Below are 112,947 nucleotides of genomic sequence, written 5' to 3'. Positions count from 1 at the left end.
CCTGGCGGGAGCAGGACAGCGCGCTCAATGAGGTGATCGCAAGCCTCAGCACCAACGACCAACCGGTCAAGCAGCGCGCGCTGTTCGAGACCTACTACAAGCTGATCGACACGCAGCGGGCTGCCGCCACGGTCGTGCGTGAGCACCTGACCAAACTGCAGGCACTGAGCCTCAAGCGGATGGGCGAAACGCGCAATGACGCTACGGCCACCATTTCGCGCTTCTCCGCCTTCGGCGCGCTGATCGCAGTGGGTTCGATCGCCGTGCTGACTGCGCTGGCATTCGTGATCGTGCGTGCCGTGGTGGGCTCGCTCGACGCGATTCGCAGCACCATCGTTGCCGTCGCCGGCAGCGGCGACTTCACCTTGCGCGCACAGGTGCGGGCCACCGACGAGGCGGGCCAGACGGCGGCCGCGTTCAACCAGCTGGTCGAGCAGATGCAGGGCTCGCTACGCGAAGTGCTGGACAACGCCGAACGCATTGCCGACGCATCCGACCGCGCTTCGGGCGTTGCCCGCCAGGTCTCGGAGGCGTCTTCCCGCCAGAGCGAATCGGCCACCGCGATGGCCTCGGCGATCGTCGAAATGACGACTTCGATCAACCACATCACCGACTCAACGCACGACGCGCAACAGCGCGCGCAGGACGCGGGCAGCGCCGCCGACTCCGGCGCCACGATCATTTCGCAGACCAACAGCGAGATGGATCAGATCGCCGGCACGGTGCAAACCGCCGGCGAAACGATCAACGATCTGGGTCGCCAGTCCGACAAGATCTCCGGAATCATGCAGGTGATCAAGGAAGTTGCCGACCAGACCAACCTGCTCGCGCTCAACGCTGCGATCGAAGCGGCGCGGGCAGGCGAACAGGGGCGTGGCTTTGCGGTCGTGGCGGACGAAGTGCGCAAACTGGCGGAACGTACCCGCAAGGCGACCGAAGAGATCAGCCAGATGGTCCTGACGATGCAAAGCTCGGCACACGATGCGGTGGCCGGCATGGATTCGGTCGTGACCAGGGTCTTCGACGGCAAGCGTCTGTCGGATCAGGCGGCGGACAGGATGAATGCGATCCAGGGTTCCGCCACGCACGTCAGCGCTGCGATCAACGAGATCTCGGCCGCACTGACCGAACAGAGCGCCGCCGCGCAGGATATTGCCCGCAAGGTCGAAAGCGTTGCCCAGATGAGCGAGGACAATAGCCAAGCTGCGCAAGAGACATCGCGCGTAGCCGAAGAACTCAAGTGCTTCGCCGGGGCGCTGCGCGAAGCGGCGAATCGGTTCCGCGTCTAGGCGCGCGGCGGCTCAGGGCTGCGCGCGCATCAGGTCGGCCACATCGCGCCCGTCCACGCGAACACGCGCACGCAGCGCGCCGTTTTCGTCCGCGGAAACCGGGTCGATACTCACCGTGCCGCCGTCCAGCAAACGCTGCAGACGCTGGGCTGAATGTTCGTGGGTCAAGCCGGCACTGGCTTCCGGGCCCAAACCTTCGACCACGATCTTGCGGCCGTTGTGAAAGAAGGTCGAGCCATCCACCGCATAGGCGCGAATCGGCGCCGAACGCGCCTTTACCGGAGAGCCATCGAGCGGGGTGCCGGAATTCTCGAGCGAGCGCGCGTTGATCGGGCTCTTGGTCACCACCGTCTCGGCCGGTTCGCCACACGGTTTCTTGACCTTGACCGACTTGCCCTTGCGCTTGACCGTTTCATAGCAAACCTTGGGCTTGGCGGCACTCGCCGACTTCGCGGTCGACTTGCCGGCCGCGGTTTTGCCCGCTCCCGACTTCGCCGACGCTGACTTTCCGGTGCTGGATTTCTTGCTGCTGGGTTTCGCCGACGTGCTGGTCGTCGGCTTCTTGGTGTGGGACTTGCTGGTGCTCGCGCCGGCGACGTTCGGCAGACCGGCTGCGCACAGGATCGCGACGCCCATCAAGCTTGCGGCAATCCGGAAACGGGGGGTACGGTTGGAGCTCACGCGTGACCTTGCCGGGCACGAGGCCCGCTCTGGGTTGAGTCGAGTCAGGCATTCTACCGCAGCACCGTTTTGCCCCTCTCAGCGCGATACATCCTGACACGCTTGAAGCCAACCCCGCTTTCCGCCATAGTCCGCGCCTCCCGTTTTTCTGCAGCACATCCCGATGCTCCCGCCTATTGAATCCCGCCTCGCCGCTGAACTCGGCGCCCATCCACGCCAGGTCGTTGCGGCCGTCGAGCTGCTTGACGCCGGTGCCACCGTGCCCTTCATCGCCCGCTACCGCAAGGAAGTCACCGGCGGGCTCGATGACACTCAGCTGCGCACGCTGGAAGAGCGCCTGGGCTACCTGCGCGAACTGGAAGACCGCCGCGCTGCGGTGATCGCCAGCATCGAAGAACAAGGCAAGCTCACACCCGCGCTGCGCGACGAGATCGAGCACGCGGAGACCAAGCAGCGCCTGGAAGACCTCTACCTGCCCTACAAGCAGAAACGCCGCACCAAGGCGCAGATCGCACGCGAGGCCGGTATCGAGCCCCTGGCCGACGCCCTCCTCGCTGACCCGACACTGGTGCCGGAAACCGAGGCCGCCCGCTTCTTCAGCGTCGAGGCCGGATTCGCCGACACCAAGGCGGTACTGGACGGTGCGCGCCAGATCCTGATGGAGCGTTTCTCGGAAAACGCCGCCCTGGTCGGCAATCTGCGCGAGTACGTCGAAGCACACGGCGTCGTCGTCGCGAACGTCGTCGAGGGCAAGGAAAACGACGGCGCCAAGTTCCGCGACTACTTCGACTATCGCGAGCCGCTCAAGGACATCCCTTCGCACCGCGCGCTGGCCCTCTTCCGTGGCCGCAACGAAGACATCCTGCGCGTGAAGCTCGTACTGGATACCGACCCCGAAGATGGCAGCCGCCCCGCCGAACCCAACCCCTGCGAGCGCCGCATCATGAGTGCCGCCGGCATACGCAACGAAAGCCGGGCGGCCGATCGCTGGCTGGTCGAGACCGCTCGCTGGGCCTGGAGCGTGAAGCTCTCGCTGCACATTGAACTGGATCTGATGGGCGTGCTGCGCGAGAAGGCCGAAGAAGAAGCGATCCGCGTCTTCGCGAAGAACCTGAAGGATCTGCTGCTCGCAGCCCCCGCGGGCCCGCGCGCCACGATGGGCCTGGACCCGGGCCTGCGCACCGGCGTGAAGGTCGCCGTGGTGGACTCCACCGGCAAACTGCTCGACACCGCCACGATCTACCCACACGAGCCACGCCGCGACTGGGATGGCGCGCTGCACACGCTGGCCGTGCTGGCAAAGAAGCACAACGTGCAGCTGATCGCAATCGGCAATGGCACCGCCAGCCGCGAGACCGACAAACTCGCCGGCGATCTGGTGAAGCAACTGCCGGAACTGCACATGACCAAGATCGTCGTGTCGGAAGCCGGCGCTTCGGTGTATTCGGCGTCTGAGCTGGCAGCCAAGGAGTTCCCGCAGCTCGACGTGAGCCTGCGCGGCGCGGTGTCGATTGCGCGTCGCCTGCAAGACCCGCTCGCCGAACTGGTCAAGATTGATCCGAAATCGATTGGCGTCGGCCAGTATCAGCACGACGTGAATCAATCGCGCCTCGCCAAGTCGCTCGACGCGGTGGTGGAGGACTGCGTGAACGCCGTCGGCGTCGACGTGAACACCGCATCGGCCGCGCTGCTGACGCGCATCTCCGGCCTCAACACGACGCTTGCGCAGAACATCGTCGCCCATCGCGACGCCCACGGCGCATTCCGCAATCGGGCCTCGCTCAAAGCCGTGCCACGGCTTGGCGAAAAAACTTTCGAACAGTGCGCAGGCTTCCTGCGTGTGATGAACGGCGACAACCCGCTCGACGCTTCGGCGGTGCACCCCGAAGCCTATCCGGTGGTCGAACGCATCCTCGCCGATGTTCAGCGCAACGTGCGCGAGATCATGGGCGACGCGAGCTTCATCCGTTCGCTCCAGCCCGCGCGCTACACCGACGAACGCTTCGGTCTGCCCACCGTGCAGGACATCCTCAAGGAACTCGACAAACCGGGTCGTGATCCGCGCCCGGAGTTCAAGACGGCCAGCTTCCGCGACGGCGTTGAAGACCTGAAGGATCTCGTCCCCGGCATGATGCTGGAAGGCGTGGTTACCAACGTCACCAACTTCGGCGCCTTCGTCGACATCGGGGTGCATCAGGATGGCCTGGTGCACGTATCCGCGCTGTCGAACAAGTTCGTCAAGGACCCGGCCGAAGTCGTGAAGGCCGGCGACATCGTCAAGGTGAAGGTGCTGGAGGTGGATGTCGCCCGCAAGCGCATCGCGCTGACGATGCGCCTCGCAGATGAAGTCCACGCCAGCCGCAAGCCCGATGGCGGCGATCGTCGCAACAGCGCGCCCGCGCGACCGCCGCGTCGCGATGAAAAGCCCGCCCCCGCCAACGCCTTTGCAAGCGCGTTTGCCAAAGCCCTGAAGCGCTGACCCGCTTCACACCGACCAACCCGCCGGGCGGTATCCGCCGCCCGGCGCGCGTCGCCTAAAATGAACGGGCAGAGACGCCCGGAGCCACCCCATGCTGAGTTATCGCCACGCCTTCCACGCCGGCAACCATGCCGACGTGCTCAAGCATTTTGTCGAAGTCGAATTGCTGCGCTACCTGAACCAGAAAGAGAAAGCGTGGTGGTACATCGACACCCATGCCGGTGCGGGCGCTTACGAACTGGATCGTGGCTATGCGGCACAGAACGCCGAGTTCGAGAGTGGCATCGCACGCATCATCGACGCGCCGGACCTGCCGCCCGCCCTTGGCGCCTATGTCGATCTGGTACGCCGCTTCAATGGTCCGGGCGCACTGAAGCACTACCCCGGCTCGCCCTGGTTCGCAGCAGAGCTGATGCGCGAACAAGACCGCATGCGGCTCTTTGAGCTCCACCCCGCCGACGCCGACTTGCTGGCCGAGAACTTCGAACCGCTCGCCAAGCAACTGATCGTCGACCGTGCGGACGGTTTCAAGGGGCTGAAATCGTTTCTGCCGCCGCCGCCGCGCCGCGCCCTCGTGCTGATCGATCCGCCCTACGAGGTGAAAACCGACTACCGCACCGTAGTCAGTACGCTACAGGACGCATTGCAGCGCTTTGCCACAGGCACTTACGCCGTTTGGTATCCGCTGTTGCAGCGGCCCGAGTGCCATGAATTGCCGCGGCAACTGAAGGAACTGCCGGCTAAGTCCTGGCTGCATGTCACGCTGTCGGTGCACAAACCGGCGCTCAGCGGGCTCGGCATGCACGGTAGCGGCCTCGTGGTGCTCAATCCACCGTGGACGCTCGCGGACACCTTGAAGCAGACCATGCCCTGGCTCGTCGGTAAACTGGCGCAGGACACCCACGCGCGCCACCAACTCGAAACCGGCGGCGCCGAATAGTCGCAGCAGCCGACATCGCCCCCCCTATTCGCGGTGCAATACCGGCACAAGACAGGTCTTGGAAAAGCAAAACGCCCGGCAAGCCGGGCGTTTTGCTTTAGCGAGTCCGCAACGACTTATTCGGTCGGGCGGATGTTCGCAGCCTGCTTGCCCTTCGGGCCTTCGACGATGTCGAAAGTCACGCGTTGGTTTTCAGCCAAGGTACGGAAACCCTTCGACTGAATTGCGGAGAAGTGGGCAAAGAGGTCGTCGCCACCACCATCGGGGGTGATGAAGCCGAAACCTTTGGAGTCATTGAACCACTTGACGATACCAGTTGCCATGTCGATGCGTCCTCGAATCGAAAAATAACTATTTTGTGGGGCTGGCGGCCCCGTTGGCACGGAATTCAGGGAGGCAAAGCCGACGAACATTCACCGTCTTTCAGACGGCTGGGTCACGCGCAATTCAAGAACCTGGAAATCCTGCTCGAACCATTATGGATGCACTACGGCCGAAACGGCAACTGTTTACGCCCGATCAGCGATAATTGCGTGATTTTCTTCCCGACACTCCGCACTGACGTGATCACGATCTACGGCATCAAGAACTGCAACAGCATGAAGAAGGCCTTCGAATGGCTCGCGGCCAACCACGTCGATTACAGCTTTCACGACTACAAGAAATCCGGCATCGATGCGGCAACGCTGCAAGCCTGGGCCAGGCAGGTCGGATGGCAGAAGCTGCTGAACACTCAGGGTTTGACCTGGCGCGGTCTCGACGCAAGCGAGAAGAGCAATGTCGATGAAGCTAAGGCAATTGCCTTGATGGTCGCAAAGCCCAGCCTGATCAAACGCCCGGTCATCAGCGGCGGGCGCAGCCTGATTGTAGGCGTCGATGAGGCCGAATTTGCCCAAGCCCTGAAGGATTGATGATGGACCACACTCAACGTTTTCTATTCGAGGATCTCGACATCCGCGGTGCCCTCGTGCAATTGGGGCCGGTGTGGCAGAAGATTCAACGGGGCCGCAACTACCCTGACGCAGTTCGTTCATTGCTCGGCGAAATGGCTGCGGTTACGGCAATCATCGCGGGCAATCTGAAGACACCGGGGCGAATCACCTTCCAGCTTTCCGGCCACGGCGCCGTGTCGCTGCTCGTCATCGACTGTGGCGAGACCTTGAATCTGCGTGGCTACGCGAAGTCCGAAGGACCTGTCATCGGTAATGCGATCAACGAATTGCTGGGCGATGGCCAGCTGCTGCTCTCGCTGGATGTGGAAGGCATGCAACAGCCCTACCAGAGCTACGTTCCGCTTGAAGGCGAAACGATCGCCGCCGTGTTCGAGCATTACCTGCAGCAGTCGGAACAAGCGCCGGCGGCACTCTTTCTCGCCGCCGATGGCGAGCATGCTGCGGGGCTCTTCCTGCAGAAACTGCCGGGAGCCGACGACAAAGATGCCGACGGCTGGCGACGGGTGCACGGCCTCGCGCAAACCATCACCTCGGGCGAACTGCTCTCGCTCGATGCCTCAGTGCTACTGCAGCGCCTGTTTCACGAGGAGACGCTACGGGTATTCGATCCGAAACCGGTTACACACAACTTCCCCGCAGACTGGGACAAGATCCGGGCGACCTTGCGTGCGCTCGGGCGCGAAGAGATCGAGCATCTGCTGGCAGAGCACGGCGAAGTCGTCGTATCGGACGACCTGTCGAACCATGAATACCGCTTCAGCGCCGACGAGGCACGAGCGCTCTTCGACAGCCCGCCCGCAAACCTGCATTGACGGATTCAACGGACGACCGCAAATCCGCCGGCGCAAGCCGGGTCCGATGGTAAACTTTCGACAAAATTACCGGTACATGACAGGCATGCAGGCCAATCGCAGCAACGGCAAGACGATTGAATTCAAGGGCGGAACGCTTCAGGCCATGACGGCCATGGTTCGCGACGCGAACGTAATGAAACTCGCCGACGCCATGCATGCAATGCTCGGCGGCATGGGCGAGTTCTTTGCTGGCGAACCCACGGTGATTGACGTGTCCGGTACGGCGCTGCCCGAACGCATGGACTGGGCTGGCGTTGCCAGCCTGCTGCGGCGGTACGGCCTGCAACCGGTCGCCGTGCGTGGCGCGCCGGAGCAGCACGCCGACGGCGCACGCAAGGCCGGGCTGGCGGTTCTGCCCCCGGATTCAGGCAAACCGTCCTCTGCAGCCAGCCGTGTCAGCACGACAGAGGCGCCTCCGCCGGAAGCCCCGGCGGCCGCACCACAAGTCGAACCTCCGCCGACAGCTGCCGGGCGCACGATGGTGATCGACCGCCCCTTGCGCTCCGGCCAGCAAATCTACGCACGCGGTGCAGACCTTGTGGTGATAGGCGGCGTCAGCAACGGCGCAGAAGTGATCGCGGACGGCAACATCCACTGCTACGGACCGCTACGCGGGCGCGCCATAGCGGGCGCGCAGGGCGACCAGCAGGCGCGCATCTTCACCACCTCGCTGGGCGCTGAACTGGTATCGATCGCTGGCGTATTCCGCACCTTCGAACGCGGTCTGCCGGAAGAAGTCGCTGGTCGCGCCGCACTGATCACACTGACGGGCGACGGAGACAAGGCGCAGTTGCGTCTCGACCCGCTGCAGCTAAGCTGATTCTCGCCCGCCGCAATACCATCCAAACAAATAAATGACGTTGAATTGAAGGGGAGATCGTGAAAATCATCGTGGTGACTTCTGGCAAGGGCGGGGTTGGCAAGACCACGACCTCGGCCTCGGTGTCCTCCGGCCTGGCACTGCGCGGCTTCAAGACCGCGGTGATTGACTTCGACGTCGGCCTGCGCAACCTCGACCTGATCATGGGTTGCGAACGCCGCGTGGTCTACGACCTGATCAATGTGGTTAACGGCGAAGCAAACCTGAACCAGGCACTGATCAAGGACAAGCACTGCGAGAACCTCTACGTGCTGCCGGCCTCGCAAACCCGCGACAAGGACGCGCTGACGGAAGAAGGCGTCGAGAAGGTCCTGAAGGATCTCGAACACCTGGGCTTCGACTACGCCGTATGCGACTCGCCCGCCGGCATCGAACATGGCGCCGTGATGTCGCTGACCTTCGCCGATGAAGCCCTGGTCGTAACCAACCCCGAAGTCTCATCGATCCGCGACTCCGACCGCATCCTCGGCATCCTGCAGAGCAAGAGCCGCCGCGCCAAGGAAGGCCGCGAGCCGGTCAAGGAACATCTGATCGTGACCCGCTACTCGCCCAAGCGCGTGGAAGAGGGTGAGATGCTCTCCTACAAGGATGTGCAGGAACTGCTGCGGGTACCGCTACTCGGCGTGATCCCGGAATCGGAAGTGGTGTTGCAGGCGTCGAACCAGGGCATTCCGTCGATCCACATGAAGAACACCGACGTCGCCGAGGCCTACCAGGACGTCGTTGCGCGCTTTCTCGGCGAGCAACGCGAACTGCGCTTCGTTGCGTACGAAAAGCCGGGTCTGCTCAAGCGCTTCTTCGGAGGAGCCTGACATGTCCTGGCTGTCCGATCTCTTCGTCCAGAAGAAACCCCGGCCCGCTGACATCGCGCGCGAGCGCCTGACGGTCGTCATCGCCCGTCAGCGCTCGGATGAAAGCGCCTCGAGCCCAGACTTCCTGCCCGATCTGCAGAAAGACCTGATCGCCGTCATCTCGAAGTACGTGACGGTGAACCCGAACGATATTTCGGTCCAGCTTGAGAAGCAGGACAACTACGAAGCGCTCAAGGTCAACATCGTGCTGCCGGAACACGGCGCCGCACGCTGAAATGAAAAAACGCCGCAATCGCGGCGTTTTTTTTGACTACTGTTCTCTTCAGTGTGCCAGACGCACCAGCTTGCCGTTCGCAACGCCAACTGCGTCCCCCTTCTTGAGCCCCGGATCGCGCTCCTCGCGAACAACACCAATGGTGCCGTCCTCCCAACGTACCACCACCTGATACTCGATCTTCGTGGCATCCATGGCGGCAGCTTCCTTCCCCCCCTTGCCAAGCTGAGGAGTGGCGACCAGTGGGCGGTCCGACATGATGTCCGCGCTGGTGCGATTCGCCTGATTGTCCATCGGCGAGGCCGCCTTGCTGGCGGTCTTGATCGGCGTAACACGCTGCACGACCCCTCGACGCGTCGTCTCGGAAACGGGCGTCGCCGCATCTAGCTTACGGAAATCTTCGCGGGTTTGCGGCAGCTTAACGTCTGCCGCTTGCGCAACGCACGCGGCGGAGAGAGCCAGAACAACGGCGATCAGTTTTCCAGCGACCACTTTCCATCCTCTCCACGACATGCGCGCAGGCCATTCGTCGCCTTCATTGCGCGGTAGTAGGTTTTGATCTGAATATCACGACAGGTCCAGCCCTGACGCTTGAGCGTGCGTAACGCACGCCCCTCGCCGCCTGAGCGCGTTGATTCAGTCGCCCAGCTCACCGACTTGCCGTCTGGTGTGCTTTCGAGCAGTTCAGTCAGCATTGCTTCATGCTTGGCACGATCGTCAGCGCTGAAATTGGCGACTGGCGTGTCGCTTGCGAATTGCATGTTGAATGCGTGCGCCGGTTGCGCAAGAAGCGCAACAAATGCCAGTGAGACAAGAAACCGTAGCTGACAGCGAACCATCACACCCTCCGGGACGGCTTTGCTTAGGACTTTTGCATTCTACCGGAGCTAGGCGCTACACAGTCCGAACACGACGGCGTGAAGGCGCTCCGGAAAACAAAAAGGGAAGGCATAAAGCCTTCCCTTTTCTTACTACTGGAGCGGGAGACGAGTCTCGAACTCGCGACCTCAACCTTGGCAAGGTTGCGCTCTACCAACTGAGCTACTCCCGCAAATTTTCTGGAGGCGCGGGCCGGAGTCGAACCGACCTACACGGATTTGCAATCCGGTGCATAACCGCTTTGCTACCGCGCCGTGTGCGGATCAACCTGACGACCCGCAGCTCAACTAAAAGGGGAAAGCACCGGGCTTTCCCCCTGAATTGGGCTGGAGCGGGAGACGAGTCTCGAACTCGCGACCTCAACCTTGGCAAGGTTGCGCTCTACCAACTGAGCTACTCCCGCGTCGCAGAGAGATGCATTATAGCCTGAAATCTCCCTGCGTCAACTCTTTTCAACTTCTGATAACGCGACGGCCGCCCGCTTAAGGTAATAACCCATCGACCACAACGTCAGCACGGCCGCCACCCAGATGAGCACCGTGCCCGTCTGGCGCACTGAAAAACCAAACAACGTGCCGTCATACAGCAGCACAGGGATCGCGATCATCTGTGCCGTCGTCTTGAGTTTGCCGATGAAGGACACCGCGACACTGCGCGATGCGCCAACCTGGGCCATCCATTCCCGTAAGGCCGAAATCGTGATCTCACGCCCAATGATGACGAACGCGATCAGCGCATCGACGCGCCCGAGTTCCACCAGCATCACCAGCGCGGCACCCACCATCAGTTTGTCGGCAACCGGATCTAGAAACGCGCCGAACGCGGAAGTCTGCCCAAGCTTGCGCGCAAGGTAGCCGTCGAACCAATCCGTAATGGCGGCCAGGATGAACATGACACAGGCCCAGAAATTCTTGTCGGCCATGCCCAGCCAGTTCGCCGGCAGGTAGAAGACGCCGACAAACAACGGGATCAAGACAATGCGCGCCCAGGTAAGGGTGTTCGGGATGTTTAGCTGCATGGAAAAGTGGAGGTTGGCGACATGAAATCAGTCGCGTAGCGCATTGTAGATCGCTTCCGCCAGTTTTCGATTGACGCCGGCAACACGACACAGATCCTCGACGGTTGCGTTCTTGACACCCGCGAGCCCGCCGAAGGTCTCGATCAGCTTCTTGCGGCGCGTCGGCCCGATGCCCGGAATATCGTCCAGCCGCGATCCGATGCGCGTCTTTGCGCGACGTGCCCGCATTCCGGTAATCGCAAAACGGTGCGCTTCATCGCGCACGGTCTGGATCAAGTGCAGCCCGGCATGCTCACCGCCGAGTACCAGCGGTTCGCGCCCATCCGCGAAAACGAGCTGCTCAAGGCCCGCCTTACGCGCCTCGCCTTTCGCGACGCCGAGCATTGCGATTGACTCAAGGCCAAGCTCGACCAGCACCTCGTGCGCAACGCCAACCTGCCCCTTGCCACCATCGATCAGGATCAGATCCGGCCGCACGCCCTCGCCCGCCGCCACCTTGCCGTAGCGGCGAGTAAGCGCCTGGCGCATCGCGCCGTAATCGTCACCCGGTTCGATGCCACTGATGTTGAAGCGGCGATATTCCGACTTCTTCATGCCGCCGCCTTCCCACACCACGCAGGACGCAACCGTAGCCTCGCCCATGGTGTGGCTGATGTCAAAACACTCAATGCGCTGCGGCGGATCCTGCAAGTCCAGCGCGGAGCGCAGCGCATCGAGTTGATCCGCAACACGACCGGATTCACGCAAACGCACTTCGACTGCAAGCTGCGCGTTCTGCTCGGCCATCTCGGCCCACGCCTTCTCCGCCTCAAAGCGCGGCGTGACAACGGCCATGCGCAAATCCAGCGTCTCATCAATCAAATGCCGAGCGTCGTCCAGCGGTGCGCCGACGAGCACCAGGCGCGTCGGCGCCGGGTGCTCCTGATAGTGCTGTTCGACGAAAGCCAGTAGGGCGTCCGCAGCCCCCATGCCCTCACTGGCAAGCGGGAACTGCGGGCGATCGCCGAGGTGGCGGCCGCCCCGCACCATCGCGACGTTCACGCAAACCAGGCCGGCCACTTCAACCGCGACAACGATATCGACATCCTCATCGCGCCCCGAGTCAACGAACTGCTTGTGCAACACCGTCTGCAAGGCACGAATCTGATCGCGGAAAAATGCCGCCTCTTCATACGCAAACCGCTCTGCGGCCTGCTGCATCTGAACGCCCAGCTGGTCGACGATCTCGCCGTGGCGCCCTTCGAGGAACAGCGAGGCCATGCGCACATCGCGCGCGTAATCCTCGGGCGACACCAGATCGACACAGGGCGCGGTGCAGCGCTTGATCTGGTGCAGCAAGCAGGGGCGCGAGCGATTCGCGAACACACTCTCTTCGCAGGTGCGCAAGCGGAACATGCGCTGGATCAGCGCAACGCTTTCGCGCGCCGCCCACGAGCTGGGAAAAGGGCCAAAGTACCGCGAGCCCTTGGCAAAAGCCCCTCGATAGTAGGCGATGCGGGGATAGGCATCTCCGCTGAGCATGATGTACGGGTAGCTCTTGTCGTCGCGGAACAGGATGTTGTAGCGCGGCTTGAGCGTTTTGATCAGGTTGTTTTCGAGGATCAGCGCCTCGGTCTCGGAACGTACGACGGTCGTATCGACGCGTACGATCCGCGTCACCATGAGGGCGATGCGGGGACTGGTGTGGTTCTTCTGGAAGTAGCTCGATACGCGGCGCTTGAGGTTCTTTGCCTTGCCGACGTAGAGCACCTCTTCATCGGCACCGATCATCCGGTAAACCCCCGGCGCCTCCGACAGCGTCCGCAGGAATTCGCGCGCGTCGAAACTCACGTCAGACTTGCGCTGAGTTCGCTGACGGCGCGCTGCGCATCGACATAGCGCGCTTCGATCGCAAGCGTGAACGGATCGATCGTTGTCGCCGGTCGCAAAGCATCAATGCGCGCGGCGCTGCGCGCCGACACCTGTGGCTGCCATTTGGTGAGAAGCTCATCCGCCAGATCAGGGCGGTTGCAAACCAGCACCATGTCGCAGCCGGCAGCGTGTGCAGCGTCCGCCCTTGCAACGATGTCGCCCGCTTGCGTGGCACCCTCCATCGTCAGGTCGTCGGAGAAGATGACCCCATCGAACCCGAGCCGTTCTCGCAGGATGTTCTGCAACCAGTAGCGCGAAAAACCAGCCGGTAGCGGGTCGACCTGCTCATACACGACGTGGGCGGGCATCACCCCAGCCAGCTGGCGGCCAAGACGGTGACGATAGGGCGCAATGTCCTGCTCCCATATCTCGTCGAAGTTCCGTTCGTCGCGCGGCATGGCAACGTGCGAGTCGGCCTCGGCCCAACCGTGTCCGGGGAAGTGCTTACCGACCGCACCCATACCAGCCTCGCTGAGACCCGCCACAAGCGATTGCGCGAGCGAAGCGGCCACCGTAGGGTCGCCCGAGAAAGCACGGTCACCAATGACTGCGCTGCGCCCGTAGTCGAGATCCAGTACAGGCGTAAAACTCAGATCAACACCGTGTGCGCGCAACTCTGCCGCCAGCACATAGCCCGTATGGCGCGCCAGCTCCAGGCCGCGCACATGATCAAGCGTCCACGCCGCACCCAACGCGCCCATCGGAGGCAGACGGGTAAATCCACTACGGAAACGTTGAACGCGGCCGCCTTCATGATCCACCGCGACGATCAGCGCCGGAGAACGCAGCGCATGAATCTCCTGCGTCAAAGCCGTCAGCTGTTCGGGCGACTCGAAGTTACGCGCAAACAGGATGACGCCACCGACCAACGGATGGCGCAGACGCTCACGTTCGGCCTCTGTAAGCGCGTAAGCGGCGACATCGCACATCACAGGGCCAAGGGGCAGTTGCAGCGGGTTCATTCGGAGCTTCCTAAGATGTGGTGAGCATCAATGCGCGTGCGAGCTGCTTCAGGCCAAGCGTTCGATGAGCGCAAAGGCAACGACATTATCTTTCTCGTCGCTGATCGATAGGTGCGCCGACCAATGACGCTCTCCCATCGCGGCCGCGAGCGGCGCGTCGAAGACGTACACCGGCTTGCCGAGCTCGTCGTGCCCGACCGCAATCGCATGTAGCGTCGCGGGGGCACGCAGGCCGGTGCCAAAGGCCTTGGCAAACGCCTCCTTGGCGGCAAAACGCTTGGCCAGAAGCCGTGCCCCATCACGCACCGCGCGAAACTCAAGCAACTCTGACGGGGCGAGAATGCGCTCGGCAAACGCTTCGCCGTGCCGCTCAAGCGAGGCACGGACACGCGTGATCGACACGATGTCGGTGCCGATGCCGGCAATCATGATGCGGGATTCTCAGCCGTAAAGATGGGGCGACGCAGCCGATTCGCGCATCAGCCGTTTCATCTCGCCGACGGCTTCGCGCAAACCGACGAACACCGCGCGGCTCACAATGGCGTGGCCGATGTGCAGTTCGCGGATGCCCGCCAGCGCCGCAACCGGTTGAACGTTGAAATAGTTGAGCGCATGGCCGGCGTTGAAGCGCATGCCGTTTCCGATGATTGCGGCGCCGGCGACGCGGATCTTCTCAATCTCCGCCAGCACGGCGGGGCTGCGCGCATCGCGCCCCTTCTTGTGAAAGGCTTCCGCGTACGGCCCGGTGTGGATCTCGCACACGCGTGCGCCAACCCGCGCGGCCGCTTCGACCTGCGCCAATTCGACGTCGATGAACACGCTCGACTGGATGCCCGCATCGGCAAGTCGCGCAATGCAATCCTTGATGCGCGCCTCATTGGCCACGATATCGAGCCCGCCCTCGGTCGTTACTTCCTGGCGCCCCTCGGGCACCAGCATCGCCATCTCCGGCTTGAGGCGGCAGGCAATGGCAACCATCTCGTCCGTCGCGGCCATTTCGAGGTTCAGCTTGATATGCGTGAGCTCACGCAGGCGACGCACATCTTCATCCTGAATGTGACGGCGGTCTTCGCGTAAATGCACCGTGATGCCGTCGGCGCCGCCCAGGTGCGCTTCGACGGCGCCCCAAACCGGATCAGGTTCATAGGTCCGGCGCGCCTGGCGCAGGGTGGCGATATGGTCAATGTTGACGCCGAGTTCGATCACAGTTCCTGCAACTCCATGAAGATACGTCGTGATTCCAGCGCACGGGCGCCGACGAGATGGGCAATGAGGCGCCGCATCAGGCTTTTCGCCTGAGCAAGTGTCTCCGGGTTCGACAAATCCTCGCGAGCAAGATCCAGCAGCACGCGGCCCGGCAAAGTGGCCTCGTCGTGCTCGTCGCCGGTCGCCGGCACGGGCCCGCGTTCGATTATAAAGAGGTAGTCGCGCTCAGGCCGCACGGCTTCGCCCTGCTCGTCAGTGTCGAAGGTGGGGGCGTAGCCGAGCTCCTGCAGCAGCACCAGTTCGAACGCGCGCAACGCGAGGTCCTGCGGCGCATTGATCGACAGACGCCGCAGTAAGGTCGCATAAGCATCAAAGAGACGGGGATGTGCATCTTCGCGAGGTAAGAGGCGCACCAACAACTCATTGGCGTAGTACCCGCACATCAGGGCACTGCCGCTCAACATCGCTTGCCCGCCCTGCCACTCCGCAGCGGTCAGGGTCTTCAACTCGCCCGTGCCGCTCCAGCTGATTTCGAGCGGCTGAAACGCCAGCAGCACGCCACGCAGCGCAGCGCGCGGGCGTCGGGCGCCTTTTGCCACCATGGCGACACGACCATGCTCGCGCGAGAACATATCGACGACGTAGCTCGTTTCGCGCCACGGGTGCGTGTGCAGCACGAAGGCCGACTGTTGCTCGACGCGCTTGCCACTCATCGTCGTGATTCAGGCCCAGCCGGCAGCGTCACTCGATGCCGAGGCTCTTGAGTGCGCGCTCATCATCCGCCCAGCCGCCCTTCACCTTGACCCAAACCTCAAGGTAGACCGGCCCGCCGAACAGCTTTTCGAGATCCACGCGGGCTTCGGAAGAGACACGCTTGAGCTTTTCGCCGCCCCGCCCAATCACCATCGCCTTGTGGCTGGGGCGATCCACGATGATGGCCGCAAAGATGCGGCGCACCGGTCCGTCGATCTCGAATTTCTCGATCTCGACGGCCAATCCGTACGGCAGCTCTTCGCCAAGGAGTCGAAAGAGCTTCTCGCGAATGAACTCGGCGGCCAGGAAGCGTTCGCTGCGATCGGTGATGTCGTCCGCGTCGAAGATTGCAGGCTGTTCCGGCAGCAAGGGTCCGCAAGCCTTCAGCAACTCATCCGCATTTGCGCCGGTTTCAGCGGACAAGGGCACGACCGCGGCAAACTCACGCTCCGCTGCTATTGAAGCAATGAAAGGCAATAGCTGACGCTTGTCGGCAAGACGATCCACCTTGTTGATCACCAGCACCACCGGCGTCTCGGTCGGCAGCAATTCCATCACGGCACGATCAGCGGCCGTGACGCGCCCCGCCTCGATCACGAACAGCACGACATCGACGTCGCCAAGCGCTTGCGTGACGCTGCGGTTCATCGCACGGTTGAGCGCATTCGAGTGCTGCTTCTGAAAGCCTGGGGTGTCGACAAACACGAACTGATGCGTGTCGTTGGTCAGAACGCCGTTCACGCGATGACGCGTCGTCTGCGCCTTGCGCGACGTGATGCTGATCTTCTGCCCAATCAGATGGTTCAGCAGCGTGGACTTGCCAACGTTTGGCCTCCCGACAATGGCGAGAAAGCCAGTGCGAAAACCGTTCGCATCCGGAGCCTGAAGTTCTGTCATAGTTTTTCGATCCGATCCAGCGCAGCGCGCGCGGCCTGCTGTTCCGCCGCACGACGACTCGCGCCGCGGCCCTTTGTTTCTAGCATCAGGGCCGGGATCCGGCATGACACTTCAAATTCCTGCGCGTGCGCCTCGCCGCGCACCTGCGCCATCTCGTAAGTCGGCAGGGGATGGCGACGTGCCTGCAACCACTCCTGCAAGGCGGTCTTAGGATCCTTACCTGCGGTGCGGGGATCAATCGCGGCGATCGAAGCTGAATACAGACGGCCAATCACGCCACTCGCGGCGTCGAATCCCGTATCAAGGAAGATTGCACCAAATACCGCCTCAAGCGCGTCGGCGAGAATCGACGGGCGACGATGCCCGCCGCTACGCAACTCGCCCTCGCCCAGTCGCAGCAAGTCTCCGAGCGACAAGCTCAAGGCAAGTGCATGCAGGGCATCCTGCTTGACCAAGCCGGCCCGCAAACGCGACAACGTGCCCTCGTCGAGGTCAGTGAATCGATCGAAAAGGGCGCGGGCGACGACGCAGTTCAGAACCGAATCGCCGATGAACTCAAGCCGTTCGTTGTGCGGGGTCCCGAAACTTCGATGCGTCAGCGCTTGGGTAAGAAGAGAAACATCAGAGAACTGATATCCAAGCGCCAACTGAAGGCTGTCACGGCTCATCGACTATTGGCTGGCGGCAGGCTCGGCTGCGCTTGAAGCAGAAAAGTCAAACAACAAAGAAATGTTTGCCACCAATGGAATTCTTCTTTGCCACTGAGCGCTGATTACCCAGCGCCCGTTTTCCTTGGTGATCACCAAGTCTGACCTCGCAATGGAATCAATATCTTCCACTCCCGATCGTTTGTCGAATAGCGCTCTGATTGCCTCGGGACTCGTCGCTTCACCACTTACAGCAAGCGCGTTCAATGTTTTCTTGACCGCGAAGTACTCGTTATAGACCGGCACCATTCGCATAGCCAAAATGATGGCTCCAATAACCAAAGCCGCAGCAATCATGGTGCCGATCAAGGAAAGCCCTTGTTGACGATTCCGCATCAATTACCCCAAGCAATTAGTGAAAGGACCCAATTCGCGACAGCTCGCCGAAATGGAACCAGATAAAGAACGCTTTGCCACGCAGATTGGCGTCGGGCACGAAACCCCACACCCGCGAGTCCGAGCTCTGGTCACGGTTGTCGCCCATCATGAAATAGTGGCCAGCAGGTACCGTGCAACGCACACCTTCAACAGTATAGACACAGTTCTCCCGCCCTGGATAAGGCAGGGTCTGGCTCACGAATGGAGGTGCGTCGGCGTCATTCAGCATCTGGTGTTCGACACCGCCAACCTTTTCCACATAGCGATGCGAGTATTGCAGACGGTCAGTGTGCAGATAGTCTTCGATCTGCTGTACTGCGATCTCTTCACCATTGATTCGCAAGCGCTTGTTGATGTATTCGATCTTGTCACCCGGCAGCCCGATCACCCGTTTGATGTAATCCTGCGAGGGGTTTTGCGGATAACGGAAAACGACCACATCGCCGCGCTTGGGCGACCCGGAATCGATGATCTTCTTGTCGATTACCGGCAGGCGAATGCCATACGCAAACTTGTTCACGAGGATGAAGTCGCCGACAAGCAGCGTCGGAATCATCGAACCTGAGGGGATTCGGAACGGCTCGACAAGAAACGAGCGCAGCAGGAAGATCGCCAGCAGAATCGGGAAGAAGCCAGCCCCCCACTCCACCCAGACCGGCTCCGGACTGCCTTTCGGACGTTTTTTCCGGAACACGAAGCGGTCGGCACACCAGAGCGCTCCAGTCAGCAAGGACAGCACGAACAGAATCAACGCAAAATCCACGACCTCTCCTGGCTCTTCCCGGGGGATTATTTGTTGTCTTCGACGCGCAGTACGGCGAGGAACGCCTCCTGCGGAATCTCGACGTTACCGACCTGCTTCATGCGGCGTTTGCCCTCTTTCTGCTTCTCGAGGAGTTTCTTCTTCCGCGTGATGTCACCGCCGTAGCACTTGGCCAGCACGTTCTTGCGCAGCGCCTTGATCGTTTCACGCGCAATAATGTGTGAGCCGATCGCCGCCTGCACCGCGACGTCGAACATCTGGCGCGGAATCAGTTCGCGCAACTTTGCAGCCAGTTCGCGACCGCGATACTGTGCATTCGCGCGGTGCACGATGACAGAGAGCGCATCGACTTTCTCACTCGACACAAGGATGTCGAGCTTCACCACGTCAGCGGTTCGATATTCCTTGAAGTCGTAATCGAGCGACGCATAACCACGCGACACGGATTTCAACTTATCGAAGAAGTCCATGACGACTTCGGCCATCGGCATATCGTAAATCAACTTCACCTGGCGGCCGTGATAATGCATGTCCACCTGGTTGCCACGTTTCTGATTGCAAAGCGTGATCACCGGCCCAAGGTAATCCTGCGGTACGAAGATCGTTGCCGTAATGATCGGCTCGCGGATTTCCTCGACCTTCGAGATCTCCGGCAACTTTGAAGGGTTCTCGACCTTGATCACTTCGCCGCTGTTGAGCACGACCTCGTAGACCACGGTCGGCGCCGTGGTGATCAGGTCCATGTCGAATTCGCGCTCTAGACGCTCCTGCACGATTTCCATGTGCAGCAGGCCAAGGAAGCCACAGCGGAAACCGAACCCCAGCGCCTGCGACACTTCAGGTTCGTACTGCAATGAGGCGTCGTTGAGCTTCAGCTTTTCGAGTGACTCGCGCAACTGGTCGTATTCGCTCGCCTCCACCGGATAAAGCCCTGCGAACACCTGCGGCTTGATTTCCTTGAAACCCTCCAAGGCCTCGCTGGCAGGCTTGTTCGCCACCGTGATCGTGTCACCGACCTTGGCCGACGTCAGTTCCTTGATGCCGGCGATGACGAAGCCCACCTCGCCCGCCGACAGTTGATCACGCGAGATTGATTTCGGTGTGAACACGCCGACCTGTTCGCACAGATGCTGCGCGCCGGTGCTCATGAACAGAATCTTGTCCTTCGGACGCAGCACGCCATCGACCACGCGCACCAGCATCACCACGCCGACGTAATTATCGAACCAGGAGTCGATGATCAGCGCCTTGAGCGGCGCATCAACCTGGCCGCGCGGCGCCGGCACCTTGGCGATGATGGCTTCGAGGATCTCGTCGATGCCCATGCCGGTCTTGGCCGAGCACGGGATCGCCTCGGTCGCGTCGATGCCGATCACGTCCTCGACCTCCTGCCGAGCCGTATCCGGATCGGCAGACGGAAGATCCATCTTGTTCAACACCGGTACGACCTCAACGCCCTGCTCGATCGCCGTGTAGCAATTGGCAACGGTCTGCGCCTCAACCCCCTGCGAAGCATCCACCACCAGCAGCGCGCCCTCGCAGGCAGCCAGTGAGCGGCTGACTTCATAAGAGAAGTCCACATGCCCCGGGGTGTCGATGAGATTCAGGTTATAGATCTGACCGTCTTGAGCACGATAGCTGAGTGCCGCGGTTTGCGCCTTGATCGTGATGCCGCGCTCACGCTCGATGTCCATCGAATCAAGGACCTGAGCCTCCATCTCGCGATCGGAGAGGCCCCCGCAGCGCTGGATGAGCCGATCGGCAAGGGTCGACTTGCCATGGTCGATATGGGCGATGATCGAGAAGTTTCTGATGTGCTGCATGCCACGAAAAAAGGGTGCGTTGCCGCACCCTTCTCAGGAATCCATCGGGTTGGAGAACGCGCGAGTATAGCCGATCCACTCCGCCGCGTCGGCTCAGGGCAGATCGGGCACGCGCAGGCTGACAAAACTCTGGGTGTCGCCCCGCTTGACCAGCAGCGACACGCTCTCACCACGCTCCACCGCCGCAGCGAAGCGGTTGAACTGCTCGACGTTGCGGAACTCGACCGGCAGGCCCTTGCGCGTCGCCGACACGATCAGATCTCCGCCCTGCAGTTGCGCCCGCGCCGCGAGGCCCCTCGCATCCTTGATCGCCACGCCGCCATCACTCTTGAAATGACGTTTCTGCTCGGACGTGAGCGGCCCGACCACCAAACCAAGTCGATTTGAGCCCGCTGGCTCGACCCGCTTGGACTGAGGCTTCTTGGGGGCTGGCGACTCCTCCGCAAACTCGTCAACGACAAGCGCGACATCCCGGATCGCCCCCTTGCGCCAGATCTGCATCGAAGAGCGAGCACCCGGCCGGGTGCCGCTGACAATACGCGGCAGATCCGACGATGCATTCACGGGCTTGCCATCGAAACGCAGGATCACGTCGCCGATGGCAACACCCGCCTTGTCCGCGGGCCCACTCTTCTCGACCTCGCTCACCAGCGCCCCCTGCGGCGCCTTCAACGCGAAGCTGTCGGCAACATCCTTGGTGACCTCCTGAATGACGACACCGATGCGGCCGCGAGTCACCTTGCCCGAGGACCGCAACTGGTTGTGCACATCCATCGCCACATCGATCGGGATCGCGAACGAGAGCCCCATGAACCCGCCCGTCTCGCTGTAGATTTGCGAGTTGATGCCGACCACCTCGCCTTTGAGATTGAACAGCGGCCCACCCGAATTGCCTGGATTGATGGCCACATCCGTCTGGATGAAGGGGACCAGCGACTCGTCCGGAAGTGAACGCCCCTTGGCACTGACGATGCCGGCGGTGACGGTGTGGTCAAAACCGAAAGGCGAACCGATCGCGACCACCCAATCGCCAACCCTCAGCTTGCCAGGGTCGCCGATTGGCACCTTGGGCAGGCCGGTAGCGTCGATCTTGATCACCGCCACATCGCTGCGTCGGTCAGCGCCAATCAGGCGTGCGCGAAACTCACGCTTGTCGGTCAAGCGAACCACAATCTCGTCCGCATCTTCGACCACATGGGCGTTGGTCAGAATGTAGCCATCCGCCGACACGATGAACCCGGAACCCATCGAGTCGCCCTCCTCGCCATCACGAGGAATCTGCGGATGCTTGGGCATGAAACGGCGGAACCAGTCCTGCATCGGATCCCGCGCATCGGATTTCGCCCGCGGACGCAGCTGCTCCGAGCTGACGTTCACGACCGCCGCCGCCGAACGATCAACCAGATCGGCGAGTTCCGGCAGATCTCGCGCCGCAGACGCAGTGGCCGCGCAGAGCACTGATAAAAGTAGCGCAAAGCGCCACGCTTTCATGAATTTGACTGGCTGCAACATCGCGGCCCCCATCAATGCGACATCCCTGAATCGATCACGCGCACAGCGAGTCCGCCAGCAAGCTTTCGGCGTGTCAGCCACATCGACACGGCTGAACTCGAGACCAACCCGGCGACAGCACCAAGCACCGCTCCGGCGTCTCCCGGCCACTGCGCGCCGCCAATTCCGGCCCCGAGCAACAATCCAAGCAAGGGGAAACCGTAGGCAAGGGCTGCCGCCAACAGAGGCGCACGTGGTTCAACCGCAACCAGAATCTCAGCACCCGGGCTGAGCGGTCGATCAGTTCCAACCCGGTAGCTGGCGCAGCGCCCACCGAACAACTTGCCAAGCACGTCGCCGCCGCAGCCACCGGTTTCGCTGCAGCGACCGCAGCCGCCATCACCACCAACCTTCACGAGCGCTGAACCGCTGTCAACGCGCAGCACAATTGCTTTACGCGTATTCATTTCTGGCGAATCTCAACCGATTCCGCAAGGCGCCTCACAGACTCCGGCGGCACCTCACCCAGAGCGGTTACCAAGTAATGAGCCCCAATCAGGCGTTTGAATATTCGCGTTGGACCAACAGCGCTCTCGCCAACGACAGGCGTCTTGCGCCCTTGAGCGATCGGCTCCACGAAGACCGATATGGTCGCCAGACCATCGGAATACACCAAGTGCACCGCGTCCGCGCCGCCATCCTTCACTTGCCGGCGCACCGTACTGATCGGCCGGAAGCCGGGCAACAGCCCCCGACAGCTCACGCCCGCCTCTTCAGGGGTCACCGCCGCACCGCGTGCGTTGATCTCGCGCCAACCACCCGCTGCAGCCGCATAGCGGGAGCGCACCTTGTCGCGCTCAACAAGGCCGCCAATACTCACGTCGGAAAACGCAAATTGCTCCACCACAGCGCCGGTGGAATCAAGCATGCGCGACTTGAGCATCAGGCCACTTCCCGGCTCAACCCAGAATGTGTGGCCGTAGCGGAACGCGTCGCGCGGTTCAAGTACCACCTGCTGTGCGGGCATGCCCGCCACCCGGTCAAGCGAACCCAGGCGAACGTTGTAATTGCCCATCAGCTGATCGGGTGACACATGAGCCCATGCCGGGAAACGCTTAGGCATCGCATGGTCGCTGATGATGATCTTCTCTTGTGGCAGGTAGAAGCGCACATCACCGTTGCTACGTACGATCTCGCGTGGCGGGCCGTCCAGCGTCTCCAGCCGTTCGTATTCGCCGGTCGCATCCGAAATATGGGCGATCCGCGAAGTCTCGGTCGTTCTACCGGTCTGGTAAACGAAGGTGCCTGCATAGTTCAGCGTCTGCGACGCCGCGCTCACTTTAGCGAGCCATGCGATGGCGTCTTGCGACGCACTTGCCTGCGCCAGCCCTGCAAACAGGGACAGGGCAACAACCCAAGCCCTGCCGATCATCGCACCTCGTCCCCAACCTGTTCGGCTGCGGTGCGCATGTAGTACCCGACACCAGGAACGGCTTGGGCGCCTGCATACCCGTGATGCGCGAGCAGGTAAGCACGATCAGCATCCGCAGCCGGCACTGCTCGAGCGGCCGTCGTGGCATGCGCAACACGGGTCGTATCGGCTGGCTCGACGCGCAAGCCGAGCCATGCAACCACCGCAACACCCGCTACCGTCGCGGCAATCGGCAACAAGGTGTCGAGTGCGGAACGACGACGCTTCGCCAGCGCCGCACTGGCCGCCGGCGCAATGACGGTCGGCTCTGCATCAAGCCGCGCCATCAACTTGGCCGAGAAGTCGCTCGACAACTCGGCCTCGCCGCGCAAAGCGTCGCCGATCAGCGCGTACTCGCCCCAGCACTCACGCAGAGCCGGCACCTTCTTTGTGTGTGACAAAAGCGCCTGCACGCCCGTTGGCTCCAATTCGCCATCCAGCAAGGCGGAAATCTGCTCTTTCATGTCTCACTCACCATCTTTTTTCCGGACTTGTATCGAGCAAGGGGCGAAGTCTTTCTGCAATCGCCTCCCGCGCCCTGAATATGCGCGAACGCACGGTGCCGATCGGGCAGCCCATCACGGTCGCGATTTCCTCGTAACTCAGGCCCTCAATCTCCCGCAGCACAATCGCGGTGCGCAGCTCCTCCGGCAATGCATCCATTGCCACGTTCACCGTCTCGCCGATTTGCTTGGTCGCAAGCAGGCGTTCCGGTGTGTCGTAATCACGAAGCAGATCGCCATCGTCGTAGTTTTCTGCCTCGTCGGCATCGATGTCAGTCGAGGTCGGCGCGCGCCGGCCCTGCGACACAAGATAGTTCTTTGCCGTGTTGATCCCGATACGGTACAGCCATGTGTAAAACGCGCTGTCGCCGCGGAACGAGGGTAGCGCGCGATAAGCCTTAATGAAGGCTTCCTGCGCAACATCCTCGACTTCCGCCGGATCGCGGATCATGCGAGACAGCAGCCGAGCGAGCTTGCGCTGATACTTCGACACAAGCAGCCCGAAGGCATGCTTGTCGCCGCGTTGCGCAAGCTCGACCAACTGCTGGTCTATCTGACGATCACTCATGGGACGGGGTATTTTCTGGATTGGTTCGCGCTCTGGGCGGCGCCAAGCCAGTATACCCCAGCCCCTGAGGGCGACTGCTTATGCGTCCATTGACCCGACGCACGGGGAATAGTTCAGTCACGCGCATGGGTATTGCCGCCGTGTGCCAACGCGCCGCAGGGGCGCGTGATATATTCGCGCCTCCCCATCTAGCGGCGCCTTCCGCGCGCCCTGACCGCCGTGCTCCAGTTCGATGTTCTGATCCTTGGCAGCGGCCTCGCTGGCCAATCGCTCGCCCTCCGCCTCGCTGACCACCACTCGGTCGCGCTGGTGACGAAATGTCAGCTTGAGGACGGCGCGAGCTCATGGGCGCAGGGCGGCATCGCCGCCGTCGTCGATCCGATGGACTCCACCGAAGCGCATGCGCGCGACACACACATCGCCGGCGCCGGCATCTGTGACGATGGCGCCACGCGTTTTGTGGTCGAGCACGGTCGCGAGGCCATTCAGTGGCTGGCAGCGCAAGGCGTGCCCTTCACGCCTGCCGAGGAAGGCCCGCTACACATGCATCTGACGCGCGAAGGCGGGCACAGCCATCGACGCATCGTGCACGTGGCCGACGCCACCGGCGCAGCTGTGCAAGAGACACTGACCCAGAAAGTCCGCGCCCATCCGAATATCCGCGTCTTCGAACACCACATTGCGGTCGACCTGATCGTCGGTCATCGAATTGGGCGCCCCGACGCGGGCTGCCTCGGCGCCTACATTCTCGACATCGCAGAAGACAATGTCGTGACTTTTGCGGCCCGCCATACCGTGGTCGCAACCGGCGGGGCCGGCAAGGTGTACCTCTACACGACCAACCCGGACACCGCGACCGGCGACGGCATTGCCATGGCTTGGCGCGCAGGATGCCGCGTCGCCAACATGGAATTCATTCAGTTCCATCCGACTTGCCTTTACCACCCACAAGCGAAGTCGTTCCTCATTTCCGAGGCAGTGCGTGGCGAAGGCGGTTTGTTGAAATTGCCGGACGGCACGCGTTTCATGCTGCAGCACGATCCGCGCGGCGAACTTGCCCCGCGCGACATCGTCGCCCGAGCAATCGATTACGAAATGAAGCGCCACGGTCTGGATTGCGTGTATCTGGACATCAGCCACCGCCCGCCCGAGTTCATCACAACGCACTTCCCGACCATCCATGCCCGCTGCCTTGAGCTCGGCATCGACATCACGAAAGAGCCGATTCCGGTCGTTCCGGCGGCGCACTACACCTGCGGCGGAGTGCTGACAGACCTGCGCGCACGCACCGACCTTCCGGGCCTCTACGCTATCGGCGAGACCGCCTGTACCGGGTTGCACGGCGCTAACCGGCTGGCGAGCAACTCGCTGCTCGAATGCGTGGTGTTTGGGGAAGCGGCCGCCGCGGACATCCTGGCGCACCCACGTGCCATCACAGAGGACCTCCCGGAGTGGGACGAAAGCAAGGTGACCGATGCTGATGAAGCAGTGGTCATTGCGCACAACTGGGACGAACTCCGCCGCTTCATGTGGGACTATGTCGGCATCGTCCGCACCACCAAACGCCTGCAGCGCGCACAGCACCGCATCGCGCTGCTGCACCGCGAAATCGACGAGTATTACGCCAACTTCCGGGTCAGCAACGACCTGATTGAGTTGCGCAATCTGGTTGTCAGCGCGGAGTTGATCGTGCGCGGAGCGCTGTCACGCAAGGAAAGCCGCGGCCTGCACTACAGTCGCGACTATCCGGAAACCCTTCCGAAAGGCAAGGCGACCATTATCAGGAATCTGCGCTGGCCGACCGGCTTGCCTCGCTGGATGTCCGCGCGCGGCTGAACGCACGCCAACGCAGCCAGGCGCGCAGCAAGCGCCATTCTTCGGCTGGCATTGCCGAGCCGACGAGCCACACCCGACACTGTTGGCCGCTTGCGAGTTCTTGCCAACATAACGCAAGAAACCAGCCGCCATCTCGCGTGCTGCGATGAAATACGATTGGGCGAGACGCCCCATCGCCATCCGTGACCGCCGCGGCGCCGTCGTCAAACAAAGTCAAACCAATCCGCTGGGTTCGGCGCTGCTGCCTCCACGCCCACGCCGCCGAGACCAGGACAAGCGGAATACCGCCCCAACGTAAGCGCGGATCGACACCGGGATAGAACACCACCGCCAGCGCTACGCCATGCAGTGCCACAAGCAAGCCCCAGAAAGACAAAGAGGCCCGCAGCCGAATATCGCCTGCGAGCCTCATTTCTGCGAAAACGCCTATCAGACGCGACGGAAGATCAGCGTCGAGTTGGTGCCGCCAAAACCGAAGGAGTTGGACATCGCAGCCCGGATCGTCATCGGCCGTGCCTGCTTCGGCACATAGTCAAGATCGCACCCCTCGCTAGGCGTTTCCAGGTTGATCGTTGGCGGCGCCACCTGATCGCGAATCGCGAGGGTGGTAAATACCGCCTCGATACCCCCGGCCGCACCCAGCAGGTGACCCGTCATCGACTTGGTCGAGCTAACCGAGAGCTTATAGGCGTGCTCACCGAAGCAGCGCTTCACCGCAGTCGTTTCGGCCAGATCGCCGAGCGGCGTGGAGGTGCCGTGCGCATTGACGTAGTCGATTTCATCGAGCTCCGTCTTTGCGTTGCGCAGGGCATTGCGCATGCTGCGCGAGGCTCCCTCGCCATCTTCGCAAGGTGCAGTGATGTGATTTGCATCCGCGCTCATGCCATAACCGGCGAGCTCGGCGTAAATCTTAGCCCCGCGCGCTTTGGCATGTTCGTACTCTTCGAGCACCAACACGCCAGCGCCCTCACCGAGCACAAAACCATCGCGACCAGCATCCCAGGGGCGGCTTGCCGCAGCCGGATCATCGTTGCGGCACGACAGCGCGCGCGCAGCACAGAAACCACCCATACCCAAGAAGGACACCGTCCCCTCGGCACCACCCGCAACCATGATGTCCGCGTCGCCATACTCGATCAGACGCTGGGCTTCACCAATCGCGTGATTGCCCGTTGCACAGGCACTCACCGTTGCGAAGTTCGGCCCCTTGAAGCCGTACTGAATCGATAGCAGACCGGAGATCATGTTGATGATCGACCCCGGCACGAAGAACGGCGAAATCTTGCGTGCGCCGCCCTCCAGCGTCGCGTTGTGCGTGTCTTCGATCATCGGCAGACCGCCGATGCCGGAGCCAATGCAAACGCCGATGCGCTCTGCGTTGTCTGGATGTTCTCCGAGCCCTGCGTCCTTGAGCGCGTCGATTGCCGCGGCCAGGCCGTAGTGGATGAACTTGTCGTAACGGCGCGCTTCCTTACCGGAAACGTAGGCCGTTACGTCGAAGTTCTTGACCTCGCCGGCAATCTGCACCGGTAAGGTCGACGCATCAAAACGCGTGATGCGGGAGATGCCGGAACGCCCATTAAGGATGTTGTCCCAGGCTTCGGAGATGGAATTACCGACCGGACTGATGATACCGAGACCGGTGATGACGACTCTACGACCGCCCAAAGTGCGCTCCGGATCGAGTTACGAGGTTAAAGACTGCGATTACTTCTTGTTGGCAACGACGTAGTCGATTGCCTGCTGAACGCTGGTGATCTTCTCGGCTTCTTCGTCGGGAATCTCGCACTCGAATTCCTCTTCGAGCGCCATGACCAGTTCAACGGTATCCAGCGAGTCAGCGCCCAGATCGTCCACGAAGGAAGACTCGTTCTTGATGTCAGCCTCGTTGACGCCGAGTTGTTCGGCAACGATCTTCTTGACGCGTTGTTCGATGTTCTCCATTGACCACTCCTTCTCTAAATTCGGGGGTGAAAACCCCACTATTTTACCAAAAAGAAACCATGAAATGCGGGCATGCGCCCCTACTGCCTAGGCACCCAAGCGGCGCTTATGACATGTACATTCCGCCGTTCGCATGCAGCGTAACGCCGGACACATAGCTGGCCGCAGGCGACGCCAGGAACGCCACCGCTGCCGCAATCTCTTCAGGGCGACCAAGTCGCCCAAGCGCGATCTGACCCAACAGCGCATCACGCTGCCCGTCACCGAGCGCGCGGGTCATGTCCGTATCGATGAAGCCCGGCGCAACACAGTTCACCGTGATATTCCGGCTGCCCAGCTCTCGGGCCAGCGCACGGGTCATGCCAGCAACACCAGCCTTCGCCGCCGCATAGTTCGCCTGCCCTGCGTTGCCGGACGAGCCGACGACCGAGGTGATGTTGACGATACGGCCGTAACGCGCCTTCATCATCGCGCGCATGACAAGCTTGGACATGCGGAAAACAGCCTTGAGATTGGTGTCGATCACCGCGTCCCACTCATCGTCCTTCATCCGAATCGCAATGTTGTCGCGCGTGATGCCGGCGTTGTTCACCAGCACCGACACGGCACCGAATTCTTGTTCGATACGCGCCAGCGCCGCCTCGCAATCGGCAGCATCTGTGACGTTCAAACGCAGCCCGACACCCTTGATGCCTGCCTCCGTAAGCGCAGCCGAAATCGCCTCCGCACCGGAATCCGAGGTCGCAGTACCAATTACCACAGCCCCCTGGCGCCCCAACTCAAGCGCCGTCGCGCGGCCGATGCCACGACTGGCACCGGTTACCAGTGCAATTTGCCCTTCAAGCGCGGTCATGCTGCAACCCCCTTGGTCATCTCGAGAATCTTTGCGAGGCTCTCCGCATCCGAAATGGCGAGCGCTTCAGGCCCTGCTGCGCAGCGCTTCACCAACCCCATCAGCACCTTGCCTGGGCCGCATTCAACGACTTGCGTAGCACCGTGAGCAGCGATCGCCTGCACTGTCTCGATCCAGCGAACCGGCGAGTAGGCTTGCCGTACAAGCGCATCCTTGATGCGCGCCGGGTCCGACTCAAGCGCGACGTCAACATTGTTCACTACAGGGATTGCAGGCGTGCGAACGTTTACCGACTGCAATGCGATCGCGAGGTGCTCTGCCGCCGGACGCATCAAAGCGCTGTGGAACGGCGCGCTGACCGGTAGCGATAGCGCACGCTTGGCACCCCGAGCCTTGGCAGCGTCGCAAGCGCGCGCAACGGCGCCGGCGTGACCTGCAATTACGATCTGGCCGGGGTCGTTAAGGTTCGCCGCTGCAACTTCTTCGCCTTGCGCCGCCTCGGCACACGCTTCGGCCACTAGTGCCGGTGAGAGGCCCAGAATTGCCGCCATAGCGCCCGTTCCGGCGGGTACAGCATCCTGCATAGCCTGAGCACGCAAACGAACGAGACGTACCGCGTCCGACAGTTCAAGCGCCCCCGCCGCGACCAGTGCGGAATACTCGCCCAGGCTATGGCCCGCCACGACACTCGGCACGGCGCCACCAGCGGCGCACCAGGCGCGCCATACAGCAACGCCGGCTGTCAGCATCAGCGGCTGCGTATTGACCGTCATCGACAGACGCTCAGCGGGGCCGTCAGCCGCCATCACCCAAAGATCTTCGCCAAGCGCGGCGGAAGCTTCGGCAAACGTCGCACGAATCACGTCTGAGTCGCCATAGGCGGCCATCATGCCAACCGACTGCGACCCCTGACCGGGGAATACAAACGCAAAGCTCATCGCATCCTCACTCGGTATTACAGACGCAGCAACGCTGCGCCCCAGGTAAAGCCACCACCCACGCCTTGCAGCATCACACTCTGCCCCGGCTGGACACGGCCATCCCGCACGGCCGCATCAAGCGCAAGCGGCACCGAAGCCGCCGATGTATTGCCATGGCGATCGACGGTAACGATGACCTTCTCGAACGGCAGATGCAGTCGCTTGGCGGTCGCCTGAAGAATCCGGATATTCGCCTGGTGCGGAATCAGCCAATCGAGCTGATCGGCCGTCATGCCAGCCTGCTCAAGCACTTCATTGGCAATGTCGCCCAGGACACGAACGGCCACTTTGAACACCGCCGCACCATCCATGTGGATGAAGGGCGAGCCCTCGACGTGACCGTCGCGGATATTTCCCGGCACCTCGAGAATCTCGTGCAGGCTGCCATCGGCATGCAGCGCCGTTGCGAGCAGGCCGGGCGTTTCCGAGGCTTCGAGCAGCACCGCACCGGCGCCGTCGCCGAACAGCACGCAGGTACGACGGTCGTCCCAGTCAATGATGCGCGAAAACACTTCAGCACCGATAACCAGCGCCCGACGATTCGAGCCCGAGCGGATGAACTTGTCTGCGATCGTCAGCGCATAGACGAAACCGCTGCACACAGCCTGAACGTCGAAAGCAGGGAACCCCGCCACGCCAAGTTCAGCCTGGATCAGACAGGCCGTGCTGGGGAAGACCTTGTCCGGCGTTGAGGTCGCAACAATGATCAGATCGACATCGGCCGCCGTGCGGCCGGCCGCTTCAAGCGCGCGTCGGGCCGCTTCCGCCCCCAACACGCTGGACGTCACGCCCGCCGAAGCAAGGTGGCGGGCACGGATGCCGGTGCGTTCGATGATCCAGCTATCTGACGTGTCGATGCCACGCGCCACCAGATCGTCGTTGGTGACGGGATCTCCCGGCAGTACGCTGCCGGTACCTACGACCCTGGAATAGATCACTGCGCCACTCCTTCTGCTGCAAGGTGCGCGCTCACGCGCGCGGTGATGCGATCAACCACTTGATTGCGGGCAGCCTCGGCCGCTCGCCGGAGCGCATGCTCAAACGCAAACGCATCGGCCGAGCCATGACTCTTGAACACGACGCCACGCAACCCCAACAGCGCGGCACCGTTGTAGCGTCGATGATCAACACGCTGCTTGAAATGGCGCAGCGCAGGCATCGCGAGCAGCGCAACAAGCTTCGTGTAGAGATTGCGCTTGAGCTCCTGCCGGAGCGTCGTCGCCATCATCTGCGCCACGCCCTCGGAGGCCTTCAGTGCCACGTTGCCAACAAAGCCATCGCAGACAACAACATCGGTCGTGGCCTTGTAGATGTCGTTGCCTTCAACGTTTCCGTAGAAATTGAGCCCGCTGCTGCGTAGCAATTCGGCCGCCTGCTTGACGACCTCGTTGCCCTTGATCTCTTCCTCGCCGATGTTCAGCAAGCCGACCGTTGGGCGCTCCTTGTGCTCAAGGGCGGAGACCAGCATCGCCCCCATGATGCCGAACTGCAGCAGATGCTCGGCCGAACAGTCGACGTTGGCACCGAGATCGAGCACATAGGTGTGCCGATCATCCTGTGCCGGCAAGATCGTCGCGATCGCCGGGCGGTCGATGCCGCTGATGGTCTTCAGGACAAAACGCGCGATCGCCATCAACGCCCCGGTATTGCCCGCCGACACCGCCGCTTGCGCATCACCAGATTTGACCCGATCGATCGCAACGCGCATCGACGAATCTTTCTTGGCGCGCAGCGCGCTGGCAGGCGCCTCGTGCATCTCCACGACTTGCGTCACGGGCACGAAACGGGCACGACCGGGAAATTCGCCCGCCAATCTTGAAGCATCCGCTTCGATGGCTTGGGGCAGACCGACCAGCAGTACGCTGGCGTATGGATCGTCGCGCAGGAACTGGCGGGCTGCGGGCAGTGTGACCGAGGGGCCAAAATCACCGCCCATACAGTCGATCGCGAGCGTTACCTGCATCGATAGTGACTGGTGGGTAGGGACGAACAAAAACGGCGCCAGGCACCCTGGCGCCGTTTTTGTCGAAGAGGAAATTATTCGCCCTTGGCCTTCATGACCTTGCGGCCACGATAAACACCCGACGGCGACACATGGTGACGCAGGTGCACTTCGCCGGTAGTGGGTTCGACAGCGGTCGCAGGACCGGTCAGAAAATCATGGGCACGATGCATGCCGCGCTTCGACGGCGACTTTTTGTTCTGTTGAACAGCCATTTGATGCTCCTTCGCTGAACTTCGTTAATCAGGCCCGTCGAAACTCGAACCGGGCTCAAACCTTTTTTCCCGCCCCGCGCAGGTTCGCCAGCGCGGCGAAGGGCGACGCGCTGTCGTCCCGTTCGCGGGGTTGCGGGGTATCACACACCTCATGTCGCGGCGAAATCGGCAACGCCAGCAGCAGTTCATCCTCGACCAAGGCCTGCACGTCGAGATTGCGCTCAGCCAGAATCGGATCGAAGGAGTCATCCTCCAGCTCGTCATCCGGCATCGGCTGCCCGAGCGGCACAAGCAGGAATCGAACATCCAACGCCAAATCCAGCGCGAGCGGCGCGAGACAACGCTGACATTCAACCCGCGGCTCCGCCTCGATTGAAACCAGCAGGAAGCGATCGTCGCCGACCTCACTCCCGACCACCTCAACCTGAACCGAACCCTGCGTATCCACCAACTCCTCACGCAAGCGTGAGAACGCGGAAATCTCGATTGCACCCCCAAGACGCTCGCCGCGCCGCGCGAATTCGAGCGGATCGGCAATCAACCACGAGGCAAAACCAGCCTGCTGTTGCGACATAAACGAGCAATGATATTATCCAAGACCCTTCCTGTCAAAGGCGAATCGCCGCAACCGGCGACACGCCCGTCCCGATGCGCAAACTCGTTCTCGCCTCTACGTCCCGCTACCGTCGCGAACTCCTTGAGCGGCTTGAGCTTCCATTTGAAACCGACAAGCCTGATACCGACGAAACGCCGCTCGCCGGCGAAGCGCCAGCCGAAACAGCGATTCGGCTGGCAGAGACCAAAGCGCGCGCGGTCGCCGTGCGCCACCCTGACGCCCTGATCATCGGCTCGGATCAAGTTGCGAGTATTGGTGACGAGCGCTTCGGCAAACCCGGAACCGTTGAGCGCGCAATCTCGCAACTACGGCAGATGAGCGGCAAAGCCATCATTTTCCACACCGCGGTATGTCTGCTCGACACCCGCACCGGGCACGTTTCAACGCTATGCACCCCCACCGAAGTGGGCTTTCGAACCCTGAGCGACAAAGAGATCGAACGTTACGTCGCCCGCGAAATGCCGCTGGATTGCGCCGGCAGCGCGAAGTCCGAAGCGCTGGGAATCACACTGCTTGACCATATCCGCGGGGACGACCCGAACGCACTGGTTGGCTTGCCGATGATCGCGCTGTGCCGCCTGCTGCGCGAGGCCGGGATTCAGACAATCTGATGACCGGCACCCTTTTCCTGCTGCCCGTCGCGCTTGGCCCAGCCGACTCCGCCACGCTGCATCCGCCAGCGACACTCGAAACCGCGCGACACCTCCACCATTTCGTCGTGGAGAACGCAAAAAGTGCGCGCGCCGAACTCAAGCGTATCGCCCACCCTCAGCCACTGCAGTCGCTCAAGATCGACGAACTACCCAAGACGCCATCGGAAGCCGAACTCGCCGCACTACTTGCACCGGCCGTCACGGGGAACGATATCGGCCTGATGTCAGAAGCCGGCTGCCCCGCGGTCGCCGACCCAGGCGCCCTACTCGTGCGCCAGGCTCACCGCATGGGCATTCGCGTCGCGCCGCTGGTCGGCCCATCGTCGTTACTACTTGGCTTGATGGCCTCAGGCCTGAACGGACAGAGCTTTGCTTTCCACGGCTACCTGCCGGTGAAAGACGCAGAGCGCGCCACCTCGCTGCGCGAGCTTGAGAAGGAGTCGCGTCGCTTCAAACGGACCCAGCTGTTCATTGAAACGCCGTACCGCAACCAGGCGATGTTCGCCGCGCTGCTCGCCAGCCTGTCGCCAGAAACCCAGCTCTGCGTCGCGCGAGAACTGACGACCGCTGGAGAATGGATCGCCACGCGCAGCGTCGCGGCATGGAAAAAAAGTGAGGCGCCCGATCTCGATCGGCGCCCCACCGTGTTCCTGTTTCTCGCTTAGCGGCCAGGCAGACCGCTCGCGGTCAGCGATAACGCGTCTCGACCATGCCCTCAGAGAACGACTGTGCCGCGACACCACCAAGTCGGCGCGCGAGACGCTCGAAGGTGGCTTCGCGCTCCGTGTAGTCGCGCAGCTTCTCCGCCTTGATCACGTCGCGCGCAACCGAACTAACCGTCCCGGTCGCGTCCGCGAGCCCAAGCTCGATACTCTTCTGACCCGTCCAGACAAGGCCGGAGAACATATCGGGCGTTTCCTTCAAGCGCTTGCCACGTCCCTTGCGCACGGCGTCGATGAACTGCGAGTGAATCTCCTGCAGCATCGCGTTCGCATGCTCGACATGACGCGGAACCGAGGGAGAAAACGGATCAAGAAATGCCTTGTTGTCGCCCGCGGTGTACACGCGCCGCTCGACACCAAACTTCTGCATTGCCTCGGTAAACCCGAAGCCATCCATGATCACGCCGATCGATCCAACCAGACTGGCCTTGTCTACGTAGATTTTGTCGGCCGCCGCAGCAATGTAGTAGCCACCCGACGCGCAGAGCTCCTCGACCACCGCATACACCGGCAGCGAAGGCCTGGTCGCCTTGAGGCGTTTGATTTCGTCGTAGATCGCCCCTGCTTGCACTGGGCTGCCGCCGGGGCTGTTGATCTTGATGAGCACACCCTTTACCGCGTCGTTCTTGAATGCCTCGCGCAGCGCCGTATTCACCCGCGCGGCGCTCGCCGGGTTATTCGCAGCAATCACACCATCAAGCTCGATAACCGCTGTATGCGGATGACCATCGACGCCCTCCGGACTGCGGCCAGCCCACATGATCCAGAGAAACACACCGAAGTACGCAACCCCCAACAGCTTGAAGAAAATTCCCCAACGACGGCGACGGCGCTGCTCCTTGAGCGCCTCGGTGGCGAGATCTTCGATCAGTTTGCGTTCCCAGACTTGTTCGCTCATGCAGTTTTCTCAAGGAGGTAGATATGCCCGTCGCGCTCGATCACATCGAGCTTCGGCAAGCGGCCGCCGCGACACGGGCCGGCAAGACAGTACCCGCCAACCGGGTCGTAAAGCGCACCGTGCGTTGCACAAATCAAGTATACGCCCGAGTCGTCGAAGAACTTGCCCGGCTGCCAGTCCAGTTCGACTGGCACATGCGCGCAGCGGTTAACGTAGGCGCGCACTTCGCCTCGATAGCGCACCACAAAGCCCGTTTCGTCACCAAAGGCCGTGCGAATTGGGAAGCGCACGCCATTACCCCCCTCCAGCACATCAGCGCTGGCGCAGATCAGGCGTTCGCCGTCAGCCATGCATCGAGTTCCATCATCGAGTGCACCAAACCAAGCGGCGCAAGGGCTTCGAGCACGTCCACCGGGTGAGCACCGTAACTGACGCCCACCGCTGGCGTGCCGGCGTTCTGCGCCATGAGCAGATCATGCGTCGTATCGCCGATCATCAGCGTGCGCTCAGGCGCGACGGCGAATTCTTCAATCAGCTCAAGCAGCATCGCCGGATGCGGCTTCGAGAAGGTTTCGTCGGCGGTACGCGAACCATGGAACAACGCGCCTAGGCCGCTCGCGACAAACGCGCGATCAAGTCCGGCGCGGCTTTTGCCTGTCGCAACAGCCAAGCCGTAGCCCGCACCGCCAAGGCGCTCAATCAGCGCGCGAGCACCGTCAAACAGCACCAGCGCTTCGTCACGCGCGAAGTAATGATGGCGGTAGCGTTCGACCATGCGCGGATAGTCGGCGGGATCGAGCGCAGGCACCGCCGTGTGCAGCGCATCATTAAGCCCCAGGCCAATGACGTGGCTTGCCTGCTCGCGATCCGGCACCGGCAAGCCGAGATCCGCACATGCAGCCTGAATCGCCGCGACGATGGTGGCGGTCGAATCCATCAGCGTGCCATCCCAATCGAAAACGATCAGGTCAAATCGGCGCTCAACCATAGGTCCGCGCCTCCTTTTCGTCGAGGCGAGCAACGAAAGCCGCCAGCTCGTCAGGCAATGGTGCCGAGAGCGACAAAGGCTCGCCAGACACCGGGTGCGGCACCACGAGGCTCGCCGCATGCAGGAACATGCGTTTCAAGCCTTCTTTCTGAAGCGCCCTGTTCAATGCGAAGTCGCCGTATTTGTCATCGCCTGCGAGCGGAAAACCCAGATGCGTCAGATGCACCCGGATCTGGTGCGTCCGCCCGGTCTTGATCTGCACCTCGACCAGACTGAAGCGCTCCCAGCGCGCCACTAGCCGCACGATGCTGTGCGAAGCTTTGCCGTCCTTATCCACGGCAACACGTCGCTCACCTTCCTCGGTGAGATATTTGGTCAGCGCCAGCTTGATGTGCTGCACCGGGTTCGGCCATTTGCCGACCACCAGCGCGAGGTAGCGCTTATCAAGCCCCCCCTCGCGCAGCACGTCGTGCAGCCGGTTCAGCGCCGAGCGCTTCTTGCCGATCAGCAGGATGCCCGAGGTTTCGCGATCGAGCCGGTGCGCCAGTTCGAGAAAGCGCTGCTGCGGCCGTTGCTGCCGCAACTGCTCGATCACGCCGAAGCTCACACCGCTGCCGCCGTGCACCGCGGTGCCCGCCGGCTTGTTGATCGCCAGCAAAGCCTCGTCCTCAAACAAAATCGGAAACTCGCGTCCCGGCACCGGTGCCTTGTCGGCCTTCTCGGCCAGGCGCAGCGGCGGAATCCGGACTTCATCCCCCGCTGCGAGGCGATAGGTTTGATCGATGCGCCCTTTGTTGACCCGCACCTCGCCGCTGCGCAGGATCCGGTAAATCAGGCTCTTCGGCACGCCCTTGCAGACGCGGACGAGGAAATTGTCGATGCGCTGACCGGCATCGTTGTCGTCAATCAGCACGCGCTGGACGGCTGGGGGGGCGGACGGGGTTTTGCCTTGCAAGACCATGTTGAATATACTGCTTGGGTTCGTCCGGTACGTCCGGCTCGGGCCGCACCTCGCAGGATGCAGGTACGGACCAGTCGGCGATGAGCTAAGCTCCCAGAGGAACGCCAAGCCAACCGTCGCTGGAGCACAAAAGCTCGCGATGGTACCCAAAAAACACTTGACCACATAGTTGGCGCGCAACTCGCAGAATGCAAGGCCCTGAGCGGTCGGCTGAACCTCGCCGAGACTGCAGGACCGATCAGTACGAATCCCGCGACTCTTTTTGAAAACGAACCATCGCATGACAGCGTTCCCGACAATCTGAGTACGCCGTCCGAATCGGACGGTGCGGTTCGTTCTGCCCGCTTGCGCGCGGGAGAACAACACCAATGAAGCGCATGCTTTTTAATGCGACGCAGGCCGAAGAACTGCGCGTCGCAATCGTAGATGGTCAGAAACTGATCGATCTCGATATCGAGTCGGCCGCCAAGGAGCAACGCAAGAGCAACATCTACAAAGGCGTCGTGACACGCGTCGAGCCCAGTCTCGAAGCGGCCTTTGTCGACTATGGTGCGGAGCGCCATGGCTTTCTGCCGTTCAAGGAAATTTCCCGCGCCTATTTCAAGGAAGGCGTTGAGGCTTCCCGCGCCCGCATTCAGGACGCGATCAAGGAAGGCCAGGAACTGATCGTCCAGGTCGAGAAGGACGAACGTGGCAACAAGGGCGCAGCCCTGACCACCTTCATCTCGCTCGCCGGCCGCTACCTGGTACTGATGCCGAACAACCCGCGTGGCGGTGGCGTTTCGCGCCGCGTCGAGGGTGACGACCGCGCAGAACTGCGTGACGCACTGGATCAGCTGGACGTTCCGTCCGGCATGAGCATGATCGCGCGTACCGCCGCGATCGGCCGCGCGGCGGAAGAGCTGCAGTGGGATCTGAACTACCTCGCCCAGCTGTGGAAGGCGATTGAGGGTGCAGCGAAGGGCCAGAGCGGTGCTTACCTGATCTATCAGGAAGGCAGCCTCGTCATCCGTGCGATCCGCGACTATTTCTCGTCGGACATCGGTGAAATCCTGATCGACACCGATGACGTGTACGAACAGGCCCGCCAGTTCATGGCGCATGTGATGCCGACCAACGTGCATCGCGTGAAACGCTATCGCGACGATGTGCCGCTGTTCTCGCGTTTCCAGATCGAGCACCAGATTGAATCGGCTTACTCGCGCCAAGTGAACCTACCCTCGGGCGGCGCCGTGGTGATCGACCACACCGAAGCGCTGGTGGCGGTCGACGTGAACTCCGGCCGTGCAACCCGCGGCGCGGACATCGAAGAAACCGCACTGAAGACCAACCTCGAGGCTGCTGATGAAGTGGCCCGCCAGCTGCGCTTGCGCGACCTGGGCGGCCTGATCGTCATCGACTTCATCGACATGGAAAACCCGAAGAGCCAACGCGAGGTGGAAAACCGCCTGCGCGATGCCCTTCGCCACGACCGCGCCCGCGTGCAGACTGGCAAGATCAGCCGCTTCGGCCTGTTAGAGCTCTCGCGCCAGCGCCTGCGCCCTGCACTGGCTGAAACCAGCTACATCACCTGCCCGCGCTGTACCGGTACCGGCCACATCCGCTCGACCGAGTCGGCCGCGCTGCACATCCTGCGCATCCTCGAAGAGGAAGCGATGAAGGAAAACACGGGCGCGCTGCACTGCCAAGTGCCCGTTGATGTGGCGACCTTCCTGCTGAACGAAAAGCGCGACGATATCGCCAAGATCGAGCTGCGTCACAAGGTCAACCTGCTGCTGATCCCGAACCGACACCTCGAAACGCCGGCGCACGAAATCATCCGCCTGCGTCACGACCAGCTGAACTCGGAAGAGCTGAACCTGCCCAGCTACAAGATGGCGCAGATGCCGGCCGATGCGAACTACGTACCGCCGTCAGCCAACACCGAAGCCAAGCCCCCGCGCCAGGAAGCGGCGATCCGCTCGTTCACGCCGGACCAGCCGGCCCCGATCGTGGAGCCGAAGCCGGAAGCAACACCCGTCGCCCCAGCCGCGACACCCCAGCCGGGCATGAGCCTGCTCCAGCGCATCCTGAATTGGTTCCGCGGCGGTGACGCCACCACCACGGCGCCGGCCGCAAAGCCGGCCGAAACCAAGGATGCCGGCCGCAATGGGCGTCGCAACGAGCGTAGCCGTGGCGAGCGTGGCGGCCGTAGCAACCGCGAAGAGCGCGGCGAGCGTGGCAACCGGGAGGAACGCAACCGCGACGGCCAGAAGGGCCGCGACGAACAGCGCAACCGTAACGAAGCGCGCGGCGAGAAGACCCGTGATCGCCAGGCGGCCAAGCCCGAGGCGCCGGCGGAGCCGGCCGCCAAGCCGCAGCGCGAAGGTGGCGAACGCAGCCGTCGCGAAGAGAACCGCGGCGAACGCGCAGAGAAGCCCGAGGGCCAAGCCCAGGAGCGCCGTGAGCGCCAACCGCGCGAGCCGCGTCAGCCGCGTCAGCCGAAGCCGGTTGCGACGGAAGCCGACATCGCGACGGTGATCGATACCGGCGCCATCGACGGCGTGGCTCCGGTCAACGAGGTCGCACCGCAGGCAGATGAAGGCGAGGGCAGCAGCCGTCGTCGCAACCGTCGCGGTCGTCGTGGTGGGGAGCGTCGCCATAACGAAGCCGTCGCTCAGGAACAAGGCGATAACGCCAACCGTCCGGTCGAAATCATGTTCTACCCGACCCCGGAGGCCGCTGCTGCTGCCGCAGAAGCGCAAGCCGCAGCTGACGCTGCTCGCCGCGCCGAAGCAAAGGCCCGCCGCGCCGAACGTGATGCAGAACGTCAGGCCAACCGCGAGCGCCGCCAGCGCCAGGCACCGGTGGAGATCATGTTCTACCCGACGCCTGAAGCAGCAGCCGCAGCCGCGGCACAAGAGGCTGCAGCAAGCGAAGCGCAGCAGGTCGTGAGCGTGCCGGCCGTCGACTCCGTTGCGGCGCCCGTCGCTGCTGTGGTCGAGACGGTTGCCGCAGCTGCTAGCGTCGAGCCGGTTGCAGCCGAACCGGCCGCCGCGGCGGTCGAAGCTGCCGTCAGCGCGCCCGTCGCACCGGCCGCGCCGGCCAATGTTGCCGAGGCAGAGCCACTTCCGGTACGCGCCGCCGCTGCACGCACCCAAACGCAACTGCCGTTCGACCTGAGCGCCGTGCTGAAGAGCGATGAACTCGTCATGATCGAGACGCGCAGCGACGTGCCGGCAAGCCCGGTCGCCGCAACCGCAGACACGGTCGAAGCGCCTGCCCGTCGCCGTCGCCAACGTCCAGCACGCCCGGTCGTGGCGGACGAGCCGCTGCAACAGGTCGAAACGCGTAACGAGTAAGCGTCCACCCGCCGTAAAAAAAGCCCCGCTTGCCTTGGCAAACGGGGCTTTTTCATTTCGGTTCGCGGTTCGGGGCGGCCTTACGACTTACAGCTTGCCAGCCTTGATCGCAGCCAGCATTGCCGTGACGCCGTCCTCGCACAGATCGAGCACATGCTCGAAGCCCGCCTCACCGCCGTAGTAAGGGTCCGGCACATCCAGCCCGATACCTTCAGCGATGAAATCGCGGAACAAGTGCAATTTGGCAGCGTGCCCCGGCGGGCAAATTCGTTTCATGTGAGCGAGATGACCGCGATCCATTGCGACCAGCAGATCGAACAGTTCGAAATCAGCCGCCACCAATTTGCGTGCGCGCAACTTGCCAAGCTCGTAGCCACGGAGCTTCGCCGCACGCTGCGAGCGCGGATCGGGCGCCTCCCCTGCATGCAGCCCCTGAATGCCCGCCGAATCTACCTCCACGTCGGCACCGGCGGCGTCAATCATGGCCCTTGCAACGCCCTCTGCCGTCGGCGAGCGACAGATATTCCCGGTACAAATGAACAGTACGCGCTTCATGCTCTGAAATTTTCTCGTTGTTGTCTTGAAACTTCCTGATCCGCCGGCTGCCGGCAGATCAGTGCTTACTGACGCTCACGGCAGTCCGTGCTGGTCGGCCCCAAACGCCCGCTGGCGCAACCTGAAGAGCTCATCCCGCGCGGCCGCAGCCTTCTCGAACTCCAGGTTTCGCGCGTGCTCAAGCATGTCCTTCTCAAGCTTCTTGATCGCCTTCGCAAGCGCCTTCTCGTCCATCAGCGCGTAGTCGGCGTCGGCCTCCGCGACCTTGAGCGCCTTGCTGCTTTCGCCCTCGTGGTAGACGCCGTCGATGATGTCCTTGATCCGTTTATGCACCGACTTCGGCACGATGCCATTGGCCTCGTTGTGCGCAATCTGCTTGGCGCGACGGCGTTCCGTCTCGCCGATCGCGGCGCGCATCGAGTCGGTGATGCGGTCGGCGTAGAGGATCGCAGTGCCGTGCAGATGGCGCGCCGCGCGGCCAATGGTCTGGATCAGACTGCGCTCGGAACGCAGGAAGCCTTCCTTGTCCGCATCGAGAATCGCCACCAGCGACACCTCGGGGATATCCAGCCCCTCGCGCAGCAGGTTGATGCCAATCAGTACATCGAACTCGCCCAAGCGGAGATCGCGGATGATCTCCACCCGTTCAACCGTGTCGATATCCGAATGCAGGTAGCGTACGCGGATGCCGTTTTCGCCCAGGTAATCAGTCAGTTCTTCCGCAAGTCGTTTGGTCAGTACGGTCACTAGCACCCGCTCTTCAACTGCGGTGCGCTTGCGGATTTCAGTCAGCAGATCATCGACCTGGGTAATCGCCGGCCGCACATCGATCACCGGATCGACCAGTCCCGTCGGCCGCACCACCTGCTCGACGACCTGGCCCTGATGCTGCTCCTCATAAGCCGCGGGCGTCGCCGAAACGAAGATGCTCTGCGGCATCAAACGCTCGAATTCCTCGAACTTAAGCGGCCGGTTATCCACCGCCGAGGGCAGCCGGAAGCCGTAGCCGACCAGATTCTCCTTGCGCGCCCGGTCGCCCTTGAACATGCCGCCAACCTGTGGAATCGCGACGTGCGACTCGTCGATGAACATCAGCGCATCGCGCGGCAGGTAGTCGATCAGCGTAGGAGGCGCCTCTCCCGGTGCGCGGCCGGAGAGGTGTCGCGAGTAGTTTTCGATGCCCTTGCAGAAGCCAACCTCGGTGAGCATCTCAAGATCGAAACGCGTGCGCTGCTCGATGCGCTGCGCTTCGACCAGCTTGTTCTCGCTCACATAGAAGGCGATGCGCTCTCGCAGCTCCTCCTTGATGCCCTCGATCGCCTTGAGCACCGTCGCGCGCGGCGTTACGTAGTGGCTGGACGGGAACACCGTGAAGCGACCGAGCTTCTGCTTCAAGTGCCCAGTCAGCGGATCGAACAACGTGATGTGCTCGATCTCGTCGTCGAACAACTCCAGCCGCACCGCCATTTCGGCGTTCTCGGCCGGGAAGATGTCGATCACATCGCCGCGCACGCGGAAGGTGCCACGCTTGAAATCGAGATCGGAGCGCGAGTACTGCATGCCGACCAAGCGCTGCACCACATCGCGCTGCGGCATCTTCTCGCCCTCACGCAGGTGCAGGATCATCGAGTGGTAATCGACCGGGTCGCCGATACCGTAGATGCAGGACACGGTCGCCACGATCACCACGTCGCGCCGCTCAAGCAGGCTCTTGGTCGCGGACAGCCGCATCTGCTCGATGTGCTCGTTGATCGCCGAATCCTTCTCGATGAAGAGATCCCGGCTCGGCACATAGGCCTCGGGCTGGTAGTAGTCGTAGTAAGAGACGAAGTACTCGACCGCGTTTTCCGGGAAGAACTCGCGAAACTCTGCGTACAGTTGCGCCGCGAGTGTCTTGTTCGGCGCAAGCACCAGCGCCGGCTTGCCGGTGCGCGCGATGACGTTGGCCATCGTATAGGTCTTGCCCGAACCAGTAACGCCGAGCAGGGTCTGGTACATCAGCCCGTCCTCAACGCCTTCGGTCAGCTTGGCGATGGCCGTGGGCTGGTCGCCCGCAGGCGGAAACGGCTGGTGCAGGCGAAATGGGCTACCTGGAAATTCGACGATCACGGGGCGCTCCAGAAAACTGGCCGAACCTTGGATTGTATGCCGCATCGCAAGTTCACCCGCGGCTTGTTTCGTCGGCGCGGGCAGGACCGCGCCGACCCGTTTACAATGCCGCCCCTGAATTGACCCGCCGACACGCCACGAGCAAGACGGCCCACAACAGGAATCCCAGAGCATGAGACGCGAACTTGCGATCGAATTCACCCGAGTCACCGAAGCCGCAGCACTTGCCGGCTATAAATGGCTCGGCCGCGGCGACAAGAACATGGCCGACGGCGCCGCCGTCGAGGCGATGCGCTTCGTGCTGAATCAGATCCAGATCGATGGCGAGATCGTCATCGGCGAAGGCGAGATCGACGAAGCACCCATGCTCTACATCGGCGAACACGTGGGCCGCGGTGGCGACGGCGTGGATATCGCAGTCGACCCGATCGACGGCACCCGCATGACCGCCATGGGCCAGAACAACGCGGTGGCGGTGCTTGCAGCGGGCGACAAAGGCAGCTTCATGCGCGCACCGGACATGTACATGGAGAAACTGATCGTCGGCAATCCGGCCAAAGGCGCGATCGATCTGCACAAATCGCTGGAAGAAAACCTGCACTCCGTGGCCGCAGCGCTCGGCAAACCAGTCAACCGCCTGACCGTGATCACGCTGGCGAAACCGCGCCACGAGGCGGCGATCAAGGAAATGCATGCACTCGGCTGCAAGGTCTTTGCGATCCCCGACGGCGACGTGGCCGCGTCGGTGATGGCCTGCATGCCGGACAATGAAGTCGACATGCTCTACTGCATCGGCGGTGCGCCCGAGGGCGTCGTGTCCGCAGCAGTCGCCCGCGCGCTGGATGGCGACATGCAGGGTCGCCTGATCCCACGTGATATCGCCAAGGGCGCGACACCCGAGAACGTGGCGCTCGGCGCGGAAGAGCGGGCGCGCTGCGCGAAGATGGGCATCGCAGTAAATACCGTGCTCACACTCGACGAAATGGCTCGCACCGACAATGTGATCATCGCCGTCACAGGCATCACCAAGGGCGACCTGCTCGAAGGCGTTACCAGCGATGGCACCTTTGCGACGACCGAGACGCTGCTGATCCGTGGCAAGTCGCGCACGATCCGACGCATCCACTCGACGCATTACCTCGCCCGCAAGGACGACGCGATCAAGTCGCTGATCCTTTGATTCGGGCCGGCATATCGGCAATCCACGCCCAGATGCAAGTGCCACCCGGGCGACAGTCACATGGTCGCGTGCTAAACTTAAAAGCTTGATTTCCTGCGACTTTCCCCCCGTTTGTCGCCCAAACCTGCAACTGGAGTTCCGATGACTGCCTCGATTTTCGCCGCGGTGGAGATGGCCCCGCGCGACCCGATTCTCGGCCTCAACGAAGCCTTCAACGCTGACACCCGCACCACCAAGGTGAACCTGGGCGTAGGCGTCTACTACGACGACAACGGCAAGATCCCGCTGCTGGGTGCCGTGAAGGCCGCCGAGAAAGCACGCCTGGAAGCCATGCCGGCTCGCGGCTACCAGCCGATCGAAGGTCTTGCCGCATACAACAACGCCGTTCAGGCGCTGCTGTTCGGCAAGGATTCGGCACTCATCGCCAACGGCCAGGTCATCACCGTCGAAGCCCTCGGCGGCACCGGCGCGCTGAAGATCGGCGCCGACTACCTCAAGCGCCTGAACCCGGAGGCCACGGTCTATATTTCTGATCCGAGCTGGGAAAACCACCGCGCGCTCTTCGAGTCCGCCGGTTTCCCGGTCGACACCTACCCGTACTACGACGCAGCCACCGGTGGCGCGAACTTCGCCGCCATGAAGGCCAAGCTGGAAACGCTTGCGGCCGGTTCGGTCATCGTGCTGCACGCCTGCTGCCACAACCCCACCGGCGCCGACATCACCGACGCGCAGTGGGAAGAAGTCGTTGCGGTCTGCCGCGCAAAGGGCCTCGTAGCCTTCCTTGACATGGCCTACCAAGGCTTTGCCGATGGCATCGATGCCGACGCCGTCGCGGTGCGCGCCTTCTCGGCCAGCGGCCTTCAGTTCTTCGTCTCCAGCTCGTTCTCGAAATCCTTCTCGCTGTACGGCGAGCGCGTCGGCGCATTGTCGATCGTCACGGCTTCGAAGGAAGAGTCGGCTCGCGTGCTGTCGCAAGTGAAGCGCGTCGTGCGCACCAACTACTCCAACCCGCCGACACACGGCGGCGCAGTGGTCGCTGCAGTGCTGTCGAACCCGGAACTGCGCCAGCAGTGGGAAGACGAGCTGGCCGGCATGCGTGTGCGCATCCGCGAAATGCGCAAGGGCCTAGCTGAGCGCCTCGCTGCCCGCGGCGTGACGCGTGATTTGTCTTTCGTAACGCGTCAGCGCGGCATGTTCTCCTACACCGGCCTGTCGGCCGCCCAGGTCGACGTGCTGAAGAACGAGTTCGGCATCTACGCCGTTTCGACCGGCCGCATCTGCGTCGCCGCGCTCAACAGCAAGAATCTGGACTATGTCGCCGACGCGCTGGCGACTGTCATGAAGGGCTGAGCGTCCTCGCTTCGCCCAAAAAAAGGCGGCGCCACGGCGCCGCCTTTTTCTTTCAACCCGCACGCAACAAGGCGCGCAGATTTGCATCTCGCTGCCAGCCCCGCCGCTCGGGCGTCGCCACTGCATAACGCTCCGACTCACCGGGCGTCTGCGCAGCGTAGGTCTCAAGCAAACGCCTGAGCAAGGCGTGGTCGGGCAGCACGGTACCGAAAAACAGCACCGAGTCCTGACGCTGAATCAGAATCGTCGGAAAATTCTCGACGTCGATATCGCCGATCGCATCGGCGTGATCCTCGATATCCACCCAGACAAAACCCATACCGGGAAACTCGCTCGCCAGCGCGTCAAAACCCGCACGGTAGTCGCGGCAGGTGCCGCACCATTGCGCGCACAGGCAGGCGACCAGGAATTCTTCGCCGGAATCGACGGGGGGGGGTGTCATTCGTTGCATCACAATCGGAAACAGCGGGCATTATGCCAGCGCAGCAGGCCTTGACTTGCCTCGTTCGCGCATGGGATGATTGCCGACTTTCCGACTTGGTCGGTCACATTCGCCGACTGCGCGCACAAGGATTCAAAATGAAAGCCGATACCCACCCGAATTACCACGACGTGAAGGTGACCTGCTCCTGTGGCAACAACTTCACGACCCGTTCGACGATGGCCAAGGATGCTTACCACGTTGAAGTGTGCTCTGAGTGCCACCCGTTCTGGACCGGCAAGCAGAAGATCGTCGACACCGCGGGTCGCGTCGAACGCTTCCGCCAGAAGTACGGCCGCTAAGCCGACTTCGGCATTCCGAAAAAGGCAGCTTCGGCTGCCTTTTTTGTTTGCATTCGCGCATAGGACGCGCGCGACCGGCGACGCAAGGTTCAAACAGCTAGAATTGCACCGATCCGCTCGTTCAGAATAATCAGAAGAACCCGCATGGCCAACGAAACGCGCGCGCCCTCGACGCTAACACTCCCCCCATGGGCCCTGTGGGCCCTGTTCGCGCTATACGCCCTGCCGGGCCTGATTGACCACGTTCCCTGGCGCGGCGACGACGCTGCGCACTTCGGCGTGATCCATCAGATGCTGCGTACCGGCGACTGGCTCACGCTTGCCGTGGCTGACCGCCCAACCTTCGATACCGGGCCGCTTTACTACTGGCTCGGCGCGCTGTTGAGCCAGCTGCTAGGTTGGGCGTTGCCTATTCACAATGCGGCGCGACTGGCCTCGGGCGTCTGTGTCGCGATTACCTTGTATTGCATTGCGCGCACCGCACGCCACTTCTATGGTGCACCAGCTGACCGGGCCGCAGTGCTGCTGGGGCTCGGAACGCTCGGCTTGCTTACCCACGCGCACGAGTTTCAGCCGCAGCTCGCGCTGCTCGCCTGCACGGCAGCGGCCTTCCTGGGTTTTGCCGAATTCCTTGTCACGCCGCGTCGCGGCGCAATCATCGCAGGCAGCGCCATCGGCTTGGCGATGCTCGCGGCCGGCCTGCCAGCGCTGTTGATCCTGATGCCGCTCTGGGCTCTTCTCCCCGGCTTATGCAGCGAGTGTCGCACGCCCGAACGCAAGCGGGCGCTGGGGCTGGGTGCAGGCATCGCGGCGGCGATCGCGCTGATTTGGCCATTACTGCTTGTCGCATTCCGCACAGAGCACCTGCATCTCTGGTGGTCGAACGAAGTTGAATCGATTACGCCACACATCGCGCACCTGACGAATATCCGTCAGCTGCTTGAACTCCTCGGCTGGTTCATGTGGCCGCTTTGGCCAATCGCGGCCTGGACGGCCTGGCATGAGCGCAAGCGGCTGAAGGAGGCAAGGATTCTGCTGCCACTGGCGTCCCTGCTTCTCGCGCTTCTGCTCGTGGCAACGACCGGCCCGCTGCGCCCGGCCCACGCGCTGCCTCTGATCCCACCGCTGGTACTACTCGCATCCGACGGCGCACTGAAGCTACGTCGTGGAGCCGCCAGCGCGTTTGACTGGTTCGGCCGCATGACCTTCCTGGCCTTTGGCGTGTTCGTCTGGCTGGCGTGGTACTCGATGCAGTTCGGCTGGCCCGCGCCGCTGGCCCGCAACGTGGCGCGACTGGTTCCAGATTATGTGCCGACGCTGTCCGTCGCCGCGGTCATCGTGGGCGTCGTGCTGTCGTTGGGCTGGCTCGCACTGGTAGCCCGGCCGCCGCGCTCAATGCTGCGCGGCCCCCTGTCTTGGGCTGTCGGCACCAGCTTCCTATGGGCATTGGCGATCGCGCTGTTCCTGCCGTTCGTCAATCACGACAAGAGCTACGAATCCGTCGCAAGCGATCTCGCATCGCGGATCGCCGAAACCCCGCACGCCTGCGTTGCGGAGAGTGGGATGGGCGAATCGCAGCGGGCTGCCATGCTTTACTTTGCCAACCTGCGATTCGAGGCCGCCGAGCGCGGTGTGACGCGCTGCGAACTCTTGGTGGTTTATCGCAGCGGACGGTCGCAAGCCTTGCAGCCCGGCGCCGCCTGGATGCCGGTTTGGGACCTTTCACGCGGCAGGCGCAGGACGGGCGAGCAAATCACCCTTTACCGGCGCCTCTGAGCCGCTTGGCGCCTCAGGCAAGGCGCATGAAGGTATCGCGGTAGTAGCGCAACTCCTCGATCGACTCGCGAATGTCGGCGAGCGCGGTATGAGCGCCCTGTTTCTTCAAGCCAGCAAACACCGGCGGATTCCAGCGACGCGCCAGCTCCTTGAGGGTGCTGACATCCAGGTTGCGGTAGTGGAACCACGCCTCCAGCGAAGGCAGGTGACGCGCCATGAAGCGACGATCCTGACATATCGAGTTGCCACACATCGGGCTCGTGCGGCGCGGCACGTACTGATCAAGAAACTCGATCATGCACTGCGCGACCGCAGCCTCGTCGGTCGTAGATGCGCGTACGCGATCAATCAGCCCGCTCTTGCCATGGGTGTTCTTGTTCCAGTCATCCATTGCATCCAGCACCGAATCGGGCTGATGCACAACCAGAACCGGGCCCTCGGCCACCACTTCCAGCGTCGCATCCGTCACGATCACCGCAATTTCCAGCACGCGGTCGCGGTCGGGCTCCAGCCCGGTCATCTCCATATCCACCCAGACAAGGCTGTGGGGATCCTGTGCCATAATCGGAAACTCCAGATTCAAAGCCCCATTCTCGCATACGCGTTGCCACCCCTCGCTCTGGGTTCAACGCCCCGCCCATGACTGCAGCCACCTTTTCCCTTGTATTCCTCTTCGTCGTCGCCCTGACCCTCGGCCTGCGCCTGTGGTTATCTTGGCGACAAGCGCGTTCGGTTGCCGCGCACCGGGCGGCCGTACCATCGCCATTCACTGACCGCATCCCGCTCGACGCGCACCAGAAGGCAGCCTACTACACGCGCGCGCGCCTGGCAGTCGGAGCGGTTGAGTTGTTCGTCGAAACTGCACTGCTGTTGGTACTCACGCTGGGCGGGGGCCTGCAGTGGCTGTTCGACCGCGCTGCGCAGCTGTTTGAGGCGGGCGGTCTTTGGCACGGCGTGGCGTTTCTCTCGCTGATCGCCATCGTATCGTTCGCCGTCGGCCTGCCTTTCTCGATCTGGCGCACATTCGTCACCGAAGCGCGTTTTGGCTTCAACAAAACCACCCCCGCAACCTTCGTTGGCGACCTCGCCAAAGGCGTACTTGTCGGCGCAGCCTTGGGTCTTCCGGTCATCGCGCTCGTCCTCTGGATGATGCAAGCGACGGGAGCGCGCTGGTGGCTTTGGGTGTGGGCCTTCTGGCTCAGCTTCAACCTGTTGATCATGGTGCTCTACCCGATCCTGATCGCGCCGCTGTTCAACAAGTTCGTCCCGCTCGAAGACGGCCCGCTGAAGGAGCGTATCGAAGCACTGCTGCAGCGCTGCGGCTTCAAGAGCTCCGGCCTATTTGTCATGGACGGATCGAAGCGCTCCGCGCATGGCAATGCCTATTTCACCGGCTTGGGTGCTGCCAAACGAATCGTCTTCTTCGACACGCTGGTTGAGCGCCTCACCCCACAGGAGGTCGAAGCGGTGCTCGCACACGAACTCGGCCACTTCAAGCTGCGGCATCTTTGGCAACGCGTGGCGGTGATGGCAGCGATGAGCCTCGCAATACTTGCCCTACTCGGCTGGTTGATGGGCGAAGACTGGTTCTTTGCCGGCTTGGGTATGCACGCTCACGGCGAAGCTGCGGCACTGGCACTGGTGCTATTCGCTTTGCCGGTATTCACCTTTCCGCTCACTCCGCTGACAAGTCTGTGGTCACGCCGACACGAGTTTCAGGCCGACGCCTACGCCGCACATCATGCGCAAGCAGAGGATCTGGTCTCTGCGCTCGTCAAGCTCTACCGTGACAACGCCGGCACGCTGACGCCAGACCCCCTTTACTCCGCGTTCTACGACTCCCACCCGCCGGCGCCGATACGCGTGGCGCAGCTGCGCAACGCATGAAGTCCGGCATCGACGGAACGATTGTTGCAGCCTTCGGCCGGCAATACGAGGTCGAACTGGCCGACGGCGCGCGGCTCCTGTGCTTCACCCGGGCCAAGAAGAGCAGCTACGCCTGCGGGGACCGCGTACAGGTCAGCGCCACAGCCAGCGATCAGGGCGTCATCGAACGCCTGGAAGAGCGCAGCAGCCTGCTCTACCGGGAAGACGCCTTCAAGCTGAAACTGATCGCCGCCAACGTGACACAGGTTGCGATCGTCGTTGCAACCGAGCCGAGTTTCAGCCCAGAACTGATCACGCGATGTCTTTGCGCGGCAGAGGATCAGGAAGTCAAAACGCTGATCATCCTGAACAAGGCCGATCTGACCGACGGACTGGACGGCGCCCGTGCGCTGCTGGCGCCTTTCGCCGAACTGGGTTACGAGGTGATCGAGACTTGCGCAAAAGACACGGTTGAGATCCTGCGCGCGCGTCTGGCGGGTGAAACCAGCCTGCTTGTTGGCCAATCGGGGATGGGCAAGTCCACGCTGACCAACGCGCTGATTCCCGAAGCCGATGCAACAACCGCAGCAATCTCGACCGCGCTGGACTCCGGCCGCCACACCACGACGTTCTCGCGGCTCTACCGCCTGCCGGGCGGTGGCCAGTTGATCGACAGCCCCGGGTTGCAGATGTTCGGTCTTGCGCAGCTCAATCAGAACTCGCTTGCATGGTCTTTTCGCGAGTTTCGGCCTTATCTTGGGCAATGCCGGTTTCGCGATTGCCGGCACGAGAGCGAACCTGGCTGCACGTTGCAGGCTGCGCTGACGAACGGCGCAATTTCAACGCTCCGCTTCGCACAATACCAATTGCTGCGCGACGAGCTCGCTCGCGCGCACCAGGCACGCGTGGGGCACTGAACAATCGGTCCGTTCCGAGGTCTCTAGGCAAGAGCCGCGGGCGCGATGCCCGCCACTCGGCCAGCATTGAAGTTCGGCAGAGCAATCGCCGAAATAACGTTGACCGCAACGCCTGTTGCGCCGAATCAACGCAACAGCGCCCATAACAGTCGCAGCCACAGTGACGCAAAGACCCGCTGCTAGAATTGCGGGCCTCAGGAGGTATGCATGCCATTCGGACTTCACTCGCTCATCCTCACCCAATCCGACCTTGCCGGCTCGCTTTTGCCATGTGAGTTCACGCTCTACGCGCCCTCAGCGAAAGAGGTATTCCTCTTTGGAGACATGACGCACTGGCAGGATGGCAAGGTTCCGATGACACGCGGCGAAGACGGCGTATGGCACCTGAAGCTGCAGCTGCGGCGCGGCCAGTGGCACTACAAGTTTGATGTTGATACCCGCCGCATCCCAGATCCGCTCAACCCGCTCGTGGCCGAAGACGGCATGGGCATGGGGGAGTGCCATTCGTACCTGTTTCTGGGGGAAGGCGACTGGCTCGACAAGCCAAAGGTGCCACGTGGCGAGCTGCTTGACCTGAACATTCCGTGCTCAAAACTCGGCGGTACCCTGCCAGGCCAGCTCTATCTCCCGCCGGGAACGCGAGAGAAAGACAAACTGCCACTTCTGGTGCTGATGCACGGCCATCAGATGCGCGCCAATCAATGGGCCACCAACGGTCGCATCAAGCAATACATGGACAACCTGCTCGCACAAGGCCTGCTACGCCCGTTCGCGGTATACCTGCCCGGCGGGCACGCGGGCCATGCAATGCCAAAGTATGCCGAAGCAGTAGTGCAGACTGCCCTGCCCTGGCTTGCCAAGCAACAACCGGTGACCAACGACCCCGCGCAACGCGCGATCGGCGGCATGTCGATCAGCGAACATGGACCGCTTGCCATCGCGCTTGCACATCCGAAGGCGTTCAGTCTGGTCGTGCCCATGAACGAGACGTTCAGCGACGCCGTCATTGCAGGCCAGCTCGACAAGCAGCCCTTCCGCCTGCATCTCTTCTGCACCACCGAAGGCTGCGCCCCGCCGCAGTACCGGCAACTGATGGAACGCTCCCGGTCGCTCGGCATCACCGTGCCGTTCATGCGGCTAGATGGCGTACCCACATGGCGCAACTGGAATGAAATGACACCCGAGTTCCTCGCGACGGTATCCGATCACTTCCATCGCCAACAGCAAAAGAAGCTGGGCTAATCGATTTGGCGATCACCGAGAACTCACCGGCCCAATGCGTGGGTCTGTTTTCTGTGATACGCAACGCTAATCATCACAAACGTGCTCTCGCGATCGGCTTGGCTCGATCGAGCAAGCCGCTTAACCACTAAGTGCTTCGCTTGCCAGCTTACGAAACATCGATAGCGGCGCCGACAACGGTTGGTTCAAAGACAGAGCGCAACCGGAACATTGCCGCTTACTAGCTGAGCGACTCGGCTAAGCAACACAGCCACAAACCCCCAAAAAAACCGCCCAGTCGAGACTGGGCGGATTGCTCTTCTCCTACCGCGCAAGCACGCGCGGGGGCGGCGAGTTACTGTCGGAAGGCGCCCTTATCAACCGTCGCCGGAGTAGACGGAATCACATAGGCGTAGTTGTCACCATTTTCCCAAGTAACAGTCGACCCGTTGATCTTCTGGAACTTGAAGTTGATTGCCGTGCCCGCCGTAGGGAACGTAATAGCACAGCTCCAGACCGGATAAGCATCTGCCGAGCACTTGCGGAAAGTATCCGCACCGTTCGTGCTCCACTTGCCGATTTCCGGCTGATCACCAACGATGTAGACGTTTTCACCAAACACGGTGGTAGCACTGACCTTGAACGTCACCGTCACAGGACCAGTGGGCGCAGCCGGCGCGTCCGTACTCGTCACGAACACAACAGCTGTGCGCGCCGGGATCGAGAACTTGCCGGTGGCGTTGTCATACGCCGCCGTCTTGGCGCGGGCATCCGAACCGGAGGCCTGAACCGGGTGCAGCGAGTACGACATGCCCTTCTGTGCATCGATCGTCAGGTCATGAGCAACTTTGTCGACGTTGATGAAGTACATCACCTGCTTGAAGCCGGCATTCTCCGAACACACCGTACCGTTCAGGTGACCGGCGATAACCGTCGGTTCCTGTGCAGTGCCCGTGTTGTAGAACTTCAGACACTTCTTCACGTCATCCGCGGTGCGCAGACGGAACAGCTGCGAGCTCTTACGGATGGCCAGCAGGTCGCGGAACATGTCGCGCGCCGCGGTGATCTGCGTCGTACCCGGCGTGTAGTTGCCAACCACGGCTGCGGCCAGGAAGGTCTTCGCCAAGTTCTGATCACCGCTCACCGGAAGGCCAACACCAAAGTTGTTGCTGGTGTAGCTCCAGTCAAGACGATTGAACCAGTCGCCCGAGTTGTAGCTGTTGTTGTCCATCGACTTCGAACGAAGGATGTCCGAACCCGCGTGGAAGTAAGCAATACCCTGACTGAAGCTGTTGATCGCCGCAGCTAGCGTTTGCACGCGAACACGCTCATCAAGGCTCGTGCTCTTCGGCAGCTTCGCAACGGTGGCGTCCCAGAACGTACGGTTATCGTGGTTCTCGTAGTAGTTCACAACTTCTTGCGGGTCAGTCACGTAACCTGCGGCCTGACATTTGTTGCCGTCGCTGTCGCAACCGTACTTGAACTGCTCACCTGTTTTCACGTTGCCATCGCGAGCTTCGAACGCAAAACTACGAAGCGATCCCGCCAGGCCAAGACGAATCATATCTGCATGATCCATCAGGTCCTCTTTCTTCGGCGTGCCCGCCACATCGTTCGGATCGTAGTACAGACCCGTCACGAAGCCTTGAGCACGGAACGAGTCACCGTCGTCGCAGCAGCCACCACCACGAATACGGTCACGAGCACGGTCGCTAAACGTACCGATACCAGACTCATTCAGCGACAACTGCGACGCCTGCACGAAGCGGGCCCCGTTCTCAACTTCGCCAAAATTCCAGCCCTCGCCGATCAGGAACACATTGCGACCTGCGGCAGCATTCACCGAGTCCCTGAGCTCCACCATGGTTGTGCGCGGCTGATGCCCCATTAGGTCGAAGCGGAACGAATCGATCTTGTACTGGGTGGCCCAAGTGGCGACCGAGTCGATCATCAGCTTGCCCATCATCAGATTCTCGGTCGCCGTGTTCGAGCAACAGGTCGAGTTCTCGACGCCGCCAGTCGAATTCAGACGTTGGTAGTACCCGGGAACGATGCGGTCAAGCACCGAGTTCGCGTTCTGACCAGCAGCGCTGGTGTGGTTGTAGACCACATCCATACCAACACGCAGGCCCGCCTTGTGCATCGCTGCCACCATCTGACGGAACTCGACAATGCGCTTCGCGCCGTCGTTTGCATCGGACGAGTAGCTGCCTTCAGCGGCGGTGTAATGGAACGGATCGTAGCCCCAGTTGAAGCAATCCTTGTCCTTCACCGCGTTGATCGCATCACGCGCCTTGGAGGAGTCAGCGGTCGAACCGGCGGTGTCCGGCGTCACGCAGCCAACTTCAGGGACCGTTGCCAGATCGAACACCGGCAGCAGATGCACATCCGTCAAACCGGCAGCCTGCAGCGCCTTGAGGTGCTTCATGCCGTTGGATGCATCTTCCGTGAAGGCAAGATACTTGCCGCGGTTGGCGGCCGACACCGAACCGTCGTTTGCCGAAAAATCGCGCACAGAAAGCTCATAGATGGACATGTCCTCCTGAGCCGAGAGCGTCGGGGCGGTCGAGCTATCCCAGTCAGCCGGTTTCAGGTTGGCAGCACCGAGATCCGCAATGTAGCTGCGCTTCGAATCTGCATTCAGGCTGATCGAGTACGGGTCGGTCACGCGGTTACGCACGACACCGACGCCGCGAACGAAGACATCGGCAACGTAGACGTAGTACTTGCCGGTCAGATCGCCATCCATGGCAATCGACCATACGCCAGTAGCAGCGTCAAACGTCATCAGATCCAGCGACTTGCCCTTGCTGGTCGCCGTGTCGTACAGACCAAGCTTGACCTGCTGTGCAGTCGGCGCCCAGACCTTGAACACCGTCTTACCACTAGCGAACGTAACGCCCAGGTCCTTAACGTCCTTAGCAGCTACGTACAGACCGTCAAGGGCACCTGCAATCTGCGCGGTTGTCGCGTTCTGCACCTTGCCCGTGGCGTCCTCCTGAACCAGCACCACTTGGTTGGTATGAAGAGCCTTTAGTTTGTCCAAATCCGCATCATTCACGGACAGCACAACCCCAGCGGCGACGTACTTGAATCGCGTTGCTGCATCCGCCGGCACGGAACCGCCCGGCGTAAGTGCAACAAAACCATCCGCACCGATGACCGCGGAGTCCTTCTTCGCAACGATCTGTGCTTTCTTGGAGTAGTACAGCTTGAACACGCCCGAGCCATCGACGCGCGGCCACTTGATCAACGACTCGCTCAGCCAATAGGCCTTTGCGTCTTTGGTCGAAGCGGAGCGGGTATCCGGCACCGTGGTGTAAACCGTTGCGTCTTCTTGAACCAACCAAATCTCTGCAACTTGGGACTTCACTGTGAGGTTGGCGTAGTTCACAACGATGTCGTCGTTACGGCCATCCTTGTTTCCAGCGCCCCCATTCGGGTTAGCTGTAGTTCCGTGAATCACGAACGAAAGTGACTTCTTGTTGCTGTCGGTCATCGGGTTGACAACGGGGATGTCAAACACAACTTCGCCATCCGACACAACTTTGTAGTTCGGCAGTTTGTCGAACGTTACAGCGTTATTCCAATGCTCACCCGTATTGTCGGGAAGGTTAATGAGCGTATTGACCTCCGTCGACACCTTGGTGACGTCCATGCCATTAGTCGGCCACAGATGAAGCCCCCAGACATCGAACTTGGAGTCGAAACGCTTGTAGTGAACACGGATTGTGCTCACATCCACCGGGCCTACCGTATCAGGGTTCTTGGTATAGGTAACCGTGTCACCCTCGATGCGCCAGATTTCGTTGGCACCCGGAGCAAGGGTGTAGCTCTGGTCTGCGCCACCATGGTCCTTGGTGTCGCCCTTGTGGAACAGGTAGCCCACGGCACCACTGTCGGCGCTCAGGGTCGGCTTGTAGATAGCACCAAAAGAGTCCGTGCCAGTCGGGTCGTAACCCTTGTTCCAACCGGGATCCGCACCAGCACCCCAAGTATGAAGCTGCCAGCCGGTGTAAACACCGTCTTTACGCTTGTAGTGAACGGTCAACGAGGTCGTGGAAGCTGCTGCGGTCTTTACGCTCGCAGCAGAGTCAGCGGGAACCGCGTGCAGCACCTTCTGGAAATCCGAAGAATCCAGGAACGAGAGTTCCGTTTCGGGCTCGGGCGGCGGAGGTGCGTCATCACCACCACCGCAAGCGGCCAGAATAGCCAAGCAGGAAAGAGCTACCAGTGAGCGCGCACGCTTCCAGATCGCCCCAGCGCTTTGCCTTGTCATATGTCACCTCCAAGGAAAGTGTGGTTACGAGACCGCCCCTTGTTGTAGTTTTGTTACTTATGTGTGCGCGCAGCCGGGGGGCGTTCAGGGCGCAAATGTGCTCGCTCGGGTTACATATGTCAAGAATTCTTATGGCTTCATAACGTAGTTTGACTACAGTCAAACGTGCTTTGGGGGCATGCTTGCGCCTCCCGATTTCGACGCCGCGCCGCTCTACGGTAAAGTCACGCCATGGAACGTCTACCTGCCAGTATTGTTCGCATCCAGGCCACCATCGATTACATCGACGACCATCTCGATGACCCGCTCGACATCCAGGAGCTGGCCGCGCAAACCGAGATGTCGTTCTGGCACTTCCTGCGCGTGTTTCGCGCGACGGTCGGTGAAACGGTCAAGGATTACATCCGCAGGCGGCGCCTCACCCGCGCGGCGTATGAGTTGCTTGAGACGCAGCAGAACATCATCGACATCGCGCTCGGTGCCGGCTTCGAGACCCACGAGGCCTTTACGCGGGCGTTCCGCTCACAGTTCGGCGCCAGTCCGCGGGAGTTCCGTACTGCGGGCAAGCCGCCACAGCTGCCACGCGGCATTCCGCACATTACAACCGAGTACCTGGCGCACATGCATTCGGGGCTCACAACAACCCCCGAGTTCGTCGACAACCCGGCACGCCGACTTGTCGGCATCAAGACCGAGTTTTCTGTCACACCGGAAGCGTTCGATCTGATCGAGCTCGGCGCCGAAGCCTGGAAGACCTTTGAACCGCTGATCGCGCGCATTCCGGTACGCGCCAACGCCCTTGCCGGGTTGTGCAGCGACATTGTTGCGGCCGACGAGCGGAGCATTCAGGGTTACGTGATGGCCTGCGTCGAGGTCACAGAATTCTCTGGGCTGCCGGAAGGCGTCGTGGCGCTGATGCGCCCGCCCTGCCGCGAGGCACGCTTCCATCACCGAGGCGCAGGGCAGACGTGGGAATACACGCTGCAGTACATATTTGGAGCATGGCTTCCCGATAGCCATTTCGCGGTCGCGGATCAGCCCGCCTACTTCACCTTCGACACCACACATTCGCCGTTCTCGGCCGATCCCGAGATGGACTACTGGCTCGCACTCAAGTAGCCCTTCTCCGCCCTTAAGAAGCTCAAGGGGCGCAAAAATCATCAAAAGCAATTTCTGAACGGACAGGGTTCGGGGGCCGCAAGCGCAGTCCGAACCTTCGTCAAATTCACGGCAGCCCACTGCCCGCAGCAGCCCGCGAGCGATGCTGCAGCGCAATAGCCATCAACAGCAATCCTGATCAAGACTTGAGCGGCGCTGCGGACGAGTATTCATCCCGAACGCGCAACTTGATGCACGGTTTTGAAGGATTCGCGAGGCGCTTCGAACATGCTCCCCCGGGCACTCGAAGCAGGCAGCCAGGAAGTCGCAGCGCATGCGCTGCAAGTGCCGCCAGCCTCACCCTCCTCCCCTTCGGATCCGGATAGCACCGAGCTCAAGACCTGTCGCGGCGTATCGGAAACGGTACGCAAGCTTTTCATTACGCGCAGCCGTTGGACCGGACGACCCTTGGGTCGATCCGGTCAATTTTTTTGTAGCAAGCGGTAATGACGCGAATCCCGACAGCTTTGGTGCTTCAAACTCGTCACGCGCTCGCGTACGATTCGTCGGTTTTTGTGCCAGAGCAGACAAAGGGATTCACTCAAGTGCCCGCCCTCCCGATTCGCCGCCTCCAGTCACTTGCCCCCGCAGCCGGAACCGGCTTGCTGTGGTTGGCCGCGATTGCGCTGTGGGCTTGGTTTGCCGCTAGCTGGTATTGGCGGCTCTCGGCGCCGCAGTCAGCGTCCGCGCCCAATCAAGTCGCCACAGACCCAACGGTCGCCGCACGAGAGGTCGGCACCCGCCATTTGTTCGGCGAGATTGTGGTCCAGCAGCAAGTGGTGGCAGCGAGCCGCTACACCCTCGTTGGGGTCGCCGCGCACTCACGCAAGAGCCCCGGCTGGGCCGTCATTTCTGAAGATGGCAAACCAGCACAAGGTTTCGTGCTGGGCGACGAGATTGCGCCTGGCATCAAGCTTGTCAGCGTGCAGCCCGACAGCGTCGAGCTTGATCGGGGCGGCACGCGTGAACGAATCATGTTGAGTGAGGCGCCGCGCCAACCAGGCAGCGCGTCGCCCGCGGCCTCGCCAAACCCCGCCCTGCCGCCGCAGATTCAGTATCAAGTCAATCAGCCCGGCACACAGCCACCCGGCTTCCAACCCCAGCGCGGCAACCCCGGCATGGCGAATGAAGCCCCGCAAGCGCAGCCCGTCAGCAGCCCCGAGAATCAACCGAACCCATGATCCAGTCGAACTTTGCCCGGCGAAGCATCGCCGGACTGATGATTGCAGCCACTCTTGCCGCTCACGTCGCGCCCGCTGCAGCCGCAGAGGGTGAGACCGTTGCGCTGAACTTCGTGAATGCGGAGATCGACGCGGTGATCCGCGCCGTGAGCAAGATCACCGGCAAGAACTTCCTGGTTGATCCGCGCGTACGCGGTACGCTGAACATCACGACGCAGACCCCGGTACCGAAGGAGCTGACCTATCAGATCCTGCTGTCGGCATTGCGGATGCAGGGCTACACCGCGGTCGAGTCGAACGGCGTCGTGAAAATCCTGCCAGAGGTGGACGCCAAACTGCATGCCGTGCCAAGCGGGCGCAAGACCAGCGCTACAGGGGATCGCATCGTGACGCAGGTGTTCCAGGTGCGCCACGAATCGGCGGCGCAACTGGTGCCGGTGATCCGGCCGCTGGTGTCGCCCAACAACACGGTCACCGCCTACCCCGGTAACAACACACTCATCGTCACCGACTACGCCGAAAACATCGCGCGTATCGGGCAAGTGCTCGCGTCAATCGACGTAGCACAAGGTGATATCCGCGTCATTCCAGTTCAGAACGCATCGGCGCTGGACCTTGCGCAGACCATCAACCGCCTGCTTGCCGACCAGGGCGCCGGGGGCGGCGACCAGAGTCAGAAGATCAGCGTTCAGGCAGACAACCGTACCAACAGCCTGCTGGTACGCAGCGACAACCCGTCCAAGCTCGCAACGGTTCGCCAACTCGTAACGACACTTGATCAGCCCGGTGCCGCCGGCAACATCCGCGTCGTGTATCTGAAGAATGCGGAAGCCGCCAAGGTTGCGCAAACCTTGCGCGCCATCATGACGGGCGACACGTCCAGTGCGAGCGCCGCATCGAGCAGCCCGTCAACCAACACCGCAGGCAGCCAGAGTAATAGCAGCTCGTTTTCCGGATCGAGCGCCAGCGCAACCGGCACGCCGAGCGGTGGCGGCATGATCCAGGCCGACACCACCAACAACGCGCTGATCATCACGGCACCCGAGCCGATCTACAACAACCTGCGCAAGGTGATCGACCAACTGGACCGTCGCCGCGCGCAGGTTTATGTGGAAGCGTTGATCGCCGAAATGAGCTCGGAGAACGCGGCCGAGTTTGGTGTGCAGTGGTTTGCGGGCGAGAAACCGGGCAGCAACGGGAGCTTCGTCGGCGGCGGCACGAACTTCGCAGGCGCGACGCCTTCGCTGCTCGGGGCCGCAACCGGCACCGAAAACCTGCTTGGCGCAGGTCTGAATGTGCTGGTTGGCTCGGGGACCGTCAATATTCCCGGCATCGGCGACATCCTCAATCTGCAGGTGCTAGCGCGCTTCCTCGAATCGCAGAGCAAGGCGAACATTCTCTCCACGCCGACCCTTCTGACCCTCGACAACGAGGAAGCAAAGATCGTCGTAGCCGAAAACCTTCCGTTCCTCACCGGCCAGTACAGCAACACCGGCGGCGGCACTACGCCGAACAATCCATTCCAGACGATCGAGCGCAAGGACGTTGGCCTGACGCTGAAGATCAAGCCGCAGATCTCGGAAGGCGGCGCGATCCGCATGCTGATCTCGGAAGAGAATTCCACCGTCAAAGCCACAACCGCCGCGGGCCCGACAACGAAGAAACGTTCGATCGACACCAACGTGATCGTCGACGACGGCTCGATCATCGCGCTAGGTGGTTTGATCCAGGATGAATCGCAGGACGGCGCCGACAAGGTGCCTTACCTTGGCAACATTCCGCTGATCGGCAGTCTGTTCCGCTACGACACCCGCTCGCGCAAGAAGACCAACCTGGTCGTGTTCCTGCGCCCGAAGATCGTTCGCAGCGAAGCGGACGCCCGCAGCTTCACGCACGAGCGCTACGACGAGATCCTTGGCCTGCAACGCCAGCCGGGGACCACGCGCAACTACTTGATGCCTGACGATGGCACGCCACCGCAGCTACCCGCTCGCGCGCAGACCACCACGCCGGCAGCGGAAGGTGCGAGCGACACGGCCACCGCCCCCGCAAGCACGGCAAAATGAACGCGCCGCTTCCCCGCCTGCCCTACGCCTTTGCGCGGGCGAACGGCGTACTACTTGGCGAAGTACAGGACAACAGTGCCGAAGTCATCGCGCGCGAGGACGCCAACCCCGTCGCCCTTGCAGAAGTCCGGCGCCTGACCGCCCGACCCTTGCGGATCACGCCGGTCAGTCGCGGTGCCTTCGAATCCCGCCTGTCTGAAGTCTATAGCCAGGGCGAGAGCAACGCCGCCGAGGTGGCCGCCGATGTCGGGCAGGACATCGACGTATCGCAACTGATGCAGGAGCTTCCGCCGGTGGAAGACCTGCTGGAAGCCGAAGACGACGCGCCGATCATCCGCATGATCAACGCGCTGCTCACGCAAGCGGTGCGCGAGCGTGCGTCCGACATCCACATCGAGCCCTACGAAACGTATTCCGTGGTGCGCCTGAGGCGCGATGGCGTGCTGGTCGAGATCGCACGACCGCACCGTGCCTTGCATGCCGCGATGTCGTCGCGCATCAAGATCATGGCCAACCTCGACATCGCCGAGAAGCGCTTGCCACAGGACGGCCGCATCGGCGTGCGCCTCGCCGGCCGCCAGATCGACGTGCGCGTATCCACGCTCCCCACCTCGCATGGCGAGCGCATCGTGCTGCGTCTGCTGGATAAGGACGCAACCCAGTTCGGCCTCAACGCCTTGGGCATGGCCGATTCCACACGCAAGACCTTCGACGGCATCCTGTCGCAGCCGCACGGCATCCTGCTCGTCACCGGGCCGACCGGCTCCGGCAAGACGACAACGCTGTACGCCGCCCTGCGCACGCTGGATGGCCGCACCCTGAACATCGTCACGGTCGAAGACCCGGTGGAGTACGACCTCGCCGGCGTTGGCCAGATCCAGGTCAACGCAAGGATTGACCTGACCTTTGGACGTGCGCTGCGCTCGATCCTGCGTCAGGACCCGGACGTCATCATGATCGGCGAAATCCGCGATCTGGAGACCGCTCAGATCGCGGTGCAAGCCTCGCTGACCGGCCACATGGTGCTCGCCACGCTGCATACCAACGACGCGCCATCCGCCGTCACCCGCCTGATCGACATGGGCGTGGAACCCTTCCTGCTCGCCAGCACGCTGCGCGGCGTACTGGCCCAACGCCTGGTGCGGCGGCTTTGCCCGCAATGTCGCGAGGCGCGGCCGGCGGATGACGCGGATCGCCAAGCGGTTGGCGAAGGCTGCCCCGCCACGCTGTGGCACGCTGTGGGCTGCAGCGCCTGCGGGCACACCGGCTACAGCGGGCGAACCGGCGTATATGAAATGCTGACGGTCGATGACGCAGTGCAGCGGCTGGTGCACGACCGCGCATCCGAGAACGATTTGCGCGACGTCGCTCGCCATAGTGGCCTGCGTACGCTGCGCGAAGACGGCATGCGCCTGCTGGCAGAGGGTACGACCTCGGCGGAAGAGTTGCTGCGCGTGACACGCGACTGAGGGCGGCACCATGGCGGCATTCCAGTACCGTGCGGTAGACGCCGACGGCCGCAACCTGAGCGGCATCGTCGAGGCCGACAGTGCGCGCTCGGCGCGTACGCAGCTGCGCGAGCGTGGGCTGTTCCCGCTTGAAGTCGCGGCCAGCGGCAGCAAGAAGTCAGGCCTCGGTTCGACACGCAAGCTGCGCGAATCCGAACTCGTACTGCTCACGCGCCAGTGGGCTGCGCTGCTGACCTCCGGCCTCACGGTAGAGCAAGCCTTGTCAGCGCTTGGCGACCAAGCGGAACGCGACACCACGCGGCAGGTGCTCGCCGGTGTGCGCAGCGAGATTCTTGCTGGCTATTCCTTGCGCGCGGCGCTGGATCGGCACGCGACATCGTTCCCGACCATCTACCGCGCTTCGGTTGCGGCCGGCGAGAAGTCCGGCGAGTTGGCGACCGTGATGAATCAGCTCGCCGACTACCTGGAACGGCGGGACGAGCTGCGGCGCAAGACGCTGCAGGCGCTGATCTACCCGGCCATCGTCGCCGCGGTGGCGCTGATGGTCGTGATCGGTTTGCTGACTTATGTGGTGCCGCAGGTCGTCGGCGTGTTCCAGAGCAGCAAACAGACCCTACCCTGGCTCACCCGCGCACTGATCGTGGTGTCGGACTTCCTGCGCAACTGGGGCTGGCTGTTGGCGCTGGCGATCGCCGGCGGCATCTTCGGCCTGCGTCAGTCGCTTCGCGAAGACGCCGTGCGACGCAAATGGGACACTTGGCTGCTGGGCCTGCCGCTGATCGGCCGCCATTTGCGCGCCCTCGACACCACACGCTTTGCCAGCACGCTGGCGATTCTCGTCGGTAGCGGCGTGCCCTTGCTTGCCGCGCTCGATGCAGGCCGGCAGGTTGTGGTTCGGCTGCCGCTGCGCGATGCAATTGGCCAAGCGTCGGATCGCGTGCGTGAGGGCATGAGCCTGTCGCGCGCGCTCGGCGCCACGCGGCGCTTCCCGCCGCTGCTGACGCACATGATCTCGAGCGGCGAAGCAACCGGCCAGCTGGATGCCATGCTCGACCGCGCCGCCCGCCTGCAGCAAGGCGAGCTGGAGACCCGCACCGCGGTGCTGACAAGCCTGCTCGAACCGCTGCTGCTGTTGATGATGGGCGGCATGGTGCTGATCATCGTGCTGGCCGTGATGCAGCCGATCATCGAAATCAACACCTTGCTCAAATAGTCGGACAACACGCCGCACACCGCGGCTGACCACACGGATCAAACCCTCAGGACTGAACCATGTCGAACACACGCTACAACCGCCGCACTGCCGGCTTTACGCTGATCGAAGTGATGGTCGTGATCGTCATCCTCGGCGTGCTCGCCGCGCTGGTCGTGCCGAAGGTGATGGGCCGCCCGGACGAAGCGCGCGCGGTTGCCGCCCGCCAGGATATCGCCGCGATCAGTCAGGCGCTTAAGCTCTACAAGCTCGACAACCGCAAGTACCCCACCACCGAGCAGGGGCTGCAGGCACTGGTGCAGAAGCCCACGGTATCGCCGGTGCCCGACAACTGGAAGGCCGGCGGCTACCTCGAAAAGCTGCCGAAGGACCCGTGGAACAGCCCCTACCAGTACCTGTCGCCCGGCGTACACGGTGAATTCGATGTCTTCAGCTTCGGCGCCGACGGCCAGGCCGGCGGCGAAGGCAACGACGCTGACATCGGCAACTGGGCACTCTGAACGCGCAATGGCGCAACGCGCACCACGATCCGCTGCGCAAGGCTTCACCCTGATTGAGGTGATGGTGGTGCTCGTCGTGCTCGCGATCACCGCCTCGGCGGTGACCTTCAGCCTCGAAGGCATGTCGCGGCGCGACGACGACCGCGAGGTGGATAGGCTGCGCCTGGTGCTGGAGGCTGCGGGCGAACGTGCCGCGGTGCACGGCACGCCGATCGCCGCCGAGTTCCTCCCCGGCCGCTATCGCTTCAGCACGCTGGACACGGAAGGCCATTGGCGCCCGATCGCAGAGGGCGACTCCCTCGCCGAGCGCCCACTGCCTGAGGGCTTCGTTTGGAAGGGCGTAAAGCTGCGCGGCCGGCCGACAAATGTTGAGCCGCCGCTGGTATTCGGCGCCGAAATGCCGGATTTCGAGGTCCGCCTGCGCACGCCGGAGGGCGAGCGCCTCTATCGCTCTCGCCCCGGCGGTGAAGTGGTGCTCGAACGCATCGCAGCGACCGAGGCGGGCCAATGAAGCGCACCCGCGGATTCACGCTGCTCGAAGTGCTGGTCGCGCTGGCGATCCTGGCCGTCGTGCTCGCGGCCGGTTTCCGTGCCGTGAGCCTCGCCACCGGCAGCGCGGGCGAACTGCGCGAGCGCCTGATTGCCGACTGGATCGCCCAGGACCGACTCGCCGAACACCGCGCGCTGGGCCACTTTCTTGAAGTCGGCCGCTACGAGGGCAGCGTCACGCAAGCCGGGCGGGAATACCGCTGGTACGAGGAAGTCTCGGCAACGCCCAACGCGCTGTTCCGCCGCGTTGATGTACGCGTAACGCTCGCCGGTGAGGGCGATCACGCCCTCTCCCGCCTCGCCGGCTTCATGGTCAAGCCGCTCGAATGAAGCCGCTACGCCGCACCACACTCGGGCTCACGCTGATCGAAGTGATGGTCGCGATCGCGATCTTCGCGGTACTCGGGGTGCTCTCATATCGCGCGGTCAGCAGCATGATCGCGACGCGCGATCGCATGGAAGCCGAGTACGCCCGCTGGCGGCAGATCGCTCGCGTGATGCAGTTGATCGACAACGATCTGACTCAACTCGCCCCCCGCCCGACTGGCGGCACGGTTCAGGTTCAGGATGCCCTGACGCTGATGCGTGGCGGCACACAAACGCAGTTGATGCTGGTACGGCACGACGGCAGCAATGGCGGCGTTGAAACCCGCACCTGGCGTGTGGAGGACGGCACCCTGTTCCTGACGCGCCAGCGCGAAGCAAGTACCACACAGAACAAGGACAAGAACGCCGACGCCGGCGCCACCAACGTCAACGCTGACACCACGAACGCACGCAACGATGCCATGCTGGATCGGGTGAAATCCTTGAACTGGCGTTTCGTCACGTCGGACGGCAAGGAGAGCGACACCTGGCCGCCGGGCGCAAACCTGAACGGCCTGCTACCCGCCGCAATTCGAATGGAACTGGAGCTCGACGATGTCGGCAAGGTCACGCGACTCTTCGCCGTCCACTGAGCGCCAGCGCGGCGTCGCCGTGATCATGGCGATGCTGACGGTGGCGCTGGTCGCCGCGCTCGCGGCCTCGGTCGTTGCCGCCTTTGGCTTTGCGGTGGAAAGCCTCTCGGGCCGCCACGACCTTGCACAGGCGCGCTGGCTCGCGCGCGGCGCAATCGATTGGGCGCGCAATGTGCTGGCCGACGACTCGCGCCGTAGCGGTGACATTGACCATCTGGGTGAGACTTGGGCTGTGAAGGTTCCGCCCACGCCGGTCGATGAAGGTGAAGTCAGCGGCGAAATCGAGGACCTGTCGGGTCGCTTCAACCTCAACAACCTGGCCCCGAACGGCGTCGTCGACAAGGATGCCGTCAAACAATTCGCCCGCCTGCTTGAGGTGGTCGGCGTTGCCTCGGCGCAGGCAACGAGCATGGCGACCATTGTCGGCGGATGGATCGACGCGGCGCAGGAAGACCCGAGTTTCTACCCGCAGGCCAATGACAGCAGCACGACCGTCAAACCGCTCAACGCGCCTTTCGTCAGCGCCGATGAACTGAGCAACGTGCCGGGCTTCGACGCCGCCACGATCGAGCGCCTGCGTCCACTTGTCACCGCCCTCCCGGCAAGCCCTGCGCGCAGCCTCATCAACGTGAACACCGCATCCGCCGAGGTGCTTGCGGCAACGCTTGAAAACTACTCGCTGGATCGAGCGCGCAATCTCGTCAGCAGTCGCAACACTGCGTGGTTCAAGGACAAGGGCGACTTCGAACAGCGCAGCGGGCTGACGATCGACGAATCCCGCTTCAGCCTCAAAAGCTTCTACTTTCTCGCATCCGGCCGCGCCCATTTCGGCACCGCCACCACCCGCATGCAGGTTCTTCTGGCCCGTGGCGTCGTCGCCAACTCGGTACGAAGGAACTGGCCTGAAATCATCTGGCAGAAGATTCTATGACGCAGCTTCGCCTCTACATCACCGAAACCTGGCCGCAAGACCCGCTCTGCGACTGGGAACTCATCGGCCCTGATGGCCGCACCAGCGCCGCCGGGCGCTCGGAACCGCGGCACTGGCCCGCCGCCGAGCGGACTGAATTCGTGCTGGCCGGCACGCAGGCCGTATGGCTATCCGCACGCCTGCCCCGCGCACCCAAGCGCGAGCAGGACAAGCTGGTACGTTTCGCGCTGGAAGACCAACTGGTGCAGGAGCCTGACAGCCAGCACTACACGATTACCGATCGCGACGGCGACCTCGCGCGCGTGCTGGTGTGCGCGCGCGAGCGCCTGCGTCAAATCGTCGCCCAGCTCGACGCCCTCGGCCGCGCGCCAAGCCGGGCGGTCGCCGAGATTCAGGCGGTCGGCCCCACCGCGGAGGGTGAATGGGTGCTGCACTGCGGCCCTGCACAAGCCGTTGCGAGCGGGATCGGCCCTGCCCCCTTCGCGCTCGATCTGGATGGTTCCGCTGCGCCCAGCCTGCTGATCGCCGCCGCGGCGCACGCCCGCGAGACCAATCGCCTGCCAAGCCGCTGCCTGCTTCACCGCGCGCCGGACAGCACCGCGGTGGACTGCGCTGCTTGGCAAAGCGCGCTGGGTATCCCGGTGGAGGAAGGCGCGGCTTATCAGTGGTCCTCGCTCAGCAACGGCACCAACCTGCTGCACGGCGAGTTCATGCCCGACAAAGAGCGATCGGCCTGGCTGCGTCGCGCCAAGCCCGTGCTATGGGCCGCCGGCGCCGCCATCGCGCTGGAACTGCTGCTATCGACCGGGCAGGTGCTGGTGCAGCGCGCCGAACTGAGGGACGCACGCGAACGCATGCAAACCGTGTTCAAGACGGCTTTTCCGAACCAACCGATCGTCGACCCGGCAGCGCAGATGCGCAGCCAGCTCAACCAGCTCAAACGCGCGCACGGCCAGCTCGGCGACGACGATGCGCTCGCGCTGCTCGCCCTGGTTGGCGACGCACTTGCCGGCGAAGCGCGGGACGGGCTCGACGGTCTCAAGTATGAGAATGGGCGCCTCGACCTGACACTCTCGCCGCGCCTGAGCGGCAATATCGCCACGGTTCAGCAGCGACTGACGGCGCGCGGTTTGATGGTCGTGCAGCAAGGCAATAATCAGCTCGCGATCCGTAAGGAGGTCTCGCAATGAGCGCGGTGCAAGCAAAACTGCAGGAAGCCAGAGCCTGGTGGACCGGTCTGGCCCCCCGCGAACGCACCCTGGTCGCCGCCATGGCGGCAGTAATCGGCATCGCAGCGCTGTGGTCGCTGTCCGACTGGACCCAGAGCGAGCGCAAGCGCCTCGCGCGCGCGCTGCCGCAGGCAAAGGCCCGCCTCAATGCAATGCGTGACGATGCCGCCGAAGTGCAACGCCTGCAGCGCATGCCGGCACGCCCGGCGGTGCCGCCAGCGAGCCTCGCCGATCCGCTGCAGGCGAGCGCGCGTGCGCGCGGCCTGACGATGGATGTCAGGGTGGATGGCAGCGGCCTGCATGCAAAGGGCGGCGGCAGTTTCGACCTGATCGTGGAATGGCTGGCCGAAGCGCAGCGCGACAGCGGGCTTGGCGTCGTGCGGCTGAGTACCAGCCGCGGCCCGAATGGCGTGGCCATCGAGGCCGATCTGCAAGCGTCGGGCGCCCAGTGATCCGTCGCATCGCGCTGTTCATCGTACTGTTTGCGGTATCGCTGCTGATCCGGGCGCCGGCGTGGCTGATCGACCAGGCGGTGAGCCGTGCCACCTCCGGCGAGATCCGCCTCGCGCTGATCGAGGGCACGCTCTGGAACGGCCGCGGCACGCTGACCGCCGTAGACCCGGTCAGCCTGCGTGCGCAGCCCTGGGTGACGCTGCAGTGGCGCTGGCTACCCGGCTCGCTGCTGCGTGGCGAAGCAGCCTGGCAGCTCACGGCAGACGACAAACTGGCGGGCGAAGTGGCCGCGGGCGTGCGCGGCTGGCGTGCCGACGGGGTGTCCCTGGCGGCGCCTGCGCGCTTCGCGATGGAGCGCATCCCGCACGCCTTTGGCCGCCTTGGCTGGCGTGGCGATCTGCAGTTCGAGACCACGCAATGGCATTGCAGCTGGAAGCGGCGCTGCGACGGTCGCGCGGGCCTGCGCTGGTCTGGTGCAGCCGTTGATGTGCTGCGTGGCCGCCCGCTCGGCGACTACCAGATCGATCTGCGCGGCGAAAACGAGCGTTTGACGCTGGCTTGGCTAACGCTGCGCGGCGAGACCCAGATCAATGCGCAAGGGCAGCTGGAAGGCGGTCACGGCCACTTCGAGGGCACCGTACGCGGCGATCCGGCCTTCCTGCAAAGGCTACCGTCGGTGGCTGGAAACTGGGTTCAACCGGGCGCCGCGCCGGGCGAGTATCGCTTCCGCGTTCAGAACTGACGGCCGACCATGGTCAGCGCGGGCGCGGCAAACCGCTGATGCGCGCGCCGGGCTTGATGCCGCGCGTCTTGAACCAGCCGCGGTTCATCTCCAGTGCGTAGCGCGCCGGGTTTGCGGCGCAATGGCTGTCCTCGGTTTCGGGCGCCATGTCCTCGACGTTGGTGATGCGCCCGCCTTCGTCGATGAAGGCAACCGACAAAGGCAGCAGGGTGTCCTTCATCCACATGCAGTGGCTGCCGACCCCATCGAAGATGAACAGCATGCCGCGCGCGTCCGGCATCGTCTTGCGGTGCATCAGGCCGACCATGCGCGACTCGTCCGTCGCAGCCACTTCCGCGTCGATACGGTGCATGCCGATGTTGAGCTCGGCATGAGGCAGCACGTCAGCCAGCGCAGTGGCGGGCAGCGCCGCATAGCACGCGGCAATCAGCAGCTTCTTCAGCACACGAAACCTTTCATTCGATTGAGCTGGGTAAGATCGGGCGCGATGTTATCAGCGCCAACCGATTAACGTTGCCGCTTGGACGCGCGCGGCGGCGCAGCGGCGTCGACGGACGCATCGCGCCATTCACCGGGCTGCAGTGCACCCAGTTGCCACGGCCCGATTGCCACGCGAATCAAGCGCAGCGTGGGGAAGCCAACCTTGGCCGTCATACGGCGCACCTGCCGGTTCTTGCCTTCACGCAGACGTACTTCAATCCACGCCGTCGGCACCGATTTACGGAAACGCACCGGTGGATCGCGGGGCCAAAGCCAGTCCGGTTCGTCGATCCGTCGCGCCTCACACGGCATCGTGACGAAATCCCCCAGATCGAGGCGCCCGCGCAAGGCCGCCAGCGCAGCGTCGTCAGGCTCGCGTTCAACCTGAACGAGATACGTCTTCGCCTGCTTGTGCCGCGGGTCGGCCAGCTGATGCTGCAGCACACCGTCGTCGGTCAGCAGCAACAGCCCCTCGCTGTCGGCATCGAGGCGGCCGGCTGCGTAGACGCCCGCTGGCAGCCCGCACTCTGCCAGCGTCCGCTGCTGTGCTTCGCCGGTGAACTGGCTCATGACGCCGAAGGGTTTGTTGAGGAGGATGACGCGGGACATTGCGGTTCCGAAAAGAACGAAGCCCGCCGGGGCGGGCGGGCTTCGCTGTCACGCCGGAATGCGGCGGACGCGGGTCAGGCGCGCTGGATGTTCGATGCCTGCTTGCCTTTTGGGCCTTGCACGGAATCAAACGAAACTTTCTCGCCTTCCTTGAGCGACTTGAAGCCGTTCATGTTGATGGCGGAGAAATGCGCGAACAGGTCTTCGCTGCCGTCGTCCGGCGTGATGAATCCGAAACCCTTGGCGTCATTGAACCACTTGACGGTGCCAGTTGCCATATTGCTTCCTCTAGTCCTTCGGTGTGTTGCTGTCGATGCTCCCGTTTCCGGGCGGTCCGACACGCGATATGCGAGGCCGCTCTACGGCGGGTCGTCGCCGCGATCCATTGCCAGCCGGGATTCGCGGCGCGCCTAGGCCTCGACAGCGCGTGTTCTCGCGGCTTTTACGCCTTGCAGGAAGTCGCCGTCAAGTATTTTTTGAATGCGATCGCAGCAATGACAAATAGTTAGCCAGGAAAATCAAGTTCTCACTCGTAACAGATCATTAATTTATCGCTTGGTGGGCGGCCCCGCCAGCGCTGCAACGAAAGTGTGGAAAAACAGCCGAAAGCCCCGACATTACGCGTTGTTGAAGTATCAGTCGGAGTGTTTAGAATGAGCCGCATGGCAACAAAAAAGCAGTCCGAGTTCGTTCTTGACGTTGAGCACACGAAAACCCGGCCGCCCCGGCTCTTCAAGGTGCTCCTTCTCAATGATGATTTCACCCCGATGGATTTCGTGGTGATTGTCCTGCAGAAGTTTTTTTCGCTGGATCGCGAACAAGCAACACGAGTCATGCTCCAAGTGCACAGGGAGGGTCGTGGCGTGTGCGGGGTGTTTCCCAAGGACATCGCCGCGACCAAGGTTGAACAGGTGAGTGCGTTCGCGCGGCAGCACCAGCATCCGCTGGCCTGCGTGATGGAGGAGAACTGAGATGATCGCCCAGGAACTAGAAGTCAGCCTGCACATGGCGTTTGTGGAAGCACGCCAGAAGCGTCACGAGTTCATCACAGTCGAGCATCTTTTGCTGGCGCTGCTGGACAACCCGTCGGCGGCCGAAGTGCTGCGCGCCTGCGCTGCAAACACCGATGAGCTGCGGCGCGAGCTGACGCAGTTCATCGTTGAGCACACGCCGACCGTAGGGGGCGAGGAAGACATCGACACGCAGCCGACGCTGGGCTTCCAGCGCGTGATCCAGCGCGCGATCCTGCATGTGCAGTCTTCGGGCAAGAAGGAAGTGACCGGCGCCAACGTGCTGGTGGCGATCTTCGGCGAGAAGGAATCGCACGCGGTGTACTTCCTGAACCGCCAAGGCATTACGCGGCTGGATGTGGTGAATTTCATCTCGCACGGCATCACGAAGACGCCGCAGCCCTCGCAAAAACCGCAGTCGGACAAATCCGAGTCCGAACAGGGTGAAGGCGAGCAGGAAACCGCCACCACCAACGGTGCGCTGGAAAACTTCACGCAGAACCTGAACCAGGCCGCGCTGGTGGGCAAGATTGACCCGCTGATCGGTCGCGACAAGGAAATTGAGCGCGTGATCCAGACGCTGTGCCGTCGACGCAAGAACAATCCCCTGTTGGTGGGCGAAGCGGGCGTCGGCAAGACGGCGATTGCCGAGGGCCTCGCACGCCGCATCATCGAAGGCCGCGTGCCCGAGATCCTGGAGAACGCACAGGTGTTCGCGCTGGACATGGGCTCACTGCTGGCCGGCACCAAATACCGCGGTGACTTCGAGCAAAGGCTGAAAGCGGTGCTGAAAGCGCTGGTCGAGACCGACAACGCGATCCTGTTTATCGACGAGATCCATACGCTGATCGGTGCCGGTGCGGCGTCGGGCGGCACACTGGACGCCTCCAACCTGCTCAAGCCGGCGCTTTCCAGCGGCCAGCTCAAATGCATCGGCGCAACCACCTACAACGAGTTCCGCCAGATCTTCGAGAAAGATCACGCGCTGTCACGCCGCTTCCAGAAGGTGGATGTGCATGAGCCTTCGGTGCCGGAAACGATCGAGATCCTCAAGGGCCTCAAGTCGCGCTTCGAACAGCACCACGGCGTGAAGTATTCGCACGCCGCCCTGACCTGTGCGGCCGAGTTGTCAGCGCGCTACATCAACGATCGCCATCTGCCGGACAAGGCGATTGACGTGATCGATGAGGCCGGTGCGGCACAGCGTATCCTGCCGAAGTCGCGCCAGAAGAAAACCATCGGCAAGGGCGAAATCGAGGAGATCGTCGCCAAGATCGCCCGCATCCCGCCGCGCAGCGTGTCGTCAGACGACCAGACCGCGCTGCGCAACCTGGATCGCGATCTCAAGAACGTGGTCTTCGGCCAGAGTGCAGCAATCGACGCGCTCGCCAAGGCGATCAAGATGTCGCGCTCAGGCTTGGGCAATCCGCAGAAGCCGATTGGCGGCTTCCTGTTCAGCGGCCCGACCGGCGTCGGCAAGACTGAGGTTGCGCGCCAGCTGGCCTACACGCTGGGGATCGAACTGGTTCGCTTCGACATGTCGGAGTACATGGAGCGCCATGCCGTCAGCCGCCTGATCGGCGCGCCGCCGGGATACGTCGGTTTTGATCAGGGCGGTCTGCTGACCGAGGCAATCACCAAGAAGCCGCATTGCGTGCTGCTGCTCGACGAAATCGAGAAAGCGCACCCGGACATCTACAACATCCTGCTGCAGGTGCTCGACCACGGCACGCTGACGGACAACAACGGGCGCCAGGCAGATTTCCGCAACGTGATCATCATCATGACCACCAACGCGGGCCAGGAAACGATCCAGAAGGCCACGATGGGCTTCACGCAGACGCGCGAGCTTGGCGACGAAATGGTCGAGATCAAGCGGCTATTCACGCCGGAGTTCCGCAATCGTCTGGACGCAATCATTTCCTTCAAACCGCTCGATCGCGACATCATCCTGCAGGTGGTCGACAAGTTCCTCATGCAGCTCGAGGGGCAGCTTGCCGAGAAGAAAGTCGAAGCGAGCTTCACCGATGCGCTGCGGGAGTGGCTGGCGAACAAGGGCTTCGACCCCTTGATGGGCGCTCGACCGATGGCCCGACTGATTCAGGACACGATCCGCGCGGCGCTGGCCGACGAGTTGCTGTTTGGCCGTCTGGTCGACGGCGGACACGTCACGATCGACGTCAGCGATGGCAAGGTCGCCCTTGCATTCGAAGAGGAAAAGGAATCCGCGCACGTGTAGCGCCCAAGGTCCTCGCTTTTCGAGGCCGCCAGCAGGCGGCCTTTTTCTTTTCGGCACACCCGGGGTTATGCTGATCGCAATTTCATCGAGCAAGCTGGGGAGGTTCAGATGAGTTTTCAGACCACGGATCTGTGCGATGCAAATGAAGAGGCGATCAGCGCTGGGCGGTTGCGCGTGCTGGCGCCGATGCTGCGCCACTACGGCGGCCGCAAGCGCTTCGCAGGCCCCGCAACGACCCTCAAGCTGTTCGAAGACAATAGCTTCGTGCGCAAGATGCTGGAGCAACCCGGTTACGGCCGCGTACTGGTGGTTGAAGGCGCAGGCTCGCTCCGCTGCGCCCTGCTCGGCGATCAGCTCGCCGAAATGGCGGTACGCAACACCTGGGCCGGTGTGATCGTGCACGGCTGCATCCGCGATTCGCTGGCCATCGGTGCGCTCGATCTCGGCGTGATGGCGCTGGCGACACATCCTCAAAAGAGCGTCAAACGCAACGTGGGCGAGATCGATGTCGCTGTGAGCTTCGGTGGCGTGCGCATTCTTCCTGGCGAATGGATCTACGCCGACGAGGACGGGGTGTTGATCAGCGACTCAGCGCTCGACTGAACCCACCCAGCTTTCATCCGCAAGGGCGCGTACGGCGCCCTTCTTCTTTTGTGTCGCGCCCGCGCGCGCGCGCCCAACAAATCAAACGTCCGTTTCATTTTACGCCAGACGATTCCGCAATGCGGCACAAGAATCGTAAGTCACTGTTTTTATGGCGTAACATATTTTCTTATATCTTATATAAGACATATTGCTACTGACCATTAAGCTGCCTATACTGCTCATCAACGGGAACAGCAAACCCTCGTTCGAGGCGGGCGCTGAAATTGGACGACGTAAGTTCTGTAGGGGGAACACCATGAACCGCGACATGCAAGTTGAGATGCTCAAGAAGGAATGGGCCGAGAATCCGCGCTGGAAAGGCATCAAGCGCGGTTACACCGCAGAGGACGTCGTGCGCCTGCGCGGTTCGGTCCAGGTGGAGCACACGCTCGCCCGCCGCGGCGCTGAAAAGCTGTGGACCCTGATCAATAACGAGCCTTTCGTGAATGCGCTGGGCGCCCTAACCGGCAACCAGGCGATGCAGCAGGTCAAGGCTGGCCTGAAGGCGATCTACCTGTCCGGCTGGCAAGTCGCAGGCGACGCCAACCTCGCCGGCGAGATGTATCCCGACCAGTCGCTCTACCCGGCCAACTCGGTGCCGATGGTGGTCAAGCGCATCAACAACACCTTCACGCGTGCCGACCAGATCCAGTGGTCCGAAGGCAAGAACGTTGGTGACGAGGGCTACACCGATTTCTTCGCGCCGATCGTAGCCGACGCGGAAGCTGGTTTCGGCGGCGTGCTGAACGCCTTCGAACTGATGAAGTCGATGATCGAAGCCGGTGCTGCCGGTGTGCACTTCGAAGACCAGCTCGCGTCTGTGAAGAAGTGCGGCCACATGGGTGGCAAGGTGTTGGTGCCGACGCGTGAAGCCGTCGCCAAGCTGGTTGCGGCCCGCCTCGCAGCCGACGTGATGGGTGTGCCGACCGTCTTGGTCGCGCGTACCGATGCAGAGGCCGCCGACCTGATCACCAGCGATGTCGACGAGACCGACAAGCCCTTCTGCACCGGCGAGCGCACCATCGAAGGTTTCTACCGTACCAAGCCGGGTCTGGAGCAGGCGATCTCGCGTGGCCTGGCTTACGCACCGTACGCCGACCTGATCTGGTGCGAAACCGGCAAGCCGGATCTGGCCTACGCCAAGGCCTTCGCCGAAGCGATCCACGCCAAGTTCCCGGGCAAGATGCTGGCCTACAACTGCTCGCCGTCGTTCAACTGGAAGAAGAACCTCGACGACGCAACGATCGCGAAGTTCCAGAAGGAACTCGGCGCGATGGGCTACAAGTTCCAGTTCATCACGCTGGCCGGTTTCCACAGCCTGAACTACTCGATGTTCAACCTGGCCTACGGCTATGCCCGCGAACAGATGAAGGCCTTCGTCGAACTGCAGGAAAACGAGTTCGCCGCTGCCGAGCGCGGCTTCACCGCGGTCAAGCACCAACGCGAAGTCGGCACTGGCTACTTCGACGCGGTGACCACCACGATCGAGCGCGACGCTTCAACCGCAGCGCTGAAGGGCTCGACCGAGGATGAACAGTTCTTTGATAAGAAGGACCACTGAACCCCTGGGAGCCACCCGGTCACAGAAGCCAACTGTGTAGAAGGTCCAAGAAGCCACTTCCCGGGTCCCTGACCCGGGGGCTAGCGCCGCATCGCGTGGGGGGACGCAGCGGCGCTCTTTTTTTTGCAGAAGCGGAACACAAACGCGATGACCTTTCGATCACCGCCCACGAATACGACGCGACGCGGCAGTGCTTTACTTGCCGGTCTGCCCGGTATCCCAGCAGGAATACTGGTTGCCCGTCCAACGCTTGAAGCGGTAGATGCGGCGATCCGGGCCTTCGTCCTGGTACACCAGCTCATCGACGTAGGGCGTTGGCGCCTTCAGCGTCCATCGATCGCCCTTACGCGTCAGCGAATGCTTGCCGCCATCCAGCTTTACGACGCTCGGCAAGGCGGCGCACGGGTCGGCCTTTTTCTCATCCTTGTCGCCCGCTGCCAACGCAGCGCCGGACATCATCAAACACGCCGCAGCGGTAGCCGCGATCAAGGTCGAAACGCTTGCATGGGTCATGCGCATCAGGGTCTCCTTGTCATTCACGTCGTTACACGAACAACAGCCATAGCCTTCACTATAGTCGCCGCGCGCAGGGTCTCTGGCGCGGCGACAGGTACCACTACTTCGCTGCAGCCTTGAAATCGCCCGCAAACACCTGCACCAGTTTCGCCGGATCGAAGTACTTGCGGATCGCCGCGTTCACCTGATCCAGCGTCACCGCGTTGAGGCGATCTTCACGTTGGCGCTCAAAACTCATCGTGCGCCCGAGATCGAGCTGGCCTGCAAGCAAACCGGCCAAGCCACCATCCTGCGTGCGGCCGAGCGAAATCTGCTGCAACAGCCCTGCCCTTGCCTCACTCAGCTCTTCCTCGCTAACGCCGTCACGCACAAAGCGCTGCAACTCTTCATCCAAGGCGCTGCGCAGGCGTTGCAGTCCCTGCGGTGCATAGATTGCATACAGCACGAGGCCAGTATTCTCCTCGCGCGCATTAGCACGCAAGGCGGAACCTGCACCGTAACTGAGGCCCTCCTTCTGACGCAGGCGATCCGCCAGACGGCTCTTCAGGCCCGCACCACCACCAAGAATCTGGTTCGCCAGCACCACGGCCGGATAGTCCGCAGAGTCATCGCGCAAGGGCATCGTCAGACCGCCGATGAAGAAGGCATTCGCCTTGTCCGGCGTCTCAAGCGAGATCTCGGTCGGCTTCTTCTGGCGGAACGGCTGCGGCACTCGCGCGTAGGCTTCGTTGGACTTCCAGGCCCCCAAGAAGCGGGTCAACTGGGCCTTGGTCGCCGCCTCATCGAAGTCACCAACCAGCGCTGCCTGCGCGTTACCTGCGCCGTAGAAGCGCCGATGAAATGCGGCGAGCGCCTTCGGCGTCACTGCCTTAATGTCGGCAATCTCTTCGTCCACCGTACCCACATAGCGCACGTCACCCTTCGGCCAGGGGTTGTCGTAACGGCCGATCGCGCGCATCGCGACCGACTGCGGCTCCCTGCGGCCACTTTCCAACCCGGCGATCGACTCGGTGCGCAACTGCTCAAGCTCGGCCGCCGGGAAGTCCGGCTTGCGCAACACCCGCTCAAGCAGGTCGAGGAAGGCAGCAAGCTTGTCGCGGCGCGTCTCGAAACTGATCAAGACCGCATTGCCGTCCTGCGTCGAGATCGACAGCTGCGCCTTCATCGCGTCGAGTGCATCGGCAATCTGCTGACGCGTCAGCCCCCCGGCACCGCGGGTCAACATCGCCGCGGTAAGGCCCGCAACGGTGTCCTGCCCCACCAAGCTCTTTTCGTTGCCCATTCGGAGCACGATCTGCCCATGTACCGTGTTGCCACGGGTACGCTTGGGCAACAGGGCAATCTTTGCGCCGTTCGGCAGGCTACTGCGATGTAAGCGGGCCTCGATATTCTCGGGTGAAGGATCGAACGCCTCGCCAGCGGCCTGCGCCGCCTTGCCCTGGTAGCCCTCCAGCACGCCCGGCAATACAGTCGCTTCTGGCACTTCGACGCGTACAGGCTTGTCCGTCGGGATGAACTCGCCAAAGGTGCGATTTGAGGCCTTGAAGTACAGGTTGGCGACCCGTTGCACGTCTGCCAGCGTCGCCTGCTCAATGCGATCACGACCGAGGAAGAACAAGCGCCAATCGCCGAGCGCGATCGCCTCGGACAAACCAACGCCGAAATGCGCCGGATCATTGAGCGTCTTCTCAAAACCGTTAAGCAGCGCCACACGAGCGCGATCAACCTCGGCTTGCGTGATCGGCTTGCGCGCGAGGTTCTCAACCACATCGATCAGGATCTTGCGCGCCTCGCTGCGGGACTGCTGCTTCGTCAGCTGCACGAAGAAGGTCATGTAACCTGGCTCGGCCAACTCGAAGTTCCAGGCACTGACGCTTGCAGCCTTGCCACGTTCGACCAGCGCCTTATGCAAGCGCCCGCTCGGCGCATCGCCGAGCACATACGACAACAGCGACAGCGCCGCCGTATCGGGGTGCGAGCCAGCCGGCACATGGTAAAGCGTGCCCACAAGCTGAATATCCCCCACCCGCGCCAAGGCGACTTCGCGCTCGCCATCCTGCACCGGCTCACGCGTCCAGGTTGGTGTCAGCACACGCTCTGGTCGTGGAATCGGGGCGAAGTAGGCGGCAATCTTCTGCAGCGTGGCGGTCGCGTCGAACTTGCCCGTTACCGTCAGCACCGCGTTGTCGGGCTGGTAGTAGCGACGGTAGAACGCCTGCAGATTCTCGATGCGTACGCCTTCGACGTCAGCGCGAGCTCCGATCGTGGATTTGCCATAGTTGTGCCACTGATAGGCGGCGGCGGCCATCTTCTCCCACAGCACTTGGCCCGGATTGTTCTCGCCGGACTCCATCTCATTGCGCACGACCGTCATCTCGGAATCGAGATCCGCTTTCGCAATGAAGGAATTGACCATGCGGTCGGCCTCCATGCGCAGCGCCCAGTCGAGGTTGTCGTCGGACGCGGTGAAGGTCTCGTAGTAGTTGGTGCGATCGAACCACGTCGTGCCGTTCATCTGCATGCCGCGGCGCTTGAACTCGGAGTCGATCGTATTGCCCGGGAAGTTCTTCGAGCCCTTGAACATCAAATGCTCAAGCAGATGCGCCATGCCGGTCTCACCGTAGTGCTCATGGCGGGAGCCAACCAGATAGGTGATGTTCACCGTGGTGCTGGGCTTGGTTTCGTCTGGCGCGAGTAACACCCGCAGGCCGTTTGACAGGCGATACTCGGTGATGCCTTCGACGCTTGTGATGCGCTGTAAGCCCTGCGGCAGAGAGACCGCCGCGGGCGCCGATTCGGCCCAAGCGATTGCAGGTGTGATGACAAGCCAAAGCCCCAGCACGAGGGCGCGCGAAAAGCCGCTTCTGACGTGCATGCATACTCCCGGGTTGTTCGGCACCAAGTGCCGTGAATGAATGACGGCCGCATCGCGGCCGCCCGTTTGTCTATGACCCGCCGAGCCCAAACGGGTTCTGTGCGGGAATCAAATCACTTGCAACGGATGACGAACTCGAACTCCTTCGCCGCGGTCTCCGCATGCGATACGAGTTCGTGTCCGGTCTGGCGGCAGAAGGCCTGGAAATCCCGCACCGAGCCCGGGTCGGTTGCAACCACCCTCAATGTTTCCCCGGTGTTCATTTCGGCAAGTGCCTTCTTCGCCCGCAGGATCGGAAGGGGGCAATTAAGTCCACGCACATCCAGATCGCGATTCACGTCCATCCAAGACTCCCGATACAGGTAAAGGCTGAAGTTTCATTCTAGCGCGCGGCGCGCCCGGCCCCGCGGGCGCTCAGCGTTGCTGCTTCTCCAGTTCGCGGCGCCGATCCTGCAACTCTGCGAGCCGCGCTTCGGCAGCCGCCTTCTCGTAGTAATCGCCATCGCGTGCACGCAAGCCGAGCGTGAGCTGCTCGATCGCTGAATACAGCGAACCGCGCAGGAAGTAGACCTCCGCTTGGGCACGGTGCTGCGACAAGCGTTTGCCCTGCGCTGCGCTCGCTTTGGCAAGTCGGCTATACAGGCGCTCGTCGGCATTATCGAAACGAAGCTGATCGTTCGCCAGCGCAGCAGCGTCGCGCGGCTTGCCCGCCGCCATCAAGGCATCGATCTCGCCATAGACCAACGCGCTGCTCTGCGGAAAGCGTTGCCGCGCCGCGCGAAGGATGCGCACCGCTTCCATGTTGGCACCGGCGGCGCGATGCACATCGGCATCGAGCAGATCGACCATCGCGCTACTCAGATCCAGCTTGCGCAGGGCAGCTACATCCTTCTCCGCATCGGCAACCTGATTCAGGCGCAGATGCGCCCTGCCCCGAGCGTACCAATGCACCGCGGCGGCATTCACGCGTTGCGGCGGCTCGCCGGAAAAGCGCGCCAGTATGTCTTGCGGGATCTGCTCAAGGCTTTCGATCTTCGCCTTCACCAGCGAGAAGTCGATCGAATCCACCACCTGTCGGTAAGGCAGTTGTTGCACCCGGTTTGCGACATCGCCGATCCGTTCGCTGGTCAGCGGGTGCGAACGCAAGTAGGCGAAGGAACCGCTATCGAAGAGCCGCGTCGCGCGATCCAAGCGCTCGAAAAAGCTCACCATGCCGCGGGTATCGAAGCCCGCTGCATCAAGCACCTGCAGGCCGATACGGTCGGCCTCGCGCTCGTAGTCGCGTGAGTAGGCAAGTTGGGCACTCGCCATTGCCGCCTGCCCTGCCGAGAGCGCCGCACCCGCCGCATCGCCGCTCGATCGCGACGCGAGGATCGCCAGCACCAGCGAGGCGATCATCATGTAGCCCATGTTCTGCTGCTGCGCAACCATGCGCGCCATGTGGCGCTGCTGCACGTGCGAGATTTCGTGCGCCATCACCGAAGCGAGCTCGGACTCCGACTGCGCAGCGACAAAGAGGCCGGTGTGGAAATAGAGCACGCCGCCGAGCGTCGCGGCGGCGTTGATCGACTTGTCGTGCAGCACGAAGTAGCGGTACTGCTGGCTGGGCGTGGCGCTCACCGCAACCAGCCGCGAGCCAACGCGTTCGAGGTAATCCTCCAGCTCCGGATCGTCCACATAGCGCGCATCACCAAAGCGGATTTCACGCACGATCGCAGCGCCGATCTGGCGTTCCATCTGCGGCGAGATATCGGCCTGCGCCGAGTCACCCAGATCGGGCAAGCCGTCGGCCAACACGCGCACGGAGAACAGGAAGGCGAGCAGGCCCGCCAGCAGTCGCTTTTTCATGAGGGTATGATACCGGGCGGCCTTCGCAGCCCTTGTGCCGGGGTACAGAAGGTAACAAATCTTCCTCTTCCGGTCGCCCGACACCGTCACACGCCCGCCCACCATGCCCGATACGCCAGACTCCCCGCTCACCCACTTCAATGCGCGCGGCGAGGCGCACATGGTCGATATCGGCGCAAAGGGTGAAACCACCCGTGTGGCGCGCGTGCGCGGCCGGATCACGATGCAAGCCGAAACACTTGCCTTGATCCTGCGTGGCGACGCAAAAAAAGGCGACGTGCTCGGCATCGCCCGCATTGCAGGCATCCAGGCGTCCAAGCGCACGGCCGAGCTGATCCCGCTTTGCCACCCGATTCCGCTGACGCGGGTTGCGGTGGATCTGAAGCCGGACACGGCGGCTTCGGCGGTTGAAGTTGAAGTCACCGCCGAAACGGTCGGTCGTACCGGCGTCGAGATGGAAGCCCTGACCGCCGCCTCGGTCGCCCTGCTGACGATCTACGACATGTGCAAGGCGGTCGACCGCGGCATGCAGATCGAGGCGATCCGGCTCGTCGAAAAGCTCGGCGGTAAATCCGGCCACTGGCAGGCTGACTGACGCCTGGCCCCGCACGCGGAATCACCCAAGACAATGAGTAAGGAAGTCGAACTCAAACTCGCGCTGCCACCAGAGGCCCTGCCGGCCCTGCGCGCACACCCGCTGATCGCCGCCGCACCGATGGAAGGTGCCGACGGCGTGCTGCTGAACACCTACTTCGATACGCCGGGCCTCGAACTGCGCTCACGCAAGATCGCGGTCCGGATTCGCAAGGACGGTGCGCGCTGGCTGCAAACGGTGAAATGCGCCGCGGCGTCGCTCGGCGGCCTCGCCAGTCGCCCCGAATGGGAGCAACCCTACCGCGACGATCGCTTCGACTTCAGCGCGGTCGACGCGCCGGAGGTGCAGCAGCAGCTCGAAAGCGTACGCAGCCGGCTCGCACCGGTGTTCACGACGACCTTCGAACGCCAGACGCGGCGGCTGATGCCCGCGCCGGGCATCGTGATCCTCGCCATGATCGACGAAGGCACGATCGAAGCCGGCGGCCGCAGCAGCCCGATTTGTGAGCTTGAGCTTGAACTCGTCAGTGGCGACGGCAAGGATCTGTATGCGCTCGCCTGTCAGCTTGCCGCCGATCTACCCTTGCGCCCAGAAGACGCCAGCAAGGCCCAGCGTGGCTATGAGCTCTATCAGAATCTGAAACCCGCTCCACGGCGTGCGCGACCGGTGGCGCTCACCACCAAGACCGAAGCGCGTGAAGCTTTCCGCCTGCTCGCCTACGAACTGCTCGCGGTGTGGCAGGCAAACGAAGCACTCGCGCTGCGCCTCGACGATCCGGAGTATGTGCACCAGTCGCGCGTCGCACTGCGCCGCCTGCGTACGCTGCTGGGGCTCTTCCGCCGCGCGCTGCCGAAGCCGTTCACGCAGGTATGGCGTGCCCGCTTCGCGGCGCTCGCCAACGGCCTGGGTGCCGCTCGCGATGCCGACGTCGTGCTGGATACCCTGCTCGCGCCAATCACCACGCAAGGCCCGGTGGGCGCAGACATGCAACGCCTGGTGGCTGCACTCGAAGCGCGTCGCGACGCCGAGCGCGTATCGCTACGCCATGTCGAGGCATCGGCTGATCGGGGTCGCGCCCAACTGGAATTCGCCGCAGCGCTCCATGTGCTGAAACCCGACGCCGAGTTGCTGGTTGCGCATGTTGCGCGCGACGCCATGAAGCGGGTGCGACGCGATGCGCGTGACAGCCTCGCCGAAGCCGCGGCCGGCGACGTGGCACAGCTGCACCGCTTACGCATCGTGCTCAAACGCCTGCGTTACGGGCTCGATTTCTTTGCCTCGCTGTGGCCGCAGAAAGCGAGTGAATACAGCCACGCACTCGCCGAACTGCAGGAAAGCCTCGGCGCGATCAACGACGCCGCGATGGGCAACCGCCTGCTGGGCGAGGTCGCCGGCGACGACCCCGGACTTGCTGCGGCGCGTGCTTTCACCGCAGGCTGGCATGCGCCGCGCATCGCCCAATTGCGTGCGCGAGCACTCACCGATGCCGACTCCCTGCTCGGCAGCCCGGCCCCATGGAAGAAAGGCAGTGCCAAATGAGTGAATCAGGCACGCTGGATCTGCTGCTATGGCGCCACGCCGAAGCCGAAGACGGCTCCCCGGACGCGCAGCGCAAGCTGACCGAACGCGGGCAGCGCCAGGCCGAACGCATGGCCGCCTGGCTAAAGACCCACGCTCCGGATGAATTGAAGATCGTCGTCAGCCCGGCCACCCGCACGCGCCAGACGGTCGCACCGTTGGGCCGCGATCACGTCATCAGCGCAGAGGTTGGCACCGATGCCGGCCCGGATGATGTGCTACGCGCCGCCGGCTGGCCCGATGCGCACGGTGCGGTACTGATCGTGGGGCACCAGCCGACACTCGGGCAGGTGGCGGCGGAGCTGCTCGGCCAGCCGGGCGGCGAACTCTCGTTCAAGAAAGGCGCGCTGTGGTGGTTCCGCGTGCGCCAGCGCTACGGCGTGGCCGAGACCGTGTTGCGGGCGGTGATCCCGGCGGAGCTGACCTGATCAGGGTCTTTGGCAGTTGATCGCCACGCGCGAGCGCACTGACGTGGCGACGATCGCAAACCGACACCACATTCGCCACAAATGAAAAAGGGCGCACCAAAGTGCGCCCTTTTTTATCGCAGACTCGCCGCTTACTCGGTTGAGCGCGCAACACGGCGCTGGCGCACGGCAGCGGCCAGCGTTTCCAGTACGCCAAGGCTGTCTTCCCAGCCAATGCAGGCGTCGGTGATGCTCTTGCCGTATTCCAGCGGCTTGCCCGGCACCAGATCCTGGCGACCGTCCTTGATATGCGATTCAACCATCACGCCGATGATGCGGTCTTCGCCTGCAGCCATCTGGTCGGCAACGTCCTGCGCCACGACGATCTGACGCTCGTACTTCTTGCTGCTGTTGGCGTGCGAGAAGTCCACCATCACCTTCGCCGCAACGCTGGAGGCGGCCAGTTCCTTGCAGGCGGCGTCAACGCTGGCTGCGTCATAGTTGGTGGTCTTGCCGCCGCGCAGGATGACGTGGCAATCCTCGTTACCGCCGGTCGACACGATCGCCGAGTGGCCCGCCTTGGTCACCGACAGGAAGTGGTGCGGCGCAGCGGCCGCCTTGATCGCATCCACCGCGATCTTGACGTTGCCATCGGTGCCGTTCTTAAAGCCCACCGGGCACGACAGGCCGGAGGCCAGCTCGCGGTGTACCTGCGACTCGGTGGTGCGAGCGCCGATCGCGCCCCACGAGATCAGATCTGCGATGTACTGCGGCGTGATCATGTCGAGGAACTCGGTCGCGCAGGGCAGGCCCATCTCGTTGATCTCCCACAGCAGCTCGCGGGCGATACGGATGCCGTCGTTGATGCGGAAGCTGCCGTCGAGCATCGGGTCGTTGATCAAGCCCTTCCAGCCCACCGTGGTACGCGGCTTCTCGAAGTACACCCGCATCACGACGAGCAGGTCTTCGTTCAGGCGATCGGCCTCGGCCTTGAGGCGGCGGGCGTAGTCCTTGGCGGCTTCGGTGTCGTGGATCGAGCACGGGCCGATCACCACCAGCAGGCGATCGTCCTGGCCATGCAGGATGCGATGGATGCCGCTGCGTGCGTCATACGCTGTCTGGGCCGCCTGCGGCGTGGCCGGAAACTCGCGCAGGACATGGGAGGGCGGCACCAGTTCCTTGATTTCTCGGATGCGGACGTCGTCGATGTGCAGGCGGGTTGAGGCGTTCATAATTTCCGTTTCCAGGTCAGACGGCCGGGAGATGGGGTGCGACAGCGTGCGCAATTTTTTTAACCACATCCCGAATTGAGCGCACGATTATAGCTCAATATTTTCTCGAACGCCGCAGCGCAACATGACGGACGACACGCCCTACCCACCGCGAAGCAGCCCGATACACGGGCGCGGTGCGGCGTCGCGCCCTGATGGCCGCTTCGAGCAGTGGCAACGTGCGCGCTTCGACGACGGCTGGACGGCCGAAGAAGAAGCCAACCTGCCGAAGACCGAGCTGATCGTTGATACGACCAAGAGTGTGATCGTCGAGGCGCGCTCACCCGACATCCCGTTCGAACTCTCGATCAACCCCTACCGCGGCTGCGAGCATGGCTGCAGCTACTGCTTCGCGCGCCCAACCCACAGCTACCTTGGCTACTCGGCCGGCCTCGACTTTGAAACCAAGATCCTCTGGAAGCCGGACGCCCCGGAGATCCTTCGCAGTGAGCTCGCCCGCCCGCACTACCGCTGCCGGCCGATTGCACTGGGCATCAACACCGACGCCTGGCAGCCGATCGAACGCAAGCTCGGGCTCACACGGCGCCTGCTCGAAGTGTTGTGTGAAACGCGGCACCCGGTGAGCATCGTCACCAAGGGCGCGCTGATCGAGCGCGACGTCGATCTGCTGGCCGACATGGCGCGCGACTCCCTCGTGCAGGTGATGTTCTCGATCACCACGCTGGAGCGCGAACTCGCGCGCAGCATGGAGCCGCGCGCGGCCACCCCTGCCCGCCGCCTTGAAGCAATGCGCACCCTGCATGAGGCCGGCGTGCCGGTCGGCGTGCTGTTCGCGCCACTCATCCCGGCCCTCAACGACCATGAGATGGAGGTGGTGCTGCAAGCCAGCCAGCAAGCCGGCGCGACCAGTGCCGGCTATGTTCTGCTGCGTCTGCCCCACGAATTGGCAGCGTTGTTTCCGGAATGGTTGCAGCAACATGTACCGGGTCGCGCCGAGCATGTGCTCAGCGTGCTGCGGCAGATGCACGGCGGCCAAGTGTACGACAGCCGTTTCGGACAACGCATGAAAGGCAGTGGCGTTTTCGCCGAGTTCTATCGTAAGCGCTTCGCGCTTGCCGTGGAGCGCCTCGGCTTGAACCTCGACCGCGAATCACTAAACTGTGCAGCGTTTCGTCCCCCGCGCAGCGCGAGCCCGCAAGCCGATCTGTTCGACTAGCGGCTACGGCTCGGCAGCGCCGACCGCTGGTTCAATGCCGGCACAACATCGCAAAGCCGCCGCGCCGCGTCTTCCGAAGGCCCGAACTGATGCTCCGACCTCTTGCACTCGCCTTTCTCTGTTTGAGCTGCACCGCCTGCATGCCACGCATGTTCAACGAACTTCAGCGCAACGTGCGGGATCTCGAGAGCCTTGCAGGCCTCTACGGCGAGGTCAGTGGCGGCGCCGAAGAAAGCGCGCCGATCATTGTCGCCGCGCTCGCAGGGCCGGGCGCCGTTGAGTCGGTGCTCAACTACACCGAGGCGGGCACGAATGGTCGATTCCTGCTTCGGGTGCAAGCCGGCCAACGCTATCGGTTGGTGGCGTTTGCCGACCGCAACGGCAACCGGCGCCTGGATGCCGGTGAGCCCTTCGGCCAACTCGATCGCATCGTCACGGCGCAGGGCGGGCGCAGCACCGGGCGCCTTGATTTCGCGCTCGACAACGCCGCGTCGCTATCGGCCGCGGATCGCACCGCGCTCGCGGGCCTCGCCGAGGTCAAACGGATCGAGTTGCCGATCGCACTCGGTGACGAGGTGGCGCTGGACGATCCAGTGTTCTCGCCGGACGGGGGCCGCAAAGGCCTATGGACACCAACCGACTTCCTGAGTGAAATCGGCGGCGGTATCTATTTCCTGCAGCCCTTCGACCCAAAGAAGACGCCCGTTCTCTTCGTGCACGGTGCGGGCGGAAATCCGCGCGAGTTCGAATCACTGATCGCCGGGCTGGATCGCGAACGCTTCCAGCCCTGGGTGTTCTACTACCCTTCCGGGCTGCGGCTTGGAACCGTCGTGCAGTTGCTCGATGGCGTAATGACCAACCTTCGGCGCGAGCACCCGTTCCAGGAGGTCATGGTGACCGCCCACAGCATGGGCGGCCTTGTCGCCATGAGCTATCTGAAGTTGCTTGCCGCGCGCGGCGACGCTCGTCAGGTACCGCTGCTCGTCACACTCTCCACGCCGTGGCGCGGGCACGACGCCGCCGAGCTTGGCGTGAAGTACGCGCCAGTGGCGATTCCGTCGTGGATCGACATGCAGGTGGACAGCGACTTCCAGCGCGCGCTGTTCGCTACGCCGATGCCCACGAACACCCGTTTCGGCCTCTTCTTCGGCTATCACGGCGATTCAAGCGACGGCACGATCAGTCTGGTGAGCCAGCTGCGCCCCGAGGCGCAACTTCAAGCGCTGCGCGTGCTCGGCTTCGACGAGACCCACACTTCAATTCTGCATGCGAGCGCCGTCACGCAGGCGTGGCGCAGCCTTGTTGAAACGGCGGCACCCCAGCGTTGACGTCGCCGGGGCGCCGCATGCTCACTTGCGCACGCGGTGCGGGCGGCGCGAGAAGCCCAGCATTGCAACACCCAGCACACTCAACGCAAGGGCCGACGGCTCGGGCACGACGGCGTCGTAAAGCCCATCGGCGATCAGCTCATGCCCGCGCGTGGTCGGGTGCTGCGCGTCCCAGAACAGGTAGCTGTTCCACTCTGACGGGGTCGCCGCGCATGCGGTGAACAGGCAGGCCTGTGAAACATCGCCGAGGCCCTCGCCGGCTGCGTTGCTGACGATCTTGTCAAGGAAGCCGTAGGTGTCGAAGCGGATGACACGCCCCGGCGCGGCAAGGTCGATCGAGTCCAGCACGCCATTCAGCGCGGTATTGAAGATGCCTGCCAGTGCGGAAGATTGCACAGCCACATCGGCACCCGCCGCGCGCGCCGACGGCGTTAGCCCCAGGTTGGGCATGCCGGCAACCAGCACATGCTGCGCACCGCCAAGAATCAGTTGCTGCGTAATGGTGCCAAGGTTGGTGACCGCCTCGGCAATCGCCGCGCCCAGCGTGGCGGGCGTCGCAAGCGGGTTGCTCGCGGCGGCGGACAGATCGTTGGCGCCCCCCCAGACCACGTACAACGCGTGCGGGTCGATCGGTGATGTGGACGTGTAGCGATCGACCTGGCTGCGCATGCCGGGCAGGTCAGCCGCATCGATGATGCCCTTCAGAACCGGATCGCTGGCGAGCGCTGGGTCATGCTTGGCAAGGTTATCGTAACCAGTCAGCGCGCCACCGGTCGCGTAGTCATGGACTTGCGACGAGGCAAGGCCGAGACGGCCGGCGAGATATTCCACCGCCACCTGGCCATTGCTGAACCGGCCGCCGGGGTAGACCGTGGCCGGGGGCAGGATCCCGCCTGTGGCCGCAGCGAAGTTGCCGTTATCCGACAGGGAATCGCCGAACACCACCATCTGGCTGAACAACGCCGAGGCGTGTGCCGGAAGCGGCACCGCCGCGATAAGGGATGCTGCCGCCAGCAACGCACGCAGCAGGCCAAGTCTGCAAGTCATGACTGTTCTCCATCAACAAGGGGCCACGGCTCACACCCGTTCAGCTGGTGGCTTCCGGGCTGCCGCTATGGAGAATGTAGACCTGCTACGACAGCCTTAAAGGCGACAGCGTCGTGTTTTCGCGACGTGCCGTGACATGCTTATCGGATAATGCCAAACGCATTACCGCGAGCACCAACGCAGGGCGCCGCGCACCGGGGCGGGGCTGCCGAGCGCGCGAACCTGCACCCGTCAGATCACCCAGTCCGGCACCCAGCGGCGCGGTTCGCTGCCGGCGGCGTCGAACACCGTGACGCTCTTCGGCAACAGCCACACCGCATCGCCGTTCGCCAGACCAAGTTGCTGGTGGCGCTCGCGCGAGAGTTCGACCTCGATCACTTCGGACTGATGCGTGAGTTCGACGCGCACGGCGGGGCCGATAGCCTGCACATGCGCGACTTCGGCAGCGATCGCACCATTTACCGATTCGCGCAGGATCTCGATGTCGTGCGGCCGCACGAAGGCGGTTGCCTGCGAACTCGACTCACGCGCGACCTCGGCCCAGGGGCCGTGGAGGCGGCTGTGGAACACGTTCACGTTGCCGAGAAACTGGTACACGAAGGGCGTCGCCGGGTTGGAGTAGACCTCGTCCGGCGAGCCAACCTGCTCGATCCGACCCTGGTTCATCACGACGACGCGGTCGGCGACTTCGAGCGCTTCTTCCTGGTCGTGCGTGACAAACACGCTGGAGATGTGCATCTCGTCGTGCAGGCGACGCAGCCAGCGGCGCAGTTCCTTGCGCACCTGGGTGTCGAGCGCGCCGAACGGCTCGTCGAGCAGCAGCACGCGCGGCTCCACCGCCAGCGCACGGGCCAGCGCAATACGCTGGCGCTGGCCGCCCGAGAGCTGGCTCGGGTAGCGCTCGGCGAGCCAGTCGAGCTGCACCAGTTTCAGCAGCTCCATCACCTTCTCGCGGATCTTCGCTTCCGATGGCCGCTCGCCGCGCGGCTTCACGCGCAGCCCGAAAGCCACGTTCTCGAACACCGTCATGTGGCGGAACAGCGCGTAGTGCTGGAACACGAAACCGACCTGCCGCTCGCGCGTGTGCAGATGCGTCGCCTCCTCGCCCGAGAAGGTGATCTGCCCCGCGTCGGCGACCTCCATGCCGGCGATGATGCGCAGCAGCGTGGTCTTGCCGCAGCCCGATGGGCCGAGCAGCGCGACCAGTTCGCCCGTCGGAATTTCGAGCGAGACGTTGTCGAGCGCGACGAAACTGCCAAAGCGCTTGCCGATGTTGCGAATGCCGATGCTCATGTTTGGTTTCCGTTAATGCGCGGCGTGGCACCGCCCGCGTTACGCTCGGGCGGCAGCGCCGCTGACAGCACCTCGGTCTCGCGCCGCATGCGCCACTCGACGAAGGTTTTTGCCACGAGGGTGACGAGTGCCAGCAGGGCAAGGATGCTCGCAGCGGCAAACGCACCAATCGCGTTGTATTCGTTGTAGAGAATCTCCACATGCAGCGGCAGCGTGTTCGTCTCGCCGCGGATATGGCCGGAAACCACGCTGACGGCGCCGAACTCACCCATCGCCCGCGCGTTCGCGAGAATCACGCCGTACAGCAGGCCCCACTTGATGTTGGGCAGCGTGACACGCCAGAACATCTGGAAGCCGGAGGCGCCTAGCGACACAGCGGCCTCCTCTTCCTCCCTGCCCTGCGCCTGCATCAGCGGAATCAGTTCGCGCGCAATGTAAGGCACGGTGATGAAGAGAGTCGCGATCACCATGCCAGGCACCGCAAAGATGATCTTGATGTCGCGCGCTGCGAGCCAGGGGCCGAACCAGCCTTGCGCCCCGAATATCAGGATGAACAACAGGCCGGCGACGACCGGGCTCACCGCGAACGGCAGATCGATCAGCGTCGTCAGCAGGCTCTTGCCGCGGAAGTCGAACTTCGCGATCGCCCACGCCGTGGCCACGCCAAAGGCAATGTTCAGCGGCAGCACCGCCATGGCGATCAGTATCGTCAGTTGCGCCGCCTTGAGGGTATCCGGCTCCTTCAGGGCTTCGAGATAGGCGCCCCAGCCCTTCGCAAGCGCCTCGCTGAACACCGCAGCCAACGGCAGCACGAGGAACAGGAAGAGGAACAGGAAAGCGATGCCGCACAGCAGCCAGCGCACGCCGCGGGACTCGGTGTTTGCGATCCGGCCGCTCATGCGCTCACCCCCTCGACGCGCGCCCCCGGCGCCAAGGCCTCGACCGGGCTACGCCCGCTATGCCGGTTTGCGGCCCACCACTGCAACAGGTTAATCGACAGCAGCAGCACGAAGGAAATCACCAGCATCACCACCGCCAGCACCGTTGCACCGACCAGGTCGTACTGCTCCAGCTTGGAAATGATCAGCAGCGGCGTGATCTCCGACACCATCGGCATGTTGCCGGCAATGAAGATCACCGAGCCGTACTCGCCGACCGCGCGCGAGAAGGCCAGCGCAAAGCCGGTCAGCCACGCGGGGAAGAGCTGCGGCAACACCACGCGCCACAGCGTCTGCGCGCGGCTCGCACCGAGCGTGGCGGCAGCTTCTTCGACCTCCGGTTCGATGTCCTCGATCACCGGCTGCAGCGTGCGCACGACGAAGGGCAAGGTCACGAAGGTCAGCGCCACCATGATGCCCAGCGGCGTAAAGGCCACCTTGATACCGAGCGGTTCGATCAGTTGCCCGAGCCAGCCGTTGCCCGCATACAGCGTGGTCAGCGTGATGCCCGCCACCGCCGTCGGCAGCGCAAAAGGCAGGTCGACCAGCGCATCGACAAAGCGCTTGCCCGGGAAGGGGTAACGCACCAGCACCCAGGCGACGATCAGGCCGAACACCGCGTTGATCAGCGCCGCCACCAGCGAGGCGCCGAAGGTCACGCGGTAGGCCGCCAGCGCGCGTTCGTTGGTCGCTACGGACCAGAACTCAGCGGGGCTCAGCGCCGTGCTCTTCGCGATCAGGGCACCGAGCGGAATCAGCACCAGCAGCGAGAGATAGGTGATCGCGTAGCCGAGCGAAAGGCGGAAGCCCGGCAACACGTTGTGTGAGAGTTTGCTGCTCATGAAGCACCTTGGCGCCGCAGATCGCTCTGCGGCGCCAGATCTGGTTATTTGTTCACGTACAGCTGGTCGAAGCTGCCGCCGTCTTTGAAGTGCGTCGTGGCCGCCTTGGTCCAGCCGCCAAAGACTTCATCCACCGTGAAGGTCTTGGTCGCCGGGAACTGGGCGGCGTACTTCTTCAGCACCACCGGGTCACGCGGGCGCAGGTAGTTCTGCGCGGCGTTCTCCTGCCCCGCGGGCGACCACAGGTATTCGAGGTAGGCCTGCGCCTGCTTGCGGGTGTTGCGCTTGTCGACCGTCTTCTCCACCAGTGCGACCGGGAATTCAGCGAGGATGGATTCGCTCGGATAGACCACTTCGAATTCGCCCCGGCCGAATTCCTTGGCGATCAGCTCTGCTTCGGATTCGAAGGTCAGCAGCACGTCGCCCAGGCGGCGCTGCATGAAGGTGGTCGTCGCATCGCGCCCACCCGACGCAAACAAGGGTGCATTGCGCAGCAGCGCGGCCACGAAGCCCTTGGCGCTTGCCTCGGTCGCGGCCGGCTGCCGTTGCGCCCAGCCCCAGGCGGCGAGGTAGCTGTAGCGGCCGTTCCCGGTGTTCTTCGGGTGCGGCAAAATCACGCTGATGCCGCTCTTGGCCAGATCAGGCCAGTTGCGGATCTGCTTCGGATTGCCCTTGCGCACGATGAACACCATCGTCGAGGTGTAGGGCGAGGCGTTGTTCGGGAATTTCTTCGCCCAGTCCGCGGCAACGAGACCCTTGTCGGCAAGGAACTGGATGTCGGTCGCCTGGTTCATCGTCACGACATCGGCCTCCAGCCCGTCGGCCACCGCGCGCACCTGCTTGGTGGAGCCGGCGTGTGACTGTTTGAGTTCCAGCGCCTCGCCCGCCTTCGCCTTCCATGCGGCGGCGAACAGCGGGTTGTAGTCCTTGTAGAAGTCGCGCGCGACGTCGTACGAGACATTCAGCAGCGAGGTCTGTGCTTGAGCGCCGAACGCGGCGAGCGCGAGCGCCGCGGTGAAAAGCGTGCGTTTCATTGTCGGATTCGATCAGCGATGCGAGGCCGCCATTCTCGGCGAACGCTTTAGACCGACAAACCACTTAAAACATATTTCAAAAGAGAGAATTTGAATAAGGCGGGCTGCGCGCGCTCACATCACCGCGCCGCGTCAGCAGCCCGCGTACTCAACCGAGGTGTTCGCAGAAGCTATCCAGCAGTTCGCGCTCACGCTCGGCAAGGTTGACGGCCTGGGTGGTCGCCTTCAGATCGTCCTTGGCAGCCAGCGCCTGATCGAGGAAGGCCCACTGCTGGCGCGCCAACTGCAGGTCGCCCTTCGCAACGTCGGGCAAGCCCACGTCGGCGTTCAGTGCGTCGAGTCGTGCCGAGAAGGTCTTGCGCATCTGATCCAGCTGCAGCGAAGCGTCCGGCGTCGCCTGGCTCCACTGGCGCATCAGTGCAATGCGGGCCATGCGCTGCGTCAGCATGCGTGCCTCGCTCCCATCCGCGAGGCGACGCGCTTCGTCGCCCGCCTGCGCCTTGGCGAGTTGGGCGACGAGCTTCATGCCCTGCTCGCCCAGGTCCTGCGCCAGCGACGCAACACGGCGCACGCCCTCAGGCGCCGGCTTAGCGCCCCAAGCCATGCGATAGACGCGCCAGCGCTGCTCAATCAGCAGCATCAGCTCACCATGCACGCTGCGCGAAAGCGCGGCGAACAGCTGATCGAAGGCGCGGGTCGATTCCTGCAAGTGCAGGCCGGCGCGTTGCACGTCGATGCCCACGCCCATCTGCATCCAGTATTTGCCGATGCGCTCGGCGTGCATCGCGAGCTGCCCGGCCTGGTTGATCAGCACGCGCGGCGAGACTTGCGGTGCGGCCTTTTTGGCCGCCAGCACCGGGCCGGCGACCACGGCCGAGACGCCCAACAACAGGAAGTTGCGTCGAAGCATGAATGTCCCCTGACTCGCTCTGGTCGCGCCGTAGGCTCAGGCGGTGCCGCCGACGGTCAGCCCGTCGAGCCGTATCGTCGGTTGGCCGACGCCCACCGGCACGCTCTGCCCTTCCTTGCCGCAGGTGCCGACACCTGGGTCCAGCGCCAGGTCGTTGCCGATCATCGACACCCGCGTCAGCGCGTCGGGGCCGTTGCCGATCAGCGTCGCGCCCTTGACCGGGTACGCCAGTTTGCCATTCTCGATCATCCACGCCTCGGCGGCGGAGAAGACGAATTTGCCAGAGGTGATATCGACCTGGCCGCCGCCGAAATTCACGGCGTAGAGTCCGCGCTCCACCGACGCGATGATCTCCTGCGGATCATGCTGGCCGGCCAGCATGATGGTGTTGGTCATGCGCGGCAGCGGCAGGTGCGAGAAGGATTCGCGGCGGCCGTTGCCGGTTGGCGCCACGCCCATCAGGCGCGCGTTGGTCATGTCCTGCATGTAGCCGGTGAGGATGCCGTCTTCGATGAGCACGGTGCGCTGGGTCGGGTTGCCTTCATCGTCGACCGTCAGCGATCCGCGTCGGCCCGGCAGGGTGCCGTCATCCACCACGGTCACGCCTTTCGCGGCAACGCGTTCGCCGATGCGGCCGGCAAAGGCCGAACTGCCCTTGCGGTTGAAGTCACCTTCGAGGCCGTGGCCGATCGCCTCGTGCAGCAGGATGCCGGGCCAGCCGTTGCCCAACACCACCGTCATCATGCCGGCTGGCGCGGGCCGTGCCGCGAGGTTGGTGCTGGCCTGGTGCACTGCCTTCTGCGCGAAGTCACGCAGCACTTCGTCGGTGAACGCGGCGTAGTCGTGACGGCCGCCGCCGCCAGCGGAGCCCTGCTCACGGCGCCCGCCCTCTTCCATGATCACCACCACCGACAGGCGCGACAGCGGCCGCACGTCGGCCGCCATGTGGCCGTCGGCGCGCGCCACCATCACCACTTCCCAGGTCGCCGCAAGCGAGGCCATCACCTGGCTCACGCGGGGGTCGAGCCCGCGCGCGATCTGCTCGATGCGTTCGAGCAGGCGCACCTTCTCGGCGTCCGGCAGCGAGCCGATCGGGTCGTGCGCCGGATACAGCGCCGGCCGCGGTTTGGCCGCGCGCACCGGCACCACGGCGCTCGCCCCCGCCGCAGCGATCGCACGCGTGGTCTTCGCGGCGGCTTCGAGCGCGGCAACACTGATGTCGTCGGAGTAGGCGAAGGCTGTCTTCTCGCCGCTCACCGCACGCACGCCAACGCCCTGCTCGATGTTAAAGGTGCCGGATTTGACGATGCCTTCCTCCAGGCTCCAGCCTTCGGCGCGCTGGTACTGGAAGTACAGGTCGGCGTAGTCGAGGCGGTGCGCCATCAGCGTGCCGAAGCAGCGTTCGATCGAGGCGAGGTTCAGGCGCCCGGGGGCCAGCAGCAGGCGCTCGGCGGTGTCCAGTGCGCGCTCGGTTGTCATCGTCGTCATGTCGTTCCAGTCAAAGTCGGCGGTGCTGCAGGGCCGGCAGGCTCTCGCGCAGCGTGCGCTGGTGTTCGGTATCGATATCGCCCAGCACCACACCGGCGCCGCGCGGAAGATGGGCCAGCACGGTGCCCCAGGGGTCAATCAGCATGCTATCGCCCCAGGTGCGGCGGCCACCGGGGTGCTCGCCGCCTTGCGCGCTCGCCAGCATGTAGCAGAGGTTTTCCACCGCGCGTGCGCGCAGCAGCACTTCCCAGTGCGCGCGGCCGGTGGTCTCGGTAAACGCGGCGGGCAACACGATCAAAGCCAGATCGCCCATCGCGCGGAAAAGCTCCGGGAAGCGCAGGTCGTAGCACACGGCAAGCCCGACGCGGCCGAACGGCGCATCGAAGGTGACCACTTCGGCGCCAGGTTCGATCGTGCGCGATTCATCATAGGCTTCGGCGCCCTTGCGAAAGCCGAACAGGTGCAACTTGTCGTAACGCGCAACGCGGTGCCCGGTGTCGTCATACACCAGGATCGCGTTACGCACCTTGTCGTCGGCCTCGGCCGTCAGCGGAATCGTGCCGCCGACAAGCCACACGCGGTGGCGCGCCGCGGTGTCGGCCAGGAAGCGCTGCAGCGGGCCGTCGCCATCGGGTTCGCGCAACGCGAGCTTGGCGGTCTCGTCGGGCGAGATCAGCGCGAAGTACTCCGGCAGCACGACCAACTGGGCACCGCCGGCCGCGGCCTCGGCGATCAGGCGTTCGGCCTCCTGCAGATTGGCCGCGACATCAGGGCCGGACACCATCTGCACGGCGGCAACACGGTATGCCTCGCTCACTGCTCACCTCCGTTGTTGTCGGCGTGTGCGGCACCGCCCGAGAGCTTGCGCACGCGCGGTTCGTCCCAGCTGCCGTCGACGGCGTATTCGTAGGTAAAGATCTTTTCGATCGGATCGCGCAACACCTTCTGCGCAAGATACGCCACCAGGCCAACGGCCGGGTTGAGCGTACCGATCGCCGGCCCCAGCGCCGCCCCCAACGCCACGGTTTCGGACAGCGTCGGCTGCACCTGAACCTGCAGGCGTTGCGTCTCGGCCGTCAGGTCGACGCTGCCACGCATTGCCACTTGCGCCGCGGGCCCGCGGATCGCGAGATCGTCGGTGCGCATCACACCGTGGCTGATTTTCATGCTACCGGAAACGCTGTCGAAGGCGAATCCTTCGGAAAACACATCGCGAAAGTCCAGCGTAGCCCGCCGCGGCAAAGCCTGGAGGCTGAACACACCGAGCAGACGCCCCATGCCCGGATCGATCTTGCTGAACTGGCCCGATTCGGCCTTGATATCAAAACCGCCAGACAGCGACGCCAGCTGCGGCGATTCCGGCGGCCCCTGCCAATCGAGGAAACCCTTGGCGGCGACCTCGCCGCGCCGCAGCAGACCGGCGTGCCCCAGCCGGCCAAGCAGCGCGCCGGCATCGCGCGCGTCGAGCTCGAAACGCACGCGCGTGTGGCCATTCAGATAGGCGCCGGTCATCGACACCTTGCCGTCGTCGTTGCTGAGCAGCAGTTCATCGAGTAACCAGTCGTTACCATCCGGCGTGCCGCGCAGGGTCAGGGCACCCAGTTCGCGTGCCGCGTGCGCGAACGAGGCGACCTTGATGTCCAGCCGCGGCATCTGTCGCTCGCCGCCATTCACCTGCTCGACCAGCGGCAGCGCGCTGCGTTGCGCAGGCAGCAGCGCCAGGCGCGATAGCCGCGCCTGCACACGCCCGGCACCACTCATGTCGATCGCGACATCGCCCTCGGCCGCCGGCCCCTTCAGCTGGCCCTGCCACAGGGTACCGGCGCGCTGGGCGCTGAACGCCTGATCGTGGAAGCGCAAGCCCTTGAGCACGAGATCCCCCGCGCGTACATCGATGCTGTCAAAGGGCGGCGCGCCCTCGTCGTAACCGGAGCGGCCGATCGCGCTGCGCCAGGCATCAAGATCGAGGCGATCGAGTCGCGCACGCAGCGCCAGCCCATGTGCGGGCAGGCCCGGTTCGGCGCTGCCCAGCGCCAGCACACCCTGTTCGATCTGCAAGCCGTCGGGTCGATCGGCGAGTTCGAACTTCGCCCGCGCGCGGCCGGCCAGCCCGCCCTCGACATGCTGCCGGCCCTGTTGCCCACTCCCCGACCAGCGCCAATCCAGATGCAGCGGCTGCACCTGATTCGCCGGCTTGTTGAAGGGCTCTGGCAAGCTGGAGGCAATGCCGAGCAGGCTGCTGTCCAGCGCAAGGCTGACATCGTGCTCGCGCGTCACAACACGCGCCGTGACCGGCGTTTCGCCCGCGAGGTGATCCCATACCGGCGACGGGAACTGGCTCGCCAGATGGCGCACCGCGACGCTGCCGCGCGCTTCGATCTCGATGGCGCCATCGCGCCGGGTGTCGCCCTTCACCTTCACCGGCGTACCGAGGAATACGCCGGTCGCTTCGGGGATCGCAAAACGCGATTCGGTAAAGCTGAAGCGGCCGGCTGCGGCGAACAGCTCGGGCAGGCCTGGCAGCAAGCGCAGCCGGTTGTCGGCAAAGCGGAATTCGCCCTCGGTCGTCGTTTTCTCGGGTTCGGCCAATGGCACCGCAAGGTGCAGGCTCAGCGCCCCATCGCCCACCGCGTCGACACCGCGCGTGAAATAGCCGACGCTCGTAGCGATCGGGCTGGCATTGAGAAACTGCAGGAACTCCCGCGTCGGCCCGGAAGCGTGGCCATCCACCACCAGATGCCCCTCGTTCAGATCGGCGACCACCGCTTTCACCTTCGACACATTCGCGCCGAAAACCTTGCCACGGTCGGCGTTGATCTCCATACGCGCCCGGTTGAAGTGCAGCGAGCCGTCGATGTCGTCAATCGCCGGCCAAGCAGGCGCATAAGCCAGGCGGGACCCACGCACCCGCGCATCGACAGTGAATACGCCTTTCGGATCATCCCTGAACGGAAAGTGCGACAGGTCGCCGCGCAACACCAGGCGCGCGTCCTCGGCCACGCCGCCGGTGATCGCGTCGCGCAGCCAGTGCCGCACGTCGGCCGCCACCACCAGAGGCATGTAGCGCCACACCGCACGCCCGTCGGCGCGCGAGAGCTGGGCCGTAATGTCGATCGCGCCCGGGCCGGCCCCCTTGGTTCGCCACATCCCGCTCGCACTGCCTGCCGCATCGGCGTTACGGAAGCGGCCATCGGTCAGGCGCACGCTGGCCTCACCTTTACGCAGCGTCCAGTCGCCCACGAAGGCGCCTTCTTCGATCGCGATCTCGCCTTGCTCGAAAACCGCCGGGAGCGCGATCTGGCCCTTCGCGACAGTCAGGTCATAGCGCCCGCCACGCTCATTCGCCTCCAGCGAACCCGACCATCCATCGCCGCCAGGCCAAAGCTCATGCGCCGCCAGTCCGAGCCCCTTGAAACGCGTGCTGACTTGGTATTGTGGCGGCACCCCATCCTCGCCGGTCCACGCTAGTTTGATCTGCTCAAACACCCCGTGCGGGGCGAGCACTTGCAGGCGTTCGCGCCACGCCGACGGTAGCGGCAGATGCGCGGCCATTGCTGCGAGCGCGCCGACATTGAGCTGCGTCGCAGAGAACTCGCCACGCGCCGGCTTGCCGGCCTCGGCCGCGCTGCGCTCAAGATGAAAGCTGGCTGGCGCGAGCGCCTGCCCAGCGGCCGTATGAAGCGCCAGCTCGCGCCCGCTGATTACCCAGGTTGCACCCCGCCGTGCAGCTTCGATGTGACCCGTCAAACGACGTAGCGACAGCTCGCCTAGCCGTTCGCCAAACACCAGCTTCACGTCGCGCAGTGCCACATCGGTGGCAGCGGCCACCGGCGTACCGGTCTCGATCGTCAGCCACAGCCGCGTGCCGCCGACCCCGCTTGCAACTTGCATCGGCCAGTCGAACCAGGGGCGCCAGGCGGCGAAATCGGCACGATCCACACTCGCGTAAAGCTGGCCGGACCAGCGATCGATCGTGCTGCCACGCACACCCTCCAGGCGACCGCGCAGATCGATCGGCGATGCCAGCGCCACGGGCGGCTGCGCGGTAAGACCGAAACGGTGCTCACGACCATCGTTTTCGAGTCGCAGATTGAGGTGTGCGAGCGTCAGCGGCGGCGCATCGCGTTGCAGATCAACCCAGCTCAGCTGCGCATCGCGAATCACGATGCTGCGCTGCGCGAACACCCACTCGCTCAACGCATTGCCCTGCGCGTCGCGCGTTGCCGGCAGGCCAAGCATGTGCACCGCGCCGTCCGCATCGCGCTGCAGGCTCAGCACCGGCCGATCGATGCTCAACTGATGCAGGCGCAGTTCGCCCACAAATATCGAACGCCACGACATCGAGGCGTCGACCGAGGCCAGGCGCAGCGCCTCGGCCCCCTTCGCGTCATGCAGGCGCAGGTCGTGCAGCCGCAGCCGCGGGTGCAGGCCGTCCCAATCGGCATCGAGGCGCGCCAGCTTCACGGGCAGACCGACCGCCTGTGACAGGCGCTGTTCGATCTCGGGCCGCCATTCGCCAACACGCGGCAGCACCGCGTAACGCAGTACCAGCAGCCCAACGCCAGCAACAAAAAAGGCTGCCACCGCCAGCCGCACGGCAAGGCGCACCCAGGGCGTCTGCGCGCCGGCCGGGGCATAGCGGGAAAGCTGAAAGAGGAAATACGAAGGCAGCATCAGGGGCGACGAATACAATCGAGGTACAGACGCACCCCACGCAGGCCTGTTCCGCGCTGCCACATCGGCACCGCTTCGAACAGGCTATTGCACCGATGCGAACCCGAATTCTATTGGAAACCCGACCCGAGGCCCCATGGAAACCGTCGGCACACTGACTGAACGGCTCGCGCCCGCGCTTGCGGCGAGCCCTTACCTGCAACGCGAGCTCGGCGCCCGCCCGTGGCTGGCGCCCTTGCTGGAGACATCAATCGACGCACCGCTCAGCGCCGATTCGATGCGCGACTTCCTCGCCCGCGAGGCGCCGGACGAAGCGCAGCTCAAGCGTGGCCTGCGTCGCCTGCGCACCTGGGTGATCTGCCATACGGCCGTGCGCGACCTGCTGGGCCTTGCACCGCTCGCCGAAGTCACCGAAACGATGACGCTGCTGGCGGAGGTGTGCATCGCGCATGCGCACGACCAGCTCCATGCCTTGCTTGCCGAACGCCACGGCGCGCCGGCCTGCGCTGATGGCACGCCGATGCGCATGGTGATCATCGGCATGGGCAAGCTGGGCGGGCGCGAACTGAACGTGTCGTCCGACATCGACCTGATCTTCGCCTATCCGGAAGACGGCGACACCGCTGGCCCGCGGCCGCTGTCGCACTTTGACTTCTTCACGCGGCTCGGGCGCCAGATCATCGCCGCGATCGCCGAGGTCACAGAAGATGGCTTCGTGTTCCGCGTCGACATGCGCCTGCGTCCAAATGGCGATTCGGGCCCGCTGGTGTCGAGCTTCGACGCGCTGGAACACTACTTCATCGCGCAAGGCCGCGAGTGGGAACGTTTCGCTTGGATCAAGGCGCGGCCGCTGTGCGGCGAACGGCTTGACGAGCTGGCCGACATCGTGCGCCCCTTCGTGTTCCGAAAGTACCTCGACTTCGGCGCGATCAACGCGATGCGCGCGCTGCATGCGCAGATCCGCGCGCAGGTCGCGCGGCGCGAGATGGCGACCAACATCAAGCTCGGGCCTGGTGGCATCCGCGAGATCGAATTCACCGCGCAGGTGTTCCAGATCATCCGCGGCGGTCGCGATGCGGGCTTGCAGATCAAGCCGACCATGCAGGTGCTCGAAGCGCTCGCCGACCGTGGCGTGCTCGACTACGGCGCCGTCACCGCGATGGGCGATGCCTACGTCTTCCTGCGCCGGCTCGAACACCGGCTGCAGTACCTCGACGACGCGCAGACGCATGATCTGCCCGCCACGCCGGAAGACCGCGCGCGCATCGCCGTTGCGATGGGCTTTGCCGATGAAGCAGCGATGGGCGCCGAACTGGAGCGCCACCGTGCAATCGTGAGCGCCAGCTTCCAGGCCGCGTGCGGCGACCCGAACGAAGCCGACCACGCCCTCGACGAACTGTGGGACGCAACGATCACACCGGAACATGTCGCCAACCGCTTTGAGGCGATGCAATTCCGCAATCCGACTGCGGCGGCAGACCGCCTCGCGCAGATGCGTGAAGGCCACCGCTATCGGCAACTGCCCGAGAGCATCCGCGGCCGCGTCGACGCGTTGATCCCTCGCATCATCGAGGGCTGCGCCGCGCAGCCCAATCCGGACGACACGCTGGCGCGCATACTCACGCTGCTCGATGCCATCAACCGCCGCGGCGCCTACCTCGCGCTGCTGCAGCAATACCCGCAAGCCCTGCGTCGCCTGATCGAACTGATGTCCGCATCGAGCTGGGCAGCGGATTACCTCACGACGCACCCGATCCTGCTCGACGAACTGCTCGACGCGCGTCAGCTCGAAGAGGCGCCTGACTGGCCCGCCTTCGCCCGCCATCTGCGCGAGCAACTCGACGCCGCCGAACCGGATATCGAGCGACAGATGGATCTGATGCGCGAGCAACACCATGCGCAGGTGTTCCGCATCCTGCACCAGGACATCGCCGGCAAATGGGAAGTGGAGGCGATCGGCGACCACCTCTCGGCGCTGGCCGACGTGGTGCTGGAGGAAACGCTGCGCCAGTGCTGGCGCAAGCTCAAGCAACGCCACCGCGACACGCCACGCTTCGCGGTGATCGGCTACGGCAAGCTGGGCGGCAAGGAACTCGGCTACGCGTCCGATCTCGACATCGTGTTCCTCTACGACGACGAAGATCAGTCCGCCTCCGAGAACTACGCCCGCCTCGCCCAGCGCTTGCTGACCTGGCTGTCGGCGCGCACCTCTGCCGGCACGCTGTTCGACACCGACACACGCCTGCGCCCCAACGGCGAATCCGGCCTGCTGGTCAGCGGCATCGACGCCTTCCGCAAGTATCAGGACGAATCGGCGTGGCTATGGGAACACCAGGCGCTGACGCGCGCGCGCTTTGTTGCCGGTGACGCCGAAGTCGGCGCCAAGTTCGAACAGGCGCGTGAAGCATTGCTGCGCCGCCCGCGCGACCTTACCAAGCTGGCGGACGAAGTGATCGCGATGCGCCGCAAGATGCTCGATCAGCACGCAAGCCGCGACGCGAGCTTCAAGGTGAAGGACGACATCGGAGGTCTGATCGACTTCGAATTCATCATCCAGTACCTCGTGCTGGGCCACGCCCACACGCATCCGAAACTGGTCGCCAACCTCGGCAACATCGCGCTCGCGCGCATCTCGGGCGAACTCGGTCTGGTGGATGCCGCGCATGCCAAGGCCGCAGCAGATGCGTATCGCACACTGCGCCGCATGCAGCATCGACTGAGACTGAACGGAGAAAAAGCGCGGCTGCCGGAAGGTGCCGCGGAGAGCGAGCGGGAAGCGATTCGCACGCTGTGGATGGAGGTGTTCGGGCGCCCAGCCTGAACACCTCCGCACCGGGCGGCGCAGCACGCGCCGCCCGCCACACAATTACTTCAGCTTCACATAGCGGCCGCGCAGCGCAACGCCCGCCACAAAGCCACCAGCGTGGCACTCGAACTCGGTGTCGCTGACGAAGGGTTCCTTCTTGTAGTAGCTCTCAATGTCGACGACTGCGTCGGCACCCAGCTTCTTCGCCTTCTCTTGCAGCTTGATCATCGCCGACAGGAAGGTCCAGTAGCAGGCTTCCTCGTCGCTCTTGTTGAAGGCGTTGGTCTTCGTGTTGGCGACGTCATCACCGAAGCTCTTGTCGACCTTGCCGTACTTCTGCTTGCCAAAGTAGAACTTCACACCGTCGTTCAGCTTGGCCTGCGCGTCGGCACGGTTCATCGCATCCTGGATCGGCAGGTGCAACTCGGTATCGCGGGCACACACCGGCGCAGCAAGGCTCACGGCCATTGCGGCCAGCATCAGTTGTCGTTTCATCGTTTTCCTTTCCATGCGGGAAGCTGAGCCTCCCTTGTTCCAGATTCTTGCCTGCACGCCGGGCAGCGCACACCCCGCGTGCTGCAGCCCGGCAAGCTTATACGCGCCCGCGGGTCGGTAAGGCGCGGCAATCCGTCGCGAATCGCGCCGTTCAAATCGCCCCACCCGCCAGCAAAGCCCAGTCCGACTGCCCAGTATCGGCATCGACCAGGCCAAGCAGCGTGTATTCGACGCCATCCCGCGCCCAGTCGTCCGCCAGTTGCGCGGCGTAGCGCTCGAAACCCTCGTCGCGGACCACGCACGTCGAGCGCACGATCTGCGGCCATTGCGCAGCGATCACCGACAGGCTGATTGCGGGCTGCGACTGCATGAAGCCGAACGGCATCGTTGGCGCGGCGCTCAGAACATCGTGCAACACGCCGATCGTCTCGTTCACCGGGCCCAGGGCACTGCCCAGAATCAATCCGGCCGGACCCGCGGGCATGTCGATCGACAGCGCGCCAGCCAACGCCAGTTCAGTCCAGCCACCCAGCCGACGCGGCACGCTGCCGAGCCGTTCGCGCAAGCGGGCGCGCGCGCCGGCGTCGTCGAAGGTGTTGCGACATTGTTGAAGGATGTGGCTCATGCTTGCCGCTCCAGCACACCGGCCCACACCTGCCCGCCAAAACCCATCGCCAGCACAAGCGCAGGGCGGCCGTCCCAACGCTGATTTGTGGTGGTCGGCGTCACCGCCAGCGCCGGGTCCGGCACGTCGAAGCCAATCGTCGCCGGTATCCAGCCTTCGTCGAGGCAGGCCGTCAGCAAAGCGATTTCGGCGGGGCCGCTGGCGCCCAGAGTGTGGCCGAGCAGACTCTTGAACGAAACGCAGGGTGGCACTTCGCCGAACACCTTGCACAGGCCCGCCGCCTCGGCGGGTTCGGTCATCGGGCTGCCCGCGCCATGCAGTTTGACGACACCGATATCGGAGGGCGCACGCCCTGCCCGGCGCAGTGCAGCGCGGATCGCCGCCGCCACCGGTTCGCCCGAGGCATCCGCGGACGTCGGCCCGCTGCGGTCCAGCGCGGTGCCGCTGCCCGTCAGATGCCAGCCCACGCCGCCGTCCGCGTCGCAGTCCAGCACCGCAATCGCTTCGCCCAGCATCAGGCCATCGCGTTGCAGATCAAACGGCTTGCACGGCTCGGACGACAGCAGCTGCAGCGCGGCGAAACCCTGCCGGGTGTAGGCGTTGTCGAGTTCAAGGCCGATTACGCGCACTTGCTGTGACCGATTGGCGGCGAGTTCGCCCTGTGCGGCGTCGAGTGCGGCAAGGCCCGACACGCAAGCCACCGAAAAACAGCGCGGCACCGCGGTCATGCCAAACCGCCGGCCCAAGCCCGCGGCAAAGCTGGATGGCGATTCGGCCAGCACACCGATACGCTCGGCGCGCTGAGCCCCGCCGATCTGCCACGAAGAAGATCCGATATGGAGTACCGCATCGACGGGTGCGGCTTGCGCGTTGGCCAGCAGCCCCAGAACCTGCGACAGTCGCCCGGCCCAATCGCCCGTCAACGGCATCGCGGCAAAGGGCAGGCCTTCGCGATGCGTGATGGCTCGCTCGCCAGCCAGCGCTTGGCGCACGGCATCAGCGAGGCTTAAGCCAGCGGCGGAGACCAGCGCGCGGCCGGTGATCCTCATGTTGCGCCGGGCACCTTGTCCTGCAGATAGTCGGCGAGCGAGGCCACGCTGGCCAGAATCCGCCGCGTCTCCTTGCTGTCGGTCAGCCGCACGCCGTAGCGCTTCTGGAGGGCCATCGAGAGCTGCAGCGCGTCGAGCGAGTCGAGCGCCAGCCTCGCATCAGGGCCGAACAGCGGCTCGTCGTCGCTCAAGGCTTCAGGCGGAAAGTCCTTCTCGCAGCTGTCGACAATCAGGCGCTTGAGCGCCATGGTCAGGTCAGTCGTACTCATGTTTGGATTCAGGCAATCACGCGCGAACGCCGTAGCGCCCACGCAGCAAGCGTCAGACAGGTGGCGCCGAAGCCCAGCAAGGCCAGCATTGGCAGCGCCAGATCGGCGAGCGGTGCATCGCGCAACAGCACCGCGTGAAAGGCATCCAGCGCCCAGGCCATCGGCGACACCTGCGTGAGCGGCTGCATCGCAGCGGGCATCACGAAGCGCGGCACCATCACGCCGCCGATCGCCGCCATCAGGATGTTGCCGACACCGCCGATCACCGTGGCCTGTTCGGAGGTTCTCGCGATCGACGCGACCAGGAAGGCCCAGCCAATCGCGGCCGCAGAGACTGCAACCGACACCATCGCCAGCGCGGTCAGCCCGCCGGCACCCGGCAGGCGCAGCGCTTCGCCGCCGAGCGCCGGTACGAGCCAGGCTCCCACAGCCAACATCAGGCAAGCCTGAAGCAGATTGAGTAGCACGAAAGGTGGCAACTTGCCGGCGATCAGCAAGCCGGGTGACGCGCCCATCGCGCGCAGGCGCACCAGGGTGCCGAACTGCCGCTCCGCAATGAAAACCGGCGCGAGCGGAATCACGACGAAGAACAGGCCAAAGATCAACCACGCGGGCACGCTTTGCTGCACCGCACTCGGCTGCTGACTGCGGCCGTCGGCACGCTGCATGGCGGGCAACGCCACAGCATCCATCGGCACCGGCAGCGGCACACCCATCAGGGCCTGCACGCGACGCGACATCTCGCCGGCCTGCACCTGCCCGAGTACCGCGCCAACCTGCTGACGCATCGCTTGCTGCGCGACGACGGCGACGGTCGGGTCCACCAGAATCTGCACCTTGCTCGCCGCAGCGCCGGGCTCCGGCCCCAGGATCGCGGCGCCAACGCCGCCTTGCAGCACCACGGCGAACGCCGCCTCGCCGCGACCGACGGCGCGGCGTGCCTCCGCGAGCGGCACCGCACGCGCTTGGTCGAAGCCCGCCACCGAACGCCGCAACGCGGCGACCAGCGTGCGCACGGCGGGGCTGTCGTCCTGCTGCACGAGCAGGCTGCGCGGCTTGAGTGCCGCGGGGTCAAACGCGTCGCGCAGCGCGAAGGACATGATCAGGATGAACACCGCCGGCATCGCGAAGAGCGCGGCGAGCGCATGCGGATCGCGCAGCAGCGCAAGGGCTTCCTTGCGCCACAAGGCGGAGAGGCGGATCAGCACGGCGCTCATGCGTCGTCCCTCAATGCGCGTTGCGTCAATTGCAGGAACACGTCTTCCAGCGTGGCGCGGCCGCACTGCGCGCTGCGCAGCGGCACGTTGTGGCGCCTGAGCGCTTCGAGCACGCCAGCAAGGTCTTCCGGCGCGCCAAGCTGCAGCGACCAGGTTTGCGGGCCGATCGCGGCGAGCGTGAAGTGCTTCTGCCAGTCCTGCGCAAGCGGCGCAGGCAAAGGGCCACCGACGGCGATGCGCGCATGCGTGCCGGCCATGGCGCACACTGCATCCAGCGTACCCTCCGCGAGCACGCGCCCGTGGTCGAGAATCGCGACGCGGTCGGCCACCGCTTCGATCTCTTCCATGTAGTGGCTGGTGTAGATCACAGCGCGGCCCTCATCGCGCAGGGCACGGACCGTGTCGAGCAGAAAGGCGCGTGATTGCGGATCAACGCCGGCGGTCGGTTCGTCCAGCAGCAGGACTGCCGGGTCGCCGAGCAAGGCGAGCGCAAGGTTCAGGCGCCGTTTCATGCCGCCGGAAAGCGTGCGCGCCCCGCGGTCGACAAACGCAGCAAGCTGGCCGTACGCGATCGCGCGTTCGATGCGCGCGGCGCACGCCGCACCATGCAGCCCGAGCACGCCTGCGAACACTGCGAGGTTCTCGCGTGCGGTGAGCATCGGATAGAACGCAAAGTCCTGCGGCACCCATGCGACCCGGCCCGCGCCGCTCAGCGTGGCATCGCGCTGCACGCGGCCGGTGCTCGGCACGATCACGCCCGCCAGCAACGCGATCAGCGTCGACTTGCCGGCGCCGTTCGGCCCCAGCAGGCCCAGCACCTCGCCGGCCGACACGCCCAGCGATACCGAATCGAGCGCCGCGCTGGCGGCCTTCGGGTAGCGGAAGCCCAAGGCCTCGGCAGCCAGCATCACAGGCTGCGCTCCAGCGCCTGAAAGAAAGAACGCTCCCGCCCGGCCATCGCATCGAGTGCATCGGCAAGGCGCGCCGGATTCAGCGGTTCGCGATCGCGGCACATGCGCGCCGCGGTCAGTGCGAACTCGCGCCAGGCATCGCCGATCGCGATCAATTGTTCGGCGTGTTCGGCAAACACGGGGCGGTTCAACAGCGCCGCCGCTTCCTGCAGGAATGCGGCCTCGATGAAGCGAAAACCGGCGCCGCCGGTGCCGATCTCTTCCTGCATGCGGACGATGTGGCCAACGAAGAGCTTGCTCGCGCGCGCATCCTCGACCGACAGGCGGCGCACCGTGCGCGCAAGCCAGTGGATGCCACGTACGCCGATCAAGGGCAGCGGCGTCTTCAGCATGATGCGGCAGGTGCGTCGCATCGCTGCCGGCAGTGCTGTATTCCAATCCGGCACCTGTGCCGGCGTCTCGGCGTAGTACAGCAGACCCTTGGGCGCAAGCACGCCACGCGCAAACCGCGCGCGCTCCAGCGCATCCGCCTCGCAGACTACCGGCTCCTCGAAAACCGGATCACTGATCCGGTAGCCATCCCCTTCGCGGCCGAACACCAGCAGGTTGTGCGCGTTGAAGTGGAAGCGCAGATCCTGCGGGAAGTACGGCAGCCAAAACACCGAGGTTTGAAGGCCGACCACACGACCTGCGTCGAGCAACTGATCGAGTCGCTCGCGCCCGGCCTTCGGCGAGCGGAAGGTCTCGAAGCGGATCTTCCAGCCCAGCGGTTTGCGCAGCCCGCGCAGGATCGACTTGGGTGGCATGCGGTACGCGATCAGCGGCAAGCCGTTGAGCTTGATGAAGGGCAGATACGCGAACGACAGGGCGGACGAAAGCCCGAAGGCCATCGGCTCGGACATATCTACACCGCTATGCCGCACCAGCGCCGACACCACGCCGCTCTCGCAATGGCTTGCCTGTCGGTGCTCAAACATGGGCGCGTTCATTCGCCCTCCACGCTGCGAAGTTGCTCTACGCTGCAGCCGAGCACCGCGGCGTAACGCTGCAGCACACGCGACGACAAACGCGCGAACACTGCAGGGCGGAAATGGCGCCGGATGCGCCAGCGCCAGATCCCGGACGTCTGCGCGAGCAGGTCGAGATCCATCCGTGCGCGGTACATATGGAATTCCAGCGGCGACACGAGTCCCGCGCGGGCGCGCTCACGCGCCTCATCCGCGAGCCGCTTGAGCTCATCCACTGCCAACAGATTGACGATTTCCTCCGCCCCCCAGCCGCTTGAAGCCACGACATGCAAGCGGCCGTCGGCCCCCTGCGCGTAGACCGCCTTGCGGTGGCCGGCGAGGACGCGGCCATTGTCCTGTGGAACCTGTTCGTCGCGCATCACACCACCGTCAGATGGAAGTAGCCGCTGGAGAAGCGCCCGCTCTCCGGCACCGCGCACAGGATGCGGTGGCCGCGCTTCAGCCGCCCGCTCTTCAGCAGCCCGTCGAGCATGATGTAGATCGAAGCGGCGCCCGTGTTGCCGCATTCGGCAAGGTTGGTGAACCAGCGCGACTGCGGGATCTCGAAGCCTATGTCGCGCAGGCCTTGCGCGATGCCCTCGCGGAAAAACTCGGACGACATGTGCGGCAGCAGCCAGTCGATGTCGTCGGCGCGCAAACCGTGGCGTTCGATGATGCGCGGAAGCGGGCGGCGCAGCGTGTGCTCGATGATGTTGTCGTTGAGCAGGCGGACGTCCTGCTTCACCGCCATCACCGAATCGCGGTCGCGCGACGCCGGGTCGTAGGCGAGCCAGCCATGGAAGTTGCCCGCCTCGTCCTTGTCGCCGCCGGCATACATGCAAACCGGCACTTCGTGCGCGGCGGAGGACAGCTCCATCCAGTCGATCCGCAGGTTCAGTGCGCCCGCGCGGGGCTTGCGTTCCACCAGAATCGCACCGGCGCCGTCGGACAGCATCCAGCGCAGGAAATCCTTCTCGAACGCGATCTCCGGCCGGGCCTCGAGTTCGGCGACGCGCGCGTCGCGCTCCGGCGTGAAGTTGCGCCCACGCATCATCATCGACGCGACCTCGCTGCCGGTCGCCACCGCATGCGCGGCCTGGCCCGAAATCACCGACATCCATGCGTACTTCAGCGCCGAGGTGCCTGCCAGGCAGATCCCGGCGGTCGCCACCACTTCACAAGCCGGGATACCAAGCTCGCCGTGCACCATCACGGCGTGGTTGGGCATCAGTTGATCGGGCAGCGAAGTGCCGCATGCCAGGCAGTCAATCGTCGCCGGGTCGAAATCCGCGGACGCCAGCGCGCGTACCGCATCAGCAGTGAGTTGCGCATTGCTCTGGCGCGGCTCGCCGGTCTCCGGGTCGAGCACATAGTGGCGCGAACGGATGCCGTTACTGCGCAGCACCACGCGGCGTGCGCGCGAACGCTCGGGGCCGACCTGGCCGAGCACGTCTTCCATATGCTCGTTGTCGATCGGCGCATTGGGCAGCACGCTGGCAATGCGGGTGATGTACGCGTAGGACGGTTCAAACATGAGACTGGATACGCTCTGTGCCACTGCCCGACGGCGCCTCGAACTCCGCTCGAATGCGTTCGAAGCGCTTGCGCAGCAGCGGCGCGAGCAAAGATTGCAGTGCCAGGCTCAAGGGCACGATCGTGACGATGGCCAGCACCAGATAAGTTAGGAACAACAACAGCACCGGGCGGCGGCGGCGTTGCCCCGCCTTACCAACTACGCGGACAATACGCGACCACACGCCAAACGCCCGCGCACCGGCGCGCTCCGACAGCGCCAGACGCGGCTCCACCGTGACCGTGCCCAGGCCCGCCAGCAAGGGCGAAGAACCCCGTTCGCAATCATCACGCAGGGCCAAACGCAGCGCTTCACCGAAGCGCCCAGCGCCGGCAATTTGCGCGTCTGACACGCCAGCGGCAGGCATGCCCCACATCGGGTCGCGACGCCCAGTCAGAAGCCAGCGCGGCGTGGTAATAAAGGTTGCCAACGTCGGCCCCTGATCGACCAGCACGACATGGTCGACGACGCGCGCCCCGATTACCTCCAGGCGCGCGCGCAGCTTCTGCCACGCCCCCATCCACATGTTGCGACAGGCCACAACGGCGACGACCGGCTTCCCGGCGAGCAAGCGCCGCGCCGCAGGGTGATCGAGAAACGCAGTGACCGGCAAGGAGGGCGACAGGAACCAGACCTGGTAGCCGAGCACGATCAGATCGTAGTCGTCGGCCAGCGGCGGCACCGACCGCAGTGGCGGCGCATCCTGCTGCACCGATTCCGGGAAGGCGTCGAGGAAAGCCCAGAACCCCCACGGAAACGGGAAACGCTCAAAGCCATCAAGCTGCCAGCGGTCGACGCTCACCGCCCCGTCAGCACCAAGCGGCGCGACGATGCGATCGAGAATCCGGTCGAGCTGGCCGCTCTGCGACCCGCCGACCACCAGCACCCGCTTCATTCGGGCGAAAAGCTCAACAAGGAGTGCGAGAGGCCAAGGCCGTCTCGCACATCGGTCAGGCGCAGGCCGACGTCACGCGCACAATCGATGAAGGCACGCGATTCGTACATCTTGCTGTTGCCGCTCGCAATCGCGGTGAAGTACGGCGAGGTGTTGATCAAGCAATACGCGGCGACCTCGTGCCGCTGCCGATCCCAGAAGGTATCGAGCACCAGCACGCGCCCGCCTTCGGCCAGCGCGGCACGGGCCCGCGCAAGAATGCTGCGGATATTGGCTTCCGAGAAGCAGCAGAGGAACTGGCTCATCCACACCACGTCCTGGCCCCCCGGGAAGGGCGCTGACTCATCGAGCAGATCGATCTCATGCGGAATCGCGCGATCGATCACTCCGGCATCAGTCAAAGTCTTTCGGGCGACGTTGAGCTGCACGGGAAGGTCGAGCATCGTCACCTGAAGCGAGTTGTCGTGCAGCAGACACATGCGCGAGAACTTGCCGGTGTTCGCGCCGATGTCCATCAAGCGCTTCGGCTTCGTCGCGAAGACCTGCGGCAAGACATCCGGGAACGCCGAGTCCGAATAGTGATGGTCGAAATTGAACCAGCTCGTCTTGGCCGGTTCGGGCAGGATCGACAGGCCTTCGTAAAGCGTGGGCCAGTCGCCCAGCGTCTTGAGGCCGATCGGTTTCTCCTGTTCCAGGCTGGCTTCGAGATCCGCCAGCCCCACGTAGCAGACGTCGTGCACGAAATCGGCATTCACGCGGAACAAGGGGTCCGTCGCGACAAAGTGGCCAGTCTTGGTCAGCACCCAACGGTCGCCGTCGCGGCTCACAACGCCAGCCGACAGGGCCGTTTCCAGCAACACGCTGATCGCGTAGCGCGACAGCTTCCCTACCTCAGCGAGTTGCTCATCGATGAGCCCGTGCTTGCCGGCCGCCGCCAGTGCATCGAGCAGCCCGCGCTTCCATGCCACGCGCACGCATTGAAATACCACCGGCGCGAACGCAATCCGCTGCGCCTCATACTGGGCGGAGACGGCCGAGCGCTTGGTCTCTGCGAACAGACTCTGCGAGTTCATTGGCTATCGGCTTGCGCTGCGGCGATCTGACTGTTGATGGCGCGCGTCAGGTTTTCAAGCCAACGACCGTAACCCGAATGAATCGTCGCGCCCTCAATCGACTGGGCAGGTCCGCTGGCGCCGGCCCCGGGACCTTCGTAGTTGAGGTTCTCGCTGCGCACATACTCGATCCGGTAACCGTCCGCGGAGTACGGGAGGTTGAGCTCAACGTAGTACTTGCCCTTTTCCAGCTTCAGAACGAGCTTGCCAGTGTCCTCATTCTTTAACATCCAGCCATGTATCGCGCCACCGGCAATGATCGCAGCCCTCACTTGCCGAGCGGTCAGCTTGGTGGCGTTGAGCGAGGAAACGGCGACCGGCTGCGGGTTGACGATAGGCACCTGGCGGGCGGCGATCGCAGCGCTCGAAACAGAGAGAGCAAGCGCCAGCGGTGCAACCCAGGAGAGTCTCTTCAGCATCATTTGGCTCACAAATATAAGGACTGGACAGGATCAAACGCGCCGGAAGATCAACGAAGTGTTGATGCCGCCGAACGCGAAGTTGTTGGACATGACATAGCCGGTGTCGATTGCGCGGATGCCGTCACGGATGTAGTCGAGTTCGCCGCAGCGCGGGTCGATCTCGGTGAGGTTGAGCGTCGGGGAGAACCAGCCTTCGTTCATCATGCGTACCGACATCCAGGCCTCCAGCGCACCGCAGGCGCCCAGCGTGTGGCCCATGTAGCTCTTGAGCGAACTGAAGGGCACCGCACGGCCGAAAACTCGCGCGGTCGCCTGCGATTCGGCGATGTCGCCCTGCTCGGTGGCGGTGCCGTGCGCGTTGACGTAGCCGATCTCGTCGGGCGACAAGCCTGCACTTTCCAGTGCCAGTTGCATCGCGCGGCCCATGGTTTCGGAACGCGGATTCGTTACATGCGAGCCGTCGCAGTTCGTGCCGAAACCGACGATCTCGGCGTAGATCTTCGCGCCGCGCGCCTTCGCGTGCTCGTATTCTTCCAGCACAAGCGTGCCGGCCCCCTCACCCAGCACCAGGCCATCGCGCTTCGCATCGAAGGGGCGCGGCACAAGTTGCGGCGTGTCGTTCGAAATACAGGTCGCGAACAAGGTGTCGAACACGGCCGCTTCGGTGGCGCAGAGTTCTTCTGACCCGCCCGCCAGCATCGCCACCTGGGCGCCGCTTCGGATCGCCTCGAAGGCATAACCGACACCCTGGCTGCCCGAGGTGCAGGCGCTGGAGGTGGTGATGACACGGCCCGTCATGCCGAAGAACACGGCGATGTTCACCGGCGCGGTGTGCGCCATCATCTTGATGTAGGTGGTCGCGTTGATGCCTTCGACCGTCTTGTTGTTGAGCATGTTGCCGAAGTCACCCATCGAATTCGGCGTGCCGGCGGACGAGCCATAGGAAATGCCCATGCGGCCGCTCTGCACCAACGGGTCGCCAAGCAGGCCGGCATTACCCAGCGCGACTTCGCTGGCACGCACCGCCATCAGCGCATTGCGCCCCATGCTGCGAGTCGTTTTGCGGTTGTAGTGGGCCGGCAATTCGAAGGGCGCGGCTGGTGCACCAAGACGCGTGTTGAGGCCCTCGTACTTGGCCCAGTCGTCCATCACCTGGATCGCGTTCTGCGAACCCTTCAGGCGCGCCGACACCGTTTCCCAGTCGTGGCCTAGCG

General features: G+C 63.5%; 110 protein-coding genes and 3 tRNA genes (2 of these 113 only partly in view). 42 read left to right on the top strand and 71 right to left on the bottom strand.

Going from position 1 to position 112,947, the window contains the following annotated elements; all coding sequences use genetic code 11:
- Window positions 1–1,289: the 3' portion of a methyl-accepting chemotaxis protein gene (locus tag ACE3P0_RS03605; protein WP_374399857.1), read on the top strand. It extends 190 nt beyond the left edge of the window; only the last 1,289 of its 1,479 coding nucleotides appear in the window; its start codon lies beyond the left edge, outside the window; it ends in the stop codon at window positions 1,287–1,289.
- Window positions 1,290–1,301: 12 nt separating this feature from the next.
- Here the strand turns inward: ACE3P0_RS03605 and ACE3P0_RS03600 are convergent, their stop codons facing one another.
- Window positions 1,302–1,970, bottom strand: coding sequence for a hypothetical protein (locus ACE3P0_RS03600; RefSeq protein ID WP_374399855.1), 669 nt, complete (start codon window positions 1,968–1,970; stop codon window positions 1,302–1,304).
- 163 nt (window positions 1,971–2,133) lie between these two features.
- Here ACE3P0_RS03600 and ACE3P0_RS03595 point away from each other — a divergent pair, with 163 nt between their 5' ends.
- The gene (locus ACE3P0_RS03595) at window positions 2,134–4,449 is read left to right on the top strand and encodes a Tex family protein (protein ID WP_374399853.1); all 2,316 of its coding nucleotides are present in this window, start codon (window positions 2,134–2,136) and stop codon (window positions 4,447–4,449) included.
- A 91-nt stretch (window positions 4,450–4,540) separates the two neighbouring features.
- Window positions 4,541–5,389: a 23S rRNA (adenine(2030)-N(6))-methyltransferase RlmJ gene (locus ACE3P0_RS03590; RefSeq protein ID WP_374399851.1), complete on the top strand. Its 849-nt coding sequence runs from the start codon at window positions 4,541–4,543 to the stop codon at window positions 5,387–5,389.
- A gap of 116 nt (window positions 5,390–5,505) precedes the next feature.
- Here the strand turns inward: ACE3P0_RS03590 and ACE3P0_RS03585 are convergent, their stop codons facing one another.
- Window positions 5,506–5,712: a cold-shock protein gene (locus ACE3P0_RS03585; RefSeq protein WP_172197932.1), complete on the bottom strand. Its 207-nt coding sequence runs from the start codon at window positions 5,710–5,712 to the stop codon at window positions 5,506–5,508.
- A gap of 210 nt (window positions 5,713–5,922) precedes the next feature.
- Here ACE3P0_RS03585 and ACE3P0_RS03580 point away from each other — a divergent pair, with 210 nt between their 5' ends.
- The 5 genes from ACE3P0_RS03580 (at window position 5,923) to minE (ending at window position 9,162) form a co-directional block, all read left to right on the top strand.
- Window positions 5,923–6,300 (top strand): ArsC family reductase, encoded by a 378-nt coding sequence (locus ACE3P0_RS03580; protein ID WP_374399921.1) that lies wholly within the window; start codon window positions 5,923–5,925, stop codon window positions 6,298–6,300.
- Window positions 6,300–7,154 (top strand): Hsp33 family molecular chaperone HslO, encoded by an 855-nt coding sequence (locus ACE3P0_RS03575; protein ID WP_374399848.1) that lies wholly within the window; start codon window positions 6,300–6,302, stop codon window positions 7,152–7,154. The genes ACE3P0_RS03580 and ACE3P0_RS03575 overlap by 1 nt, the downstream gene beginning before the upstream one ends.
- An 85-nt stretch (window positions 7,155–7,239) precedes the next feature.
- On the top strand, window positions 7,240–8,016 hold the full coding sequence (minC, locus tag ACE3P0_RS03570; RefSeq protein WP_374399846.1) for a septum site-determining protein MinC: 777 nt from the start codon (window positions 7,240–7,242) through the stop codon (window positions 8,014–8,016).
- A gap of 56 nt (window positions 8,017–8,072) precedes the next feature.
- A complete protein-coding gene (minD, locus tag ACE3P0_RS03565) occupies window positions 8,073–8,888 on the top strand; it encodes a septum site-determining protein MinD (RefSeq protein ID WP_206256504.1) in 816 nt (271 codons plus the stop codon).
- A gap of 1 nt (window position 8,889) precedes the next feature.
- Window positions 8,890–9,162 (top strand): cell division topological specificity factor MinE, encoded by a 273-nt coding sequence (gene minE / locus ACE3P0_RS03560; protein WP_172197926.1) that lies wholly within the window; start codon window positions 8,890–8,892, stop codon window positions 9,160–9,162.
- A 48-nt stretch (window positions 9,163–9,210) separates the two neighbouring features.
- Here the strand turns inward: minE and ACE3P0_RS03555 are convergent, their stop codons facing one another.
- The 21 genes from ACE3P0_RS03555 to rpoE form a co-directional block, all read right to left on the bottom strand.
- Complete coding sequence (locus tag ACE3P0_RS03555) at window positions 9,211–9,654, bottom strand: hypothetical protein (RefSeq protein WP_374399844.1); 444 nt, start codon at window positions 9,652–9,654, stop codon at window positions 9,211–9,213.
- Window positions 9,636–9,923 (bottom strand): hypothetical protein, encoded by a 288-nt coding sequence (locus ACE3P0_RS03550; protein ID WP_374399842.1) that lies wholly within the window; start codon window positions 9,921–9,923, stop codon window positions 9,636–9,638. The genes ACE3P0_RS03555 and ACE3P0_RS03550 overlap by 19 nt, the downstream gene beginning before the upstream one ends.
- 214 nt (window positions 9,924–10,137) lie before the next feature.
- A tRNA-Gly gene (locus tag ACE3P0_RS03545) sits at window positions 10,138–10,213 on the bottom strand.
- Window positions 10,214–10,221: 8 nt separating this feature from the next.
- Window positions 10,222–10,295 (bottom strand) — tRNA-Cys (locus ACE3P0_RS03540).
- 73 nt (window positions 10,296–10,368) lie between these two features.
- Window positions 10,369–10,444 (bottom strand) — tRNA-Gly (locus tag ACE3P0_RS03535).
- A gap of 39 nt (window positions 10,445–10,483) precedes the next feature.
- On the bottom strand, window positions 10,484–11,059 hold the full coding sequence (gene pgsA, locus ACE3P0_RS03530) for a CDP-diacylglycerol--glycerol-3-phosphate 3-phosphatidyltransferase (RefSeq protein WP_374399840.1): 576 nt from the start codon (window positions 11,057–11,059) through the stop codon (window positions 10,484–10,486).
- 27 nt (window positions 11,060–11,086) lie between these two features.
- Window positions 11,087–12,829 carry an excinuclease ABC subunit UvrC gene (uvrC, locus tag ACE3P0_RS03525; protein WP_374399918.1) on the bottom strand — a complete coding sequence of 581 codons (1,743 nt, stop codon included), beginning with the start codon at window positions 12,827–12,829 and terminating at the stop codon, window positions 11,087–11,089.
- Window positions 12,830–12,885: 56 nt separating this feature from the next.
- On the bottom strand, window positions 12,886–13,932 hold the full coding sequence (nagZ, locus tag ACE3P0_RS03520) for a beta-N-acetylhexosaminidase (RefSeq protein ID WP_374399838.1): 1,047 nt from the start codon (window positions 13,930–13,932) through the stop codon (window positions 12,886–12,888).
- Between the two features lie 48 nt (window positions 13,933–13,980).
- On the bottom strand, window positions 13,981–14,361 hold the full coding sequence (gene acpS / locus ACE3P0_RS03515; RefSeq protein ID WP_374399836.1) for a holo-ACP synthase: 381 nt from the start codon (window positions 14,359–14,361) through the stop codon (window positions 13,981–13,983).
- Between the two features lie 12 nt (window positions 14,362–14,373).
- Window positions 14,374–15,138, bottom strand: coding sequence for a pyridoxine 5'-phosphate synthase (locus ACE3P0_RS03510; protein ID WP_374399834.1), 765 nt, complete (start codon window positions 15,136–15,138; stop codon window positions 14,374–14,376).
- A complete protein-coding gene (gene recO, locus ACE3P0_RS03505; RefSeq protein WP_374399832.1) occupies window positions 15,135–15,851 on the bottom strand; it encodes a DNA repair protein RecO in 717 nt (238 codons plus the stop codon). Before recO ends, ACE3P0_RS03510 begins: the two co-directional genes overlap by 4 nt.
- Window positions 15,852–15,879: 28 nt before the next feature.
- Window positions 15,880–16,788, bottom strand: a complete 909-nt coding sequence (gene era, locus ACE3P0_RS03500) for a GTPase Era (RefSeq protein ID WP_374399830.1) — start codon at window positions 16,786–16,788, stop codon at window positions 15,880–15,882.
- On the bottom strand, window positions 16,785–17,456 hold the full coding sequence (rnc, locus tag ACE3P0_RS03495) for a ribonuclease III (protein ID WP_374399828.1): 672 nt from the start codon (window positions 17,454–17,456) through the stop codon (window positions 16,785–16,787). The genes era and rnc overlap by 4 nt, the downstream gene beginning before the upstream one ends.
- A 3-nt stretch (window positions 17,457–17,459) precedes the next feature.
- Complete coding sequence (locus ACE3P0_RS03490; RefSeq protein ID WP_374399826.1) at window positions 17,460–17,831, bottom strand: DUF4845 domain-containing protein; 372 nt, start codon at window positions 17,829–17,831, stop codon at window positions 17,460–17,462.
- 16 nt (window positions 17,832–17,847) lie between these two features.
- Window positions 17,848–18,636: a signal peptidase I gene (gene lepB, locus ACE3P0_RS03485; protein ID WP_374399825.1), complete on the bottom strand. Its 789-nt coding sequence runs from the start codon at window positions 18,634–18,636 to the stop codon at window positions 17,848–17,850.
- A 26-nt stretch (window positions 18,637–18,662) separates the two neighbouring features.
- The gene (gene lepA, locus ACE3P0_RS03480; protein WP_374399823.1) at window positions 18,663–20,459 is read right to left on the bottom strand and encodes a translation elongation factor 4; all 1,797 of its coding nucleotides are present in this window, start codon (window positions 20,457–20,459) and stop codon (window positions 18,663–18,665) included.
- A gap of 93 nt (window positions 20,460–20,552) precedes the next feature.
- Window positions 20,553–21,950 carry a DegQ family serine endoprotease gene (locus ACE3P0_RS03475; RefSeq protein WP_374399821.1) on the bottom strand — a complete coding sequence of 466 codons (1,398 nt, stop codon included), beginning with the start codon at window positions 21,948–21,950 and terminating at the stop codon, window positions 20,553–20,555.
- A gap of 32 nt (window positions 21,951–21,982) precedes the next feature.
- Complete coding sequence (locus ACE3P0_RS03470; protein ID WP_374399819.1) at window positions 21,983–22,417, bottom strand: SoxR reducing system RseC family protein; 435 nt, start codon at window positions 22,415–22,417, stop codon at window positions 21,983–21,985.
- Window positions 22,414–23,382 (bottom strand): MucB/RseB C-terminal domain-containing protein, encoded by a 969-nt coding sequence (locus ACE3P0_RS03465; RefSeq protein WP_374399817.1) that lies wholly within the window; start codon window positions 23,380–23,382, stop codon window positions 22,414–22,416. The genes ACE3P0_RS03470 and ACE3P0_RS03465 overlap by 4 nt, the downstream gene beginning before the upstream one ends.
- Window positions 23,379–23,885, bottom strand: a complete 507-nt coding sequence (locus ACE3P0_RS03460; RefSeq protein WP_374399815.1) for a sigma-E factor negative regulatory protein — start codon at window positions 23,883–23,885, stop codon at window positions 23,379–23,381. The genes ACE3P0_RS03465 and ACE3P0_RS03460 overlap by 4 nt, the downstream gene beginning before the upstream one ends.
- A gap of 7 nt (window positions 23,886–23,892) precedes the next feature.
- On the bottom strand, window positions 23,893–24,492 hold the full coding sequence (gene rpoE, locus ACE3P0_RS03455) for an RNA polymerase sigma factor RpoE (protein ID WP_374399813.1): 600 nt from the start codon (window positions 24,490–24,492) through the stop codon (window positions 23,893–23,895).
- 210 nt (window positions 24,493–24,702) lie between these two features.
- Here rpoE and nadB point away from each other — a divergent pair, with 210 nt between their 5' ends.
- Window positions 24,703–26,328: an L-aspartate oxidase gene (gene nadB, locus ACE3P0_RS03450; protein ID WP_374399916.1), complete on the top strand. Its 1,626-nt coding sequence runs from the start codon at window positions 24,703–24,705 to the stop codon at window positions 26,326–26,328.
- Here nadB and ACE3P0_RS03445 read toward each other — a convergent pair.
- From ACE3P0_RS03445 to ACE3P0_RS03405, 9 genes are all read right to left on the bottom strand, one after another.
- Window positions 26,273–26,740 (bottom strand): protein YgfX, encoded by a 468-nt coding sequence (locus tag ACE3P0_RS03445; protein ID WP_374399812.1) that lies wholly within the window; start codon window positions 26,738–26,740, stop codon window positions 26,273–26,275. The genes nadB and ACE3P0_RS03445 overlap by 56 nt on opposite strands.
- Before the next feature lie 17 nt (window positions 26,741–26,757).
- Window positions 26,758–27,996, bottom strand: a complete 1,239-nt coding sequence (gene fabF / locus ACE3P0_RS03440) for a beta-ketoacyl-ACP synthase II (RefSeq protein WP_374399810.1) — start codon at window positions 27,994–27,996, stop codon at window positions 26,758–26,760.
- Between the two features lie 39 nt (window positions 27,997–28,035).
- Window positions 28,036–28,272: an acyl carrier protein gene (gene acpP / locus ACE3P0_RS03435; protein ID WP_172197857.1), complete on the bottom strand. Its 237-nt coding sequence runs from the start codon at window positions 28,270–28,272 to the stop codon at window positions 28,036–28,038.
- Between the two features lie 106 nt (window positions 28,273–28,378).
- Window positions 28,379–29,125, bottom strand: coding sequence for a 3-oxoacyl-ACP reductase FabG (fabG, locus tag ACE3P0_RS03430; protein ID WP_374399808.1), 747 nt, complete (start codon window positions 29,123–29,125; stop codon window positions 28,379–28,381).
- Window positions 29,122–30,063 carry an ACP S-malonyltransferase gene (fabD, locus tag ACE3P0_RS03425; protein ID WP_374399807.1) on the bottom strand — a complete coding sequence of 314 codons (942 nt, stop codon included), beginning with the start codon at window positions 30,061–30,063 and terminating at the stop codon, window positions 29,122–29,124. The genes fabG and fabD overlap by 4 nt, the downstream gene beginning before the upstream one ends.
- A 17-nt stretch (window positions 30,064–30,080) precedes the next feature.
- Entirely contained in the window at window positions 30,081–31,043 is a 963-nt protein-coding gene (locus ACE3P0_RS03420; RefSeq protein WP_374399805.1) for a beta-ketoacyl-ACP synthase III, read from the bottom strand.
- Window positions 31,040–32,068, bottom strand: a complete 1,029-nt coding sequence (plsX, locus tag ACE3P0_RS03415) for a phosphate acyltransferase PlsX (RefSeq protein ID WP_374399804.1) — start codon at window positions 32,066–32,068, stop codon at window positions 31,040–31,042. The genes ACE3P0_RS03420 and plsX overlap by 4 nt, the downstream gene beginning before the upstream one ends.
- 74 nt (window positions 32,069–32,142) lie before the next feature.
- Complete coding sequence (rpmF, locus tag ACE3P0_RS03410) at window positions 32,143–32,322, bottom strand: 50S ribosomal protein L32 (RefSeq protein WP_172197842.1); 180 nt, start codon at window positions 32,320–32,322, stop codon at window positions 32,143–32,145.
- A 55-nt stretch (window positions 32,323–32,377) separates the two neighbouring features.
- Window positions 32,378–32,896, bottom strand: a complete 519-nt coding sequence (locus ACE3P0_RS03405; protein ID WP_374399801.1) for a DUF177 domain-containing protein — start codon at window positions 32,894–32,896, stop codon at window positions 32,378–32,380.
- 74 nt (window positions 32,897–32,970) lie between these two features.
- On the opposite strand from ACE3P0_RS03405, the gene ACE3P0_RS03400 reads away from it, so the two are divergent.
- Window positions 32,971–33,549: a nucleoside triphosphate pyrophosphatase gene (locus ACE3P0_RS03400; RefSeq protein WP_374399799.1), complete on the top strand. Its 579-nt coding sequence runs from the start codon at window positions 32,971–32,973 to the stop codon at window positions 33,547–33,549.
- A complete protein-coding gene (locus ACE3P0_RS03395; RefSeq protein ID WP_374399797.1) occupies window positions 33,549–34,256 on the top strand; it encodes an SAM-dependent methyltransferase in 708 nt (235 codons plus the stop codon). Before ACE3P0_RS03400 ends, ACE3P0_RS03395 begins: the two co-directional genes overlap by 1 nt.
- A gap of 22 nt (window positions 34,257–34,278) precedes the next feature.
- Here ACE3P0_RS03395 and ACE3P0_RS03390 read toward each other — a convergent pair whose 3' ends face one another.
- The 4 genes from ACE3P0_RS03390 to ACE3P0_RS03375 are packed head-to-tail and all read right to left on the bottom strand — an operon-like array spanning window position 34,279 to window position 37,160.
- Complete coding sequence (locus ACE3P0_RS03390; RefSeq protein WP_374399795.1) at window positions 34,279–35,211, bottom strand: S49 family peptidase; 933 nt, start codon at window positions 35,209–35,211, stop codon at window positions 34,279–34,281.
- Window positions 35,208–35,561, bottom strand: a complete 354-nt coding sequence (locus tag ACE3P0_RS03385; protein WP_374399793.1) for a Rieske (2Fe-2S) protein — start codon at window positions 35,559–35,561, stop codon at window positions 35,208–35,210. Before ACE3P0_RS03385 ends, ACE3P0_RS03390 begins: the two co-directional genes overlap by 4 nt.
- Complete coding sequence (locus ACE3P0_RS03380; RefSeq protein ID WP_374399791.1) at window positions 35,540–36,199, bottom strand: HAD-IA family hydrolase; 660 nt, start codon at window positions 36,197–36,199, stop codon at window positions 35,540–35,542. Before ACE3P0_RS03380 ends, ACE3P0_RS03385 begins: the two co-directional genes overlap by 22 nt.
- Window positions 36,192–37,160, bottom strand: coding sequence for an RluA family pseudouridine synthase (locus ACE3P0_RS03375; protein WP_374399914.1), 969 nt, complete (start codon window positions 37,158–37,160; stop codon window positions 36,192–36,194). Before ACE3P0_RS03375 ends, ACE3P0_RS03380 begins: the two co-directional genes overlap by 8 nt.
- Before the next feature lie 368 nt (window positions 37,161–37,528).
- Here ACE3P0_RS03375 and ACE3P0_RS03370 point away from each other — a divergent pair, with 368 nt between their 5' ends.
- Window positions 37,529–40,501 carry an Rne/Rng family ribonuclease gene (locus ACE3P0_RS03370; protein ID WP_374399789.1) on the top strand — a complete coding sequence of 991 codons (2,973 nt, stop codon included), beginning with the start codon at window positions 37,529–37,531 and terminating at the stop codon, window positions 40,499–40,501.
- An 87-nt stretch (window positions 40,502–40,588) separates the two neighbouring features.
- Here the strand turns inward: ACE3P0_RS03370 and ACE3P0_RS03365 are convergent, their stop codons facing one another.
- On the bottom strand, window positions 40,589–41,056 hold the full coding sequence (locus tag ACE3P0_RS03365) for a low molecular weight protein-tyrosine-phosphatase (RefSeq protein ID WP_374399787.1): 468 nt from the start codon (window positions 41,054–41,056) through the stop codon (window positions 40,589–40,591).
- Window positions 41,057–41,131: 75 nt separating this feature from the next.
- The gene (gene uvrB / locus ACE3P0_RS03360; RefSeq protein ID WP_374399785.1) at window positions 41,132–43,210 is read right to left on the bottom strand and encodes an excinuclease ABC subunit UvrB; all 2,079 of its coding nucleotides are present in this window, start codon (window positions 43,208–43,210) and stop codon (window positions 41,132–41,134) included.
- A 127-nt stretch (window positions 43,211–43,337) separates the two neighbouring features.
- Between uvrB and glpX the strand changes: the two genes are divergently transcribed.
- Together glpX and ACE3P0_RS03350 are read left to right on the top strand one after the other, a co-directional pair.
- Window positions 43,338–44,345, top strand: coding sequence for a class II fructose-bisphosphatase (gene glpX, locus ACE3P0_RS03355; protein WP_374399783.1), 1,008 nt, complete (start codon window positions 43,338–43,340; stop codon window positions 44,343–44,345).
- A 141-nt stretch (window positions 44,346–44,486) separates the two neighbouring features.
- Entirely contained in the window at window positions 44,487–45,695 is a 1,209-nt protein-coding gene (locus ACE3P0_RS03350; protein WP_374399781.1) for an amino acid aminotransferase, read from the top strand.
- A 52-nt stretch (window positions 45,696–45,747) separates the two neighbouring features.
- Here ACE3P0_RS03350 and ACE3P0_RS03345 read toward each other — a convergent pair whose 3' ends face one another.
- Window positions 45,748–46,137 carry a thioredoxin domain-containing protein gene (locus ACE3P0_RS03345; protein WP_374399779.1) on the bottom strand — a complete coding sequence of 130 codons (390 nt, stop codon included), beginning with the start codon at window positions 46,135–46,137 and terminating at the stop codon, window positions 45,748–45,750.
- Window positions 46,138–46,274: 137 nt separating this feature from the next.
- Here ACE3P0_RS03345 and rpmE point away from each other — a divergent pair, with 137 nt between their 5' ends.
- Window positions 46,275–46,478, top strand: coding sequence for a 50S ribosomal protein L31 (gene rpmE / locus ACE3P0_RS03340; RefSeq protein WP_172197803.1), 204 nt, complete (start codon window positions 46,275–46,277; stop codon window positions 46,476–46,478).
- Window positions 46,479–46,622: 144 nt separating this feature from the next.
- Window positions 46,623–48,254, top strand: coding sequence for an ArnT family glycosyltransferase (locus ACE3P0_RS03335; RefSeq protein ID WP_374399776.1), 1,632 nt, complete (start codon window positions 46,623–46,625; stop codon window positions 48,252–48,254).
- A 13-nt stretch (window positions 48,255–48,267) separates the two neighbouring features.
- Here ACE3P0_RS03335 and orn read toward each other — a convergent pair whose 3' ends face one another.
- Window positions 48,268–48,816, bottom strand: coding sequence for an oligoribonuclease (orn, locus tag ACE3P0_RS03330; RefSeq protein WP_374399775.1), 549 nt, complete (start codon window positions 48,814–48,816; stop codon window positions 48,268–48,270).
- 77 nt (window positions 48,817–48,893) lie between these two features.
- Here orn and ACE3P0_RS03325 point away from each other — a divergent pair, with 77 nt between their 5' ends.
- The 3 genes from ACE3P0_RS03325 (at window position 48,894) to ACE3P0_RS03315 (ending at window position 52,279) form a co-directional block, all read left to right on the top strand.
- Window positions 48,894–50,141, top strand: coding sequence for a M48 family metallopeptidase (locus ACE3P0_RS03325; RefSeq protein WP_374399773.1), 1,248 nt, complete (start codon window positions 48,894–48,896; stop codon window positions 50,139–50,141).
- On the top strand, window positions 50,138–51,037 hold the full coding sequence (gene rsgA, locus ACE3P0_RS03320) for a ribosome small subunit-dependent GTPase A (protein WP_374399771.1): 900 nt from the start codon (window positions 50,138–50,140) through the stop codon (window positions 51,035–51,037). The genes ACE3P0_RS03325 and rsgA overlap by 4 nt, the downstream gene beginning before the upstream one ends.
- A 207-nt stretch (window positions 51,038–51,244) precedes the next feature.
- On the top strand, window positions 51,245–52,279 hold the full coding sequence (locus tag ACE3P0_RS03315) for an alpha/beta hydrolase-fold protein (RefSeq protein ID WP_374399769.1): 1,035 nt from the start codon (window positions 51,245–51,247) through the stop codon (window positions 52,277–52,279).
- 334 nt (window positions 52,280–52,613) lie between these two features.
- Here the strand turns inward: ACE3P0_RS03315 and ACE3P0_RS03310 are convergent, their stop codons facing one another.
- Window positions 52,614–56,474, bottom strand: coding sequence for an alpha-1,6-glucosidase domain-containing protein (locus tag ACE3P0_RS03310; protein ID WP_374399767.1), 3,861 nt, complete (start codon window positions 56,472–56,474; stop codon window positions 52,614–52,616).
- A gap of 294 nt (window positions 56,475–56,768) precedes the next feature.
- Here ACE3P0_RS03310 and ACE3P0_RS03305 point away from each other — a divergent pair, with 294 nt between their 5' ends.
- From ACE3P0_RS03305 to gspN, 13 genes are all read left to right on the top strand, one after another.
- Complete coding sequence (locus ACE3P0_RS03305; RefSeq protein WP_374399765.1) at window positions 56,769–57,656, top strand: helix-turn-helix domain-containing protein; 888 nt, start codon at window positions 56,769–56,771, stop codon at window positions 57,654–57,656.
- Window positions 57,657–58,141: 485 nt separating this feature from the next.
- The gene (locus tag ACE3P0_RS03300) at window positions 58,142–58,876 is read left to right on the top strand and encodes a type II secretion system protein N (protein ID WP_374399763.1); all 735 of its coding nucleotides are present in this window, start codon (window positions 58,142–58,144) and stop codon (window positions 58,874–58,876) included.
- Between the two features lie 38 nt (window positions 58,877–58,914).
- The gene (gspD, locus tag ACE3P0_RS03295) at window positions 58,915–60,942 is read left to right on the top strand and encodes a type II secretion system secretin GspD (protein WP_374399761.1); all 2,028 of its coding nucleotides are present in this window, start codon (window positions 58,915–58,917) and stop codon (window positions 60,940–60,942) included.
- Window positions 60,939–62,411 (top strand): type II secretion system ATPase GspE, encoded by a 1,473-nt coding sequence (gene gspE / locus ACE3P0_RS03290; RefSeq protein WP_374399760.1) that lies wholly within the window; start codon window positions 60,939–60,941, stop codon window positions 62,409–62,411. The genes gspD and gspE overlap by 4 nt, the downstream gene beginning before the upstream one ends.
- 10 nt (window positions 62,412–62,421) lie before the next feature.
- Window positions 62,422–63,624 (top strand): type II secretion system inner membrane protein GspF, encoded by a 1,203-nt coding sequence (gspF, locus tag ACE3P0_RS03285; RefSeq protein ID WP_374399758.1) that lies wholly within the window; start codon window positions 62,422–62,424, stop codon window positions 63,622–63,624.
- A 59-nt stretch (window positions 63,625–63,683) separates the two neighbouring features.
- The gene (gspG, locus tag ACE3P0_RS03280) at window positions 63,684–64,124 is read left to right on the top strand and encodes a type II secretion system major pseudopilin GspG (RefSeq protein WP_374399756.1); all 441 of its coding nucleotides are present in this window, start codon (window positions 63,684–63,686) and stop codon (window positions 64,122–64,124) included.
- 7 nt (window positions 64,125–64,131) lie between these two features.
- Window positions 64,132–64,635 (top strand): type II secretion system protein, encoded by a 504-nt coding sequence (locus ACE3P0_RS03275; RefSeq protein WP_374399754.1) that lies wholly within the window; start codon window positions 64,132–64,134, stop codon window positions 64,633–64,635.
- Entirely contained in the window at window positions 64,632–65,003 is a 372-nt protein-coding gene (gene gspI / locus ACE3P0_RS03270; protein WP_374399752.1) for a type II secretion system minor pseudopilin GspI, read from the top strand. The genes ACE3P0_RS03275 and gspI overlap by 4 nt, the downstream gene beginning before the upstream one ends.
- On the top strand, window positions 65,000–65,632 hold the full coding sequence (gene gspJ / locus ACE3P0_RS03265; RefSeq protein WP_374399750.1) for a type II secretion system minor pseudopilin GspJ: 633 nt from the start codon (window positions 65,000–65,002) through the stop codon (window positions 65,630–65,632). The genes gspI and gspJ overlap by 4 nt, the downstream gene beginning before the upstream one ends.
- Window positions 65,595–66,563, top strand: a complete 969-nt coding sequence (gene gspK / locus ACE3P0_RS03260; RefSeq protein WP_374399748.1) for a type II secretion system minor pseudopilin GspK — start codon at window positions 65,595–65,597, stop codon at window positions 66,561–66,563. The genes gspJ and gspK overlap by 38 nt, the downstream gene beginning before the upstream one ends.
- The gene (gene gspL, locus ACE3P0_RS03255; protein ID WP_374399746.1) at window positions 66,560–67,753 is read left to right on the top strand and encodes a type II secretion system protein GspL; all 1,194 of its coding nucleotides are present in this window, start codon (window positions 66,560–66,562) and stop codon (window positions 67,751–67,753) included. Before gspK ends, gspL begins: the two co-directional genes overlap by 4 nt.
- Window positions 67,750–68,244 (top strand): type II secretion system protein GspM, encoded by a 495-nt coding sequence (gene gspM, locus ACE3P0_RS03250; RefSeq protein WP_374399744.1) that lies wholly within the window; start codon window positions 67,750–67,752, stop codon window positions 68,242–68,244. The genes gspL and gspM overlap by 4 nt, the downstream gene beginning before the upstream one ends.
- A complete protein-coding gene (gspN, locus tag ACE3P0_RS03245; protein ID WP_374399742.1) occupies window positions 68,241–68,987 on the top strand; it encodes a type II secretion system protein N in 747 nt (248 codons plus the stop codon). Before gspM ends, gspN begins: the two co-directional genes overlap by 4 nt.
- A gap of 13 nt (window positions 68,988–69,000) precedes the next feature.
- On the opposite strand, the gene ACE3P0_RS03240 is transcribed toward gspN, so the two are convergent.
- The 3 genes from ACE3P0_RS03240 to ACE3P0_RS03230 form a co-directional block, all read right to left on the bottom strand.
- Window positions 69,001–69,432: a DUF192 domain-containing protein gene (locus ACE3P0_RS03240; RefSeq protein ID WP_374399740.1), complete on the bottom strand. Its 432-nt coding sequence runs from the start codon at window positions 69,430–69,432 to the stop codon at window positions 69,001–69,003.
- Window positions 69,433–69,494: 62 nt separating this feature from the next.
- Window positions 69,495–70,076, bottom strand: coding sequence for a pseudouridine synthase (locus ACE3P0_RS03235; RefSeq protein WP_374399738.1), 582 nt, complete (start codon window positions 70,074–70,076; stop codon window positions 69,495–69,497).
- A gap of 74 nt (window positions 70,077–70,150) precedes the next feature.
- On the bottom strand, window positions 70,151–70,354 hold the full coding sequence (locus ACE3P0_RS03230; RefSeq protein WP_172197722.1) for a cold-shock protein: 204 nt from the start codon (window positions 70,352–70,354) through the stop codon (window positions 70,151–70,153).
- Window positions 70,355–70,738: 384 nt separating this feature from the next.
- Here ACE3P0_RS03230 and clpS point away from each other — a divergent pair, with 384 nt between their 5' ends.
- The 4 genes from clpS (at window position 70,739) to aceA (ending at window position 75,531) form a co-directional block, all read left to right on the top strand.
- Window positions 70,739–71,047, top strand: a complete 309-nt coding sequence (gene clpS / locus ACE3P0_RS03225) for an ATP-dependent Clp protease adapter ClpS (protein ID WP_172200639.1) — start codon at window positions 70,739–70,741, stop codon at window positions 71,045–71,047.
- Window position 71,048: 1 nt separating this feature from the next.
- A complete protein-coding gene (clpA, locus tag ACE3P0_RS03220) occupies window positions 71,049–73,325 on the top strand; it encodes an ATP-dependent Clp protease ATP-binding subunit ClpA (RefSeq protein WP_374399735.1) in 2,277 nt (758 codons plus the stop codon).
- Window positions 73,326–73,433: 108 nt separating this feature from the next.
- On the top strand, window positions 73,434–73,928 hold the full coding sequence (rraA, locus tag ACE3P0_RS03215) for a ribonuclease E activity regulator RraA (protein ID WP_374399733.1): 495 nt from the start codon (window positions 73,434–73,436) through the stop codon (window positions 73,926–73,928).
- 298 nt (window positions 73,929–74,226) lie between these two features.
- Window positions 74,227–75,531, top strand: coding sequence for an isocitrate lyase (aceA, locus tag ACE3P0_RS03210; protein ID WP_374399731.1), 1,305 nt, complete (start codon window positions 74,227–74,229; stop codon window positions 75,529–75,531).
- 195 nt (window positions 75,532–75,726) lie between these two features.
- Here the strand turns inward: aceA and ACE3P0_RS03205 are convergent, their stop codons facing one another.
- The 4 genes from ACE3P0_RS03205 to ACE3P0_RS03190 all read right to left on the bottom strand — a co-directional run bounded on the left by ACE3P0_RS03205 (window position 75,727) and on the right by ACE3P0_RS03190 (window position 80,770).
- A complete protein-coding gene (locus ACE3P0_RS03205; protein WP_374399729.1) occupies window positions 75,727–76,050 on the bottom strand; it encodes a hypothetical protein in 324 nt (107 codons plus the stop codon).
- 97 nt (window positions 76,051–76,147) lie between these two features.
- Window positions 76,148–78,922 (bottom strand): M16 family metallopeptidase, encoded by a 2,775-nt coding sequence (locus ACE3P0_RS03200; protein WP_374399727.1) that lies wholly within the window; start codon window positions 78,920–78,922, stop codon window positions 76,148–76,150.
- 113 nt (window positions 78,923–79,035) lie between these two features.
- Window positions 79,036–79,266: a sulfurtransferase TusA family protein gene (locus ACE3P0_RS03195; RefSeq protein WP_374399725.1), complete on the bottom strand. Its 231-nt coding sequence runs from the start codon at window positions 79,264–79,266 to the stop codon at window positions 79,036–79,038.
- A gap of 70 nt (window positions 79,267–79,336) precedes the next feature.
- Window positions 79,337–80,770: a M48 family metalloprotease gene (locus tag ACE3P0_RS03190; RefSeq protein WP_374399723.1), complete on the bottom strand. Its 1,434-nt coding sequence runs from the start codon at window positions 80,768–80,770 to the stop codon at window positions 79,337–79,339.
- A gap of 103 nt (window positions 80,771–80,873) precedes the next feature.
- Between ACE3P0_RS03190 and moaC the strand changes: the two genes are divergently transcribed.
- The 3 genes from moaC to ACE3P0_RS03175 are packed head-to-tail and all read left to right on the top strand — an operon-like array spanning window position 80,874 to window position 83,371.
- Entirely contained in the window at window positions 80,874–81,365 is a 492-nt protein-coding gene (gene moaC / locus ACE3P0_RS03185) for a cyclic pyranopterin monophosphate synthase MoaC (RefSeq protein ID WP_374399721.1), read from the top strand.
- Window positions 81,366–81,398: 33 nt separating this feature from the next.
- On the top strand, window positions 81,399–82,904 hold the full coding sequence (locus tag ACE3P0_RS03180; RefSeq protein ID WP_374399719.1) for a CHAD domain-containing protein: 1,506 nt from the start codon (window positions 81,399–81,401) through the stop codon (window positions 82,902–82,904).
- A complete protein-coding gene (locus ACE3P0_RS03175) occupies window positions 82,901–83,371 on the top strand; it encodes a histidine phosphatase family protein (protein ID WP_374399717.1) in 471 nt (156 codons plus the stop codon). Before ACE3P0_RS03180 ends, ACE3P0_RS03175 begins: the two co-directional genes overlap by 4 nt.
- Before the next feature lie 131 nt (window positions 83,372–83,502).
- Here ACE3P0_RS03175 and aroG read toward each other — a convergent pair whose 3' ends face one another.
- Complete coding sequence (aroG, locus tag ACE3P0_RS03170; protein WP_374399715.1) at window positions 83,503–84,582, bottom strand: 3-deoxy-7-phosphoheptulonate synthase AroG; 1,080 nt, start codon at window positions 84,580–84,582, stop codon at window positions 83,503–83,505.
- A 124-nt stretch (window positions 84,583–84,706) separates the two neighbouring features.
- On the opposite strand from aroG, the gene ACE3P0_RS03165 reads away from it, so the two are divergent.
- On the top strand, window positions 84,707–85,798 hold the full coding sequence (locus ACE3P0_RS03165; RefSeq protein ID WP_374399713.1) for a PA0069 family radical SAM protein: 1,092 nt from the start codon (window positions 84,707–84,709) through the stop codon (window positions 85,796–85,798).
- 149 nt (window positions 85,799–85,947) lie between these two features.
- Entirely contained in the window at window positions 85,948–87,126 is a 1,179-nt protein-coding gene (locus ACE3P0_RS03160; RefSeq protein ID WP_374399711.1) for a lipase family alpha/beta hydrolase, read from the top strand.
- 21 nt (window positions 87,127–87,147) lie between these two features.
- Here the strand turns inward: ACE3P0_RS03160 and ACE3P0_RS03155 are convergent, their stop codons facing one another.
- The 9 genes from ACE3P0_RS03155 to ACE3P0_RS03115 all read right to left on the bottom strand — a co-directional run bounded on the left by ACE3P0_RS03155 (window position 87,148) and on the right by ACE3P0_RS03115 (window position 99,352).
- Window positions 87,148–88,173, bottom strand: a complete 1,026-nt coding sequence (locus ACE3P0_RS03155) for an SGNH/GDSL hydrolase family protein (RefSeq protein ID WP_374399709.1) — start codon at window positions 88,171–88,173, stop codon at window positions 87,148–87,150.
- 231 nt (window positions 88,174–88,404) lie between these two features.
- The gene (locus ACE3P0_RS03150; protein ID WP_374399706.1) at window positions 88,405–89,466 is read right to left on the bottom strand and encodes a sulfate/molybdate ABC transporter ATP-binding protein; all 1,062 of its coding nucleotides are present in this window, start codon (window positions 89,464–89,466) and stop codon (window positions 88,405–88,407) included.
- On the bottom strand, window positions 89,463–90,365 hold the full coding sequence (gene cysW / locus ACE3P0_RS03145) for a sulfate ABC transporter permease subunit CysW (RefSeq protein ID WP_374399704.1): 903 nt from the start codon (window positions 90,363–90,365) through the stop codon (window positions 89,463–89,465). Before cysW ends, ACE3P0_RS03150 begins: the two co-directional genes overlap by 4 nt.
- Window positions 90,362–91,246: a sulfate ABC transporter permease subunit CysT gene (gene cysT, locus ACE3P0_RS03140; RefSeq protein WP_374399703.1), complete on the bottom strand. Its 885-nt coding sequence runs from the start codon at window positions 91,244–91,246 to the stop codon at window positions 90,362–90,364. The genes cysW and cysT overlap by 4 nt, the downstream gene beginning before the upstream one ends.
- Before the next feature lie 44 nt (window positions 91,247–91,290).
- Window positions 91,291–92,280: a sulfate ABC transporter substrate-binding protein gene (locus tag ACE3P0_RS03135; RefSeq protein ID WP_374399701.1), complete on the bottom strand. Its 990-nt coding sequence runs from the start codon at window positions 92,278–92,280 to the stop codon at window positions 91,291–91,293.
- Between the two features lie 148 nt (window positions 92,281–92,428).
- Entirely contained in the window at window positions 92,429–93,190 is a 762-nt protein-coding gene (locus ACE3P0_RS03130) for a hypothetical protein (protein ID WP_374399699.1), read from the bottom strand.
- 36 nt (window positions 93,191–93,226) lie between these two features.
- Window positions 93,227–94,669, bottom strand: coding sequence for a metalloprotease TldD (gene tldD, locus ACE3P0_RS03125; RefSeq protein ID WP_374399912.1), 1,443 nt, complete (start codon window positions 94,667–94,669; stop codon window positions 93,227–93,229).
- Between the two features lie 19 nt (window positions 94,670–94,688).
- Window positions 94,689–95,462: a carbon-nitrogen hydrolase family protein gene (locus ACE3P0_RS03120; protein WP_374399910.1), complete on the bottom strand. Its 774-nt coding sequence runs from the start codon at window positions 95,460–95,462 to the stop codon at window positions 94,689–94,691.
- 29 nt (window positions 95,463–95,491) lie between these two features.
- Window positions 95,492–99,352: a YhdP family protein gene (locus ACE3P0_RS03115; RefSeq protein WP_374399697.1), complete on the bottom strand. Its 3,861-nt coding sequence runs from the start codon at window positions 99,350–99,352 to the stop codon at window positions 95,492–95,494.
- A 136-nt stretch (window positions 99,353–99,488) separates the two neighbouring features.
- Here ACE3P0_RS03115 and glnE point away from each other — a divergent pair, with 136 nt between their 5' ends.
- Window positions 99,489–102,173 carry a bifunctional [glutamate--ammonia ligase]-adenylyl-L-tyrosine phosphorylase/[glutamate--ammonia-ligase] adenylyltransferase gene (gene glnE, locus ACE3P0_RS03110; RefSeq protein WP_374399695.1) on the top strand — a complete coding sequence of 895 codons (2,685 nt, stop codon included), beginning with the start codon at window positions 99,489–99,491 and terminating at the stop codon, window positions 102,171–102,173.
- A 45-nt stretch (window positions 102,174–102,218) separates the two neighbouring features.
- Here the strand turns inward: glnE and ACE3P0_RS03105 are convergent, their stop codons facing one another.
- The 13 genes from ACE3P0_RS03105 to ACE3P0_RS03045 form a co-directional block, all read right to left on the bottom strand.
- The gene (locus ACE3P0_RS03105) at window positions 102,219–102,653 is read right to left on the bottom strand and encodes a hypothetical protein (protein WP_374399693.1); all 435 of its coding nucleotides are present in this window, start codon (window positions 102,651–102,653) and stop codon (window positions 102,219–102,221) included.
- 151 nt (window positions 102,654–102,804) lie between these two features.
- Window positions 102,805–103,278: a hypothetical protein gene (locus tag ACE3P0_RS03100; RefSeq protein ID WP_374399691.1), complete on the bottom strand. Its 474-nt coding sequence runs from the start codon at window positions 103,276–103,278 to the stop codon at window positions 102,805–102,807.
- Window positions 103,275–104,327, bottom strand: a complete 1,053-nt coding sequence (locus tag ACE3P0_RS03095; RefSeq protein WP_374399690.1) for a beta-ketoacyl synthase N-terminal-like domain-containing protein — start codon at window positions 104,325–104,327, stop codon at window positions 103,275–103,277. The genes ACE3P0_RS03100 and ACE3P0_RS03095 overlap by 4 nt, the downstream gene beginning before the upstream one ends.
- Entirely contained in the window at window positions 104,324–104,596 is a 273-nt protein-coding gene (locus ACE3P0_RS03090) for a phosphopantetheine-binding protein (protein ID WP_374399688.1), read from the bottom strand. The genes ACE3P0_RS03095 and ACE3P0_RS03090 overlap by 4 nt, the downstream gene beginning before the upstream one ends.
- Window positions 104,597–104,604: 8 nt before the next feature.
- Window positions 104,605–105,813, bottom strand: a complete 1,209-nt coding sequence (locus ACE3P0_RS03085; protein WP_374399686.1) for an ABC transporter permease — start codon at window positions 105,811–105,813, stop codon at window positions 104,605–104,607.
- Window positions 105,810–106,721: an ABC transporter ATP-binding protein gene (locus ACE3P0_RS03080; protein ID WP_374399684.1), complete on the bottom strand. Its 912-nt coding sequence runs from the start codon at window positions 106,719–106,721 to the stop codon at window positions 105,810–105,812. The genes ACE3P0_RS03085 and ACE3P0_RS03080 overlap by 4 nt, the downstream gene beginning before the upstream one ends.
- On the bottom strand, window positions 106,721–107,713 hold the full coding sequence (locus ACE3P0_RS03075; RefSeq protein ID WP_374399683.1) for a BtrH N-terminal domain-containing protein: 993 nt from the start codon (window positions 107,711–107,713) through the stop codon (window positions 106,721–106,723). Before ACE3P0_RS03075 ends, ACE3P0_RS03080 begins: the two co-directional genes overlap by 1 nt.
- Window positions 107,710–108,111 carry a hypothetical protein gene (locus ACE3P0_RS03070; RefSeq protein WP_374399681.1) on the bottom strand — a complete coding sequence of 134 codons (402 nt, stop codon included), beginning with the start codon at window positions 108,109–108,111 and terminating at the stop codon, window positions 107,710–107,712. The genes ACE3P0_RS03075 and ACE3P0_RS03070 overlap by 4 nt, the downstream gene beginning before the upstream one ends.
- A complete protein-coding gene (locus ACE3P0_RS03065) occupies window positions 108,111–109,265 on the bottom strand; it encodes a beta-ketoacyl-ACP synthase III (RefSeq protein ID WP_374399680.1) in 1,155 nt (384 codons plus the stop codon). Before ACE3P0_RS03065 ends, ACE3P0_RS03070 begins: the two co-directional genes overlap by 1 nt.
- On the bottom strand, window positions 109,258–110,199 hold the full coding sequence (locus tag ACE3P0_RS03060; protein WP_374399678.1) for an NAD(P)H-dependent oxidoreductase: 942 nt from the start codon (window positions 110,197–110,199) through the stop codon (window positions 109,258–109,260). Before ACE3P0_RS03060 ends, ACE3P0_RS03065 begins: the two co-directional genes overlap by 8 nt.
- The gene (locus ACE3P0_RS03055; RefSeq protein ID WP_374399676.1) at window positions 110,196–111,272 is read right to left on the bottom strand and encodes a class I SAM-dependent methyltransferase; all 1,077 of its coding nucleotides are present in this window, start codon (window positions 111,270–111,272) and stop codon (window positions 110,196–110,198) included. The genes ACE3P0_RS03060 and ACE3P0_RS03055 overlap by 4 nt, the downstream gene beginning before the upstream one ends.
- Entirely contained in the window at window positions 111,269–111,733 is a 465-nt protein-coding gene (locus tag ACE3P0_RS03050; RefSeq protein WP_374399674.1) for a hypothetical protein, read from the bottom strand. The genes ACE3P0_RS03055 and ACE3P0_RS03050 overlap by 4 nt, the downstream gene beginning before the upstream one ends.
- Window positions 111,734–111,763: 30 nt before the next feature.
- Window positions 111,764–112,947, bottom strand: the 3' portion of a protein-coding gene (locus tag ACE3P0_RS03045; RefSeq protein WP_374399672.1) for a beta-ketoacyl-ACP synthase. 40 nt of this gene lie beyond the right edge of the window; only the last 1,184 of its 1,224 coding nucleotides appear in the window; the start codon falls outside the window, past its right edge; the stop codon is at window positions 111,764–111,766.

The organism is Niveibacterium sp., from assembly GCF_041909475.1.
Classification (GTDB): Bacteria; Pseudomonadota; Gammaproteobacteria; order Burkholderiales; family Rhodocyclaceae; genus Niveibacterium.
The sequence above is the reverse complement of the archived record's forward strand: the minus strand, read 5'-3'. Positions and strand labels throughout refer to the sequence as shown.

Coding starts and splice junctions, on each gene's coding strand:
- gspE (WP_374399760.1), top strand. CDS start 60,939: ATGAACGCGCCGCTTCCCCGCCTGCCCTACGCCTTTGCGCGGGCGAAC.
- fabG (WP_374399808.1), bottom strand. CDS start 29,125: ATGACCGCGCTTGAAGGGCAAATTGCACTGGTAACCGGTGCCAGTCGT.
- ACE3P0_RS03275 (WP_374399754.1), top strand. CDS start 64,132: ATGGCGCAACGCGCACCACGATCCGCTGCGCAAGGCTTCACCCTGATT.
- era (WP_374399830.1), bottom strand. CDS start 16,788: ATGACAGAACTTCAGGCTCCGGATGCGAACGGTTTTCGCACTGGCTTT.
- ACE3P0_RS03345 (WP_374399779.1), bottom strand. CDS start 46,137: ATGACACCCCCCCCCGTCGATTCCGGCGAAGAATTCCTGGTCGCCTGC.
- ACE3P0_RS03395 (WP_374399797.1), top strand. CDS start 33,549: ATGACCGGCACCCTTTTCCTGCTGCCCGTCGCGCTTGGCCCAGCCGAC.
- ACE3P0_RS03490 (WP_374399826.1), bottom strand. CDS start 17,831: ATGCGGAATCGTCAACAAGGGCTTTCCTTGATCGGCACCATGATTGCT.
- ACE3P0_RS03460 (WP_374399815.1), bottom strand. CDS start 23,885: ATGAAAGAGCAGATTTCCGCCTTGCTGGATGGCGAATTGGAGCCAACG.
- rraA (WP_374399733.1), top strand. CDS start 73,434: ATGAGTTTTCAGACCACGGATCTGTGCGATGCAAATGAAGAGGCGATC.
- ACE3P0_RS03155 (WP_374399709.1), bottom strand. CDS start 88,173: ATGACTTGCAGACTTGGCCTGCTGCGTGCGTTGCTGGCGGCAGCATCC.
- plsX (WP_374399804.1), bottom strand. CDS start 32,068: ATGCAGGTAACGCTCGCGATCGACTGTATGGGCGGTGATTTTGGCCCC.
- orn (WP_374399775.1), bottom strand. CDS start 48,816: ATGGCACAGGATCCCCACAGCCTTGTCTGGGTGGATATGGAGATGACC.
- recO (WP_374399832.1), bottom strand. CDS start 15,851: ATGAGTGGCAAGCGCGTCGAGCAACAGTCGGCCTTCGTGCTGCACACG.
- uvrB (WP_374399785.1), bottom strand. CDS start 43,210: ATGCGGCATACAATCCAAGGTTCGGCCAGTTTTCTGGAGCGCCCCGTG.
- gspI (WP_374399752.1), top strand. CDS start 64,632: ATGAAGCGCACCCGCGGATTCACGCTGCTCGAAGTGCTGGTCGCGCTG.
- ACE3P0_RS03300 (WP_374399763.1), top strand. CDS start 58,142: ATGACGCGAATCCCGACAGCTTTGGTGCTTCAAACTCGTCACGCGCTC.
- rsgA (WP_374399771.1), top strand. CDS start 50,138: ATGAAGTCCGGCATCGACGGAACGATTGTTGCAGCCTTCGGCCGGCAA.
- ACE3P0_RS03550 (WP_374399842.1), bottom strand. CDS start 9,923: ATGCAATTCGCAAGCGACACGCCAGTCGCCAATTTCAGCGCTGACGAT.
- ACE3P0_RS03335 (WP_374399776.1), top strand. CDS start 46,623: ATGGCCAACGAAACGCGCGCGCCCTCGACGCTAACACTCCCCCCATGG.
- glpX (WP_374399783.1), top strand. CDS start 43,338: ATGAGACGCGAACTTGCGATCGAATTCACCCGAGTCACCGAAGCCGCA.
- rnc (WP_374399828.1), bottom strand. CDS start 17,456: ATGAGCCGTGACAGCCTTCAGTTGGCGCTTGGATATCAGTTCTCTGAT.
- ACE3P0_RS03195 (WP_374399725.1), bottom strand. CDS start 79,266: ATGGACGTGAATCGCGATCTGGATGTGCGTGGACTTAATTGCCCCCTT.
- gspD (WP_374399761.1), top strand. CDS start 58,915: ATGATTGCAGCCACTCTTGCCGCTCACGTCGCGCCCGCTGCAGCCGCA.
- ACE3P0_RS03445 (WP_374399812.1), bottom strand. CDS start 26,740: ATGAGGCTCGCAGGCGATATTCGGCTGCGGGCCTCTTTGTCTTTCTGG.
- ACE3P0_RS03090 (WP_374399688.1), bottom strand. CDS start 104,596: ATGAGTACGACTGACCTGACCATGGCGCTCAAGCGCCTGATTGTCGAC.
- rpmE (WP_172197803.1), top strand. CDS start 46,275: ATGAAAGCCGATACCCACCCGAATTACCACGACGTGAAGGTGACCTGC.
- ACE3P0_RS03400 (WP_374399799.1), top strand. CDS start 32,971: ATGCGCAAACTCGTTCTCGCCTCTACGTCCCGCTACCGTCGCGAACTC.
- moaC (WP_374399721.1), top strand. CDS start 80,874: ATGCCCGATACGCCAGACTCCCCGCTCACCCACTTCAATGCGCGCGGC.
- ACE3P0_RS03055 (WP_374399676.1), bottom strand. CDS start 111,272: ATGAACTCGCAGAGTCTGTTCGCAGAGACCAAGCGCTCGGCCGTCTCC.
- ACE3P0_RS03315 (WP_374399769.1), top strand. CDS start 51,245: ATGCCATTCGGACTTCACTCGCTCATCCTCACCCAATCCGACCTTGCC.
- cysT (WP_374399703.1), bottom strand. CDS start 91,246: ATGAGCAGCAAACTCTCACACAACGTGTTGCCGGGCTTCCGCCTTTCG.
- ACE3P0_RS03230 (WP_172197722.1), bottom strand. CDS start 70,354: ATGGCAACTGGCACCGTCAAGTGGTTCAATGACGCCAAGGGTTTCGGA.
- ACE3P0_RS03585 (WP_172197932.1), bottom strand. CDS start 5,712: ATGGCAACTGGTATCGTCAAGTGGTTCAATGACTCCAAAGGTTTCGGC.
- gspG (WP_374399756.1), top strand. CDS start 63,684: ATGTCGAACACACGCTACAACCGCCGCACTGCCGGCTTTACGCTGATC.
- ACE3P0_RS03150 (WP_374399706.1), bottom strand. CDS start 89,466: ATGAGCATCGGCATTCGCAACATCGGCAAGCGCTTTGGCAGTTTCGTC.
- gspK (WP_374399748.1), top strand. CDS start 65,595: ATGTCGGCAAGGTCACGCGACTCTTCGCCGTCCACTGAGCGCCAGCGC.
- ACE3P0_RS03095 (WP_374399690.1), bottom strand. CDS start 104,327: ATGAGGATCACCGGCCGCGCGCTGGTCTCCGCCGCTGGCTTAAGCCTC.
- gspF (WP_374399758.1), top strand. CDS start 62,422: ATGGCGGCATTCCAGTACCGTGCGGTAGACGCCGACGGCCGCAACCTG.
- minE (WP_172197926.1), top strand. CDS start 8,890: ATGTCCTGGCTGTCCGATCTCTTCGTCCAGAAGAAACCCCGGCCCGCT.
- ACE3P0_RS03370 (WP_374399789.1), top strand. CDS start 37,529: ATGAAGCGCATGCTTTTTAATGCGACGCAGGCCGAAGAACTGCGCGTC.
- ACE3P0_RS03190 (WP_374399723.1), bottom strand. CDS start 80,770: ATGAAAAAGCGACTGCTGGCGGGCCTGCTCGCCTTCCTGTTCTCCGTG.
- glnE (WP_374399695.1), top strand. CDS start 99,489: ATGGAAACCGTCGGCACACTGACTGAACGGCTCGCGCCCGCGCTTGCG.
- ACE3P0_RS03405 (WP_374399801.1), bottom strand. CDS start 32,896: ATGTCGCAACAGCAGGCTGGTTTTGCCTCGTGGTTGATTGCCGATCCG.
- ACE3P0_RS03175 (WP_374399717.1), top strand. CDS start 82,901: ATGAGTGAATCAGGCACGCTGGATCTGCTGCTATGGCGCCACGCCGAA.
- ACE3P0_RS03350 (WP_374399781.1), top strand. CDS start 44,487: ATGACTGCCTCGATTTTCGCCGCGGTGGAGATGGCCCCGCGCGACCCG.
- ACE3P0_RS03050 (WP_374399674.1), bottom strand. CDS start 111,733: ATGATGCTGAAGAGACTCTCCTGGGTTGCACCGCTGGCGCTTGCTCTC.
- ACE3P0_RS03200 (WP_374399727.1), bottom strand. CDS start 78,922: ATGCACGTCAGAAGCGGCTTTTCGCGCGCCCTCGTGCTGGGGCTTTGG.
- clpS (WP_172200639.1), top strand. CDS start 70,739: ATGGCAACAAAAAAGCAGTCCGAGTTCGTTCTTGACGTTGAGCACACG.
- aceA (WP_374399731.1), top strand. CDS start 74,227: ATGAACCGCGACATGCAAGTTGAGATGCTCAAGAAGGAATGGGCCGAG.
- ACE3P0_RS03070 (WP_374399681.1), bottom strand. CDS start 108,111: ATGCGCGACGAACAGGTTCCACAGGACAATGGCCGCGTCCTCGCCGGC.
- ACE3P0_RS03085 (WP_374399686.1), bottom strand. CDS start 105,813: ATGAGCGCCGTGCTGATCCGCCTCTCCGCCTTGTGGCGCAAGGAAGCC.
- minC (WP_374399846.1), top strand. CDS start 7,240: ATGCAGGCCAATCGCAGCAACGGCAAGACGATTGAATTCAAGGGCGGA.
- ACE3P0_RS03165 (WP_374399713.1), top strand. CDS start 84,707: ATGACGGACGACACGCCCTACCCACCGCGAAGCAGCCCGATACACGGG.
- pgsA (WP_374399840.1), bottom strand. CDS start 11,059: ATGCAGCTAAACATCCCGAACACCCTTACCTGGGCGCGCATTGTCTTG.
- ACE3P0_RS03365 (WP_374399787.1), bottom strand. CDS start 41,056: ATGAAGCGCGTACTGTTCATTTGTACCGGGAATATCTGTCGCTCGCCG.
- ACE3P0_RS03180 (WP_374399719.1), top strand. CDS start 81,399: ATGAGTAAGGAAGTCGAACTCAAACTCGCGCTGCCACCAGAGGCCCTG.
- ACE3P0_RS03160 (WP_374399711.1), top strand. CDS start 85,948: ATGTTCAACGAACTTCAGCGCAACGTGCGGGATCTCGAGAGCCTTGCA.
- lepA (WP_374399823.1), bottom strand. CDS start 20,459: ATGCAGCACATCAGAAACTTCTCGATCATCGCCCATATCGACCATGGC.
- ACE3P0_RS03390 (WP_374399795.1), bottom strand. CDS start 35,211: ATGAGCGAACAAGTCTGGGAACGCAAACTGATCGAAGATCTCGCCACC.
- tldD (WP_374399912.1), bottom strand. CDS start 94,669: ATGACAACCGAGCGCGCACTGGACACCGCCGAGCGCCTGCTGCTGGCC.
- ACE3P0_RS03305 (WP_374399765.1), top strand. CDS start 56,769: ATGGAACGTCTACCTGCCAGTATTGTTCGCATCCAGGCCACCATCGAT.
- clpA (WP_374399735.1), top strand. CDS start 71,049: ATGATCGCCCAGGAACTAGAAGTCAGCCTGCACATGGCGTTTGTGGAA.
- acpP (WP_172197857.1), bottom strand. CDS start 28,272: ATGGAGAACATCGAACAACGCGTCAAGAAGATCGTTGCCGAACAACTC.
- acpS (WP_374399836.1), bottom strand. CDS start 14,361: ATGATTGCCGGCATCGGCACCGACATCGTGTCGATCACGCGTGTCCGT.
- ACE3P0_RS03115 (WP_374399697.1), bottom strand. CDS start 99,352: ATGCTGCCTTCGTATTTCCTCTTTCAGCTTTCCCGCTATGCCCCGGCC.
- ACE3P0_RS03575 (WP_374399848.1), top strand. CDS start 6,300: ATGATGGACCACACTCAACGTTTTCTATTCGAGGATCTCGACATCCGC.
- ACE3P0_RS03135 (WP_374399701.1), bottom strand. CDS start 92,280: ATGAAACGCACGCTTTTCACCGCGGCGCTCGCGCTCGCCGCGTTCGGC.
- rpmF (WP_172197842.1), bottom strand. CDS start 32,322: ATGGCTGTTCAACAGAACAAAAAGTCGCCGTCGAAGCGCGGCATGCAT.
- ACE3P0_RS03130 (WP_374399699.1), bottom strand. CDS start 93,190: ATGCTTCGACGCAACTTCCTGTTGTTGGGCGTCTCGGCCGTGGTCGCC.
- ACE3P0_RS03060 (WP_374399678.1), bottom strand. CDS start 110,199: ATGAAGCGGGTGCTGGTGGTCGGCGGGTCGCAGAGCGGCCAGCTCGAC.
- gspM (WP_374399744.1), top strand. CDS start 67,750: ATGAGCGCGGTGCAAGCAAAACTGCAGGAAGCCAGAGCCTGGTGGACC.
- ACE3P0_RS03105 (WP_374399693.1), bottom strand. CDS start 102,653: ATGAAACGACAACTGATGCTGGCCGCAATGGCCGTGAGCCTTGCTGCG.
- ACE3P0_RS03075 (WP_374399683.1), bottom strand. CDS start 107,713: ATGAACGCGCCCATGTTTGAGCACCGACAGGCAAGCCATTGCGAGAGC.
- ACE3P0_RS03120 (WP_374399910.1), bottom strand. CDS start 95,462: ATGGTGTCCGGCCCTGATGTCGCGGCCAATCTGCAGGAGGCCGAACGC.
- cysW (WP_374399704.1), bottom strand. CDS start 90,365: ATGAGCGGCCGGATCGCAAACACCGAGTCCCGCGGCGTGCGCTGGCTG.
- nagZ (WP_374399838.1), bottom strand. CDS start 13,932: ATGAACCCGCTGCAACTGCCCCTTGGCCCTGTGATGTGCGATGTCGCC.
- ACE3P0_RS03380 (WP_374399791.1), bottom strand. CDS start 36,199: ATGGTTGAGCGCCGATTTGACCTGATCGTTTTCGATTGGGATGGCACG.
- ACE3P0_RS03465 (WP_374399817.1), bottom strand. CDS start 23,382: ATGATCGGCAGGGCTTGGGTTGTTGCCCTGTCCCTGTTTGCAGGGCTG.
- ACE3P0_RS03325 (WP_374399773.1), top strand. CDS start 48,894: ATGACTGCAGCCACCTTTTCCCTTGTATTCCTCTTCGTCGTCGCCCTG.
- ACE3P0_RS03065 (WP_374399680.1), bottom strand. CDS start 109,265: ATGTTTGAACCGTCCTACGCGTACATCACCCGCATTGCCAGCGTGCTG.
- ACE3P0_RS03375 (WP_374399914.1), bottom strand. CDS start 37,160: ATGGTCTTGCAAGGCAAAACCCCGTCCGCCCCCCCAGCCGTCCAGCGC.
- ACE3P0_RS03235 (WP_374399738.1), bottom strand. CDS start 70,076: ATGTCCCGCGTCATCCTCCTCAACAAACCCTTCGGCGTCATGAGCCAG.
- ACE3P0_RS03080 (WP_374399684.1), bottom strand. CDS start 106,721: ATGCTGGCTGCCGAGGCCTTGGGCTTCCGCTACCCGAAGGCCGCCAGC.
- gspL (WP_374399746.1), top strand. CDS start 66,560: ATGACGCAGCTTCGCCTCTACATCACCGAAACCTGGCCGCAAGACCCG.
- ACE3P0_RS03385 (WP_374399793.1), bottom strand. CDS start 35,561: ATGGCTGACGGCGAACGCCTGATCTGCGCCAGCGCTGATGTGCTGGAG.
- ACE3P0_RS03475 (WP_374399821.1), bottom strand. CDS start 21,950: ATGAAAGCGTGGCGCTTTGCGCTACTTTTATCAGTGCTCTGCGCGGCC.
- fabD (WP_374399807.1), bottom strand. CDS start 30,063: ATGAGCTTTGCGTTTGTATTCCCCGGTCAGGGGTCGCAGTCGGTTGGC.
- gspJ (WP_374399750.1), top strand. CDS start 65,000: ATGAAGCCGCTACGCCGCACCACACTCGGGCTCACGCTGATCGAAGTG.
- rpoE (WP_374399813.1), bottom strand. CDS start 24,492: ATGAGTGATCGTCAGATAGACCAGCAGTTGGTCGAGCTTGCGCAACGC.
- ACE3P0_RS03205 (WP_374399729.1), bottom strand. CDS start 76,050: ATGCGCATGACCCATGCAAGCGTTTCGACCTTGATCGCGGCTACCGCT.
- ACE3P0_RS03595 (WP_374399853.1), top strand. CDS start 2,134: ATGCTCCCGCCTATTGAATCCCGCCTCGCCGCTGAACTCGGCGCCCAT.
- aroG (WP_374399715.1), bottom strand. CDS start 84,582: ATGAACGCCTCAACCCGCCTGCACATCGACGACGTCCGCATCCGAGAA.
- ACE3P0_RS03470 (WP_374399819.1), bottom strand. CDS start 22,417: ATGAATACGCGTAAAGCAATTGTGCTGCGCGTTGACAGCGGTTCAGCG.
- ACE3P0_RS03590 (WP_374399851.1), top strand. CDS start 4,541: ATGCTGAGTTATCGCCACGCCTTCCACGCCGGCAACCATGCCGACGTG.
- ACE3P0_RS03100 (WP_374399691.1), bottom strand. CDS start 103,278: ATGAGCCACATCCTTCAACAATGTCGCAACACCTTCGACGACGCCGGC.
- uvrC (WP_374399918.1), bottom strand. CDS start 12,829: ATGATCGGTGCCGATGAAGAGGTGCTCTACGTCGGCAAGGCAAAGAAC.